The following is a 100,850-nucleotide window of genomic DNA, read 5'->3' on the forward strand; positions in this document are numbered from 1 at the left end:
CTATCTCACCATGGCCGCGATCTTTATCGCCCAGGCGACCAATACGCCACTGACCTTTGTGGATCAGATGATTCTGCTGGGCGTGTTCCTGCTGACTTCAAAAGGCTCGGCTGGGGTGGCGGGTGCGGGGTTTGTGACGCTGGCTGCAACGCTCACAACCATTCACTCCATTCCTCTGGTCGGCCTCGTTTTGCTCCTGGGCATTGATCGGTTCCTCAACGAAGCGCGCGCCGTGACCAACCTGATCGGTAACGGTATCGGCACCATCGCCATTGCCAAGTGGGACAACTCGTTCGATGTCGAGGCCTGCGAGCGTGAGATCGCCGCCATGAAACACCAAAAGGCGACAAGAAAGGCATTGCTGGCGCAAAAATAATCCGTAAGGCGCTCCGGTCATTCCGTTTAAACCACGGCATGACCGGTAGTGGTTTGCGCTTGGACGAAAGCTACACGTTATTCTTCAGGCTTTCAGGGCTACCTGCGCATAGACCATCCATCACCAAGTCCATCAATCTGGCGAGACGTGGGCGCCATTCGCTCAGGGAATCTATTTGCCATATTCCAGCAGTGGCTAGAAAAAAGTCGTCGTGGGTAACCCCGCTACGAATCGTTCCGGCCTTTTCATTAGCCCTCAAAAGCAACTCGGCGGCTGCCTGGACCGGCGCGTATCCCGACTTCCCAGGAAATTCGTAAGTAGAGGCTGCTTGCCGTATCGCGGTCGCGAGTCCCGCCTTGGTCATTGCATATTCAACGAGGCAGTCCATCCACTCTCGGAGGGCCTCCTTAGGGGGTTTTGTGGCGAGCAGCTGTTCGGCCAACGAGGCCACTTGCTGCATTTCGAATTGGTAGACCTCGAATACCAGCGCCTCCCTGTTGGCGAAATGGCGATAGAACGTGCCCTGTCCTACCCCGGCTTTCTTCGCAATCGTGCTCAGCGCAACCGCAGGATCGTTAGTCAGCTCTACCACCGCGACCTCCAGTATCCGTTCCCGGTTTTTCTTGGCGTCAGAACGCATCACCAATTCGTCAGTCATGAGCAAAGTTTTTCCTTTTGCATTGCAAAGCGGACAGCTGTCCGGTACGTTTTGCAAGCGGACAATTGTCCGATTAAGCATTCTCACTGGAGTTTACTATGAACAGCACTGGCAACACGATTCTGGTTACCGGCAGCACTTCTGGCATAGGCCTTGGCCTGGCACTCAGGCTTCACAAGGCGGGCAACCAGGTAATCATCGCGGGACGGCGCAAAGCTCTGCTGGACAAGATCATGTCGGAACACCCAGGCATTGAATCCGTCTTGCTGGACGTCTGCGATCCACAATCCATCCAGCGCACCCGCGAAGCACTTGCGATCAGTCACCCGAATCTGAACGTGCTCATAAACAACGCGGGGATCATGCACTGGGAGGATCTGACTGATTCCCAATACCTGAACACAGCCGAAGATATCGTGACAACGAACTTACTGGGCACAATCCGCATGGTGTATGCATTTACTCCCCAACTGCTCAAGCAGCCCAGTGCCACGATTATCAATGTCAGTTCAGCGTTGGCCTTCGTCCCGCTGCCTGCGACACCGACCTACAGCGCAACCAAAGCGGCAGTTCATTCGTTCACTCAAAGCCTTCGAGTGCAGCTAGAGGACTCGTCAGTCGAAGTTATCGAACTTGCGCCACCGGGTGTGCGTACCACTCTGCTTGGCCAGGAAAATGACGAGCACGCCATGCCCCTGGACGAGTTTTTGAATGAGATATTCGAACTGCTCGAGATCTCTCCAACCCCACAAGAACTGGTCGTCGAGCGCGCCAAGCCATTACGGTTTGCTGAAGCGAGCGGTTCACATGATGAGGTGTTGAAAATGCTTGCGGGATACAAACCACCGGCAGCGTGAAGAGGCTACCGAACGCCTATCGATGTTCAGGTCGCCGGCTGCTTCCAGGCCGGCGACCAAGGCTTCGTTCGGCTTATTTTCCGCCCTCGCAATTGACCATCCAGGCAATCCCGAAACGATCTTCGAACATGGCAAAGCGTTCCGCCCAGAAGGTCTTCGCCAAGGGCATCTGCACGCGGCCACCCGCACTCAAGCCGTTAAACAGCCGCTCGGCCTCTTCCACGCTGTCGACATTGAGGGAAACCGACACGCCTTGCGGCTTGCTAAATGGCTGGCCTGGCGGGCAGTCGGAAGCCATCAGGCTGAAATGGCCCACGGTCAGGCAGGTGTGCATGATCAGGTCCGCGTCCTTGGGCATGCCGACGTCTTCAGGCGCCTCGGCAAAAGACATGGAAAACAGCTCGCCGCCAAGCACGTCCTTGTACAACGCAAAGGCTTCCTTGCAGCGGCCATTGAAGGTCAGGTAAGGGATGATTTTCATGGTCGGATCTCCTGTAGCCGGTTTCACGATTGACTGGACATCTGCGCCCGCAAGCGTTCTTCCTGCTCGCGCAACTCGGGGGTAAAGGTCTCGCCGAAATCCTCGACTTCGAAGATCTGGCGGATCTCGATTTCACTGTCACTGACCATCGGATTCGGGCAGCGTTTGACCCAATCGACGGCCTCCTGCAATGACTGGACCTTGAAAATCCAGAAGCCGGCGATCAGTTCCTTGGTTTGCGCAAAGGGCCCATCAATCACCGTCCGGTTCTTGCCGGAAAACTGCACGCGCACGCCCTCGGCACTGGGATGCAGGCCTTCACCGGCGAGCATCACCCCGGCCTTGACCAATTCTTCGTTGTAGGCGCCCATGGCGGCCAGCAGTTCTTCGCTGGGCATCTGTCCGGCTTCCGATTCCGGACTGGCTTTGACGATCACCATAAATCGCATGCTCATATCTCCTGAAAGTGGATGGATCAAGCCGTCCGTGTGGCGGCTCTACGGACTAATCGAATGGCAATGGCCGAAATCGACAGCCTGATGCGATTATTTTTCGACCGACTGTTGAGGGCCCAGCAATGGATCACCAGGCCAAGCACTTAAGTGCTAGACGGGTTCTTGGCCTGATCGGCTTCAGCCTGGCGAACAGCATGGTGAGCTGGTGCGTGGCGATGTTCATTTTCACCCTCAGTGAAATGATCATTTACCCGGCCGAATTCCTTTTCGTCGACACCCTGGCCCCGGAGGAACTGCGCGGCAGCTACTACGGCGCTCAAAACCTGGCAGCGCTGGGTGGCGCCCTGAGCCCGGTGATCTGCGGATACCTGCTGATGCACACCCCGGCGCCCACGATGTTTTATGCGTTGAGCGCACTGACCGCGATGGGGGTCTCTTGTGCTTCATGAGTGGTCGTCGGATGGCAATGGTGAAAAAGTAATCTGAGCCATGTTCAACTTTCTGGATACCAGCCATTACCATTCGGAAACAGAACGCTTCACCTTCGACACAATGGCGAGCGGATATACCGGGAGCCGGGCACGCCATCGACGCCTGAACGACATCAATCAGCCCTCTCGCGCATCGGCCAGGCGTAAGCGATCTACTTGACCGCCCTGTTCGGCGGGCTGGTCTCCTTGCTGGCCTATGGAATAGTCATCTACGCCATGAACGAAGCGCCCTTGGGGGCGGTATCAGCCTTGCGCGAAACCAGCGTGCTGTTTGCGGCGTTGATTGGCTACGTGTTCCTCGGCGAGACACTGACCGCTCGCCGGCTCCTGGCGTGCGCAGTGATCGCCAGCGGCACCCTCATCATCGGCTGACATGGCCAAATTCTCACCGTAGCAGGGGGTACTCTCGATGAAAAACGTCTCGCAGGCACCGCTGATTCTGATAACCGGCGGCGGCCGCGGAGCGGGTGCCGCCACCGCGCGGCTAGCCGCCTCACAAGGCTATGACGTCGCGATCAGCTACGTTGCCAACGAGCCCGCGGCGCTGGCGGTGGCGGCTCAACACGGGGCCAAATGAGTAGCAGGCTCAGCGCTTGAACAGCTCCGCGTTCATGAAATCAATGAACACCCGAAGCTTCGGTGCCAGGTGCTTGCTGGAGGGCCATAGCATCCGGAAGGTGCTCTGGTGCTGATTGAAATCGTCCAGGACGGTGACCAGTTCACCGTTAGCGAGGGCATCACGCACGGTAAAATCCGGCACACAGGCGATCCCCAATGCATCACGCACGACATGAAGCAAGGCCTCGGTGGTGTTGCAGAGCAGGGTTGCCGGGAGGTTGAGCTCAGTCTCGCCTGCTTGCCTGACTGGCCAGACCTGCAGCCTGCCAGTGCTGGGGAATTTATAGAGCAGGCAGGCATGCTGCAGCAGATCCGTAGGCACCTTCGGCGTACCGTGTTTGGCGAAGTACTGGGGTGAACCGACCACCAGCAGCTTGAACGTGCCCAATGGACGCGACATCAGCCGGGAGTCATTCGGCTCCCCGGTACGAATCACCACATCGAAACCTTCCTCGATGATGTCCACCAACCGATCGGAAAAATCCAGGTCCAGTTCAATGCTCGGGTAGCGACGCATGAAGGCGATCAGCGTGGGCATGATCAAATCCGCAACCAGCGGCACACTCACCCGCAGCTTGCCCCGTGGCGCTTTCCGGGTTTCGGACAACTCCAATTCCGCCGCTTCCACTTCGCAGAGAATGCGCCGACAACGCTCGAGAAAAAGCGCGCCCTCCGCCGTCAGCGTGATGCTCCGCGTGCTGCGGTGAAACAGCCGTACGCCCAGGCGTGTCTCCAGCCGGGCGACACTTTTGCCCACCGCCGAGGACGAAATACCCAGCGCTCGCCCGGCCTCCGAAAAGCTGCGGGTTTCAGCGGCCCGAACAAAAAAATCAATCCCGCTTAACGATGCCATGACAACCCCATTGCGGACATTTTTTCCGATGTGTTACGTACTCTAGCATTCTTGTCTCATCCAAGGCAGGCACCTACCGTAGTGGCCAGTACCGACCCCGTAATTGACGACACCGTCGAGTGCGTCAACAGCGCCGCCAAAAGGTGAACCATGACGATTGCCAATACCCACATCGAGCTCCCTCCAGACGTTGCGCAAGCCCCTGCGCCACTGCCCATCGGATCATTGTTTGCCCTGGCGTTGGCCGCATTCATTACGATCCTGACCGAAGCATTGCCCGCCGGCCTGCTCACTCAGATCAGCGAAGGGCTGGCCATTTCCGAGGCGCTCGCGGGCCAGTGGGTGACGGTCTATGCCATCGGCTCGTTACTCGCGGCTATCCCACTGACGGCAGCCACCCAAGGCATGCGGCGACGGTCGCTGCTGTTGTCCGCGATCGCGGGCTTTGCCGTTGCCAACACGGTTACGGCGCTTTCAACCAGCTACGGCTTGACGATCATTGCCCGTATGCTGGGTGGCGTTTCAGCCGGGCTGCTCTGGGCATTGTTGGCAGGCTATGCCGCCCGCATGGTGCCAGAGAGCCAAAAAGGCCGAGCCATCGCGATCGCCATGGTCGGTGCGCCACTGGCATTATCCCTGGGTGTGCCTGCCGGGACCCTGCTCGGCAACCTGATCGGTTGGCGGATGAGCTTCGCGCTCATGAGCCTGTTTGCAATAGCCTTGATGGTCTGGGTGCGGCTGAAGGTGCCTGACTTCCCTGGCCAAACCGCCAACAAACGCTTTGGCTTGGGCCACGTCATCACGCTGCCGGGCGTTCGACCGGTCCTGTTCGTGGTGCTTTCGTTCGTGCTGGCACACAACATTCTCTTCACCTACATCGCCCCATTCCTAGGTGCGGCCGGACTGGCCGAGCGCACAGAGCAGGTGCTACTGGTTTTCGGCGTCACGTCACTACTGGGCATCTGGGTCGTCGGCGTACTGATTGATCGGCATCTTCGGCCATTGACGCTTGCCGGCACGACACTGTTCGCCATCGCGGCGTTGATGCTGTGGGTGAAGAACGACAACCTGGTTGTGATCTATATCGCGGTTGGGGCCTGGGGGATCGCTTTCGGAGGCGCGGGAACCTTGTTCCAGACTGCAATAGCCAAGACGTCGGGAGATGCGGCGGATGTCGCCCAGTCCATGTTGGTCACAGCCTGGAACCTGGCCATTGCGGGCGGCGGGATCATTGGGGGCGTGCTGCTGGATTACCTGGGCGTCGCTGCGTTTGCGCCGGCCCTGATCGCTCTTCTGATCATCACGTTAACGGTGGTGTGGTCCGCCAGGCACCATGGTTTTCCACGCATCTAGGTTCCATTGGTGGCATGGCTCCAGCACGGGAAACATGAATTGTCCTCCCTGCAAATACGCCTGATGGTCAATGCTCGGGGTCTCCTGCGCCTGATACCGCCGGGCGCTGTTGAAATCGCAGCCACAACGCCGCCGCGCGATGAAGTTTATTGCAGACCGGGATATGCTAAGCGCCATCCGCCCGGCTGGCCTGGCTTGCAAGGAATGCGTCATGGAATTCGTGGTTCATAGCTATTGCCTGAAAGGCGCACGCCAGGAGCCTTTGCTGCCCCCTGTCACCCTGACACCGACCTCGTTGACCTTGACGGTCGCCGAGCTCATTCGCCTGACCGTTGCCGAACAGATCGCCGCACTGTCGGTCCAGCACTGGCTGGCACACGTGTCGGTGCGTGAAGTGCTCGACCGCCAATACCTGAGCGAGCGGGACATTCTTCAGCAAGCCAGTGAAGGCGCGGTTGTCATGCCTCAGCCTAGCGCGTCTCCAGACCTGGATGTCGGCGTTGAGGTCGAGCGCGCCTTGAAGGGTTTTGAAACCCGTGCGTTCCGCGTTCTGCACAACGGCGTCATGCTGCAAAGACTCGATGAGTCAATCGAGTTGAGCCCCCCTTCCTCGCTCGCGTTTATCCGCCTGGTGCCGCTGATTGGCGGTTGATCCTCGTCGCTCACTTCCTCGGATTCCCTCATGCAATCACGCCGTCCTGTGCCCGAACAAGCCACACGCCTCGCTGCGCTGCGAGCATTCTGCGATAGAGCGCTGGATGACTATCCCGAGCTCAGCCGACATGACGAATTCGAGCTCGATTTCTGGGACGGCATCGACTTCCTGCGCATAGCCGATGACTGGGTCAGGCAGCACCCCCAGGATGGCCCCAAAGCCCTGGCCGATGGTTTTGTGTTCCCGACCGTTTGGGACGATCTGGAAGACCGCCGCGATCAACAGCGCTATGGCCTGCAATATCGACTCTGCGATGCGTGGATCACTGCGCATCCGGATGCCTATGCCTTGGAGCAGATCGGCGCGCGACTGCAGCACATGCTGCAATTTGCCTTCGAGGACAGCGACTATCCATTGCCCACTGACGAAGATAGCCCTGCCTATTACCGAAGAAGTCCGGACCAGGCCTGGGCCTTCCCTGACGTTCAGGCTTGCATCAATCGCCTGAGCCATTACCCGTCCACCCCGGCCTGGCAGACCTTCGCCGAATGGTTGCTGGACGGCAGTTGGAACCGCGTGCAGCCCCCTTCCCCGCCTGATGAAGAACAAAGGAAAGTCGCCGACGCGTACATCTACGTGCACAAGGAAATCCAGCGCATCGCTCTGGGCCTGCTGGAAGCGGACCGCCTCGATTACCCGCGGTTCGTCCGGGCGGCCAATACCTGGGGCCGCGCCATGATGTTCTACTCGGACGACACAGGACTGGACAGCGATGATGTGGACCTGAATCAGTACGCCGATGAAGCATTCGACGAGGGCACTTCAGACGACGAGGCTCCGGAAGACGAAGGCATCGATGATGAGTCGCCGCAGAGCGATGACATCCCCTCTGAAGAACCCGTTGCAGTGCATCCTATCCTGGCGAGCTTCACCGTTCGTTACGTCGAGGACGCCCTGGCTGGACTGCCCGATAATGCCGAGAAGCTGGCTGACACCTTCCGTTTGGTAGAGGTGTATCAGTCCCGCTGGCTGCTGCAGGCCCTGGCGGTCATCGAACGACTGGGCATGACGCCGGATGACTTCGATAGCTTCGGCGATACGGCCGCGGTGCTCCAATGCTTCCTACTGCTTCAGGATTTGCCCAGGACCCAATCGGCAGAGCTGCGCGCGGCGTTGTCCGGCTTTTCAAGAAACACCCTGCTCACCGCCCTGCCCTACGCCGGCCAAGCCAGCCGAGTGGTGCTCGACGCGCTCGGTTGGAGTGATCTGCAAGCCTTCCAGCGTGAATACCTGAACATTGCCCTGGCGCCTCGGTCCGGCTGGGGCAGCGACCTGCCCAATACGCCGGATGAAACAGTGGGTGTGGTGGACCGTTACCTGCTGGACAAGGCCCTGGCCGAAGCCGACCCAGACCACCTGCGCGAATACCTCGCGGCGCTCGAACCCTCGCACTGGGCGTTTCCCGAGACGCGTGTACTGCTCGACGCCTACCAGGGCATCGGCCGACCGGCGCTGGAAAAGAAATTGACCCGCCACGCACAGCCGGCAATGCGCATCTATGGCGTACTGCCCGTCACGGGACCGGACGACGTACGCCAGCGCTATCTGACGCTCAAGAAACTGCACAAAGAGGTGCGTAAATACGGCGCTCAACGACAGGCCAACTCCCATGCAGCGGTGCAGGCAGGACTGGAAAACCTGGCGCGTGTCGCCGGTTATCCCTCAGCGATTCGCCTGGAATGGGCCATGGAATCGGAGATCGCCGAATCCGCCCTGACGGCCGCCACCATCGATGGCTATGACATCACGCTCGTCATCGACGGCTTGTCGCCTACGTTGCACATCTGCAAAGCCGGCAAGACGCTCAAAAGCGCACCACCTGCGATTCGCAAGCACGCCGACTTCGTCGCGCTCAAAACGCAGCAGGCCCAGCTCAAGGAACAGATCGCACGCTTCTGCCGTACCCTGGAAGCGATGATGAGCAGCGGCGAAACCCTGGCGCTGGACGACCTGAAGCCACTGTTGAAAATGCCGGCGGTTCGCCTGCTGCTGGAGCAACTGATCGTGCAGGCCGACGACGCTGCGCTGGGCTGGCTCGATGCCGCGACGCTGACGGTGACTGACCTTGAAGGCCGCCAACACGTCGCTGAAAAGAACCTGCGTATTGCGCACCCTTTTCATCTGTTCACGGCAGGGCAACTGTCGGCCTGGCAGAAAGAAGTGGTCAACCATCGCCGCGTGCAGCCGTTCAAACAGGCCTTTCGCGAGCTGTACCTGCTGACACCTGCCGAACGAGACACCGGCCTGTGGTCCAACCGATTTGCCGGCCACCGCCTGAAAGGCAAAGTCGCCGCCCGGTTGCTGCAGGTGCGCAACTGGTCGACCTCAAGCGTCGAGGACATCTATTACGAGAGCAAAGAGCACGGCATTTACGCCCTGTTCAACTTTCTGGATACCGGCCATTACCTCTCGGAAACAGAGCACTTTACCTTCGACACGATTGCGTTCTACCGCGACCAGAAAGCCATGCCCCTTGAGCAAGTACCGCCGCTGCTGTTCTCAGAAATCATGCGCGACGCCGACCTGCTGGTCTCCGTGGCCCACGCCGCAGACAGCTACAGCACCAGCAACGAAACCCTGCAACGACGCACCGAACTGGTTGGCGAGTTGATTCAGGGGCTAGGGTTGCGAAACGTTAAATGTGAAGGGCATTTTCTGCACATTACCGGCCAGCGTGCGAACTACCGCATTCATCTGGGCAGCGCAGCCATCCATATCGAACCGGGCAACTACCTGTGCATCGTACCCGCCGGCAGCAGCCTCACGGAGTTCTACCTGCCGTTCGCCGACACCGACAAGAAAATGGCCGAGGTGCTGAGCAAGATGTTTCTGTTGCTGGACGACATGAACATCACCGACAGCCAGATACTGGAGCAGATACAGCGCAGCGGCTGATGTCGGCCTTTGCTGTGCGAAAACGCTGTGTCAGGGAGACAAAGTGGCATCTCCCCAGAGTCAGGGCCAGATGCTCATCTCGCGGTCCAAGCTGCTCCAGCAACAAACCAATTCAATGCACGCCCGAATTCGAGACTCTCATTCGGCACTCAAACGCACTCGATGACGGTATTGCCTGGCCAGGTTCAGAAACTCATGGCCTGCGGGAGCTTTTCGCCCCCGCCCGTAAAATATCGCTCCAGCGACGCACCAGATAGTTGTGCTCATCCATTACTGCATTCCAAACAGCGATATGCCCCATCCGCTGCTCATAGGAACCACCATCGCGCACATCACCGATGTCAATCAGCGGCAAACCGTCACTGCCCAGTAACTCCTCCCGCGCAGGTTGACCGGCGTACCAGTAATCCCACTCGGCACTGCTCAGATGGTCGCGGCTGCGCGCCGGATTGCCGATGTAGTAACCCTGGCGCGCCATCACCGCGCCGGGCCAGCCGGACAACCACCAATTGAGGTAGGCGTAGGCCGCATCCAGCACCGGGCCCTGGGCGTGACGCGACAATGACAAACCGCCGAACCAGGCGCGGTAGCCCTCGCGAGGCACCGCCAGGCGGTATTTCACCCCAGCGCGATGCAGGCGCATCAAGGTCGGCGACCACAGGCTCTGGATATCGATGCTCGGGCTGAGCATCAATTGTGCGGCCTCCTCATCATCGGACCAGAATGCCGCAAAGTGTCCTTCCCGCTGTTTGCGCACCAGGATGTCGGCCAGCACATCGATCTCTTCGATGCTCATATTGCCGATGTCCTTGAAGCTGGCCAGCCCCGCACCCTGCACCGCCAGCGCGGCATCCAGGGCGCCGATGGCGGCGTCGCTTTGCAGAGCGGTGCGCGCGCTCCACGCGGGGTCCAGCAACCAGCCCCAGCTTTCATTGTCGTGGGAAAAACCGTCGGGCAAGCGTTCGGGGCGGTAAGCGAAACTGTCGGCGTTATGGGTCAGGGGCAGCATGCTGATGCGTTCGGTGACGGTGCTGCCGAGGCTGCCATCGTGCTGCACGAACAGGCGTTCGCTGGGCACGCTGCCGCTGCCCAGCCGGTCATCGGGCGACAGCCGCCCGCGCTTGGGCAGGTCGTTGATCTCATGCCACAACGCAATGCGCCGCGTGTCGATGGGTTGGATCGCCCGGGCCGGCCATACGAAGTCGACGTTGTGGAACCATTGGTCGTACAGGTCGTAGCTGTCGGGCTGCATCACCGCGATGCGCTGGGCCTGTTCAACGTCGTGCACCTGGTACACCAGGCGAATGCCTAGTTCCTGTTCAGCGCGAACGCGCAGGCATTCGAGCAAGGTCACTGAGGTGCCGAGGACGCGGAGTGTGATCATGCGGCGAACCGCCGGGAGAACACGTCAAAGGAGCGCCGCAGCAGCACGGGATCGAGGCCACGCAGGATAAACACCAGACGCGATTGCCGATCAGTGCCCGGCCAGGCAGGCAGGTGCACCGGGGCATGCAAGCAATGCTGCACACCATGAATGACGATGGGGGAGTTACTGGCGTTCACGTTGAGCAGCCCTTTGACACGAAGGATTCGTTCGCCGTGACATCTTAACAGCATCGACAACCACACCCCGAAACCCACCCAGTCCAGCGGTTGGTCGAAGGTCAGGCTGCACACTTGCGCAGCGCCATGGGTGGCCGTGGTGGTTTGATGCAGTTGCCAACGGCTAACCTCCACGGCGGGTTCGGCACTCCGCAAGCCTTCGCCTAGCAGCAGTTGGTCGCCACTGTGGATGTCCTGGGTATCGAGGATCGGCGTGCCGGTATTGAGCGCCTGCAAGTGCGCGCGCAGTGAAGCACAGTCACCCGCCAGGTCGGTCTTGCTCAGCAGCAAACGGTCCGCCGCTGCCACCTGGGCCAGCCATTCAGGGTGCAGGCGCTCTTGCAGCGCGGCGTGGCTGGCGTCTACGAGAGTGACCACCAGGCCGATATGAAAACGCCCGCGCAGCTGCACATCGTTGTTCAAGGTGGCAAGAATTGGCGCGGGGTCGGCCAGGCCGGTGGTTTCCAGGATCACCCGTTTGAACGCCGGGATTTCGCCACGCTCACGGCGTTGCAGCAGGCCAAGCAGTGCGTCTTTCAGCTCGCCCCGGATCGAGCAGCACACGCAGCCGCTGGGCAGCAGCACGGTGTCCGGCGCGACCTCTTCCACCAACAGGTGATCAATGCCGACGTCACCGAATTCGTTGATCAGCAACGCGGTATCGCCAAGACTTTCGCCTTGCAGCAGGCGTTTGAGCAAGGTGGTTTTACCGCTGCCGAGGAAACCGGTGATCACATTTAGGGCGATGCTCATGTGTCTGACTCCAAGTGCTCCAACAGCCGATGATCGAGGGGGTCCAAGGGCCGGCCGAGCATGGTTTCGGCCGCCTGCCAGAGTTGGTCCAGGCCACTCGCCAACGCCTGTTTACCGGTGGCACCCAACAACAGATAAGAGGCGCCCTGGAAATCCTCGACCTTGAGCCGGAACACCGCCAGTACCTGATTGATCGCGGCGATACGGCGCAGGCGTTCGCGGCGCCTGGGCAGCTCATCGCCCAACGGGTCGCTCCAGTGCAGGTTTTCGCCAAGCAATCCGCAGAGTCCGCACACGGCTACACCCCGCTCATGGCATGACATCGCCGGAGTTCGGGCCCAGGGTCTGGCCGACGAACAGATTGCCACCCGGCTCGCTGGCCAATAGCACCGCCGTCGGCGCAACTTCATCGGCCAGGCCGAAACGGCCCAGGGGTAGCTCGGCGGCCTTGGCACGTTTCCAGTCGTCACTGATACCGCCCACCAGGGGCGTTTCAATGGGCCCCGGTGCGATGGCATTGACCAACACATTGTCCTTGGCCACTTCCAAGGCCAGGGACTTGGTAAAGCCGATCACCCCGGCCTTGGCGGCGGCGTAATGAGTCAGTTCGGCGCCGCCCTTGATACCCAGTTGCGAGGCGACATTGATGATCCGCCCCCAGCGCTGCGCCACCATATGCGGCAAGGCGCGCTGACTGGCGACGAACACGCTGGTGAGATCGACGCGCAGCATGTCGTTCCACATCTCGATGGACAGGTCGACGCAGCGCGCCTGAGTGAGCATGCCGGCGTTGTTGACCAGGATGTCGATGCCGCCGAAATGCTCGACGCAACGGTCGACACTGGCCTGGGCGCCTTCGACAGTGCCCACGTCGGCCAGGCATTCGAAAACTTCGGCGCCGAGGCTGCGGCAGGTGATGGCTGTTTGCGCGAGGCTTGCGGCGTTGCGGTCGGCCAACAACAGCCGTGCACCTTCAGTCGCATAGGCGCGGGCGATGGCGGCACCGATGCCGCTGCCGGCACCGGTGATGACGGCGCGGCGGTTGGTTAGTTGAGGCATGTAAATTCTCCTGAAGCAAACACAGGTCCCACATTTGAATTGAGTACAGTCAGTCGGGCCAACGCACGGTCAGGCCACCGTCGATGACGATGCTCTGCCCAGTCAGGTAACTCGACGCTTCACTGGTCAGGAACTGCACCAGCGACGCCACCTCATCCGCCCGCCCTACTCGCCCCAACGGAATCGCCCGCGCGGCCTTGGCCAAACCCTCAGGCCCGAGGGAGTTCTTGGCATCCAGCGACTGCGGCGTCTCGATCAACCCAGGGATCACCGCATTACAGCGAATCCCCTTCGGCGCCAATTCCACTGCCAGCGAACGACACAACCCCGGCACGCCGGCCTTGGCCGCTGCGTAATGGCTGTGCTCTTGCCAGCCATATACGCCGCCGGCAATCGACGAAATCGCCACCAACGCACCGCCTTCCCCCATATGCCGAGTCGCCGCGCGAAAGGTGCGCATCACCCCCGTCAGGTCGACATTCAGCATTTCGTCCCACAGCGCATCGGTCATTTCCAGCAACGGCGCACGGCGCAGCAAGCCGGCGTTGGCCACCGCATAATCCAGCCGCCCAAAATGCTGTATTGCTTGCGCAGCCAGTGCGTCCACCGAGGCGGTATCGCCCACGTCCAACGGCAGCATCAGGCACTCGCCGCCAGCTGCTTCCACCAGGCTGACGGTGGTCTGCGGATCATGGGGGTCGGCCGGGTAATAACCGCCCACCACCGCCACGCCACTGCGCGCATAGGCCACGGCGAGGGCTTGGCCGATGCCGCTAGCGGCACCGGTAATCAAGGCAACTTTACAGCTCATCGACTACTCCTTACTGAACGGTTTCCGGGCGCACATGGCGCGCGGCAAACATCAGGACGCCGGACAAAAAGCACGGCACGGCGCCGAACCACAGCGCGGCGGTCTGCCAGTCGCTGCCGGCGGACAACACTTGGGTGGCACCAAACCCTGCGACCACCGCGCCAATCGGGCCCATGGCATGGATGATCGCGCCACCGGTGGCGCGGATGCTGGTGGGGAAACTTTCACTGATAAAGAACAGTGCCGCCGAATACGGCCCGATCAGGAAGAACAAGCCCAGGCTGTACAGCCCGACCACCATCGGCATATTGCTCGGGCCGAACAGCATCCCGGCAAACGACAGGCCGCCGAGCATCCAACCCAAGCCAATCACGTTGCGACGGCCGATCTTGTCGCCCATCCAGCCGTGGCTGAGGTAGCCGCAGTAACCCACCAGGTTCGACAACACGAGGATGATCAGCGAGTTCTCGAACGAGATGTGGTGCACGCTGACGATCACCGAAGTGCCGAGCACGCTGAACACCTGGATCGCCGCCCAATTGAGCAACAGCGCGGCGCCAATCACCAATGTGGCGCGGCGGGCCGGGCCACGGAACGCGGCTTTGAGGCCAGCCTTGCTGTGTTCGTCATAGTCCACGCCGTAGGTCACGGCGACGTTTTGCGCTTCGATCACGGCGCCGTTTTTACGCAACTGACTGATGCGTTCGTGGATCTGGAACTGCGGGCTCTCCTTGAGCTTGCGCGCCATGATCGCAATCACCACCGCCGGGATTGCGGCGAAGATGAAACACCCCTGCCAGCCGATGATCGGCAGCAACAGCGCTGTCAACCCGGCGGCGATCAACGCACCGACCGGCCAGCCGCCCTGCACCAGGCTGTAGATAAAGCCGCGACGTTTGGTCAGCCGTGGGTCTTCAGAGGCGCCATACAACTCGGTCAAATAGGTGGCATTGACGGTTTCTTCGGCATAGCCCAGGCCACCCAACGAACGGATCAGAATCAACGGCGACTTGCCCCACGCCCCACCGATTGCGGTCAGCGCCGAGCACAGGGCAGAACCGGCCACGGTGAAAATAATCCCTTTGCGCCGCCCCAGCCTGTCGACAATCGGGCCGATGGCCAGGGCGACGACGGCGGTACCCACCGCCACCCAGGTCGCGATTTCAGCCTGCTCCACTTCACCCCAGCCAAAGTGCCGGCCGATCTCCGGCAGCAAGGTGCCGAAGAGGATGAAGTCATACACCGCGAACACCCAGGCGAAAAACGCGATCCAGGTGGCGAAGCGTACTTCCTGGGACGTCAGTTGCCGGGGTTTCCAGCCAGTCAGGTCAAGCTTGTTGTAGATGGACATAAATCGCGCCTCGAGGGTGTGAGCAAAGGGTCAGGTACGGGGTTGGCGGCGGATAAAGTCGTCGGCGATTTCGTCAAAGGTGACGAAGCGCACGCCGGCATGGCTCTGGATGTGTTCGATCAGACGCTCAAGCATCAGCAGCACTTGTGGGCGGCCGGACACGTCGGGGTGGATGGTCATGGTGAACACCGCGTGTTCGTGTTCGCGGTAAACCCAGTCGAACTGGTCGCGCCACATTTCTTCCAGGTGACGCGGGTTGACGAAGCCGTGGCTGTTGGGAGCTTTCTTGATAAACATCATCGGCGGCAGGTCGTCGAGGTACCAGTTGGCCGGGATCTCTACCAAGTCGGTTTCTTCGCCGCGTACCAGGGGTTTCATCCAGGTATCGGGGTGCTGGCTGTAGTCGATCTTGGTCCAGCTATCGCCCTTGCGTACGTAGTAAGGGTGGAAGTCGTTGTGCATCAGGCTGTGGTCGTACTTGATGCCTTTTTTCAGCAGCAATTCGTTGGTGACCTTGCTGAATTCCCACCACGGCGCAACATAGCCGGTGGGGCGTTTGCCAGTGACCTGGGTGATCAGCTCGATGGATTTATCCAGGACGATCTCTTCCTGTTCGGCGGTCATCGCAATCGGATTTTCATGGCTGTAGCCATGCACGCCGATTTCGTGGCCGGCGTCGGCCACGGCCTTCATCTGCTCAGGAAAAGTTTCCATCGAGTGGCCGGGGATAAACCAGGTGGTGCGCAGGCCGTAGCGCTCGAACAGTTTGAGCAGGCGCGGCGCGCCGATTTCACCGGCGAACAGGCCACGGGAAATATCGTCAGGCGAATCCTCGCCACCATATGAGCCGAGCCAGCCTGCCACGGCGTCTACGTCGACGCCGAAGGCGCACAGAATGTCTTTAGCCATCATCTCTCTCCTGCGGATTTATCAGATCAATCGGGGGTGTTTCAGTGGTGGCGCAACGCGGCTTCAACCGCCAGCGCAGCTCGCAACAATCGCGAGTCTTCGCCCGGCGGCGCGCTTATCAACATGCCGGTGGGCAAACCGAGCGCATCGCAGCCGCTGGGCAATGACACACCCGGCATATCCAGCAAACTGCCGGGCATCGTCAGGCGCAACGTAGCGAGGTTGGTCTGCGTGAACAGCTCGTCATCGGCTTCCAGTGGCGCCAACGGCGGCGCCACATGGGCCACGCTTGGGGTAATCAAAAACGCGCCATCAAGCTCATCGGTGATTTGTTGCTGCAGGCGTTTGCGTGCGCCGTAGAGGTTGACCAACTGGCTGGCGGGGAATGCACGTGCCGCTTCCAGACGGCGCCGAACACGGGGGTCGAGTCGTGCGGCGGCATCACTGTCCAGCAGAGACTGATGCAGGGCAAAAGCCTCAGGAGCACCGAGCCAGCCTTGTTGCTCAATGAGCCCAAGTGCCGCCTGAAAGGCTGGCGAGGGTCGCAGGTCAATCAGCGCACCGTGATTTTTCAACACGCTCACGCATCGCAGCAGGTTGTCGCGCACCGCAGGCTCTATGCGCTCATCCTCAATGACCGCCTGATCAAGCCAAAATCGCTGCCCGGACAAATCTCGGGGGACGAGCGATGTCGGTTTGGCGCGCCCAAGCAGGATGTCGTCGATGGATAAGGTGTCGCGCACACTGCGTGTCAGAGGCCCCACGCTGTCGAGGGTATGCGCGAGCGGGAAGACGCCTTCGCGGCTGTAGCGTCTGCAACTGCTGCGAAATCCGACCAATCCGTTGAAGGCCGCTGGAATTCGGATGGAGCCAGCGGTGTCCGTGCCCATGGCGATCGGCACGATTCCCGCCGCGACGGCGACCGCTGAGCCTGAGGACGAGCCGCCCGGAATGCGTGGCTGGTCGAGGCCTACGGGATTACGCGGCGTGCCAAAATGGGGATTGAGTCCGAGGCCTGAGTAAGCAAATTCGCTAAGGTTGGTTTTCCCGACACTGACCATCCCGGCTCGCGCCAGTAGACCTACGACATTGGCGTCGAGCAGCGCTGGCGAAATGTCGCGGCGCACGGCTGCGCCTGCGGTTGTCGGACTGCCTGCGACGTCAAACAGGTCTTTCCATGCGATCGGCACGCCGTCCAGCGCGCTTGCCGGCTGTCCGGCCTTCCAGCGTGCGGCTGATGCGTGTGCTTCACGAAGGGCACGTGCCGAACAGAGGGAGATGAACACATCATCGACATCCGCCGTCTTAGCCAGCACTTTTTCCAACGCCTGAACCGGGTCACTCCTGCCCGACGCAAATGCTTCAGCCATCGCTAACGCATCGGCTACGGGCCTGATTTGAGAATTGGTGTCGGACATCTGACTCACTCAATAAATGTACATATTGTTAAAATGTACATTTTATAAAGGCAGATAACGTGCCAGAGTGAACATTAATCCGGGTCAGAGTAGGTGCCGAGGTGCGCGGCTTCAGTCAGACGACCGGATTAGACACCTTCAGCCACTATTAAAAACTCCCATTCGTAGTGCGCTATCGCCCAAGGTGAGGAAGCATCGCCAATGATGGACATTTTCAAAAAGATCCATTTTAGTGCAAGAAAGTAACAGGGGCCCCATGAACGCGCGCAGCGACGTAGCCCACGGTGACAATCGTACTTGTGCGAGAATTGCCCCCCTGCCCTTCGAGAAGCGTATGAAATCGATGACCGCCGAGGATTACCGCACCGCATCCCGCTACGCCATGATCCGGCAGGTCCTGCGTGACGCCATCGTTAACGCAGAGGTGGCTCAGGGACTCGTGCTGCTCGAAGCCCCCTTGGCTGACCTGTTTGGGACCAGCCGAGTGCCGGTGCGCAAAGCATTGAATCTGTTGCATGACGAAGGCTTGATCAGCCGATTTGATGGCCGCGGTTATTTGGTCAACCCGAAGGGGATTGAAGTGGAACCCCTGCGGCTAGCCCTCACCCACAAACAGCTCGGCCTTAATAGCAGCGAAGAATTGGTCGATACTCGGCCACTGGGCGAGCGGATATTCGATGAAATCGGCTCGGCTTTATCGACTTGCATTGCTTTTGGACACTATCGACTCGACGAGCAAATGGCCGCCGAGCATTACGGCGTCAGCCGAGCGGTAGTCCGCGAGGCGTTGATGCGTCTGCGTGATCGCGGCCTGGTGGAAAAGGAACCCTACTCCCAGTGGCTCGCCGGCCCGCTCACCGCCAGGGAAGTCACGGAAGACTACGAACTGCGCGCCTGTCTGGAGCCTGAGGCGTTACGCCAGAGTGCACCGGGGCTGAGCCGGGAGTCTCTTGAAGCAATGCTGGCTCGAGTTGCGCAAGCACAGAGCAATCCCCATTGCAGCCTGGCAGAGATCGAGCAACTGGAGGAGGACCTGCATTACCACTGCCTCGCCGGAATCACCAATCGCAAGATCGCTACATTGATCCGGCAGGGCCAGAGCCCCAGGATCATCAGTCGGATTTTCTACAGTCAGTTGGGTCTCGGTCCCGACGAAGCCATGCTGGCCGAGCACCGTTTGATTCTTGAGCTGCTGCTACACGGCGCATTCGACGCAGCGGCGCTGAACCTCAAGGAACACCTCCACCGCGCCCGCCAACGCATGTTGCAGCGGTTGAAAGTTCTGTCCGTGCTACCTGAGCAACAAGTGCCGGAGTATCTGACCAAACTGAGCTGAAAACACGTCCGAAGAGATTGAACAGCGGTCGTATGGTTAGACGCAAATGAAGTCGCCACCCTAGCTGCCTCTGCTCCGTTTCCTATTTCGTCACACGTTGTTTGGGAAACGGCCAATCGTCTACCAGTCAGTCCGTACAAGTTTCAGGCTCATCATCAAGGCACTCGATACATGCATCCAGCAATTCATGGAGCGCCGCAACGCGATGCACGCCGAGTCGCTCATTAAGTGCCAATTGCGCCTCTTTCCAGGCGCGCCGCCCTTCGGCTTGCTTTGCCAGTCCTGCTTCGGTCACTTGGACAAGGCGGCTGCGCGCGTCGCCACCTGCCCCGACCGTCAACCAGCCTTGAGCGACCAGTGGCTGCATATTCCGTGTCAACGTCGAAGCCTCCATTTGCATTCGCCTAGCCAGGTCGCTCGGGCGAATGGGACCCAGTCTGACGACGTGTGACAACAATGAGTACTGCGTGTTTTTTAATCCGGACTCGGCGATATAGCGATCGTAGTGACGCGTCACCATGCGATTGAGCTGGCGAATCTTCAGATTGGTGCAACCCTGTGGCTTGGTCATATTTTTCATGTTATAGATTGTATCTACAAGTATTGCATATACAAGTATTTAGAATGAGGAAGGAGTTCGTGATGCAGGCTGACCAGGTCGTTGCTCGGTGGGAGGAAGAGGAAAAAGCGATTCGTGCCCGTTGGAACACCTCCCACACCGCAACGCACAAACAGATCACCAGCCTGACAGGCATGGAGTTGTTCGAGGCAATTTTTGCCGGGCAACTACCGCCCGCCCCAATCGGCGATACGCTCGATTTCCTGCCCATTCACATGGAACCAGGCACAGCGGTCTTCCAAGGTCGACCGCAACGAAGGCACTACAACCCGCTGGGAACCGTGCACGGCGGTTGGTTTTCCACGCTGCTCGATTCGGCGGTGGGTTGCGCCGTGCATTCGACCTTACCCGCAGGCAAGGGCTTCACTACGCTGGAGCTGAAAGTCAACATGGTCCGCGCCTTGACCGACGCGGTGCCGCTAGTACGCGCCGAGGGAAAGTTGATCCATGCAGGAAGTCGGATTGCCACGGCCGAAGGCCGAATCGTTGGCCCCGACGGCAAGCTGTACGCGCACGCCACCACGACCTGCTTGATCTTCGATTTCCCTGCACCTTCCCCGAGGCGTCCATATGAGCAAGCCTGACATTGTTCTCTGCGCTGCGGTCTGAACTGAGCAACCTCGTGGTTCCGCCTCGATCAACGGAGAAAGTCATGAAATACACATCCTTTGGCAAAACCGGCCTGCGGGTTTCGCAGGTGGCGCTCGGCACGGGCAACTTTGGCACGGGTTGGGGCCATGGCGCCGATCCCGATACCAGCAAAGCAATCTTCAACGCCTATGCCGAGGCTGGAGGCAATTTCATCGATACAGCGGATGTCTACCAGTTCGGACAATCGGAGGAACAGATCGGCAGCCTGCTGGAGGGGCGGCGCGAAGATTTCGTCATCGCGACGAAGTACAGCAACGGCGCGCAGCCGAATGCCAATAGGCTGGTCACCGGCAACAGTCGCAGGGCCATGGTCGCCTCCGTGGAAGCGAGCCTGAAGCGACTCAAGACGGATCGGATTGACATTTACTGGGTGCATCATCCCGATGGCCTCACGCCAGCCGAGGAAATCGTCCGTGGCTTCGAGGACTTGGCACGCGCGGGCAAGATCCTCTATGCAGGCCTTTCGAACTTCGCCGCCTGGCGACTCGCCCGTGCAGTGACCCTGGCCGAACTGACTCGTACTGTTCCCATCGCGGCTGCGCAGTTCGAGCACAGCCTGGTTCATCGCGAGCCCGAAGCCGACCTGTTCCCGGCATCGCACGCGCTGGGCCTTGGTATCGTCACGTGGTCGCCGCTGGGCGGCGGCATGCTGACGGGCAAGTACCGCCAAGGGGAGAAAGGTCGTGCCGAAGGTTTGGGCGGCCGGGTGTTCCAGCCGGAGAATTCGGCGCAGCGTACGCACATCCTCGACACCGTCATTGCCATCGCGGGCGAGATCGGCGCCAGTGCGGGTCAGGTCGCCATTGCCTGGGCAGGCACCCACGGGGCAGTGCCGATCATCGGGCCACGCTCAATGACCCAGCTCACCGACAACCTCGGCGCGCTGTCGCTTGAGCTTTCTTCCGAGCACATCAGCCGCCTCGATACAGCAAGCATCCTGACACCCTCGGCGCCAGCGCGGACGGTAATCCCCTGGGCCGAGCGCGCGGATCGGATCGTGGCATAGTGCGGTACTCGGCTAGAAGTGCCTATTGAAAGCGCGGTGTCGGTTGTGCGACGGTGCATCAGCATCCCTTCGGACACCAACTCGGCCAAGGCACTGTCCGCCTACACTTAAAAACAGTGCTCCCCTCCAAGACTCCCTTGCGCAGACATTGCATACCGCCAGCAACCACTTACCTGATTTAATCATTGTGATAGCCCTGCCTAAGACGCCGCCCTTGTCATTAAAAACATAACGTTCAAAGGAGTTGAATTGTCATGAGCACACTGGATAACGCTTTTCACAGCCTGCATCAGAATGGACTACTGGTCTTGGCCAATGTGGCCGATGCGGGCGGTGCGCGCATCGTCGAACGCTTGGGCGGCAAGGCTGTAGCGACCAGCAGCGCGGCCATGGCCTGGTCGCATGGTTATCAGGATGGCAACAAGCTGCCTCTCGACCTGCTGAGTACCACCGTCAAGTCGATGGTACGGGTGCTCAGCGTACCGCTCACGGTGGATATCGAAGGCGGCTATTCGGATGACCTGGAGCGGGTCGGCCAAGTGATTGACGCCGTCATCGCCGCTGGGGCGGTCGGGATCAACATCGAAGACGGCCTGGGCTCTCCAGAGCTGCTTGTCCGCAAGATCGACGTCGCGAGGAAGGTGGCGAACCAGGCGGGCGTCAAACTGTTCATCAACGTACGGACCGACGTCTACCTGAAAAACCTGTTCCCTGCCGAACAACGCCTGAAGGAACTCCTCAAGCGCAGCGCACTGTATGCCAGCAGCGGGGCGGATGGTCTGTTTGCCGCTGGCGTGGTCGATTCGAACGAAATTGCCACCATCTGCCGGGACACCAAACTACCAGTCAACCTGTTGTCCCGGGACGGACTGCCCTCCCCCGACGAATTGAAGCGTCTGGGCGTCAGACGACTCAGTGCGGGCTCCAGCATCGCCGAGTTTCTGCACGGCGCCATGGGAGCATTGGTCCGCAGTTTCTTGGACAACGGCCAACTCGACACCCAAACCTTGAAAGCCCACACATACGGCGAATTGAACGCTTTGATGGCGGCGAAAACCGAGTGATGCTGCCCCGCGGACGAGGCCAAACGCCAGTCTGAATTGCAAGTGTCTAGTTCTGAAATAGGCTTACACCGGTTTCAGGGCTAGGACCACCGAAAGCAACGGCCTCCAAACCTGTACGGACACAGCTAACTTGTGCCCAGAGAATGGGCGAGTCCATCGACCTGTTTTGCCAGGGTTTCAAGGGTGAAATGTTCGATCGCGCGGGCACGCCTTGGCCCGAGAGCGATGTGCCCACGATAAAGCGGATCGTGCGACCAAACGCGCTCAATTCAGCCCATCAACAGACAACGCTCCTCCTCTGATTCTTCCAACCCGATAAACCGTCGCACCCGTTGGGCGCCATGCCCTTCGCGGATCGCCTGTGGCGAGGCATCCAGCTGCACGTTGCCGTTTTCCATGAAAATCACCCGGTCAGAGATCGACAGGGCAAACTCCATTTCGTGAGTGACAATCAGCAGGGTCATGCCTTCGCGAGCCAGGTCGGCGATCACCGTAAGTACCTCGCCGACCAGTTCCGGGTCCAGCGCCGAAGTCGGTTCGTCAAACAGCAGGATGTCCGGGTCCATGGCCATGGCCCGGGCGATCGCCACACGTTGTTGCTGGCCGCCAGACAGTTGATGCGGATATTTGTGAACGTGGGCCAGCAGGCCGACCTTGTCGAGCAGTTGGCAGGCCCGTTGCTCGCTCAGTGCGCGGCTGACGCCATGATAACGAGGGGCGAGGCTGATGTTGTCCAACAGTGTCCGGTGCGGAAACAGGTTGAAGTTCTGGAACACCATGCCGATGCGCTGTACGCCCTGACGAACCCGAGAGCCATCCGGTTTGTCCTCGGCATTAATGAAGCCCTCCCCGAACAACAGAATTTCACCCTGATCGATGCGTTCCAGGCCATTAATGGTGCGGATCAACGAGGTCTTGCCGGAGCCGGACGGGCCGATGATGGAAATCACCTGGCCGCTTTGCACCTTCAGGTCGATGCCCTTGAGCACATGATGATCGCCGTAGCGTTTGTGCACGTCCCGCAGGTGCAGGGCCGGGGCCGCACCTTTGGCTGGGGGGCTGATCTTGCTCGATACCCTAGGTGCCAGACTGTCACGCAGCACTTGTGTCGAGGCGCTCTCCAGGGTTTGCGGTGTACGCAGGTTCAGGTCCAGGTAACGTTCCAGACGCTGCAAGGCGAAGCCAAACACTGTAACGATCAGCACGTAGTACAGGCCCACCGCAGCCAGGGTCTCCATAACCAGAAAGTTCTGGGCATACAGACGCTGGCCGACAGTCAGCAGTTCGGTCAGTGAAATCACCGAGATCAACGAGGTCAGTTTGACCACCGTGATGTATTCGTTAATCAACGTCGGCAGTGAGATACGAAACGCTTGAGGAATGACGATCAGCCGCTGCACGCCAAGCAGCCCGAGCCCCAGGGCACGGCCCGCTTCCTTCTGGCCCTTGGCGATCGAAATCAGCCCACCACGATGAATTTCTGCCATGTAGGCGGCCTCAGTGACCACCAGTGCCAAGAGACCGGAATAAAATGGCACCGACAGCACCGGCCCGGCACCGGGCAGCAACTGCGGCAGGTTGTAGACGAAGACCACCAGCACCAGCAGCGGAATGCTGCGAAAGAACCAGATGTAGAGTGATGCGGGGATGCGCAGCCAGCGCACGCTCGACAGTTTGGCCGATGCCAGGACGAAACCCAGCAGCATGCCCAGAAACCAGGCCAGGGTGCTCAGCTCGATGACGGTCAGGCTCGCCGCCCAGAAGTCAGCCAGGGTGAACAGCGAAAAAAAGTAATCCCAATCGAATTGCATAGACACCTCGCGCAAGCCGCGCCCCCGATCGAGGGCGCGGTTTCAGGCATTACTCAGAGACCGGTTCCAGGTCATACGCCTTGAGAATGGCGGCGTACTCGCCGTTGGCCTTGCTCTCAGCCAACGCCTTGACCAGCGCCTGATAGGTCGCGTCGGCGTCTTTCTTGACGTAGATGCCCAAAGTTTGCGGGTAAACCAACTTCTGCGAGCTGACGATCACACGGCCGTTGGTACGCTGAGCGATCATGTGCGCGGCGCCGGCAATTTCCACTTGAGCCTGGATGTTCTTTGACAGCAGCGCCTGCGTCACCTCGGGTGCCGAGGGAAACTCACTGACGGTGATGGCGCCCTTGTTGTTCGGGACGCAGTAGTCGCTGGACAACTGACGGAACTTGCCGACCCAGGTGGTGCCCTGCTCCAGCCCGACTTTCAGGCCACACAGGTCTTCGGGAACCTGCGGGTTCAACTCACTGCCCTTGGGCACCATGATCGCCGCGCCGGTGTTGGCATAAGCAATGGTCCGGGCCTGGGCCTGGCGCTCCGGGGTGATGTACATGCCGGAGATGATTGCGTCGTAATGCCCGGCGTTGAGGCCGTTGAGCAGATTGGGAAACTTGGTATCGACGAAGTTGGCCTTGACCCCCATTGCCTTGGCCAGGGAATGGGCCAACTCCGGATCGGAGCCGACCACATTCTTGTTGGCGTCATAGGACTCGAACGGTGGGTAGGTGATTTCCATACCGACCTTCAATACACCCGGGGTCGCGGTGCTGGCGAAGACGGCACTGGCACAGAACAGACTAGCGGCGAGCAGACTCAGTCCGGTCAAGGCGTAGGGGGTTTTCATGATGGGAAGCTCCGTTGGTTTTTTTAGGAATGAGTGGCAGTGTTTTTCAGGCGACCGAAGCTCGATGGCTTGCGGGCTCGGGACGGCAGTTCAAGCTCGCCGTTCTCGACGCGTTTGCGCAGGTATTGATAGGTCTGCAGGGCTTGACTCCACATGTGTTCACCAATCGTCAGCGCCTCGTAGACCTGAGCGTCATTGATGAACGCCGGCAACGGCTTGATCAGCGTGTGGTAGTCGCAGGCGTAAAACAGCGGGAAGCTATAGCGCTCCTGAGCCACCTTGCGCACTCGGTGAGCGGTGGCCACAAAGGTCCCAGCGGTCATGACTTCCAGCATGTCGCCGATGTTCACCACAAACGCACCGGGCATTGGCGGTGCATCGATCCACTGATCCTGGTCGTTCAGCACCTCCAACCCCGGCTGATCGGCGTGCAGGATGGTGAAGCACTCGTAGTCGGTATGCGCGCCGATGCCTGGAGCATCCACGGCAGTGGCGTCGAAGGGGTAATGGATCAGCCGCAGCTTGGAAGGCGGACGGGTGACCAGTGCGTCGAAGTAGCCCTCTTCCAGGCCAAGGGCCAGGGCGAAACCATCGAACAATCGGCGGCCCAGGGCAAACACGGCCTGATAGTAATGTTGTACTGCTGCCTGAAAACCCGGCACGTCGGGCCAGTGGTTCGGGCCCAGCAGCGGCGTTCGACTCAGGAATAGCGGATCATCCACCGGCACTTCGAAACCGATGTCGAAGGCCTCTTTGTGGTCCGGCTTGCCCTTGGAGTACACCTCCTCACCTTCGGGCACGAAGCCCTTGTGGCTTTCCGAGGCGCCGATGTAATGGCGCATCTTGGTCTCCAGGGGCTGCGCGAAATAATCCTTGCTCGCCTGGCGCAGGCCCTCGATCAGTGCCGGATCAATGCCGTGCCCGGTGATGTACAGAAACCCCACATCGCTGGCGGCACGACCCAGTTGCTCGGCCACGGCGAGGCGATGCTCCAGTTCGATACTGAAGAGGCCGGCGATGTTCACCACTGGAATGCGATTGAAGTTGGCCTGGGTCAGCGAAGTCTTATTCATCGTGGGCTCCTTCACAGGTAAAACGGTTGAAGTGTTCGCGCTCGGTTCGCGCCATCCACTGGTTCAAGGTCCAGAGATCGGCCACCGGCATGTTGGTGAAGGGCAAGTGATGCAGATACCCGTCGGCACCGAACTCCGGGGTCAGGGTGCTGACTGCATAGCCGCGCTGAAATTGAGAAGCCCAGACCGCCTCCCAGTGGCGCTGGTGAAACACCAGTTCACGGGCATACTCCGGGGCTCCGGGATGGGGCACTTGCGGGCCCTGGTCATAACCGACCCGAGCTTGAATGTGATGAACGCGCTCGACGAAGGACGACAGATCGTCGGCCGGGTCGTCCAGTAATCGCTCACAGCACACCACCCAATGGCTGATGTCACTGGTGAAACGCAGTTCCGGCAGTTGGCGAATCAGTTCCAGAGTCACCCAAGGGCTGAACAGGGAGCGGGCGCGGTGAGTCTCGAAACTGCAGAACACCCCATGCCTGGCGGCCAGCTCCAGGGCCTGACCGAAGAACTCGACCTGCTGCGCCAGGGGCCAGCGATCATTGCCTGCGAGCAGATTGACGAAACGGGGGGTCAGCTCCGTGGCCCAGCCGAGCTTACGATCGATGTCGACCAAGTGCTGGGCAGGCGTGGCGCGCTGATCAGGCAAAACATCGTAAGCACTAAACAGGGTGCAGATGTAGGGGACGTGATTGCTGCGTAGGAAAGCGCCGAACTCGCCACGCTCATTGGCCCGCAGTGGCAGGCGTGTTTCGATCCCATCGAAACCGGCGGCGAGCAATTCATCCAGGGCGGATGCATGGCTGGCGGTATAGCCCCATAAGGTACGGAAAATCTCTAGCTTCATGCATTCCTCTCGACTGCGTCGGGCCACTGGCGGATTGGGCGGGTGGCGTTGCTGGGCAGTCGAAAAGGGGCTGTTGCGGGCTGCTTCTCTGATGGCGGCAGTCCCATGTGGAGGATCCTAAGGCCATCGTGACAAATGATTGAATAGGCTGTAGCAAATAGTTAGTTCAGAAATCCATGAACTAACGCTGGCGAGTTTCGCGGGAACGAGTGAATCCGTAGACGCCAAATCGTCCGACATCAACAGCACCGCATGCGCCAACACGCTACGAACAGCAATGCCCATGCTTTCTTCAAGCTGCTCACCGACCCAGGGCTACTGCGAGGTATGCAATTAACCAATGTCATGCTCAATGCGGGATTGCAGCCCGTGCGCAAGGACGACGAAGTTGCGCGAAAACAATACAGTCGATCGCCACACAACCACTGACATTGGGAAATCCCAGACACAAAAAAAAGCCACTCAAATGAGTGGCTGGGCATGCCTTGGTAATGCGATGGAAATAAGGGCGGCCAGCAATACGAACACGCTCGAGATCCACAAGCACGCCTCCAGACCGTACAGCTGATAAACCCAGCCGGAGAGCACGGTGCCAATCAGTCGTCCCATGGCGTTGGACATGTAGTAGAAACCCACGTCCAGGGATACGCCGTCTTCGTTGGCATAGGACACGATCAGGTAGCTGTGCAGGGACGAATTCACCGCGAACAACGCGCCAAAGACCATGAGGCCGCCTAGCAGTACCGTCTGTGGTGACCACCCGCTGTCGAGCCCAAGCGCAATCAAGGCTGGTAGGCCCGCCAGCGCAAGTGCCCACACAAAAGCTGCTCGACCATCCGGTACACGCCCACTTTTCTTGCCGGTGATGTTGGGTGCGAAGGACTGCACAATACCGTAGCCAATCACCCAGGCCGCCAGGAAGCCGCCAACCTTCCAGAAATCCCAGCCGAACACGCTGCTCAGGTACACCGGCAAGGCCACCACGAACCAGACATCCCGGGCGCCGAACAGGAACATCCGCGCCGCCGAAAGGATGTTGACTGCCCGGCTTTTGGACAAGATATCGCGAAACTTGGGTTTGGCTTTTGCCTTGCCCAGGTCCCTCTTCAACAAAATCACGCTGCTGATCCAGATCAGCGCCAGGACACCCGCCATGGCCAGCAAGGCGCCTTTGAAGCCGATCAGGGCCAGCAAGGCTCCACCAAGAAAGAAGCCGACGCCCTTGAGTGCGTTCTTCGAGCCGGTGAGGACAGCCACCCATTGATAGAGCTTGCCTTGCTGCCCATCGGGGACCAGCAGCTTGATCGAGCTTTTGGCGCTCATCTTGTTCAGGTCTTTGGCAATCCCAGAGAGCGCCTGGGCACCCATTACCCAGGGGATGGTCAGCCAGGCAACCGGAACCGTGAGCATCAGCAGCGCTGCGACCTGGATGCCCAGCCCGATGTTCATGGTCCGGTTAAGACCCAGTCGAGCGCCGAGATAACCCCCCACCAGGTTGGTGATCACGCCAAAGATTTCGTAAAACAGAAACAATGCGGCGATTTGCAGTGGGCTGTAGCCCAACGCGTGAAAGTGCAGCACCACCAACATGCGCAGGGCGCCGTCGGTGAGGGTGAAGGCCCAGTAGTTGCCCGTCACGAGCAGGTACTGCCGAACTTCCGGTGCGAGGGCTGACAAGGCTTTCATGACCGCTCCTCAGACTGCCAGACCGACCAGCCTGGCCAATTCGACGGCGCGGTTGGCATAACCCCATTCGTTGTCGTACCAGGCATAGAGTTTGACCTGGGTGCCATTGATGACCATGGTCGACAGCGCATCGATGATCGATGAACGCGGGTCGGTGCGGTAATCGATGGACACCAACGGACGCTCCTCAAAACCGAGGATATCTTTCAGTTCGTTCTCGGAAGCGTCCTTGAGGAACTGATTCACTTCTTCGACAGTGGTAGCCCGCTCGACTTCGAAGACACAGTCGGTCAGCGAAGCGTTGGCCAGCGGCACCCGCACGGCGTGACCATTCAGGCGTCCACGCAGCTCCGGGAAGATTTCGGCGATGGCGGTGGCCGAGCCCGTGCTGGTCGGAATCAGGCTCATGCCCGAAGCACGTGCACGACGCAGATCCTTGTGCGGCTGATCGAGGATGCTTTGGGTGTTGGTCAGGTCATGGATGGTGGTGATCGAGCCGTGGCGAATGCCCAGCTTTTCGTGGATGACTTTCACGACGGGGGCCAAACAGTTGGTGGTGCACGAAGCCGCGGTGACGATGCGGTGCTGCACAGGATCGAACAGGTGCTGGTTGACGCCCATGACAACGTTCAACGCGCCCGGCTCTTTCACCGGAGCGCAGACCACTACACGCTTGACGCCCTGATCCAGGTAGCCCTGCAACACCGCCACGGTTTTCATCTTGCCGCTGGCCTCGATCACCAGATCGCAGCCCGACCAATCTGTCTCGGCAATCGCCTTGTTGGCCGTTACTTTGATCCGTTTACCGTCGATGACGACGTTGTCGCCGTCGGCGCTGGCTTCGTTGTTCCAACGGCCATGCACCGAGTCGAAGTTGATCAAGTGCGCATGGGTCACCGCGTCGCCCGCTGGATCGTTGATCTGCACGAATTCGAACTCAGGCCAATTCCAGGCTGCCCGCAGAGCAAGGCGACCGATCCGGCCAAAACCATTGATACCAATTTTAATAGTCATGTCGTTGTGCTCTGTCTCTGTTGTCAGTGGGCGTTCGACTGGACGTCGAAACGGCCGATGTATTCAATGTGGGCTGGAGGCTGGATGGCACGCGGACGCAACGCCGCAGAGGTAGAAGTTCTTTGGCCTGCCTTGAAAAATGCGGCACAAGGCTCGTTCCAGCCGAAAACGGTGACGCGCGCCCCCCCTTTCAAATCGACCGCTGGTTAACACGCTTCATCAGTTCCTCTGCCGACTCCTTGCGCTCGGAATAACGATCCACCAGATAGTCCTGACGGTCACGAAGTAGCAGCGTGAATTTCACCAACTCCTCCATCACATCCACGACACGGTCGTAGAACGCAGAAGGCTTCATCCGGCCGTTATCGTCGAACTCCATATAGGCTTTTGGCACGGACGATTGATTGGGGATGGTGAACATACGCATCCAACGCCCCAGCACTCGCAACTGATTGACCACGTTGAACGACTGCGAGCCGCCGCACACTTGCATCACCGCAAGGGTCTTGCCCTGAGTCGGTCGCACCGCGCCCATGGCCAGTGGCACCCAGTCGATCTGCGCCTTGAACACAGCGCTGATGTTTCCGTGACGTTCTGGAGAGCACCAGACCTGCCCCTCGGACCACAACACCCAGTCACGCAGCTCCTTCACGCGTGGATGGTCGTCGGGGGCGTCATCGGGCAGTGGCAAACCTGACGGATTGAAAATCCGCGTCTCGGCGCCGAAGAGCTCCAACAGTCGAGCGGCCTCCTCCACCAGCAGACGACTGAAGGAGCGCTCACGAGTGGACCCGTACAGCAGCAAAATGCGTGGCTTGTGGATGGAGATTTTTTCGATGCCGAGTTTGTCTGTCGAAGGTAGATCGATCAGTTCAGTATTGAGTTGGGGGATGTGGTCATCGTACATAGTCATTGTCCTGCGCAATGGCGCTCTTGGAGTCATCGAACCAGCGGCGTTTCATTGCTCCTGTGGTTACAGCGTGCCAATGAGAGCCAGCTCTGCCTTGAGCTGCTCGGCACTCAGTTGAGAAAGCGGTAGAGCCAGGAAGGCTTGGATGCGGGTTCTGATCTGCTCCAGGGTGACTTCAAACGCCGCCTCTATCTCTTCTTGAGTTCCGTGGTATTGCGAAGGATCAGCCAACCCCCAATGGGCCTTGGTGGCCGGCCCGAAAAATACAGGACATGCCTCCCCGGCAGCCTTGTCGCACACCGTGATGACGAAATCAGGTGCCAAGCTCATATGGGCATCACTGGACTTGCTGAACAGCCCGGACGTCGAGATACCAGCCTTTTCCAACGTTTTGAGACTCAGCGGATGCACTTCGCCTTTGGGTTGACTGCCTGCGCTGTAGGCTTTCATGCCGTCAGCTGCCAAGTGATTGAAGACCGCTTCACAAAGGATGCTGCGGCAGCTGTTGGCAGTGCAGAGAAAAAGGATTTTCATCGAGCGGTCTCGTCGTCGAGGGCGGAATCAAGCGACCTTGTTTTCACAGCACACGGCTGCACGTTCAGGACGGTCACCCATTTCATCAAGGCGTTTGGCATCAGGGCTTAACCAATGCTTGTTGCTTTCGAACGTAGTTGTCAGCACTTGATGAACCCAATCGGGGAGATTTGGGTGCAGCCGGTAATAAACCCATTGGCCTTGGCGGCGATCCGAAAGCAGACCGCACGTGCGCAACTGCGCCAGGTGCCTGGAGATTTTTGGCTGACTCTCGTTCAACGCGCAGGTCAGTTCGCAGACACAAAGCTCCCCTTCCCGAGTGATGAGCAACATGGTGCGGACACGGGTTTCATCAGCCAGGCATTTGAAAACAGTGGTGGGTGTCAGATGGTCAGCCATGTCGATTCTCAGCGTTTGGTTTTCACCAAGACGAACATCTTGATGCGCTCATGAATTTCATGAAGCGTGTGGCGAAATGCGTCGGGCCTGGACTGTGAGCGGGCAGCGTTGACGGTACAAACGAACAGAACTCGGGCTTTGCTGGTCATCGTGAAGATCTCAGCTCACATACGGTTTTCCGAATATATGTTTTTATGCATACACGGTAAAGCCCTACGGCAAAGAAAACGCTGTAAAAATCGACTCCTGCCAATAACGCCACTCTTAAGCCCAGTATTTACGGGGCTAACAGAATATTCATCAGCAGAAAGCCCCATGCGCATCTGGATAGTCGAATATATGAATTTTGTAATAAGTCTGTCATACACTTGAGGGTAGCCTCGGCTCCGATCCAACCAACCTGGAGCTTGAAAATCGATAACCGGCATCAAGCGAACAGCGGGGCCGATGCATTGTCGATGAAGCGCATCAAGCCAGGAATGATGTGAGAAGCATCTGGCCCGACACCCCTAAGGGTGGCCGAGGCGAAGTTACGCTGCTTCGGTAATCCCACAAAATACAAACCCGGCATATGCTCCGCCTGCCCGTTACGTTGCCTCAGGCGTTCATTGCCCGCCACGTGCAGACCTGCCAAAAAACCAAGGTTCGGACGAAACCCGGTCGCGAAAACCAGACTGTCCACTTCAGTGTGCTGCCCATCAGCCCAGATCACACCCGTTGACGTTACCTCCGCGAACATCGGCTAGCGCTCAAAAAGTCCCTGCTTTATGGCTCGACGATAGGTGCCGTCATCCAGCACAGGGGTACTTTGATCATTCAGCCAACGAGTCTGTTGCTGGCGGGCGCGATCCTGCTGGCTGAACGGCTCATCGCTGCCAAAACGCCGCGCTGGAACTGACCGTTTAAAACAAGGCTTCACGTATGCAATCCGTCTGGACCTTCCCTTCCACCCTCATGTTTTTTCATAGGCCGTCGATACCCTGCTAATTCAGACGTTCAAGGAATGACGACATGACCCTTTCAATCAATTCTGTATTTATCCGGCCATCAGCCGCTCAGTTGAGCCAAACCAGCCAGCCATTGACCACCCCCCCCCTCGGTGAAGACTTGCTGAAAACCAAGGTCAACATCAATCCGGCGGCAATTTACCATCCCATCAATGAAGCCCCCGCGCCGAGCCCGGAAACGGAATCGATCGAGAGCATGATCGCGCGCACCCAGTCGCCGGATTACCCGCAAATTGCCGAGGGGCACAAAAGCGCCCATCAATCGCTGAAACTCTCTTTCGAAGAGTTCCAATCAGCGTTGGCTCACACCGATCCGGATCTCGCCGACAAGAAATTTGGCTTCACCATCGAAGCGGATGGCAGCCTCAAGGTTCTCGACAGTTCACGCCAGCTCAGCGCTTCCGACATGGATCGGCTGAACGAGCTGTTGAATGCTTCCAGTGAGTTGAAATCGGCAGCGAGCAGCTACCGCGACGCCTCCATCGCCCTGGTGGCCGCCGACGCTACGTGGGGTGGCAACTTTATGGGTGGGTACATTCTGAACAAGGACAACTTCGCCAACACCATCGATCTGGGTGCCCTATTCCTTAAAAAAGGGACAACCCCAAACGCTGAGACCCTGAACGGCTTCTTCTCCTCCCAGCTGTGGAGCAAGGGCGAGCGGATGACGCATGAAACAGTCACCCAGATGCCCGTAGGCGCCAATAAGGTCGACGTGACGGTTTGACTGGCAAGTTCTTGGAACTCACGCTACTTCACAGCGCGCGATGGATCCGCTTGATGGGAAACCAAAGATTGACACTGACTTCCGCTAGTTAGCGGGTTGTATCAATTTGGATCTTTGTGCCCCTGGCCTTCAGAACTTGCCCAGTGCACATATGGATTCCCCCCAAGACTGAATCGCCACTGGTTTCGTAGACGCCTTCAAGCCTCAAGGGAGGTCTGCCAAGTCCTCGGAACGTCCGCTTTTGGCCGAGGCTGTGTAAAAACGTTTTAGGGCTGGTTCAGCGGTCAAAAACAGAACGAAAATTCTGAGTGGCTTTTTTCTGAATCCTGGAGGGAAACGAGACTCTTATCTGGTGTCCGACCCATTGAAATCTAAGGGGTTTCTTTTCTTGCCGAAGCAGGAAAAGACTTAATCCCGGACTTGTTTTTGAGGTGTATCAAGGGTCAATAAAGGGTGGCTTCGGACTATGCGATTTGAAACACCCCAACAACGGTTTTCCAATCTGGACCTCTCTGGTTTTATCCACGTATACAGACCATCACAACCCATCATGCATTATGATCAGCGCCCCGCCTGACACTCATCCCAAACACCCCGCATCAGCTCCTTCAGCAGCAACGCCTCGCCCCAGCGATCCGTTATATCGCGCCCATCACGCCCCGTGATCGCATAGGGTGGCGGGCCAAGCTCGCAAGTGAAGGACAGGCTCGCGGGTGTGTTCGGTCGCGCCAGCCAGTCCTTGATTCCGTAACGCCACCAGCCCAAAAACCGGTCCAACCAAGGGCGATGCTGGGCGAAGGTCAAGGGCACCTGGACCTGCTCACTATTAGCGACCCGCCCGTGAAACCCCCAACTGTGTCGCAAGATGGTGTGAATCTGTTCGTCGTCTTCGGCAGTGGCCGACTCAGGCAGTTCGCGGCTCACAACGTAATGGGACAAGTCAGCCAACAATTTGAGGTCGGGCATCTGCGCAAGCAAGTCGAGGGTGAACAACAGGTCACTGGTGAGACGATAGCGGTGGGTTTCCAGCAGGATCGGAAAGTCCACCTGCTCGGCCAGACGCTGCCAGCCTTCGATCAGTGTGATCGCCTGTGCCAGCGTGCGCGGCCGGACGTCGGCTTGCAGCGTGAGGTGATGGCAGCCGTAGCGGGAGGCAACCTCAAGCGCTTGCGCCAAGTCACTCACGGTGCGGGGAAACAGTTGACCTTCGATTTGCAGGCCTTGCGCCTTGGCAGCGGCATGCAGACGTTCGGCCTGTGGCGCGATCCAGAAATGGTCGGTGATCCCATCGAAGCCAGCAGCGGCAATCTTCTCCACCTGCGCCTCAAGGGAAAGATCGCATTGACCACGGTGATCTTGCATGGCCCACAGGGACTGGAATACCAGGAATTCACGCATGTCATGGCCTTAGCAGATGTTTGAGCGACACATCGGCGTCGGCCAATGCGTCCACAGAGAGTGGGGTCAAGTTGGCAATCAGCCGTTCACACAACTTGATGTCCTTGGCAACGCTGTTGCCCTGCCCCCAACCGCAGGCGCCTTGCAAACGTCGCTCGGCATCCAGGTAGAACAGCAGCAGACCACCGCCTGCCAAGGTGCGAACGGCCGAAGGTGGCGTCGGTGAGATCACGCCCACCGTCTGCAAGCCCCAGTCGTACTGATCAGACCAGAAGCCGGGAACACCCTCGAACGGCAACTCGCCGCCCAACAGATTCAATGCCGCGTGACGGCCCTGGGTCTCGGCATTGCGCCAGGTTTCCTGGCGCTGGAATAACCCGTCGGCGTGCAGGCGAAACTCACACACATCGCCGGCGGCAAAGATGTCTGGCGCGCTGGTGCGCAACTGGGCATCGACTCGAATTCCCTGGCCCACCTCAAGCCCCCCCGCCGCGGCCAATTCGATGTTGGGTTGCATGCCGATACCGACCACCACCCAGTCACAGGGCAGCACCTGGCCGTCCACCAGTTGCACCGCCTCAGCGCGTTCGATGCCTTGTACAATTTCAAGCGCTACGTTCAGCCGCACGTCCACGCCCTGTTGCCGATGCAACTCCAACAAGGCCTGGGATACGGCTTCAGGCAAGACTCGCCCGGCCAGTCGTGGCCCGGCTTCCAGCAACGTCACCTGACAGCCCAGGGTTCGGGCCGTTGCCGCGACTTCGAGGCCGATAAAGCCACCGCCGACAATCACCAGGCGCGTGCCGGGCCTCAATGCGCTGCGCAGGGCCAGGGCTTCGTCATGGGTGCGCAGGTAAAGCACGTTGGCCAGAGATTCAGGCACCTGGGGCAAGCGACGCGCTCTGCCTCCGGTCGCCAGCAGCAATCGGCTGTAGGACAGCCAACGTCCGTCGGTCAATTGCAGGCGGTGGTGCTGCGGATCCAGACTTTTTACCGGGTTGCCCGCCAAGTGGTCGATGTTCAGTTCCGTGAGCCGGCTCTCCCCCCACAGGCTGCAATCGTCCAGGTCCATCGTGCCCTGCAGCAAGCCCTTGGACAGCGCAGGACGCTCGTACGGCCGATGGAGTTCATCGCCGATCAGGATCAGCCGACCGGTATAACCCTGCTCGCGCAAGGTCAGCGCCGCGCGGCCACCGGCATGGCCGGCGCCGACGATAATCAGTGGAGCATTCATGGCGTGCACTCCTGGCGGTCAAGCCGAAATGGCGAGCAGAACCCGCCCCCCGTCGACCCGTACCGGATAGGTCTTGAGATTGACGCACACTGGCGCCCCCAAGGCTTTGCCGTTGCGATAGTCAAAGCGCCCGTTGTGCTTGGGGCACTCGATGACGTGGTCCATCACCAGGCCGTCAGCCAGGTGGATCGACTCGTGAGTACACAGGCCAGCAGTGGCGAAAAACTCGTTATCGGCAGAGCGGTAGACGGCATAGGTGTGCGAACCGTGGTCGAAGCGAATGACGTCTTCTTCATTAATTTCGCCCACGGCGCATACATCGATCCATTGATCGTTCATGGCGTTTTCTCTTGTTCGGGATGCAGTTGGAGGGTGTCAGACCAGCGTGACTTCAGCCTGTGGATGAGCACCAGCGGCAGGCCTTGAGTTACCGACGGGGCGCCGCACGAAATACGTCGGGTCCTTGCGCTGCTTCAAGAGGGTCGGAATGATTTCCTTGAAGGCCTCGCCGATGTTGGCGTAAGGCGGCGGGCAGTCGTGGCGGATCTCTTCATGGAGTTGCGCCAGGGCGTGGTACGGCACCATCGGGTACATGTGGTGCTCAAGGTGATAATTCATGTTCATGTACAGAAAGCGCAGCACCCGGTTCATATAGATGGTGCGGCAGTTGCTGCGGTGGTCCAGCACGTCTTCCGCCAGGCCCACATGTTGGGTGAGGCCAAACAGGTAAGACAACCAGCCGCCATACAGGATGGGCAGGCCGATATACATCAGCGGCAACCAGCTGTGCAGGTAAAGCGCCGCGCCAAAGACAACGGCGTAAATCGCGAGCCAGATACGGGCCGCCAGGAACACCTTGGACCATTCGGACTCAGGGATAAACGTCTGTTCCTGGGCATCCATTTTGCCAACCGCGTGCCGGCACAGGCCTCCCATCGTCTTCAGCAGCAACGGGATCTGGAACAGGCTCAGCAGCATCATGAACAAGCTCGGTGGACGCGGTTCGACGATTTCCGGATCGCGGCCGACGACGATGGTGTCGGTATGGTGCCGGGCATGGCTCCAGCGCCACACATGGGGCTCGAACATGCACATGAAGCTCGCCACCTGGTAGAGCGCATCATTCATCCAGCGGGTCTTGAAGGCGGTGCCGTGACCGGCTTCATGCCAGCGCGGGTTGGAGGCGGTGGCGTACAAAACTCCATACGCCAGGAAAAACGGCACACAAGCCCAAGTGCCCCAGAACCAGTAGCCGCCGAAGCCGGTGACCACCAGGGTCAGCAGCCAGATGGCGGTGTCGAGCAAGGCCGGGCCGTCGCGGCGCTGCATCAGTTGCTTCATGCGTTGACGGGAAATGGGCGACTGGTACCAACTGGCCGATACAAGACCTTTTTCGGCCGCGCGGGCGGCTTCAGGGCCGGTCAGGCGATAGTCCCGGGGAGAGGCTGTGTTGTCTTGAGGCATTGTTATTGTTCTCCGCAAGCGTGAGAGGTCAGGTGCTTTGCGTAAGAAAATATAGAGAGCGTGGAAGGTGCCCTCAAGGTCTTGAATACATTCCCTATCAAGCTATCATCCAGCTCCTGCGGGGCTTGATAGTTTTCTATCAAGACGCTTTGAAGGCTCATCATGAATAACAATAAACGCCCCACCATCGCCACGGTCGCCGAACACGCAGGCTTAAGTGTCGCCACCGTCGACCGCGTGCTCAACGCTCGCGCCCCGGTTAATCCGGCCACTGCCGAACAGGTGCTTCAGGCCGCCGAAGCCGTGGGTTATTTTGCCGCGCGGCTGATCGGCCAGCGCATTCTCGAGCGCCGCCCCACGTACCGTTTCGGCATCCTGCTGCTGGGCACCGCCCAGGCGTTCTACGCCAACCTGGCCCAAGCCATCACTCAGGCCGCGCAGCGCCAGGCCCGGGCCAACCTGACCTGCCAATTCGAATACGTTTTTGATCGCACCCCCAGCGCCATCATTGCCCAGATCGAACAGTTGGCGGTGCAGTGCGACGGCCTGGCGGTGGTCAGCTTCGCCCACCCGCAGATCAACGCCGCCCTTGCCCAGATTCGCGAGGCCGGCGTGCCCGTGGTGGCACTGCTGTCAGGCATTCATGAGGCAGCGGCCGAGCCCTATGTCGGCCAAGACAATCAGGTAGTCGGGCGCACGATGGGGTGGCTGCTGGCCCGCACCTGTGGCGCGCGCAAAGGCAGCATCGGTGTTCTGCTCGGTGGCCATCGCTTTCTTGGCCACCAGGAGCGGGTCGAAGGTTTGCACAGCTACTTGGCCGAACACGCACCTGGGCTGCGCCCGCTGGAGCCGCTGATCAATCTGGACAACTGCGACATCACCGAAGAAGCAACCCTCGACCTCTTGGTTCGGCATGACGATTTGCGCGGGCTGTGCGTGGTAGGCGGCGGTGGCGACGGGATCATCAACGCCCTGGCGCAACTGCCCAAGCGCCCGGCGCTGTGCTGCATTTTGCAGGAGTCCACCGAGCTGTCACGCCAAGCCCTGGCCCAGGGTTTGGTCGACGTGGTGATCGACTCTCAGCCGCGCCAGACTGCAACGGCACTGGTGGATCTACTGGTGGAATTGCAGACTGCGGAGCAGTTCGATCCTGTGCGTCACCGGGTGCATATTCCGCTGCAGATTGTGACATCGGAGAATTCCCAAAGCTGATGAGCTGGCGGCACAACCTGTTCGGCCCTTGATGGCGCGGTTAACCGCCACTTACTACGGCTTCAGCTGACTTCTGCACATCCAATCCCGCCCCTTCGACGCTCGGCAGCACAGTGGCAGACGGGCAGACCTCCCAGGGTAATTCGCGCGACCTTTCTGCTGATGCCTGTCGGATCTATTTCACAGCCTGGCCAGTGAAACAGGCACAAAAAAAAGCCACTCATCTGAGTGGCTTTTTTCTGAATCTTGGAGCGGGAAACGAGACTCGTATCTAGCGTCCGACCCATTGAAATCTAAGGGGTTTCCGTTATTCCTGAAGCAGGAATGGACTTAATTCTGGACTCGTTTCCAGCAGGCATCAAGAGCAACGTGAACGTCCCCTCATAGGCGCGTTAGCGATCTGCGTGATCAACGCGCCAACGCCATCCAATAAAAAAGCCCGAGCTGATTCGTCCCGTAGCTGCCCCTGATCTATTTTGCTGGTCACGTTGCCGATCACGATCTGCGGATAGACAACCTGCACCGCCTGGATCGCCCAGAGCGTTTCATTGAGCTGTTGATGCGCGCGCACCCCACCCGTGAACGCCGGCGAGGCAGTGAAACTCAATACCGGACAGCCCTGCAGCACCGATTTCCCATGAGGACGGGACAACCAGTCCAACGCATTTTTCAACACGCCGGACATACCGTGGTTGTACTCCGGCGAGCCGATCAATACCCCATCGGCCGCCGCCACGGCGGCGCGCAAGGCAATCACGGCCTGTGGCGCATGAGCGCCATCATCATCCTCGTTATATGGGGGAATACTGTCCAATCCATGGAGCGTCAACCGGACATGCTCAGGCAATCGATCGGCCACAGTACGCAGGATCGCTGTATGTGCCGACTGCCGACGCAGGCTGCCGGACAAGCCCAGGATATTTATCATTACAGTCATTTAAACACTCACAGTTTGTGGCTTGGGCTTGAGGAGAAAATGCGCGAGCGCGGGCACCAGGATCAACGCCCCCACCATGTTCCAGACGAACATGAAGCCCAGCAAAATGCCCATGTCGGCCTGGAACTTGATCGGCGACAGTACCCAGGTGGTCACGGCCACGCCCAAGGTAATCCCGGTCATCACCACCACCTTGCCAGTGGACAACAGTGCCAGGTAATAGGCATCCGACAGGCTGGAACCATTGCGCAGGTTGGCAAGCGTCACGCTGAGGATGTAGAGCGCGTAATCCACACCGATTCCCACCCCCAGCGCAATCACCGGAAGGGTCGCCACCTTCACACCTATATTGAGCCCCACCATCAAGGCCTCGCACAACACAGAGGTCAGCATCAACGGCAACACCGTGCAGACCACCGCACGCCAAGAGCGGAAGGTGATAAAGCACAGGGCGATGACCGCCGCGTACACCATGAACAGCATCTGGATGTTGGAACGCTTCACGACGATATTGGTAGCGGCCTCGATACCCGCGTTGCCCGCCGCGTTCAAGAATTGGATCTGGTCGCTGTCATGGCCTGCCGCGAACTGCTCGACCGTCTGCACCACGCGGGTGAGCGTGTCAGCCTTGTGGTCGGTGAGGTACACGTACACGGTCAACAAGTCGCAGTTCTGGTTGAACAACTCACGGGGGGCGCGGGTGATGATTGCATTCAGGAGCCCCTGGTTACGGGGAATTTCATACCAGGTCATGCTGCCCTCGTTCATGCCGGCGGCGGCCTGCTTGCTCAGCGCCGCCAGCGAGGTGGTGGACACCACGCCCGGCAGCTGCTGCAGTTGCGCCTCCAGGGCGTCCACTGTTACCAACGTCTGATAATTGGCGCAGAAATACTGCGGGGTCTTAACCATCACCACGTACTTGTCGCTGCTAGCGGAGAAGTTGCTGACCATGAAGCGGTTGTCGGTGTTGTAGCGCGACTCGGGACGCAGCTCCGGTGCGCCGGGATTCAAGTCGCCAATCTTGACGTGAAGACTGATGGCAAAGCCCACCGCCCCCAGCACCCCTCCGATGAGGATCGCGCCGGTGGCCCATTTGCGTTCGGTGAAGCGATCCAGGAAGGCCCAGAACGGATGCCGTGCGTGATGGGCGTCCAGCCGGGAAAACCGATCGTTGGCCGCTTCTCGTTGCGCCGCCACTTTGCTCACGCCGGTGTATGACAACAGGATAGGTAGCAGGATCAGGTTGGTAAAAATCAGCGTCAGCACACCAACGGTCGCGGTAACGGCCAGGTCCTGGATCACCGGGATTTTGATGATCATCAACACCGCAAATCCCACGGCGTCCGCCACCAGCGCCATCAGCCCGGTCAAGAACAGCCGGCGAAAGGTGAAGCGCGCCGCCACCAGCTTGTCGGCACCGCGGCCGATGTCTTGCATGATGCCGTTCATTTTCTGGGCGCCATGGCTCAAGCCAATGGCAAACACCAGGAACGGCACCAGGATGGAATACGGATCCAGGTCGAAGCCCAGGGTCGGCAGCAAACCCAGCAGCCAGACCACCGCGATGATCGAGCACAGCAGCACCAGCACTGTGCTGCGCACACAACGGGTGTACCAGAACAACACGAGCCCGCAGATCACCAGGGTCGCGGCGAAGAACAACTGCATTTGCCGCATGCCGTCCATCAGGTCTCCCACCACCTTGGCGAAACCAGTGATGTGAATCTGGATGTCCTGGTTTTCATACTTGGCCCGAATCTGTTCGAGTCGGTTTGACAGTGCGTTGTAGTCCAGCGGAGTACCGTTATCCGAGGTGCTTTCCTGAAGCGGCAGGAGCACGATGCTGGACTTGAAATCGGAGGCCACGAGCTGCCCCACCTCGCCCGAACGCTCGATGTTCTGCTGCACCTGTTCCAGGCTTTTGGCCGAGCCGTCGTAATCGTCCGGGATGACTGGCCCGCCGTCGAAGCCTTCCTCGGTCACGCCAATCCAGCGCGTGGCCGGCGTCCAGAGGGACTTCATGTAGGACCGATCGACACCGGGGAGCAAGAACACTTCGTCATTGATCTTCTTGACCGTTTCCAGGTATGCGGCGCTTAAAATATTGCCCTGCCTGGCCTCGATCGCAATCCGCAAGGTATTGCCGCCCTCTCCCAGCTGGCTGCGGTTTTGCAGATAGTTCTGCACATAGGGGTGATCAGTGGGGATCATTTTTTCAAAGGCGGCATTGAGCTTCAGGCTCAGCGCCTGATAGCCGAGCACCAGGCTGAGCAGCACACAGATGCCCAGCACAATGCTGCGATGATTGAACAGCAATCGCTCGACCAAGGTCCCGGAAGCAGGATCAAACGTCGATGATGCAAGTGCAGGCGAGTGTTCGGCAGAGTGCGTAAAACTGTTCATCGTGACGGCTCCGACGATTCCACTTTCAGGGCGGACGACAGCATGCCCCGCGTGCTGCTGATGATCAGGTCACCGTTCGCCGCTTGCGTCATGCCCGTGAAGTAACGAGGTTGAGATATCTGAAGGGCGGTGGCTTGTGTATCGCCATCGGCAAAACGCAGCACCCGGCCCGATTCGTCTGCCAGCAGGACCGAACCGTCATCAAGACGCAGGCCGCTGGTCAACGTCACCGGCTGCAAGGTGTCGAGGCGCTTCCAGGTCTCGCCGCGATCCCGCGACTCGAAGGCTTTACCACGCAGTCCGAACGCCAGGATCGAATGGTTGTCGGTGACTGCTAGACCGAAGATCGTTCCTTCATAAGGGGGCGGCAGTGCCTCGAAGGACTGGCCCGTGTCGCTGGAACGCAGCAACGTCCCCTGCTCGCCCGTCATGAAGACATCGGTCCCTACCTGCGCGATACCGTAGAGATGCAAACCGTTTGGATTCTCGACGCGGGAGCGAATGGATTGCCAACTGAGCCCGCCGTCATGAGTGACGAAAGCAAGACCATAGGCCCCCACCACCCAACCGTTTCGTGCATCGAGGAAAAGCACGTCGAGCAACGGCTTATCCGGCCCTTCATCCATTAACTGTTGAGCCAGGGACAGACGCTCCGGAGCCTGCCCGTCGGTGTCGCGCCTGGCTTGTTCCAGTTCAATTTCGGCAGCCTGGATGCCGTCGAGCTGTTTCGCCCAGGTCATTCCACCATCCGTGCTGTGCAGGACGATCCCCGCATGCCCGACCGCCCAGCCCTGGTTGTGATCGATGAAACGCACCTTGACCAGCGTCACGCTGACCGGCGAACCGACTTGCCGCCAGGTCGCCCCGTTGTCATCCGAGACGATAATGAAACCTCGCTCGCCCACGGCCACCAACCGCTGCCCTGCCCGGGCCACACTGAGCATGACCGACTGAGTTGCCATCGTGCTGTGGATGGCCGGTTGCTGCGGCAATCCAGTCGTTTGCGCTAAAGCCGCCGAGCCATAAACCATCGTCGCCATCCAAAGACTGGCCAAGAAGGCCTTGATGTGACGCGAATACAAAATAGGCATGTCAGAACCCCGATGATGCCGCTCTCTGGAAGCGATGGGCGTGCACCACCTACAGAGAGCCAACGTTTTAGCCGATTGTCGCGAGGCTTAGCGAACCGACCCGGATGCCACCGACGTTCCGGTGAAGAAGTTTTCGGGTTTGCGCGGTATCACGCTGTAGGTTTCCCCATTCAGGCCCTGGACGACGCTGTAGGTCTTGGCCTGCAGGTTGTAGATCACCACAGGCTTGACCACCACCGCCGGGATGGACGGCACCACGAATGGCAACACCTGGGAAACACGCCACAATTTGCCCTCGGCGTCGTAGCCATCCACCAGCGAGATGGTCCAGCTGTCTTCGTCGATGAAGAATCGGCGCTTGGGCACGGCATGGCGTTTGCCCGGCGCCACCGTGGCTTCCAGCTCCCAGACACGGTGAAGTTCCCAGCGCACTTTGTCGGCATTGAGGTGGTTGGCGGTAAAGGCATCTTCGCGTTTTTCGGCGTGGAACTTGTTGTCGTTATAAGGGATGTACAGTTCTTTCTTGCCCACCAGTTTCCAGTCGTAGCGATCCGGATGACCGATGAAGCCGTGCACCTCATCGAAATAGTTGGCGCCCGAAGCGACGAAGTCCGGGGTGTCATAACCCACGGTAGGCGCCCGCCGCACACGGCGTTGGCCGACCAGATACTGCCAGGCCTCTCGCGGCTGCTGAGCGTTGATGCTGTCATGGGTCACCAGTGATTCCCCAGCCTTGAACGGCGGCTCGCTGGTCAAGAACCGCAGCAGCGCATACTGCCCGGACCATTTATCTGCGGCACCGTCCTTGTAGTAGTACGGGTACTGCCAGTTCTCCACGCCCCGGCTGGCCAGCGTCCGAGTCCCGTCGGCGTTGCCGATGATGTTGGAATAGCCCATCTGTATGGATTCGGCTTCAACCCGCAGCAGGAAATTCCAGATGACCTCATTGCCGTTTTTCGGAATCGGGAACGGGATTCCGCCGTAGCACCCCTCTACTGACAAACCATTGCTGGTGGTCTTGCAATTGGTGGCATTGGCGAAGGTGTTTTGATAGACGCTGTCCGGCGCCGCAGCGCTGCGGTGAGTCGGGTAGACATCAAGGTGGAAGGTGTCGGGGAATTTGGCCAACAGGGCTTTGGTTCCTTCACTCAACTTGTCGGCGTACTGCGCAGCGTTCTTGGCGTTGATCTGCAACAGCGGTTTTTCGCCGGGGAACGGATCGGCGGGTACATCGCCGAACTTGGCCCCGGCGACATCCTTGGTCAAGCCACCGGTCCAGGCCGGAATGGAGCCATCGGCGTTGCCGGCTTTTTCGGCCCCCATGGGTGTCAGCGTGGTCTTGAGCTTCGCCGCCTCGTCAGGGCTGACCGCTGCCAGCGCGGTACCGACAGACAGTGAGATCGACAGAGTGGACAGCAATAGCAGTTTAATTTTTATCATTATCAGGGCCCGCCTGTTCTTTGCTTAAAAGGTTCGCTGGATCGAAAACGCCACGAAATCCCGGTCTTTCATGTTTTGCTGATAGGTGAACGAATTGGCTGAATTAATGACGGGCCCGGCCTCACCAAAGAAGTTGGTGTAGCTCAGCGAGGCGTACCACTGCTTCTTGTAATCGGCCTTGAGACCCAGGGTCAGGTCGCCGCCATGTTCCGGGCCAAATGCCTGGGGCGTGACGGAAGAACGCCCGGACGGGTTATAGCCAAGGGTGATCGGCGCTTGGACGTCGATGCCAGGAAAAACCTGGAAATATTGCGGTTCAAACGTGAAGCGCATGGCGAACGCATCGCGCGTGGTGTTGGGGTCCAGTTGATCGGCGTTCTTGGTCACGCTCAGCCGTCGGTTGAACGCCAGTTCACCCACCAGGGAAGCGCCGTCCCACAACGCGGATCCGCCGTAGACATTGATCATCGATACCTGGGCATGCCACGACCGACCAATGGGATACGCGGGGTTGGAATCGTTGTCGGCGTCCATGCCAGTGATGATGGTGCCGCCGACACCCGCCAGGGGCGTATCGAGCCTGATCGATGTTTCACCGGCAATATTGGCCTCGCCCACCAGCGTACTGAAGCTGGCACCGAAGACCTTCACGTCCTCGGGATAGACGTTGATAAACGAGTCGTCGGCCCCCGGCACCAGCGCGGCCGGGCGGAAGTAGAACACCGGTGTTTTTTCGTGATACTTCGCGGCGTAGAGCCCGAACTCCCAGTCCTCCACCGCGAATTTCAATTGTGCGCCGAACTGCCCGGAGTCCCTCGCCTCCTTGTCTTTGCCATGACGCAACTCACCCGTGGGGAAGAACACCCGCTCCCCGCCTTCACCCACAAAGTCCGCCCCGCTGAAGTAGCTACCTGCGGCGGGCAGACGGGTCTTGTTCCATTCGAATTGGTAGTAAGCCCCCACGCTCACGGTGTCGTTCAGTTGCCAGTTGCCAGACACCTGCTTGGTGGGCATCAGGATTTCTTTGAATTGGGAACCGGGGACTGATTGAAGCTTCACCAGGTCCACGGTGGACTGGGCGTTGGCAATGCCGTTGGCGCCGAAGAACAGGCTTTCACCGTAAATCTGGGTGAACTGCCCGAGCCGCCCGGACAACGAGGTCGTGCCGATTTCCGTCGAGCCATAGACAAACGCGTCGAGGATTTCAGTCCGTTGGCCATGGATACGGCGGGTGTCGCTGGTGAATTCATCGTGGTCGACACTCACCGAGTTGGCGGTGCCCGGTGAATCGTTGTCATTGTCCTGGCTGTAGACGTTGTCGTACCAGGACGCCGCGCTGAGGCGTGCACCGACGTCTTTGTACTTGATGTCGAATTCGGAAAGGATGTCCAGACGATTGGAAATCAGCCCGCGATCGAAATTTCGATCGCCGTCGTCCAGGTTGGGATTGCTGTTGGAGGTCCCAGGGCCTACCGCAACCTTGTGGTCGAGCTTGTTCACGCGCCAGGCGTTGCTGTATTTGATGGTGTTATCCCAGGTCGCCGAAAGGTCCGGATTATCGGTGTCGATCTGGAAGGCTTGCGCCTGGGTTGAAAGACCCAGCAGTACCGTAGCGCTGACTGCGCAGGCAAGGCTGGAGACCGGCAACGGGCAGAACCGCTGGTTGGCTGTTTTCATGGAGATGTTCCTGTTTTCTTGTTTTTGTAAAAGGTCATCCACTCGCAGCCTTGGCCGCGAATACCGCTGGCATCGCTATAATGCGTAAAAATATATTTACTGCACTCAAAACTACTTTATGCACAAAACCTATCCTTGCGCAAATTCAAAGTCAAGCGGATTCAGGCGAGCATCGCGCATTTGGGGGTTGAGAAAAGGAAGGGAAAGTCGACAGAGGGCCGAAAGACCCGGCAGAACCCCATCGACAGCAGGCGCTCAATCAGTCTTTGCACTAAACTTTGTTTTGCGCATAAAATGCGTTTGGTGCAAATTTCAGGACGACTCCGACCATGATTCCCTCTCCCAGCGTTCCGCTGATTGATGTCGCGTTGACGAAGATGAAAAAAGCGATCGTCTGTTGTGAGCTGCCCCCCGGCGAAAAGCTCAAGGTCGCAGAGTTGTCCAAGACCTACGGACTCAGCAGCTCGCCGATTCGTGAAGCGCTCAATCGTCTGACCCAGGATGGCGTGGTCGAAGCCAGCGATAACAAAGGCTTCAGGGTTGCCCCCATTTCCGTCACCGATTTTCGCGACATCACGCGCATGCGTTGTCTGCTGGAATGCGAGGCGTTGGCCGATGCCATTCAGCATGGCGACGACGCCTGGGAAGCCGATGTGCTCGGGGCATTTCATCGCCTGAATCTGGTGGAGAAAAAACTCGGAAGCGGTGTGCTGGTGCTCGATGATGAATGGTCGACCCGACACAAGTCCTTTCACTTCGCCCTGTTCGCGGCGTGCCCATCACCGTTGTTGCTGAAGATGATCGACTCGTTGTTTGATCGAGCTGAACGCTACCGGCGCTTTTCCGCCCGGCAGCGGATCACCCAGCGGCATAAGGGCAACGAGCATCAGAAGTTGATGGAAGCGGCGCTGGCTCGCGATACTGAGAAAGCCGTCACCTTACTGCGCAATCACATCCAGGAAACCCTGGGCCGGATCGTCGAAGCCATAGAACGCCGACAAGCCACACTTCAATAAGCCGTACGTAATAAAGCCCTTCGCCTGGCACTGTTTTCGTGGACAGCACCAGGCGAAGGGCGTGTTGCCCTTCAGGCTTTAAGCCTGTTCGAACCTGATCGTCTTATCGCAAACACCACCTTGAGCCGACGTGGGTTTCTGCGGCGGCTTGCACCACAGCGCAAGCTCCATGCCCTCGAGCAACTCCATCGCCCAGGCCACCGTGACTGCCCCGCCATACACGTAGTGATCAGGCCGCACGATCACCACATTGCACCCTCGCTGTTCCAGCCATTGCGCCAACAGCCCATCGACTTCCTGATACTCATCGGCAGCGCGAGCGCCTGATTGCTCAGGGTTGACCAACCGCACGACGTGAATAGGCAAGCCTTTGAGCGACTGGCTGCTGCGCAGACATCTCAACAACGCAGTGGCATCGAAGCCGGGGGCAACGACCACACGAAACACCTGGCCGGTAAACTCATCGAGCAGGGCCCGCTTGCCGACATGGTCGATCACCATTGGCTGGGGAAACAGCTCACCGGCCGGCGACACTTGCGCGATAAACCCCTGGGACAGACCGGGGATCAACGATTGCCGGATGGTCCCGCCCGGGTTCTCCTTCATATGTTCGATCAACCGTGCATCCCGGTTCGCGGCTCTTTCGCTGTCGCGCTCGCAGATCACTCCGCCGAACTCCTTGGCCGCCAGAGTGGTCTGGCGCACATGAGGGATACGCTCGATCTGATAGGTCTCCAGGAACTCCGGAGCCGCCAACCCTTCTTTCACCAGGGCGATTTTCCAGACCAGGTTCAAGGCATCGCGGATCCCCTGGCACATGCCTTGTGCCAGGAATGGCGGCGTCATGTGGGCCGCGTCCCCGAGAAAGAACACCCGGTCCGCTTTCCACTGCTCCAAGATCAATGCATGGAATCGGTACGCCGAAGCCCGCCATAACTGATAGTCCTGCTCCGGCAACCAGCGGGAAATCAGCTTCTTGATCATTTCAGGTTTTGAGATTTCCGACGGCTGCTCATCCGGATTGATCATGAACTCCCAGCGACGATGTCGCCCGGGGCCGACGACAAAGGTGCACGGCCTGGCCAATTCGCAGAACTGGACGTTGGTCTTCGGTAGGTCCTCCCCCGCCCCTTCGTTGAGGATCACATCGACCACCAGCCACGGCTCGTCGAACGCAAGGTCGTCCATCTTCAACCCCAAGCGGGTGCGGATCGGGCTGGTGCCGCCATCGCAGGCCAGCACATGGGCCGCCGTGACCGTGCGCTCAGTCCCGTCCTTCGCCTGGATACGCACATTCGCCTGGGACTCGGCGGAGTCGACCGACAGCACCTCAGAGCCCAGCTCAACGGTTACCGATTTGAAACTGGCAATTTTTTCGCGAAGTGCACGCTCCACCGGCGGCTGGGAAAACACATAGTTCGGCGCCCAGCCCAGCGGAAAAGGCGGTTGGGCAGCGTCAATGCGCTTGATCAACTGAGAACCGGTCGTACGGTACTCCGAGGGACGGTACGGCATGACATGTTCGGCAATGCTGTCAGCCAGGCCGATATTGCCGAAGACTCGCATCACTTCATGGTCAAAGCCCATGGCCCGAGGGTTGGCATAGACCGTTTCGGACTTCTCCACCACCAGGGCATTGAGCCCCCACAGACCGGCCAGATTGGCGCACAAGGCGCCCACCGGTCCCATTCCAACAATGATGACATCGTAGTCCATCGTCTACTCCGCTTCTTGTAGTTGTCGATTGCGAGTGCTGGTTGATGCCAATCACAACGTCTGTTCATCAACCAGATATCGTCTTTACCGGATGGAACGATCAGACGATTCGGACCCGCTGCTCCTCAATCTTCGTGCGAATGGAGTCCATCCATTGCGCGCGCGTCTGGAACTCTGGACGGCGCCTGCACATTGCCTCGGTCTGGGCCAGAATGACCTCGGTCGGTAGCTCGAGATCCAGAGGTTCCTTGCACGGCTGAGCGGTATAGAACGGTGTATCGACATACATCTCGACGGGGTTGCCTTCAGGGTCCTTGAAATAAATCGACCAGGCATTCCCGTGGTCCACTTGGGCGATGCCCTCAATGCCGCTTTTTTTGGCGAATTGATAGTACGCCTTCAGGTCATCCAACGAATTGAGCAGGAACGACAGTTGATTGATCGGGTTGAACGGCAGATCAACAGGCTTCCCGTCAAACAGCACGACCTGATGATGCAGCTCTGGATTCTGCGTCATGAAGAAAAGACGATGCCCTGTCGAGGCCACGCCTTTGTCGCTGACGATGAAACCCAGGACGCGACAATAGAAGTCGACCATCCGATCCAAGTCTGAGCAGAACACGCCGGAATGGGTGAAATTGATAGTAGGTAAGGCGGGCATGTGGAACCTCCAGTTTCTTATGATTGTGTAGAGGACAACGCTCAGGCTTCGTCAATGACGCCGTTCGATAGGGTCCCGATTTCAGTGATGACCACTTCGAACACATCACCCGGCTTCAAGAAAATCGGCGGTTTGCGCTTGAAACCGATCCCGCTCGGCGTACCGGTTGCCAGAATGTCGCCAGGGTTCCATGGCAGCGCCTTGGACACGTAGGAGATCAAATGTGGAATGTCGAAAGCCAGCTCCGAGAGGCTGCCTTCCTGCAGTTGCTCACCGTTAAGAATGCCCCGTACCACCAGCGTACGGTAATCGGAAATTTCCGACGCGGGAATGATCCAGGGGCCCAGTGCGCCAGTTTTTCTGAATGTCTTGCCCATGCCGTACTGGTGCGTATGGAACTGCCAATCCCGCACGCTGGCATCGTTAAAGCAGGTGTAACCCGCCACATGGTCCATTGCATCGGCCGGATCGATGTGCGCGCCACCTTTACCAATGACAACGGCCAACTCAGCTTCGAAGTCGAACTGCTCTGAAACTTTGGGCCTGACCAGTGGTTCGCCGTGGGGCAATAGCGTTTCGGCAAATCGCTGGAATATCACTGGAAATTCCCCGACCTTCCGGCCGGCCTCTTCGGCATGAGCCACATAGTTGATGCCCACACAGATCACCTTGCCGGGATTAGGTATGACAGCCTCCAGTTGAATGCTGGAAAACGGATAATCGGCCTGGGCGGTCTCGACGATCTTGCGTGCCTCCTGTACCAGCAATCGATTGGCCAGAAACGAGGCAAGATCCGGAACTTGCGCAAAACGACGGGTCAGCTCGACCACCCCATCACCTGACACGGCGCCAAAATGGGCCTTCCCTTCTTTGCGGTACGAAATCAGCTTCATGTTCCTCTCCTATTTTTTATGCACAAAAACTAATTTCTTGCACCATACATCATTAAATGCATAATGCAAAAGGTCGCGAAAAAAAATAATGAGCCCCATGAGGCTCCTGGTTCTGGAGGCAAGCATGTCGCTGGTGATGGTTCGTAAGATCAAACTGGACATCGAAGAAATATTCCACGAGGGAGGCCCCCGTATATCAACACCATTGCGCATCGCGGTCGCTACCGCTGTGGTCGCCAATCCCTACGCCGGCAGATATGAAGAAGACCTGCTGCCCTTCATGCAGGAGCTCAGGGGATTAGGCGCACAACTGTCGGAGCAATTGATCCAGGCGCTGGGCGGTGCCTCGCAAGTGCAAGCTTATGGCAAGGGCGCAATTGTTGGTGAAGACGGCGAACTGGAGCACGGTGCGGTCTGGCACGAAGCCGGGGGTTGGGCGATGCGTGAAGCATTGGGCAACCCCAAGGCAATCGTTCCAGCGGGCAAGACTATCGGTGGCCCTGGTTGCCGGGTGATGATTCCGCTGGGACATATCCAGGCAGCTTATGTCCGCAGTCATTTTGGTGTGGCGGAAATGACCGTGTGGGATGGTCCTCGCCGTGGCGAAATCGCTTTTGGCCTGGCCATGGCCACCGGCGGCAGGATTCATGCGCGGCTGGGCGGCCTGAGTGCTGCCGAAGTGAAGGGCGAAGACGGGTTACGTTGATGCCAGGGTTTTGAAGTGTCGCTCCACGGATTACGTACCACGACAAAAATAATATGAGTATCGGAGAACATCATGACTGCAAAAACGATGCGCGCCGCACGCCTGTATGAAGGCGGCAAACCCATGGTCATCGAGCAGTTGCCCGTACCGGGCATTCGTCCAACTGAAGTGCTCGTCAAGATCAAGGCCTGCGGAATCGTCCCCAACCTCCATAACATCCTGACCAACTGGGTTAAATGGTTCCCCCAAAATCCTCTGCCGAAACTGCCGGCGACCTTCGGCCTTGACCCAACGGGAGTCATCGAGGCAGTAGGCGAACAGGTCTACGACTTCAAGGTTGGTGACCGGGTCTACGTCAATCCGGGCCGCCATTGTGGTTCCTGCCGAGCCTGTCGTGCGGGCAATACCATCGCTTGCACTGCCTATACCTTCAATGGCTATTTCGGTTTCACGCCAAAAAGCCAGCGCATGTTCGAAGACTATCCATACGGTGGTCTTTGCGAGTACATCCCTGCTCCGCAATACAGCCTGGTGAAACTGCCCGATAACCTCAGCTTCGAGACGGCCGCGCGACTGGGCTACCTGGGTACCGCCTACAAGGCAATGCTCAAGGCCAATGTCGGGCCTGGCACCACCCTGTTGATCAATGGCATCAGCGGCACGCTCGGCCTGGGCGCCGTCGCCCTGGCGCTGGCGATGGGCGTTCGCAAGATCCTCGGCACGGCCCGCAACCAGGAGCTCTTCCAACGGGTGAAAGATCTCGCCACGCCAGGCCGGATTGAAATCCACACCCTGGGCACGCTGCCAACCCATGAGTGGGTCAATGAAGTTACGCACGGTGAAGGTGTCGATGTGGTGATCGATGCTCTGGGCCCAGGCGCACCCCACGAGACCCTGACCCAAGCCCTCAAATCCATTCACCGCGGCGGTCATCTGGTCAATATTGGTGCTATCGCAGGTGAGGTCCCCATCGATCTGCACTGGATCATGGACAACGACATCCAGATCAGCGGTTCCGCCTGGTTCACTACTGGGCAAGGACAAGCCATGGCGGACATGGTGGAGTCCGGAACGCTGGATCTTTCATTCTTCGAAAACACGGCCTTCAGCCTTGAAAAGGTGAACGACGCGATTACCGGTATCGAAAATCGCCAGGGAGGCTTCAGTAACTACGTCATTTGCCCCTGACATTAACGACACCTGCTCACCACAACGGCGGGGCTACGTGATGCCCGCCCAACAACACCAGGGGAATGCCATGAAAATCCGAAGAGTCGTCACCGGTCTGGATGCCACAGGCCAATCCGTATTCATCAGCGATGACGCTGCCCCGCGGTCTTGTGTCTTTGAGTCCATTCCCGGCCATGCCATGGCGCACCTTTGGTCCACCGGCTCAACAGTCGGAACGGCCGGCGCTCAGCAGGACCCCACCCTGAGGCACCCTTCCCTGGTGCCCGGTCCGGGCGAAACCAGCCTGGCAATCTATGATTTTCCCCCGGACACCGTGATGCAGAACCCGACGGATGTCGGACAGATGATCGAGGAATTGGGGGGTGCCCTGCCCGGCTTGTTCGAATGCTTTGAACCGGACCACCCGGGCATGCACACGACCCCGACCATTGACTACGGCATCCTGCTCCAGGGTGAACTCTGGCTGGAACTGGACAATGGCGAACAAAAGCTGATCCGGCCCGGAGAGATTGTCATCCAGCGTGGAACCCGACATGCCTGGCGTAACAAGAGCGATCAAATCGCCCGCGCGCTATTCGTGATGATCGGCATGAAGCGTGACTAGTCGACACACACTTTCCCCCGAACCTTAGGTGCTCAACATGACCCTGCAGCACATTGCAGTGATTGGCGCCGGCACGATGGGCAGTGGAATTGCCCAAACCTGCGCGGCAGCCGGCCATACGTTATTGCTCATCGATATCAATGAACAGGCGCTCGGCCGGGGCCTGCAAATCGTGCGAAAAAACCTGGACCGGCAAGTTGAAAAAGGGACACTCCTCCCCGCGCAAGCCATCGAGACCCTGCAACGTATCCATACCTCGACCCATTACACCGACTTGGATGAAATGGACGTAGTGATCGAAGCGGCCACGGAGGACTTGATACTCAAGCGCAAGATCTTGCAGCAAGTTGACACCCATGCTCGCCTGGATTGCCTGATCGCCAGCAACACTTCATCGCTATCGATTACGGAATTGGCGGCGAGCATCGAGCACCCGGAACGCTTCATGGGGATTCACTTCTTCAACCCTGTGCCGATCATGGGCCTGGTGGAGCTGATCCGTGGCTTACAAACCAGCGACGCGACCTGCTCCACCGCCGGGGCACTGGTCGAACAGTTGGGCAAGACCGCAATCCACACCCAGAATCGCCCGGGCTTCATCGTCAACCGAATCCTCATTCCGATGATCAATGAAGCGATCTTCGTCCTTCAGGAAAACGGCGATGCCCAGGCAATCGACGCCAGCATGCGCCTGGGCTGCAACCAACCGATCGGACCGCTCGCATTGGCTGACCTAATTGGCCTGGATACCGTGCTGGGAATTCTGGACAACCTGCAAATAGGTTTTGGCGATCCGAAATACAGGCCCGCCCCGCTGCTCAAAGAGATGGTCGCTGCAGGATTGCTAGGCAAAAAATCAGGACGTGGCTTTCATGTCTATAGCTGAAACTCGCGGTGGGTATGACACGATCCGGGAACGGGCCCTGGAGCTTTTCGTCAGCAAGGGATTCGGACAGGTCAGCATGCGCGAACTGGCTCGCCACGTGGGTATCGCCCCTGGCTCGCTGTACAACCATTTCCCCAGCAAACAAGCCCTGTTGTTCGATCTGATCGAAGAGTTCTACGAAGAACTCCTCATGCTGGTTCAGCCCGTGCGGCAACGAACGGCTGGCGCCCACCCACTGTTGGACCTGATTGCCGCCCACTTACAGCTGCACCGTGAGCGGCCCCTGCATTTTCGACTGGCATTACAGGGTTTTGCCTACCTCGACACCGCTCAGAAGCAACGCATCACCCTCAAACGCGTCAGCTATGAACACGCGTTTCTGCGCGCGGTATTCAGCGATACCTTAAGTGCACAAGAAACAGCTGCAGCGGTCGGGCATGTCATCACGCGTTTTCTCAACTGCCTGCCGGGTTGGCTCGAGGGACACCCGCTGGCTGATGAGGTTAATACCCACCTGATCGAGCGGCTGATCAAAGGGGCTGTGCAAGAATGCTCGGCACAGCCTCAGATCAGCGCCCCGCCTGACACTCATCCCAAACACCACGCATCAGTTCCTTCAGCATCAGCGCCTCGCCCCAGCGATCCGTTATATCGCGCCCATCATGCCTCGTGATCGCATAGGGTGGCGGGCCAAGCTCGCAGGTGAAGGAGAGGATCGCGGGTGTGTTCGGTCGCGCCTGCCAATCCTTGATTCCGTAACGCCACCAGCCTAGAAACCGGTCCAGCCAGGGGCGATGCTGGGCGAAGGTCAACGGCACTTGGAGCTGCTCACTATTAGCGACCCGCCCGTGAAAACCCCAACTGTGTCGCAAGGTGGTGTGAATCTGTTCGTCGTCTTCGGCAGTGGCCGACTCAGGCAGTTCGTGGCCCACGACGTAATGGGAACCAGTGCCCAATATCGTCTCGGATTGATTTACGCGATGCTATCTTCGAGCGAAGTGATAAAAGAGAAAGCTTGCCCTTTGTTCGAACGAAGCCTCGCCCAAGGCTTCGCTCCGCCAGCACTTGAAATTGCCTCTTGGTGCTTGGCGTTACCGATACACCCGAGTACCAAAAAGCCTTGCAGGCCATAGAAACCACCATGCCGCTCTACGAAAAATATTGTCCACAGCCTGTTGTTCGGCTTGAGTGCAAGCCTGAGGAACCCGTGGGCTTCGCCATGCAGTGGGGCAACGGTCGTGATTATCAAGCTTAAATCTAACGACTACAGGGTGATAGCAATCGTGCGCGGCGCTTAGAGTATTACCAGAAGGTCATCGATACCAATGACTGTTACAAGGCCAAACGACGCATGGAATATCTTAAATAGCCCCCGCCTAGTACTGGCTCCAATGCATGACGGTTGCTTCAGAGACAAAGACGTTATCGGGCTTCGGCTGCAGGAAACCGGCTCGGCTCCAGGCATCATTCTTCATCATTAATGCGATTGCTCCCAGCCTTCATATCGATTCGGGGTGGCCATCATCTGTTTTCTGAGTGCTAAGCTGGAAATTTTCAGAGGAAGGCGAAAACAAATGCGTGAAGCGTATTCGCTGACGAATGTACTAGAAAGAATCTACCGGAACCAGGTCAAGCTAGAAGCAGCGATAATGGAGCTTACGCTCCATATCGAAAAGCGAGACGAAGAAGAGGTCGGACGCAATGTCCGTAGAGCTTTGCAAACGATCAAGGAAAAAGCCGGCTTCATCAAACAGGGTTTAGCTCGATTCAAGAAACGGGAAGCCGATTAAGTGATGCTCCTACCGTTTCGAGCGCATCAGCAACTGGGCAAGCGGAAACAACACAGACGATCGTCACACAATCACTGACACTGGGAAATTCCAGACACAAAAAGAGCCACTGATCTGAGCGGCTCTTTTTGAATCTTTGAACGAGAAACGAGACTCGTATCTGGTGTCCGACTCGTTGAAGTCCAAGGATTTTATTTTCTTGCCGGAGCAGGAAAACACTTAATTTTGGACCTGCCTCCAGAGTACATCAAGCGGTCATGGTGCCTGTGTGAGGCATTGCTTTCTTACCGCTGACCTGCCGCCGATGACCCGATTGCCCGCATTATCGGCGATTGGCTTTATTGTCCGTTTTTTATCCGGCTCCAGACACGCGTGCGCAGTCGGTCGGTCTCTAGCGGCATCGCTTCCAGCACAAAGAGTTTCTTCATCACGCTTTCAGGCGGGTACACCATCGGGTCGTTGAGAATGGCCTTGTCGACCATGCCCTCAGCGGCAGCGTTGCCGTTGGCATAGTGCACGTAGTTGCTGATGTCAGCCATGACGCTGGGGTCCAGCAGGTAGTTCAGAAACGCGTAACCGGCCGCTTCATTCGGAGCATCGGCAGGCATGGCGACCATGTCGAACCACATCGGTGAGCCTTCCTTGGGAATGGCGTAGGCAATCTGCTGGCCATTGCCGGCCTCATTGGCTCTTGCTGCCGCCTGCATCACGTCGCCGGAAAACCCTACGACCAGGCAAACGTCACCCGTTGCAAGATCACTGGTGTATTTGGAGTTGTGGAAATAACTCACATAGGGCCGCACGTTGAGCAGAAGGGCCTGGGCCTTCTCGTAGTCGGCCTTGTCCTTGCTGTGATGCTCAAGCCCCAGGTAGTTCAAGGCGATGGGAAGGATCTCGGGGCCGTTGTCGAGCATGGCTACGCCGCATCGGGCGAGTTTTTTCATGTTCTCCGGCTTGAACACGATGTCCCATGAGTCTATCGGTACATCGCCCAGGACTGCCTTGACCTTGGCTACGTTGTAGCCAATGCCGGTGCTGCCCCACAAGTAGGGAAAACCGTATCGGTTGCCCGGATCGTTGGCCTCCAGAACTTTCATCAGCGTCGGATTGAGGTTCTGCCAGTTCGGCAGCTTGCTACGGTCCAGCGGTTTCAGCGCACCGGCCTTGATCTGCCGGGCCATGAAGTGGTTGGAGGGAAACACCACGTCATACCCGGAACGGCCGGCCATCAGTTTGGCGTCGAGGACCTCGTTGCTGTCGTACACGTCATACTGAGTCGGGTGCCCGGTATGGCTGGTAAAGTTTTGCAGGGTATCTGGGGCAATGTAACTGCTCCAGTTGTAGATCCTGACGGTGTCTGCCGCCTGAGCGGTGGACGCGATCAACAGTAGCGGAACGATCGACTTCAACATACGAGACCTCAACCTTTGTTCTTTACGTTATGGGTGAAGGCAGTTCAGAAAATCAGCACGTAGCTTTTGCGAACGGTTTCTTGTATATCCCAGACTCCCGTGGTGTTCGCAGGCAACATCAATGCGTCGCCGGCCTGGATATGAAGGACCTCACCGCCATCCGGGGTGAAGGTGCAGCGCCCCTGGATGAAATGGCAGAACTCCTGTTGCACGATCTGTCGCCGCCAGCGGCCGGGGGTGCATTCCCACACGCCGGCTTCGACGCCGTCATCGCGTTCAACGCTTGTCGTGGCAACCTGTGAAACCGGCTCACCCAGCGGTACGCCGACAGCGCCCGATTCCCCGAGAGACAAGTGCGGGGTGTCGCGAAAATGATCGATCTTCATGGGAACGGCTCCTTGGACTTCATCAATCGTTCCATGCAACCCGCCAGACCCTCGGCCATCCGGCGACGCCAGCGCGGTACATGGAGGTTGGCCAATATCCGATCCTCGTGAACAAAGCTCTGGATAATGGCGTTGTAACCCAGCCAGCGCAGGGGCTCTGGCTCCCAGCGTGGCAACGAGGCCAGCGGACGGTCGGCCCACACCCAAGGCTGGCGGGTCAGTTCGTTGTCCTGACCAAGAATCAGCGCGGCCACGGTGCGACCACCCAGGTTGCTGGCGCCTACGCCTTCGCCGCCATAGCCACCGGCGAGTGCAATTTTCTGGCGGCGGTCGGCCAGCATGTGCGGGTGAAAGCGCCGCGCGACGCCCAAGTTGCCGCCCCAGGCATGAGTCAGACGAACATTGCGCAAAATCGGGAATAGTTCGCTAAACAAGTACTGACGCAACTCACGTTCGGCCTGACTGAGGTTGAAGTCACTGCGCAGGCGACCTCCAAAGCGATAGCCACCGCGGGCACCAAATACCAAGCGGTCATCGCGGCTGCGCTGACCGTAGGTGACCTGTCGGCTGTTTTCGCTGAAAGCCTGGCCACGGCTAAGTCCAATTTCGGCCCACACATCGGCCGGGAGCGGCTCAGTTGCAACGATCAGGCTCTGGGCGGCCAGTTGATATTTGTTTAACGGGGGCAAGGCACTGGCATATCCCTCGACTGCCGGCACCACCCAATCGGCGCTCACCCGACCGTGCTCGGTTCGAACTTGGCCTGCCGTCCAGTCGAGCACAGCGCTTTGCTCGAAAATCCGCACACCCATGCGTTCCACGACATCGGCTAGCCCCCGTACCAACCGGGCAGGTTGAAGGGTCGCGCAGTGAGGTGAATACAGGGCGCCGTACGCCTGGGCCACATCCAATTGTTCGCGCAAAGCCTGAGGGTTCAGCCAGCGATAATCGTCTTCACCCAGGCCTTGCGCACGGGCGGCAGCGAGTTGTTCGCGCAGGCGCCGTTCTTGCTCGGGATACCGCGCCGCGCAGTACAGCACGCCACCTTTACGCAGTTCGCAATCGATGCTTTCGACATGGCACACCCGCGCCACTTCATCGGGAATTCCGTGCAGCAGTTGATATCCTGCATGACGTTGGGCGGCGGGCAAGGGCCCCAGGAGTCGGTCTTCGCCGAGCAGATTCCCCATCAACCAGCCGCCATTGCGGCCGGAGGCGCCGAAACCGGCAATCTGTGCTTCAACTATGACGATGTCCAGGTGCGGTGCTTGCTGCTTGAGGTAATAGGCCGTCCAAAGGCCGCTGTAGCCGGCACCGATGATCACCACATCGGCTCGCAGATCCTGATGCAACGCCGGACGCGGCGTCAGCACCTCATCGACTTGCTCCATCCACAAACTCACACCACCCCAACCAGCCATTACCTGCTCCATCGTTTGATTGCCGACAGAGCTTAATGCGCAGCGAAGGGGCCTGTGTTATCTGCGGGTACGCGCGCAATTGGCCTTCAACCAGGCTTTTGGTGTGCAGCCGGTATGGCTGCGGAAAGCCTTGTAGAACGCCGAGGTGGAATTGAATCCGGCAGCCACTGCGAGGGCATCGATGGGTGCGTTTTCGTCGTAACTGGCGAGGCGTTCAAGGAGGTAGGCCAAGCGAGCCTGAGTCACGTAGCGATAGAAGCTTTGCCCGAGCACTTGATTCAATAGGTAAGACAACTGATTACGGCTGTACCCGGTGGCGCTGGCGATCCGAGCAAGATCCAGGTCAGGATCCAGGAATGGCTGTTGGCGGGTAAAGTAATCGGCCAAGTCTCGCGCCATGAAACTCAACTGGCGCGCCGAGAGCCCTAGCTTACTGATGGCGGGGGCGCGACGCCCGGCGTGGGGCTCGCCGTCGCGCACGAGTGACGCGTATTCGTTGACACGCAGGATCTGACCCTCACATACGGTGATTGCTTCGCTGGTGCGAAAAACCACCCGCTCGCCACTGCCCTTCAGAGCGGTCTGGTACTGGATGAATGCCGTGCAGCCGTCAGCGCGGATGCGGTCATTGTGCTCAAGATATTCATCGGGATGGCGCGGCAACGTGCCGGTGATGTAGGCGCGCAGCTCGGTCAGGCCCATGCTGCGGTTCTGGAAAAAATCGTTGTATTGCACTTGCGGGTGATAGAGCGCGAGTATCGCCTCCAGGTCGCGGTGCTTCCAGGCCATGTGATAGCGCAGCACCACCTCAAGGGTGAGTTTTGTCTGTTCGGCGGTATCTGACGGGACGAGAAGCATGGGTTGACGGGCCTTATGACTGGGCGGCACCAGTCTAGTCCTTGAGTGGTTGAGCGAACAAATTCAGGCACGCGCAGGCGCACATGATTGAGCGAGCGGAGCCTCTAGCTGCCTGTAGCTCTGCCATGCTTGCCACCCAGCACCAACGCAACGCCGCCCAGTACAGCAATGGATGCCAACACCATCCTTACGCTCAGGCTTTCCCCCAGAAAAACGATGCCCGCCAGCGAAGCCAGGATGGGCACGCTCAACTGCACCGTCGCGGCTTGAAACGCTGCCAGATGACGCACCGCGACGTACCAGACCGCGTAGCCGACGCCTGACGCTAGCGCGCCGGAAAGAACCCCATAAAGTATCCCCTGCGGATCCCAACGCAACGCTGAGAGAAACGGCACGCTTGCCATCAAGATCAGGGGAATCGAGCGCAGGAAATTGCCGGTTGTGGTTGCCAAGGGATCGGCGACAGTTTTGCCAAGCAGTGAGTAGATCCCCCATGCCACCCCCGATAACAGCATCGTGAGTGCGCTAACGGGGTCAGGTGCTGCGGCACCTGGAACCAGCAGGCTAACCAAGCCAACAATCGCCAGCACAAACCCAACGACTGCCAACGTGTGCATCCGCTCGCCTTTGAACATGCCGTACAGAACCATGCTCAGCTGAACCGCGCCAAACAGCAGCAATGCCCCCGTCCCGGTCTCCAAATGACGGTACGCGAAGGAAAAAGCGAAGACGTAAACGAACAAGGCAGCGGCCCCCTGCCAACTGCCTTTGCCTATGGTTGAGGTCCGCCTCAAGGCACACAACAGCCATAACACCAAGGCCCCGCTGGCCAGCCGGACAACGCTGAAACTCGCAGCATCAATGTCGGTGTGCTTAAGCGCCAGGCGGCACAGCAAGGAGTTCGCGGCAAAGGCGAGCATGGCGAAACAGATCATCGCGATCAATCTTGCCGAGGCTGACGAGCTGGACGCCTTCGTTACGGGGTTGCTTATTGTCATGGTCGATCCCAATGCCTAGGCAGGCTCTCAGAACTCTTGACGCCACCGCGCCCTTAAAAACACGTTAAACGTCTCTGTACCGATCGGTCAATACAACTATCTTCCTGCAACCATGGGATGAGCTTCGCCCGTCTGTATCCTTCACCGCGCACGCATGGGTATGATTGGCGCTCAACCGGTTGGAATTGACCCATGGGAAAAAAGAACGCCGTCGTCGCCGCCGAACCTGCTGAAACAAGCACTAAGGAGCGGATACTGAAGATCGCTGCGCAGCTGTTCTCGACGCGCGGGTTTCACGCAACCGGCATGGCTGAGTTGGAAAAAGCCACTGGCCTGGCTCGAGGCGCGCTGTATTACCACATCGGCAGCAAGGAAGAATTGCTGTTTGAAATCACCAGCCGGTATTTGCGGGTGCTCATCGCAGAAGGTACGCCCCTGTGCGAGAGCGACCAGCCTGCAGAAGATAAATTTCGCCAATTCTCGGCCATCGTGATGCGCACGATTGTCACCCACCTGGCCGAAATGACGGTGTGTTTTCGAGAAGTGTATTCGGTCATTGGCGAGCGCCAGACTGAATTGCTCGACCTGCACCGGCAGTATGAAAAGCTCTGGTCGAATATCCTCAAGGCTGGCGTGAGCGAGGGGACCTTCCGCACATCTGACTCGTTAGCCGTGAAGGCTATTCTTGGTATCCACCACTACAGCTACTTGTGGATCAAGCCCGGTGGCCCGCGCTCTCCGGAATCCATCGCGACTTTCTTTTGCGACACCCTCCTGCCCGGACTGAAGGTTGAGCCGCGCCCGGCTTGACTGTCATCAGCGGCGCTTCAAGTGCGCCGCTTTCCTCGCTCCCCTCATTCACGTGCCATCACCGATGGTCGTCCTTGCGACTGGACCACGCGCGTTTTTCGTTCTAGGCTTACCTACAGACCGACCGATCGGTCTATAGACTCGCCATTGGGTCCAGCCCGACAAAGGAATCAGAGGGAACAACAATGACAAAAAAATCCATGGTCCCCGCCAAGCAAGACATGCCTCAAACATCTTTGGCTCGCAGGGATTTCTTGATTAAAAGCGGGGCCGTTATCGGTACTGCTGCCTTTGCTCTGGGCGATAGCGACTTGGTCAGCGCAGAGACGACCAACGTCGCCCCTCTTGATCCGAACCTGCCCCTTGAAGTCCCGCAATGGACCCGTAGCCTTGGCGCTCCCACTGCAAGCCCTTATGGCAAACCTTCAACGTTCGAAACCAAAGCCGTCAGGAATCTATATCCCGGCCTGAAGGACACGATGTCCGCCTACAGCACCTCCCCACTTCAAGAGCTGGACGGCATCATTACACCGAACGGCCTGTTCTATGAGCGCCACCACGCAGGTGTCCCGCAAATCGATCCGGCGCAACACCGGCTGGTGATCCATGGCCTCACCGAAAACGCCTTGATCTTTACCGTGGACGAGATACGCCAGTTCCCCGCCGTGTCACGCGTGCACTTCATGGAGTGTTCGGGCAACCCATCGTTTCTTCCTCCCTGGGGTAAAACCGCAGCCGAAGTGAGCGGCCTGGTGAGTTGTGCTGAGTGGACTGGCGTTACCCTGAAGACCCTGCTGGATGAAGCCGGGCTCAAGCTCCAAGCCAAGTGGATCATTGCCGAAGGGGCGGACGGCGCCGCAATGACGCGCAGCATTCCCATCGAGAAATGCCTGGACGATGTGATGGTCGTCTACAGCCAGAACGGCGAGCGTCTCAGGCCGGAACAGGGCTATCCGCTGCGCCTGTTTGTCCCCGGCTACGAGGGCAATACCCACATCAAATGGCTACGCCGACTTCATGTCACCGATTCGCCCGCCTACAGCCGGGAAGAAACCGCCAAATACACCGACTTGATGGCGGACGGCAAGGCTCGGAAGTTTTCCTTCGTCATGGAGTGCAAATCGCTGGTGACCTACCCTTCCGGCACCCAGAAACTGACGCGCAAAGGCCTGCATGAGATGCGTGGCATTGCCTGGAGCGGCCACGGAAAAATCACCCGTGTCGATGTCTCCGTCGACGGCGGCAATAACTGGACGCAAGCCAAATTACAAGAACCCATTCTGACCAAGGCGCTGACTGCCTTCAGGGCGCCTTTCGAATGGAACGGCCAGGAATTGATGATCATGAGCCGCGCCATCGACGAGACCGGCTATGTTCAGCCGATGCTGGAACAGTTGATTGATGAACGTGGCAAGGTCTCTTTCTACCACAACAATTCGGTGCAACCGTGGCGTGTTTCCAGCAATGGGGAGGTGACCAATGGACGGGCTTAAAGGTGGATCGTTTCTCATCGGTTTGCTGTGCGCCTGTGCGCTGACCCATGCCTCGGCACAATCCCAGTACGGTTTGGGCACCAAGGCTACCGAAGCGCAGATCGCCAGTTGGAACATCGACGTGGCACCCGACGGCAAGGCGTTGCCTCCAGGGCGCGCAACGGTGGCTGATGGGGAAAAGGTCTACATGAGCAGCTGCGTCAGCTGTCATGGCGTGAAGCTCGAAGGCGGCATCGGCCCCGCGTTGGCGGGGGGCGCAGGAACGCTGACGACTGACAAACCGCTCAAGACAGTCGGCAGCTATTGGCCCTATGCAACGACGCTTTTCGACTACATCCGCAGAGCCATGCCCTTCCAGGCGCCACAGTCATTGTCCAACGAACAAGTCTATGCGGTGACCGGCTACATCCTGCACATGAACAAGCTGCTAGACGCCAACGCGACCGTGGATGCATCGACCTTGGCGGATGTAAAGATGCCGAATCGAGACGGTTTTTATACCGACGACAGACCGGACAGCAAGGCGGTTGCCTGTATGTCGAACTGTTTAAAAGCTCACTGACGGATCAAAAAATGTAAAATCCGCTCGCCGATAAACCGTTCCTTCTCAACGAGCTTTGCTGATGAAGCTGGCCAGCCGCGAAAAATCGATGATTGCCTGGGTGCTGTACTTCAGCATCTTGTTCGGTTCGTTGCTGTGCGCGATGGGCCATGGAGAAATGGCCGGCTTGCGATTGAGCGGTTTGGACGGCGGACTGTTTTGCTCTACTGACGGCGGGGCAGCATTCAAGGGCCTGCAGGATGTGCCCGCCCCTTCGCTGCCCGTCGTCGGTGATTGCGTCATTGCGAGCCTGTTCGGTGCGATCCTGCTGGCGGCGTTTTTCGGGCTACTCGCCCTGCTTGCCGGTGAGCCAGCCAAACCCTTGCCCGCACAACCGACCCGTTGCCTACCCAGGCAGCAATGGCCCTTGATCAATCCTCGCGCCTCCCCCGCCCTGCTTCCCGCGCTCTGACATCTTCACCACCCGCCGCTGCATCAAGCGCGGCCGGGTGTGTGCTCATCGAATTAAGCCAGGAAGCTCTTCATGTTTCGCTTGACTACTTTAGCGCTGCTCGCGGGCAGCACCTGCGCGTGGGCGCAAGACACTACCCTGAACTTGCCCACCAGCTACATCAACGCCTCGGCCGACCAACCGAAACCGGCCACCCGCCTGGACCTGGATACCCCCATCGAAAGCGGCTCGCGCCTGAATCTCAGTGCCCGGGAAAATCCCGCCTCTGTAAGCGCGGCCGATCGCAAGACGATGGAACGTATCGGCGCACGCAACTTTCAAGACGCGGCGAACGCTCTGCCTGGGGTTAACGCTTCTGCGCCACCCGGCTGGGGCGGCTATGTGTCGTACCGTGGCTTCAACGGTGCCCAGATCAGCCAGCTGTTCAACGGCATCAATCTGCAATACGGTGGCGCGGCCCGTCCGGTCGGCGCCTGGATTTATGACCGGGTGGAGTTGCTCGGCGGCCCTTCCTCGTTCCTCAACGGCAGCGGTGCCGTGGGGGGCAGCCTGAACGTGATCACCAAGCTTGCCAACCGTGAGGAAGATACCTTCGAGGGCCGAATGAGCTACGGTCGCTACGACACCTGGGAAACCGCGGTCGGCTTCAATAAAGCGCTCAACAGCGGCGATGGCCCGCGCCACTATGCGCGCCTCGACTACAGCCGCACCAGCAGCAACGGCTACATAGATCGCCAGGAGAACGGTGCGGGCAACCTGGCCTTCTCGCTGCTCAGCGACATCAACGACCGACTCTCCCATACGCTGGCGATCGAATACCTGGAAGAGAAGGAAGACAGTCCTTACTGGGGCACGCCGGTACTGCAACCGCTGACCGGCAAGCTGCAGATCGACAAGCACAACCGCTTCAACAACTACAACGTTGAGGACGGTCGCTACGAGCAGCGCACCCGCTGGATACGCTCGATCACGGACTACCAGCTGGACGACAATACCCAGTTGCGCAATACCTTCTACCACTACGATGGCCAGCGCGATTACCGCAACCTTGAGGTCTACCGCTACAACAGCGACAACAGCGCCATCGCCCGCTCCGGCGGTTACCGCCAGCGGCACGACCAGGAGGTCAACGGTGACCGAATCGAGTTGACTCACCAGGCTCAACTGTTCGGCCTGGCCAGCGATTGGGCGCTGGGCGTGGATTACAACACCAACCAGCAAACCAATTACCCGTTGTCCAAAGGCGCCTTCGACACCATCGATCCAGATGGCTTCGAGCCGGGCCACTTCCTGGACATTCCGGGGATGGATGCACCGCGCACTAAAGGTCGCAGCACGTGGACCGATACCTCGTCGGCGTTCGTCGAGAACCGCACGCGCCTGACCGAGCAACTGGCGCTGATCACTGCGCTGCGTTATGACCATATCGATTTCGAGGTGGTCGATCATGCGGCGCAGGCCAGACTCGACAAGCGTTGGGATGCAATCACGGGACGCCTGGGCCTGGTGTACGACCTGACGTCGAATGTCAGCCTTTATACCCAATACAGTACCTCGGCCGAGCCGCCGGGAGGGACGCTTACCAGCGCCTCCATTGCCCAGGTGAGCGACTTCGACTTGAGCACCGGTCGCCAATTCGAGGTGGGCAGCAAGTTCGATTTTCTTGACGGTCGCGGCTCGGCCACCGCCGCGGCCTACCGCATCGTGCGCAAGAACATCTCCGTCCCCTCCTCGACGGTGCCCAACACCACCGAACAAGCGGGTCAACAAACCTCCACCGGCATAGAGCTGGCCGCTTCATTCAAGATCACGCCCAAGCTATTGGCGGCCGGTAACTTCAGTTGGGTAAGGGCTGAGTACGACGAGTTCAATGAAACCATCGCCGGTGTTGTGTTCTCGCGCAAAGGCAAGAATCCGGTGAACATTCCCGACCGCGTAGCCAATCTCTGGCTGACCTATGACGTGGCTCCTGACTGGCAGCTCGGGGCCGACGTGCGCTATGTGTCGTCGGTCTACGCTAACACCGCCAATACGACCTGGGTGCCCTCGTACACTGTCTATGGTTTGTCCATGACCCACGATCTGGACAAACACGTACAGGTCAGCGCGCGCCTGCGCAACCTGACCGACGAGGTCTATGCCCGTTTCATCCACCAGAGCAACACCCAGTATTACGTGGGCGAGCCGCGCAGTCTGGAAGTCGCTGTGCAGTGGAAGTACTGACGACCCCGAACGGAATGCAGCACACGGTCTGGCGACCTGACAGGTCTAATCATGATTCGGAGCGCAGGCCTTCCCGCGTTGATCAGCCTGTTTGAATGGCCCGCTGGACGGGACCGCCAGGGACGGCGGCTTTCACTGTTTTTTCTCTGGGCTCAACGCTCATGGGGCTTACCCTCTAATCGGCAATTGAGCGTCCATTGTTCGTACGGACTAAAACTTGAAGCGCCCGACCAATCCTTGAAGCTGGCCAGAAATGGCCGTCATTCGCCCCGATCCGGCATGGGCTGAATGCGCGAACTCCTCTACCATCTGCGCATCGGCGTGGATCTGTGCGATGTGCCGATTGATCTCCTCCGCCACTTGATGCTGCTCCTCTGCCGCCGTGGCGATCTGGGTGTTCTGGTCGCGAATCGAGTCCACTGAAGCGCGGATCTTGTCGAAGCTGTCGCGGGCCCGCTGGATCCGCTGCACGCTAGCCTGGGACGCTTGCAGGCTGCCTTGCATCTGCTGGGTGACTTCCTGGGTGCGGCGAGCGAGGTTACCCAGTAGGCTGTCTATTTCGCCGGTAGAGTCGGAGGTGCGACGAGCCAAGGCGCGAACTTCATCCGCGACCACTGCAAAGCCACGCCCTTGATCACCCGCACGGGCGGCTTCGATGGCGGCGTTGAGCGCCAGCAAGTTGGTCTGCTCGGCAATCGAGCGAATGGTGTCGAGAATCGCATTGATGTTATTGCTGTCTTGCTCGAGCAGATGCATGGTCTGGGTCGATACCTGCAGCTCCTCACTGAGCTTGAGCACGCTGCCGGTGGCTTCGCTGATTTGCTTCTGGCCATCGTGCACGTCGCGGTAGCCTTCATCAGCACTCGACGCCGCGGCACTGCAGGAACGTGCGACCTCATTGGCAGTGGCGAGCATTTCATTGAAAGCGGTGCTTACCAATTCCACCGCCTCACGTTGGCGGCCGGCAGCCAGGTTCATGTTATTGGCGACTTCGTTGGTGTCAGCGGCAGCGACTTGCAGATCGGACGACGCATTGCCAATACGCTTCACCAACTGAGCGATCATGCTTAGAAACTGATTGAACCAACCGGCCAGGTTGGCAGTTTCGTCCTTGCCCCGTACTTGGAGTTGACGTGTAAGGTCACCTTCACCTTCGGCAATCTCTTGCAACCCATCAGCCACGCCACGAATCGGGCGCACGATCACGCTGGCAAAACCAGCACCAACGATGGCGAACACCACGGCCAATGCAACAGCGATGGCTGCAATCAACCAGGTCAGGCTCATGGCGTCGGCCATCACTTCATCACGCTTGATCAGGCCAATAAAACGCCAACCCAGGCCATCGGAACTCAGGACGTTGACCATGTATGGCACACCATCGATCTCGACTTGAGTCACCCCATCAGCGCTTTTGGCCAATTCGGCATAGCCGGGTCCTAGCTCACCTAACGGCTTGAAATTGTTTTTGGCATTTGCGGGATCGACCAAGACATTGCCATTGGCCTCGACCAACATCAGGTAACCACTCTTGCCCAACTTGATGGCTTTGACCAATTCAGTCAGTTGCTTGAGCGATACGTCCACGCCAACGACGCCCACCGGGGCACCGCTCGCGTCATTGATCGTGCGGACCGTACTGACCAGCACCATGTCATCGGGTGCCCAGTAATACGCGCCCGTCCTTACGGTTGAGCCTCGTGCGGCTTCCATGGCAGCCTTGTACCAAGGTCGCACCCGTGGGTCGTAGCTGGCCATTGTCTGGTCATCGGGCCAACCTGCAAAACCTCCGTCATTGAGTCCAAGGGAAATGGAAGCCGTGGTTGGGTGGGTTTCTGCGAAACTGTCGAATACCACCTGGATCTGTCGATCGACCTTCGTCAGAGGCGTTTTCGGGGCGTCAGCGGCCGTATAGTTCTTCAATCCCTGAACGTTGGCGATCCGAGGGTCTTTGGCAAGGTATTCGACGTTTTGGCGGATGCTGTCGAAAAACTGCCGCATCCCGCGGTCAATCTGCCTGATTTCGCGGCCACTGCTATCCAGGAAACTGGCTTGCGCTGCGCTACGCAAGTTCAGTACGACAACCATTGCGACCAATATGACTGGCGCGCAGGCGATAGCGGCAAACGCCCACGTGAGTTTCTGTTTGATGTTCATGAGTATTCCTGGGCAGGCAGATGGAACGTGGGCGCCCATGGGTAAAAGCGCCCGCGGCGAGTGCTGTAAACGTTGCTCACACGACGTGGAAACGAGACAATTCGGTCGTCATTTTTCTTTCAGATAATGCCTGCCCTCCTCTCAAGAGGAGGGACGAGAAGGCCGACGCATCGTCAATTCAGAAACGCCCAGGAGCGAAGGGTGCCGGCTCGACCACTGGTGTTTCTCCCATCATTAATTCCGCAAGCAGCCGGCCACTGACCGGACCTAGCGTAAAACCTTGATGAGCATGGCCGAAGTTGAACCAGAGCCCCTTATGCGACGGCGCGGCACCAATGACCGGTTTCATATCAACGGTACAAGGTCGCGCACCGCTCCATGGCGTCCGCTCAACCTGAGATCCCAATGCCAAGAGTTGTCGGGCCGCGCTTTCGGCCTTCCCTAGCTGCACTGGGGTCAGAGGCGCATCGAGACGGGCGAATTCGGCCCCCGTAGATAGACGCACACCACGCTTCATCGGCGCCAACATGTAGCCTTGCTCGGTATCAAGCACCGGGCGACTCAAGTTTGCCCCGTCGGCGAAATGGGCGTGATAACCACGCTTGATAAACAACGGGATGCGGTAACCCATGGGCCTCAGCAACTCTTGGGCCCAAGGACCAAGCGCCACGACGACCTGTGATGCTTCGACCGGCCCGGACTCGGTGGAGACTCGCCAGCCAGCTCCCGCTTGGCGCAATGAACGGGCATCGCCGCGTTCAAACTGTCCGCCCTCACGCAAGAAGAGCTCGGCATAGCGTTGCACCAGCTCTCCCGGATCAACACAGGTCCAAGGTTGAAGCCAGTGAATCCCCCCAACTAGAGCTTCACCCAAAGCGGGTTCTGCGAGCCTGAGCCCGGCGCCGTCCAACGCTTGCGACAATACACCGTGCGCACTCACACGCTGGGCGCTCTCCATCGCCTTTTCATATTTTTCCGGGGTTCGAAAAGCTTGAATCCAACCTTTGTGCACGATCAGGTGTTGGGCCTCGCTTTGCTCGATCAACTCGGAGTGCTCGCTGATTGAATGCTCGACCAAGGTCCGAAAGGCGTCCGCAATAGCTCGGTAATGCCTTGGCGCTGAGTTGGCCCAATACCTGGTCAGCGTAGGCATGTACTCCGGCATCGCACGCAGATGATAGTTGACGCCGATATCGCGCTTGGTCACCACTCTCATCAGGCTCGCCAGGTCCCTTGGGAACCCGTACGGTTCAACGGCCTCGCGCTGGATGATCCCGGCATTACCGTATGACGTCTCGCGCCCGGGCGGCCCCTTGTCTACCAAGGTCACCGCACAGCCCCGGCGTTGCAGATGCAGGGCCGTGCTTATACCGACGATGCCGGCGCCCAGTACTACTACTTGTTTGTCGTTCACGCTGCCTCCAACTCAAGCACGCTGCTGCGCGATGACACTGATTTCAACCAACGCATCCACCACGAGGCCGGCACAGACGGTAGCGCGAACAGGCAAATTGGCCGTGAAAAACGAAGCATAAATCCGGTTGAACTCGGCGAAGTTACTCCGCTCGGTCAAGTACACCGTGACGCTCACCACGTCATCCAACGACAGTGACTCAGCTTCCAGTGTTTGAGCAATGCGCATCAAGGTCAGGCGCGTTTGTGCCTCGATACCCTCCGGGAAGCTGCCATCCTCATTGAACGGCAGTTCACCGGATAAAAACACTAGGCCTTGGCTGTGGCGGACTTTTGAAAAGGGCAAATTGCTAACCGTCATGGGGGACTCTCTCTAAGCGGATTATGAAAGCGCCTATAGCAGACGCCACTTTTAGCCATCGACTCGACCGAGCGTGTCACAGCAGATCGGAAATCGATCTACAAGCCTGATCGACGGCTCTGTATATACAGGATTAAGCACTTACCGTGCCTGTTAGACAAGGATCCGTTCAGACCCCTGATCCGAAGTGGATCGAGCACTGCTTCTGTCCAAAATACTGTCCGCAGAAAGCCTTACCATGCGCTTCCTTTCGACTCATCAATGAGACCCCGGAAACACTCCGATGCAACCTTCAGTTACACCTGAACAAATATTCATGTGAGCACCCCCTGGCCTGGAAGGTGTTTACGAGCAGCGATCAACAGAAAAGATAAGGCTTGGCCTGAACATTGCGTTACCTATATATACAGGATCATACAGCAACACTTCCTTGTGGTCCTGCACCTAAGAGGTAATCAATGAAAAAACTGCACCCGATGACTGCCGCGACTACCGAAGGGATGAGCCCCGCAGGCCGGATCGCCGAATTGGCGACACTCTTCCACTACAGCCTCCCGCACGAAATCCGTCAAAGCGCTGAACAGCCGAGCCCGCAGCGTCCCCTGCGGAACCATCCAGATCGCAATACCTTCCAGCAAAATTCCCGAGAGGTTAGCCTTGTATGAACGCCAACGACCTGACCCTGCTTGCTCGCGCTGAAGTACGCGAATTGGCCAGTTACAACGCCGGCCTCGCCTCTGATGCAGTGCGCAAACGCTTCGGTCTGACACGCGTCGCTAAATTGGGCAGCAATGAAAACCCAATGGGCACCGCCCCCGCTGTCAACGCCGCGACCACCCAAGCCTGTCATGAGATTGCGCTGTACCCCGACTCAGGCTGCCAGGCACTACGCTCCGCACTCTCGGAAAAACTTGATGTTCCGGAAGATCGCTTCGTGTTCGGCAACGGTTCTGAGGATTTGCTGAGTGTCATCAGTCGAGTGTTTCTGGACCATGATGATGAAGTGGTTACCGTGGTGCCCTCCTTCGGCTTGCATTTCATTTTTCCAGTGGCAGCCGGCGCTCGGGTAATCGGTGTCCCCATGACCGACCAAGGCACTTTTGACGTGGCGGCGATGATTTCCGCCCTTACACCGCATACCCATGTGCTGATGTTTTCCTGCCCCTCCAATCCGGTTGGCTGCACCTTGAGCGCAATCGAATTGAAGCAATTGCTCGATGCATTACCTCCCAAGTGCTTGCTGGTGTTTGACGAAGCCTATTACGAATACGCCCAATGGGAGCCTGAGTACCCAGACTGCCTCGGCTTGATCCAGGCCAGCGGCAAGCCGTTCATTTTGCTTCGAACCTTCTCCAAGGCCTATTCATTGGCAGGTTTACGCATCGGCTATGGCATTGTCAGCGACCCGCTACTGGCCGATTTAATCAATCGCCTGCGCACCCCCTTCAACGTCAACCGAGTGGCCCAAGCCGCTGCAGTTGCGGCTCTGGCCGATGAGAATCATTTGAATGCCGGCCTCTCCCACGTCGCCAGCGAACGCCGACGACTGGAGATCGCACTGCGAGAGCAAGGCATCACAACCGCCCCCTCCATGGCCAACTTCCTCTTTTTCAGCACCCCTTATCCTGCCGAAATCATCAACCAGGCATTACTGCGCAAAGGGGTCATCATCAAGCCTTGGCGCGAAGCGGGATATACTCAGTACTTGCGGGTATCCATAGGAAGCTGTGAGGATAACGATCTTTTCCTTCATTCCTTGGCAAGAGTCCTTGCCGCACAAGAGACACGGACCGACTGATGATCAAAAATGCACCACAAGCGCTCTACCGACGCGCGAAGGATTTTGTGCTGGACCAACTTCGAGCGGGCGTTTGGAAACCTGGCGACCTGATCTACTCAGAGAACCAGTTGGTGCAAGAGCTGGGCATCTCGCGCATGACCGTCAATCGAGCCCTGCGCGAGCTGACCGAAGAAGGTCTATTGGTGCGGATTTCAGGTGTTGGAACATTCGTAGCCGAAAGCAAGCCGCAATCGAACCTGTTGCGCATCACCAACATCGCTGACGAGATTCTCGCTCGGGGTCATAGTTACGGCTGTCGCGTCCTGCACCTGGGACGCGAATCCGCATCGATGTCAGTCGCTTCCGCCCTGGGCCTACCCACGGGCTCTTCGGTTTTTCATCTGGTTTGTGCGCACAGCGAAGAAGACGTGCCAGTGCAGCTTGAGGATCGTTACGTCAATCCCGAGCTGGTGCCAGAGTTCCTGAAACAAAAATTCGGCGAACACCTGCAACCGGCCAAATACCTTCTGCAAGTGATCAAGCCCGACGAAATGGAACATATCGTAGAGGCCTGCCACCCCAGCGCCGAGGAGAGTAAGCATCTGCAAATTGATGCAACCGAACCTTGCCTGGCCCTCATACGCCGGACTTGGAGCCAAAACAAAATTGTCACCTTTGTGCGGCTCGTCCACCCCTCCTCCCGCTATCGCTTGGGTAGCCGCCTACCCATGAACGCAGCGCACAGAGACGTCTGACTCTTCGACACATCTGCCGTAAAGCTTGACCAGCGCCGCTTCCAAAGGGCGTCGGTCGCTTTCTGATTCATACATCACAATAGACCCAGGCCCTACGCCCGTAGTGACCGGAAAAAACGAAACTGATCACCCCCTCCCCTCAGCGTTTCCAGCCCTTCTTCCACCCATGCACATCCGAGCAGATAAATGGTTGCTTGATTGGCTATGCCTGTATGTACAAGTATGTATTTACGCGGTAAAGTCGATCCGTCACCTCGACACGCTTAAACCAAAAAATGGGCTCTGTGTACCACTCCCATAGCGACACACACGAGCTCCGTACCGCATCCGTGCGCTCAAGCGCTCTTTGGTCCTTAGGAATAAAAACAATGAAAAAATCTATTTTGACCCTCTCTGTACTGGCGTTGTGTGTGGCTGGCAGCTTTGCCTCGGCCAAGGAGTACAAGGAGTTGCGGTTCGGCGTTGACCCCTCTTACGCCCCTTTCGAGTCCAAAGCTGCCGACGGTAGCCTGGTGGGCTTCGATATCGACTTAGGCAATGCGATTTGTGCGGAATTGAAAGTGAAGTGCAAATGGGTCGAGAGTGATTTTGACGGCATGATTCCCGGCCTGAAAGCCAACAAATTCGACGGCGTGATCTCCGCCATGACCGTGACATCCTCGCGAGAAAAAGTCATCGATTTCTCCGATGAACTGTTCTCCGTTCCTACCTCCTTCGTTTTCAAGAAAGGCTCCGGCCTGACCGAAGATATCAGGACGCTCGTCGGCAAGACGGTTGGTTATGAGCAAGGCACCACCGAGGAAGCTTATGCAAAAGCCGTACTGAACAAGGCCGGGGTCAAAACCCAAGCCTATGCCAACCAGGATCAGGTCTATTCGGACTTGGTGACCGGCCGTCTCGATGCCTCGATCCAGAATATGTTGCAAGCCGAAATGGGCTTCTTGAAGTCGCCGCAAGGGGCGAATTTTGAGGTAAGTAAAGCAGTCGAGCATGAACTGTTGCCCGCGAAAACCGCGGTAGGTCTCGCCCAAGGCAACGCCGATCTCAAGGCCCTGATAAACAAAGGCATCAAGGCACTGCATGAGGATGGCAGCTATGTAGCCATCCAGAAAAAACACTTTGGTGATCAGAATATCTACAGCGGTAAATAACACGCTGCGCCCATTTTCGGATGGGCGTTTTTCTTGATTGACGAAGGGCTGTCCAATGCTAGAAAACCTATTGCAGACTCTAGGCTTCAGCCTAAAGGGTTTCGGCCCGCTGTTGCTGCAAGGCTCCTGGATGACTGTCAAATTATCCGCACTGTGCTTGTTGCTGAGCGTGGGCCTGGGATTGATCGGTGCCAGCGCGAAACTCTCGAAGTCAGCCTTGCTACGCATCCCTGCGCAAGCCTACACCACGCTTATCCGCGGCGTGCCCGACCTGGTCTTGATGCTGCTGATCTTTTATAGCCTTCAGACGTGGCTGACGAATCTGACCGATGCCTTTGGCTGGGAATATATCGAAATCAATCCGTTCAGCGCAGGGGTCATCACCCTGGGCTTCATCTACGGTGCGTATTTCACCGAAACCTTCCGCGGAGCGATTCTCGCCGTTCCAAAGGGGCAATTAGAAGCAGCCACGGCCTATGGCCTGACCCGCGCCCAACGATTCCGCCTGGTGCTTTTCCCGCAAATGATGCGCTTTGCATTACCGGGCATTGGCAACAACTGGATGGTGATCCTGAAAGCGACCGCACTGGTCTCGATCATTGGTCTGGCTGACTTGGTCAAGGTTGCCCAGGATGCAGGAAAGAGTTCCTATCAACTGTTCTTCTTCTTGGTCCTTGCAGCGTTGATCTATTTGGTTATCACCACCGCATCAAACTATGTCTTGCGCAGGCTGGAAAGTTTTTACGCCGCAGGAACTCGGGAGGCCGTGCGATGATCGAGCTATTGCAAGAATATTGGAAACCCTTCCTGTACCACGATGGTTATCACATCACGGGCTTGGCGATGACACTATGGCTGCTCAGTGCCTCGCTCTTCTTCGGCTTCTTGATGGCGGTCCCGCTGTCGATTGCCAGGGTATCAAGCAACCTTTTCGTGCGCTGGCCCGTGCAGTTCTATACCTATTTGTTCCGTGGCACGCCTCTGTATATACAGCTACTGATCTGCTACACCGGCATCTACAGCCTCGCTGCGGTGCGCTCCCAACCGCTGCTTGATGCATTCTTTCGCGATGCATTGAACTGCACCATCCTGGCCTTTGCCTTGAACACTTGCGCCTACACCACAGAGATCTTCTCCGGGGCGATTCGCAACATGAATCATGGTGAAGTCGAAGCAGCGAAGGCCTTTGGGCTTCGAGGATGGAAGCTTTACACCTACATCATCATGCCGTCTGCATTGCGCCGCTCACTGCCGAACTACAGCAACGAAGTGATACTGATGCTGCATTCCACCACGGTCGCTTTCACCGCCACGGTACCGGACATCCTCAAGGTTGCCAGAGATGCCAATTCCGCAACATTTCTGACCTTCCAATCGTTCGGCATCGCCGCAGCGATTTACCTCGCTATCACTTTCTCTCTGGTCGGTCTGTTCCGTCTGGCTGAGCGCCGTTGGCTGTCGTTCCTCGGCCCAGCTCATTAATTCAGGGTGCTTGAATATGTACAAACTGACCGTAGAAAACCTGCATAAAAGCTATGGCGACCACGAAGTCCTCAAGGGTGTTTCGCTGAACGCAAAGGCCGGCGACGTCATTAGCCTGATCGGTGCCAGCGGGTCGGGCAAAAGCACCTTTTTGCGCTGTATCAACTTTCTGGAAATCCCTAGCAACGGCGCCATGAGCCTCGACAATCAGCCGATACGCATGATCCATGACCACCACGGCATGCGCGTTGCAAACGCAGACGAACTGCAGCGGCTGCGCACGCGACTGGCGATGGTATTCCAGCATTTCAATCTGTGGAGCCACATGACCGTGCTCGACAACATCACAATGGCCCCTCGCCGAGTGTTGGGGGTCAGGAAGAAGGATGCAGAGGAGCTGGCTCGGCGTTACCTGGACAAGGTTGGTTTACCATCGCGAGTTGCCGATCAATACCCGGCCTTTCTCTCGGGCGGCCAGCAGCAGCGCGTCGCGATAGCCCGGGCGCTGGCCATGGAACCGGAAATCATGCTGTTCGACGAACCGACGTCTGCCCTGGACCCTGAACTAGTAGGAGAAGTGCTGAAGGTCATTCAGGGCCTCGCCGAAGAAGGCCGAACCATGATCATGGTGACGCACGAAATGAGCTTCGCTCGTAAGGTATCGAACCAGGTGTTGTTCTTGCACCAAGGGCTCGTAGAAGAGCAAGGGCCGCCTGAGGAAGTGCTGGGGAACCCCAAGAGCGAGCGTTTGCAGCAATTTCTCAGCGGCAATCTGAAATAACCGAAGTGCCTTAAGCCGGCTGGTCGCTTACCGCGCCTGAAAAATGTTCTCAGGCGCGGTTGAGGCCGAAATGGTTCGCCGTTCTGTTGACTAGAAAAGCCCTGTACGAGAGCAATCCAGCGTCTTTCCTATGGCTCAGCTCATGATCCCTGGCTGAAACTGTCACAGCGCGCCCAGTGCGCAAAGCTTGATGGCAAAACCTGCATCAATGCCATTCGAACGAAAAAACTAATCACGTGAAGATATTCATGCCGACAACATTAGCGGTCAAAAATCTGCTTGATTAAGCTTGTATATACATGATTATATTTACTCGCCCGATGTAGCGAAAACCAACAATAAGCTGCAAGTCATCTCGAGAGGATTACCGGTGAGCAAACCACTCCATTTCCGCAATGTCGAAATCCGCGCCCCTCGCGGTAACACGCTGACCGCCAAGAGCTGGCTGACCGAAGCGCCGCTGCGCATGCTGATGAACAACCTCGACCCGGAAGTGGCCGAGAACCCCAAGGAGTTGGTGGTCTACGGTGGCATCGGCCGCGCGGCGCGCAACTGGGAGTGCTACGACAAGATCGTCGAAAGCCTCACCAACCTGAACGACGACGAAACCCTGCTGGTGCAATCCGGCAAGCCGGTGGGCGTGTTCAAGACCCACAGCAACGCCCCGCGCGTCCTGATCGCCAACTCCAACCTGGTGCCGCACTGGGCCAGTTGGGAACACTTTAACGAACTCGACGCCAAGGGCCTGGCCATGTACGGCCAGATGACCGCCGGCAGCTGGATCTACATCGGCAGCCAGGGGATCGTGCAAGGCACCTATGAAACCTTCGTCGAGGCCGGTCGCCAGCATTACGATTCCAACCTCAAGGGCCGTTGGGTGCTGACCGCCGGCCTGGGCGGCATGGGCGGTGCGCAACCGTTGGCCGCGACGTTGGCCGGTGCATGCTCGCTGAACATCGAGTGCCAGCAGGTGAGCATCGATTTCCGCCTGAAAACCCGCTACGTCGACGAGCAGGCCAAAGACCTCGACGACGCCCTGGCGCGCATCGAGAAATACACCGCCGAAGGCAAGGCGATTTCCATTGCACTGTGTGGGAACGCGGCGGAAATCCTGCCGGAGATGGTCCGTCGTGGTGTGCGTCCGGACATGGTCACCGACCAGACCAGCGCCCACGATCCCCTCAACGGCTACCTGCCGGCCGGCTGGACCTGGGACGAATACCGTGCCCGCGCCAAGACCGAGCCCGCCGCCGTGGTGAAGGCCGCCAAGCAATCGATGGCCGTCCACGTCAAAGCCATGTTGGCCTTCCAGAAAATGGGTGTGCCGACCTTCGACTACGGCAACAACATCCGCCAGATGGCCCAGGAAGAGGGCGTCGAAAATGCCTTCGACTTCCCGGGTTTCGTCCCGGCCTACATCCGTCCGCTGTTCTGCCGTGGCATCGGTCCGTTCCGCTGGGCGGCGCTGTCGGGTGACCCGCAGGACATCTACAAGACCGACACCAAGGTCAAGGAACTGATCCCCGACGACGCCCACCTGCACAACTGGCTGGACATGGCCCGCGAGCGCATCAGTTTCCAGGGCTTGCCGGCACGGATCTGCTGGGTTGGCCTGGGCCAGCGCGCCAAGTTGGGCCTGGCGTTCAACGAGATGGTGCGCAGCGGTGAGCTGTCGGCGCCGATCGTCATCGGCCGTGACCACCTCGACTCCGGTTCCGTGGCCAGCCCGAACCGTGAAACAGAATCCATGCAGGACGGCTCCGACGCCGTTTCCGACTGGCCGCTGCTCAATGCCCTGCTCAACACCGCCAGTGGCGCGACCTGGGTGTCGCTGCACCACGGTGGCGGCGTCGGCATGGGCTTTTCCCAGCACTCGGGCATGGTGATCGTCTGCGACGGTACTGACGAAGCGGCCGAACGGATTGCCCGTGTATTGCACAACGACCCGGCGACCGGCGTGATGCGCCATGCCGATGCCGGTTACCAGATCGCCATTGATTGCGCGAATGAGCAAGGCTTGAACCTGCCAATGATCACTCTTGTTAAAGGAGCCAAAGCATGAAAACACTTAACGTTATCCCAGGCCAATTGAGCCTTGCCCAACTGCGTGCCGTTTACCAGCACCCAGTAAAAATCACCCTCGACCACAGTGCCTCTGCGCAAATTGAAGCCAGTGTCGCTTGCGTGGAGCAGATCCTCGCCGAGAATCGCACCGCCTACGGTATCAATACCGGTTTCGGCCTGCTGGCCTCGACCCGTATCGCCAGTGAAGATCTGGAAAATCTGCAACGTTCGCTAGTACTGTCCCACGCCGCTGGTGTGGGTGAGCCGATCAGCGATGCGCTGGTGCGGTTGATCATGGTGCTCAAGGTCAATAGCCTCAGCCGTGGTTTCTCCGGCATACGCCGCGTGGTGATCGATGCTCTGATAGCATTGATCAACGCCGAGGTGTATCCGCATATTCCGTTAAAAGGTTCGGTCGGCGCATCTGGTGACTTGGCACCTTTGGCGCACATGTCCCTCGTGCTGCTGGGAGAAGGCAAAGCCCGTTATAAGGGCGAATGGCTGGAAGCCACCGAAGCCCTGAAGGTGGCCGGTTTGGCGCCGTTGACGCTGGCTGCCAAAGAGGGCTTGGCGTTGCTCAACGGTACCCAGGTCTCCACTGCTTATGCTCTGCGCGGTTTGTTCGAGGGCGAAGACCTGTTTGCGGGCGCCTTGGCCATTGGTGCTTTGACGGTCGAAGCTGTCTTGGGCTCCCGCTCGCCGTTTGACGCACGCATCCATGCCGCACGCGGCCAGAGGGCTCAGATTGATACTGCTACTGCCTATCGCGACCTGCTGGGCCAAAGCAGTGAGGTCGCCGATTCGCACAAGGACTGCGGCAAGGTCCAAGACCCCTACTCTCTACGCTGCCAACCTCAAGTCATGGGCGCATGCCTGACCCAGCTCCGTCAGGCCGCGGAAGTATTAGTCGTCGAAGCCAATGCCGTATCCGATAACCCGCTGGTGTTTGCCGTTGAAGGTGACGTGATCTCTGGCGGCAACTTCCATGCCGAGCCAGTGGCCATGGCCGCAGACAATATGGCATTGGCCATTGCTGAAATCGGCTCCCTGAGCGAGCGCCGCATTTCGTTGATGATGGATAAACACATGTCACAACTGCCGCCGTTCTTGGTAGCCAATGGCGGCGTGAACTCGGGTTTCATGATTTCTCAAGTAACAGCAGCAGCGCTGGCCAGTGAAAACAAGGCGCTGGCTCACCCCCATTCCGTAGACAGCCTGCCCACGTCCGCGAACCAGGAAGATCACGTATCGATGGCACCTGCGGCTGGCAAGCGATTGTGGGAAATGGCTGAAAACACCCGTGGAATCCTGGCTGTGGAGTGGCTAGCGGCCTGTCAGGGCCTGGACTTGCGTGACGGCTTGAAGACGTCGCCCAAGCTGGAACTGGCCCGGAACAGTCTGCGAAGCAAAGTGGCCTATTACGAGAAGGATCGCTTCTTCGCGCCGGATATCAATGCGGCCAGTGAGTTATTGGCTTCCGGCTGCCTGAACGACTTGGTATTGAATAAGTTGTTGCCCAGCATCTGATAGATGATATCCACCATGAACACGTGAGTTATTCTGGCTGATATCCCGTATACGTTAAATGTCCAGGCAGTTTTTTGCTCCACAGCTATGACGATAGATTCTCGTTTTGGCTGTGGAGCTTTTTATTGCTTCCCAGTAATAGCCTTATGTAAGTGCGCGGGAAAATTAGCTTGACAACAGCATTACATCCCTAAGGCTCCTTATGCGCTCAAAATTCTGATACCAGCAGCATTCCCTGATCACGCGAACTCCGCTCAAGTATCTCCTGATTCTGAGCCGGGAGAGCTCATCACTACAAGTAAGGCATTAACGCCAATGCCCTCTCACCACACCAGCTCACCCCTTCTACGTCGACCGCACGATCAAGCCATTTGTAGGATACACTTGCATACCTACCAACTGGATGGTATGTTTCGATCAGTTTCACACCTCCCCTACACCTACAGGGCACCGCGCCCAAAGTGGAATATCCCATGCAAGATTGGAAGCAAACTCGAAAAGACGTCAGCGCCCGCCTAGTGCAACTGAATGGCCTATCCCCAGAGACCATGAAAGGTATGGCTTCTTTAGGGAGCGCCGGCGAAAGAACAAACCACCTCGACGCTAAGACTCGTGAACTGATCTCACTCGCAGTTGCCGTCACCACCCGTTGCGACGGCTGCATCGCTTTCCACGCAGCTGAGGCCAAAAAGCTCGGCGTAACGACTGAAGAGGTCTCAGAAGCTTTGGGCGTTGCGATTAATATGAACGCTGGCGCTGCATTGGTTTACAGCACTCACGTTTTGGATGCATTCGATAAATCTTGATACCCAGCAGTGCGGAAGGATCAATAATAGTAGAGGCTTAGCTACCCCCGTCGCCAATTAAATCTGAGAAGTCGCTAAAGCCCTATAAGCTGTTCTGCATGCCATTAGCCAACCACGTCGTTGTGCTGATGGCCTGCCGATGAAATCAAAGTCTTTACATTATCCGAACTTCGTTATCGCTGATACTCCGGCTGAAGCGTAACTGTGTTCAAGCAAAGGCTACGCTGGGCTAAACATGGCCTGGCCGGTCGTAAAGCGGAGCTTAGCTTGCCTATACGCCAGTCGGACACTTAGCCCAGCAACATCCTGACGCGCTTCCTACACTCATTCGGACAGTCAATTTGAGAGCGCATTGCATTTTTAGACCGACCTACAGAACATCCTTTAAGTCAGCTAAGATTGCTTTCTTCAACGCGGCAGCCGATCGAGAGCCGGCCAAAACCAAACGTAATCGCCCTTCGTGGAAAATCGCCAAGGATGGAACCGACCGGATACCATACATCTGGGAGATCGTGGGCGAAACAGCCACATCAATCTTCCCGAATGCGGCGCACGACTGCAGCTTTTCTGCCAGTTCATTAAAAACCGGCTTCATTTCTTGACAGGGCTTGCACCAGGACGCCGAAAACAGCACAGCGCAGCTACCTTTTGCAACGAATCGGGCGAACTCTCCGGCTTTCACGTCTACAATACGGCTCATCTGCACTTCACCCACAACATCATTCCAAATCCAGGAATTGCGGCACCAACAGTGCCGAAGCATCTCTGGTACTAATTACATCCATCAAGCCCGCAAACTTGACTGCTGGACGACTCATGTCCGTCATTTGGTTCGAAATACATTTGATTGAGTGCTTGGGAAAATATCTCTTGAGGCTGAGCCCCCGAAATAGAAAATGAACTATTGAAAACAAAAAACGGGACGCCCGAGTGAAATTGGCCCATAGCACGCTCGTCTTCCTGCATCCGGTGAAACAATTCATTAGATGACCACGCGAGTCGAATCGACTCATCAGAAACACCTACAGATTTTGCAATCGATTCTAAACTACCTCGGTCAAATAGTGACTTACCCTGGGTAGTACTTTGCTCATAGAGCGCCTCCATCAAGTGCGTCTTCAATACTTCATCGTCAATCGCTTTGACGAGGACATGCGCATCCGCGGTGTCACCAAACATCATGGTTTCGAAACGGTAATCAAGCCCTGAAGATTGGCCATATTGCATTACCGTACTCATCATATTCAAAGCAGCGATTGAACTACCTAATTTGACTTTAAGGGCTCTCACCATAGGCTCAGCAGCATGGTTAGGGGCAAGACGATACGCTCTCACGTTTACCTGAACATCGTCTTTGTACGGAAAGTCCTCAAGCGCATTCTCAAAACGACGCTTGGCGACCCAACACCAAGGACAGACGAAATCAGACCAAACATCTACTACAAACTTTTTCGAAATAGTGCTCATACACCCCTCTATATTGAAATAAATAAAAACGCTGCTACCCCATTGAGCAAAGTTAAAAACCGTTTAACAGCAAAAAGCAACGCGCTCAATTACAATAGCAAATGTAGCAACGCCAGTAGGCCTTGCCTACTGGCGCTCTCAAGGTTGTAAAGATGAAAGATCTGATGATTATCAGTCCTCACGAACCTCGAGGGTTGGCACCATGCGGATGGCTTTGGAGAAATTCGCGTAATTAACTGATGTTTTAATTACATTTTTGTGCAGTTCTTCTACACGCTCAAGAGGTGCATCGGTGTGAAGACGGATTACGACCCGCACTTGGTCGTACCCTGGGTTTACGCTCTCGTCGATGCCCAGAAAACCACGCAAATCGAGAGTGCCGTCGGTCTCAATTTCCAGACTGTGGATTTTAATGCCCATCATGGCTGCGTTAGCTGCGTAACCTACCGCCATACAGGCGTTCAGCGCGGCCATCAGCAGCTCTTGAGGATTTGGCGCCGAGTCCTGACCTAACAGTTCAATTGGCTCATCGGCGACGATTTCGAAATCACGCGAATAGGTTTCACCGGCTAAGCTGTAACGGCTGACTTTCGCCACAGAGCGCGTCTGGCCTTTCCACTGGGTATTGACGTTGAAGCTCGCGTGACGCTTATTCGCATCCTCCGCAACACCTTGAGCAAACTGCTGCAGAGCCACGACATCAATTCCATTCAGATTAGTAGTCATTAAAAAATCCTCTATTAACCGCATTTTTTGGCCGAATAAATGTTAAGCACAGCAATCCTACCTATTAGTAGGTTTGCTAGCAATAAAATTCTTTGACTTGGTACCCCACCTCCCACGTGCTAACGGTGCGATCAGCTCCTATCCCTGATTAAACGTAGCTCATGGCGAAGTACCGCCTGTCCGATCTGACAGGCGGAGAAACGCTTGGAAGGTGTGCGCGAACCGAAATCCTATTTGTGGGATTAGATCAGCTGTAGCGGTGGACTGAAAAAAAAAGGGGGGGGGGGAGAAATATGAAGCCCACCTAATAAGATGGGCAAACACAACGTGAAAGGCTTCCTACTGATTTTGGCAACCTGATTCTCAGTTTATATTACGAAACGACAATATTATTCAATATCAAATCAAACCCAGACTGATCAACAACTGTATCATTGAGCGCCCAAGATACAAAACTGCTACCCTCAAGCAAGCTCAATATCGCCCGTGAAACTGTTCTGGGATTGAGATCCGCCTTTATAACCTTTTCAGATTGACCCAATGCGAGATTATTTTCCAACCAAGCAATATGGATTTCAAAAAACCTCCTAGTCAAATCCTTAAGACTGTCCGGCAGAGCAGAAAGTTCGGCAGCGAGCGCACCACATAAGGGTAGCATTCCATTTTTTGAGCTATCAATAAACAGCTTAGAAAACTCCCTCAACCGAACAATCGTGTCGGAACTCTCTTCATTTATCAATTCTAGACTCTTCACAAACCTAAAAAGATAGCTATCAATAACGGCAATTCCAAGCCCTTCCTTTGTAGGAAAGTGATGATGAATACTCGCCTTTTTTATACCAATTTCGTCAGCCAAATCGGCATAGCTAAATGCAGCGTACCCTTTGGTACGCAGCAACAGCTCGGCAGTGGTTAAAAGGTCAGAACGAGTACTCATAAATCTTACCTTGCATTATTGACATACGCATATTAACTGCTTTACAGCAACGATTCAACTTAAAGCGATGAAAGCACGTCATAAACCGCGCTCTCATCGGCATTAAGCTATACTCCTACATGGCTCGAACTGCCCTCTATTTTTTCCGAGCGTACAGCTTTGGAACGGACGGCCTTTGCCCAACCCAGCATTAGAGCTCCAGCGACTAACGGTATAGATAAAACAGTATATGTTCCATTAGGATAATCGAAACCCAATAGCACCAGCACTACGAGCAAGAAACCCAGGGTCAGCCAAGAGGTAAACGGAGCACCAGGCATTCTAAACGAGACCATCTCGGCTTCACCTCTCTTCACCGCACGACGGTACATTATTTGAGAAAGTACAATGAATGCCCAAGTGGAAAGGATCCCCAGAGAAACTAGATTAAGCAGCAGCTCAAATAGCTGGGACGGAATTAGAAAATTCAATAGCACGCCAAATACATTGATCCCCATTGTCACTAAGATCCCCATATAAGGAACCCCTTGGGTGCTCATACGTTTAAACATCTTTGGGGCAGATCCTCCCATGGCTAGCGATCTCAGTACCCGCCCCGTTGCGTACAAGCCTGAGTTCAGACTAGAGAGTGCGGCAGTCATTACAACGATATTCATAACGGAGCCAATTCCAGGAATGCCGAGCGCTTCAAAGAACGTCACGAAAGGGCTGACATTAGCGCTGTAGGCCGTCCACGGCAATACAGTGACTAACAAGAATACCGAGCCTACGTAAAAAAGGCCTATTCTCCAAACCACGCCATTGATTGCTTTAGGGATGACCCTTTTAGCATCTGCCGTCTCACCAGCAGCGGTTCCCACCAATTCTATACTCGCATAAGCAAAAATTACGCCTTGCACGATAATAATCGCCGGCAGAAAGCCATGGGGAAAAACACCTCCATTATCCGAGATCAAATGCAGACCCGGGATGTGCCCCGCCACCTCGTGGCCAGTTGCAAAAAAGAACGAGCCGACAATCAAAAAAATGCTGATAGCTGCCACCTTAATAACAGCAAACCAAAACTCCATTTCACCAAACCATTTGACACCAACCATGTTCATCAATGTCACAACGCCCAAGGCGCTAAGCGCGAATATCCACTGTGGGACGTCCGAAAAAACGCTCCAGTATTTCATGTATATCGCAATCGCTGTTATGTCAACTACACCCGTTAGTGCCCAAACCAAGAAGTACATCCAGCCCGCTACAAACGAGGCGCGCTCCCCCATAAACTCTCTAGTATAAGATACAAAACTCCCGCTGCTAGGGCGGTGCATAACCAGTTCACCCAATGCTCTTAGTATGAAAAAGGCGAAAACCCCACACACTAAATACACCACCGCAAGTGCAGGCCCGGCAATTTGAAGCCTGGCCCCTGCTCCCAAGAACAACCCAGTGCCGATAGCTCCGCCGAGTGCCATCATCTGCACATGGCGTTTTTTTAGGTGTTTTGAGTAGCCACTTTCATGAGAGTCAAGCCAGGTTGATCTGTCTCTCAATTCGTTTTCACACTGAACGGCTGGAACGGGCTGTACGTTTTTCTTTTTCATGTGTCACCCAAACAATTAATTTGCAGTTATTTTTCTTATCCCTTGCAAACTTAAGTCTTTCCTCCCCAGCTTCAAAGAGAAGAAAGAGAGCGCACCGCGCCTTCACCATTACGGTTATTAGGCCTCGCTCTAGAAATGTCCTAGCGCGCCATAAGCATCACATTTCGGTCGAAAAAGGCCGAAACCATCAGGCACTAAAAACCTACCATCTACTCGGTAGCCATGCAACAGATTTTATAATCTAAGGATAACCATCTGTTTATAAAGGAGTTTTTACTAAACGCAAACCAAATGGTAGACATTTAATAAATTTAGTACTTTAATCTCAGCGACACGCGCAACGACACGCCCCCCACTACTCAAGAAATGGCAGCCTGTATGAAAAAATATAAAACCGTGCAAACCCTGCTCGCCCATGCTTCTATCAACCCCAATCAGCATCATGGTTTCGTGAATACACCGGTTTACCGGGGCTCCACCGTAGCTTTTCCTACATCGGAATCGATGCGCGAGGGTCGCCAAAAATATTCGTATGGCCGGTGGAATAACCCTTCGACAGAGGCATTGACTCAGGCTCTCCAGCAGTTGGAGGGAGCGGAAGGCACGGTTCTTTGTCCTTCAGGGCTCTCGGCATGCACGACTGCCATACTGTCTGTCGTGGGAACTGGGGATCATCTGCTAGTTGCCGACAATGTGTATTCGCCGATAAGGGCTTTTTGTGAGCAGGTGGGTCAACGGCTGGGGATTGAGGTCTCGTTTTACGATCCGACAATAGGAGCCGGAATCGTTGACTTGCTCAAGCCGAACACTAAGGCGATCTATACCGAATCTCCTGGCTCCTTGACTTTGGAAATACAAGACCTCCCTGCTATAGTCAAGGTTGCACATGATCATGACATCCTAGTTATTGCAGACAACACTTGGGGCACACCGCTTTACTTTCCTTCATTGGAACTTGGTGTTGATCTGTCCATCATGGCAGCTACGAAATATATCGTCGGTCACTCCGATGCGGTTCTTGGCACCGTATCCGCCTCCAAGCGCGCGTGGGACAGCCTCAAACGATTCCATTTCAGCATGGGCTTATTTGCGAGTCCAGATGACGTGACGCTGGCGCTCCGGGGCATGAGAACACTTGATGTTCGACTGGAGCGTCATTACAGAAATGCTACGATTGTCGCCAAGTGGTTGGAGACACGCGAGGAGGTGAAAGCGGTTTATTATCCTGCATTAGAATCTCACCCTCAGCACCAGTTATGGAAGAGGGATTTTAAAGGAGCGTCCGGTTTACTCTCCTTCGTGACCAAACCTTCAACACAAGTCGCGGCAGATGCACTTTTGGATAGCCTATCGTTGTTTTCAATTGGTTACTCTTGGGGTGGTTTTGAAAGCTTGGCGATGATTGCCGACCCCAAACCCGTCAGAAGTGCGACCTCTTGGGAAGTCGACGGGCACCTGGTGCGGCTTCATATCGGTCTTGAAGATCCATCTGATCTTATCTCCGATCTCGAAGAAGGCTTTGCGAGGTTCAATATGTTACGTAGCCAGCAGATTATCGAATACTCATGAAACTGTGTTAGGCACAGCGCATTATGGGCTGTGCCTAACGCGTGAAGGCGATCAACCCGAAGGGTTTGGCCGCCCGGCACCAACTCATGTTCTCGCTTCATAACTCGACCCGGTGTCGCGGCAGCAAAAGTCGTTTTCCAAACAGGAATACGGTGTTCGAGGGAGGGCAGATGCAAAGTTTCCTGAAGTGGTCAGCTCATTTCTCGTTTGTCAATGAGTAACACCTGACACACTCGAACGAACCAGAGGCGCTTTCTTGTCGGTCTTACTTTACTCAATGTTTGTAAATACTTGACACTCAAACCCACTGGGCCATCACGAGGATAACCGCTGGAAGTGCTAATCCTGCCAGCATGGTCTGGCAAGCGATGATCCCAGCCATAAGGGGGGCGTCTCCCCCTAATTGCCTTGCCATGATGTAGGAGGATGAGGCTGTGGGCAGTGCCTGGAATAGAAGTGCTGCAACCGCGGCCTTTCCTTCAAGTTCGAATAGGTGGCACGCCAAAAGCGTAACCAGTGGCATGATTAAAAACTTGGTCAGCGACGAGTAACCCACCGGGCGAAACCATTGCTTTATGCTTCCGAACTCAAGCGCAGCACCAACACAGAGCAATCCGAGCGGCAGTGACGCTTGTCCCAAGGCCTTGAGCATCGGCTCAATACCGACAGGCAGTCCCCAGCCCGAGACCTGGACCAATCCGCCGGCGAAGCACGCGAGTATCAGTGGGTTCAATGCCAACTGCTTTAGGACTTTGCTAAATGGCATCCTGCCGGCTGACCCGTACTTCGCGAATACCATTACGCACAGAATGTTCACGCTGGGCACTATGGCCGCGTTCGCGACCGCTGCCAGGGCTATACCCTGCACACCGAACAAGCCCGCGGCTGCCGACACGCCTACGTAATTATTGAAACGTATCCCCCCCTGAAAAACCGAAGTGAACGCAGCATCGTCGATGGTGATCAGCGACTTCGCGCCCAACAGCATCAACGATACCACCGCAGTCGAGAATACGAGCACCGAAACCATGCTTTGAAAGGGCACGCCATCAAGGTTGGCGGTCGCCAATCCGTGAAAGAAAAGAGAAGGCAGCAACACGTAATACGCCAAGCGCTCTGCCTGCGCCCAAAAAGTATCCGTCAGAAATTGCCGACGCTTGAGCCACGCACCCAGCACGATCAGTAGCGCGATGGGCAGCAAGGCAGTCAACAAGGAAAGGGTCATACGCGTGCCTTGGTTTTTTGTACCGACGGTTCACATCTCACAATCGGCCGGCTCATCAGCGGCATGTCTACGGCAGGTCCAGTGATCATGGGGCCCTCAAGAACTCACTTGAATGAGGGCCACAATAAGAGGTCGGACTCCAAAATAAAAACGTTTTAAACTTCAGCAATCAACAAGTATTTCTCATGGTTTATCGTGCAAGACATGCGCTTTCAACGCGTTCGCCAGGGCTGCCGCCAGTCGCCCAAGCGGACGATCTTCGCGCTCCAGCAATACCACGCGCCTGGTTTTTTGAGGCATGCCGAACGGCTCGACGGCCAGTGTCGTCATGCTTACGACTTGATGTTCGGAAAGCGGAATGATGGATACGCCCAGTCCGCTTGAGACCATCTGGATAATCGCATCCTGGCTATCCAGTTCCATGCTGGTCTGCACACGCAGCCGCATAGCGCGAAGCTCTCGCTCAATGGTACGACCTGCCCAGGCGCGACGATCAAATCGAATGAACGGCTGGCTTTTGAGTAGAAGCTTCAAGTCCTCATGCGCATGAGACACCGGCGCGATGATCCAGAACCCTTCCTCGTAAAGTACCGTGCTTGCCAGGCCATAAGGGTGTGGCTTCACCGGCTCCGTGGTGATCGCAACGTCAAGCTCGCCCGCCTCCACGCGCGTGGCCAACTCAGCGGACATTCCCGACGCAACAGTGATGCGCAGGTGAGGATGCTCAGCACGCATTGCCGACAACGCGAGGGGCAAGACGCTCGCCAGCGCTGTATGAATGGCACCGATTCTGAGCCTGCCGCGCAACTCAGTGTCGCCTCCAATCTCGGAGGAGATCCCGTCGTATAAGGCTAGAATTTCTCGCGCGCGCTCAACGGCAATATGGCCTGCATCCGTCAGCACCGGCAACCGTCGTGAGCGGTCAAACAGGCGTGTATTGAAATCCTCCTCCAAAGACCGAACATGAAGGCTGACAGCTGATTGGGTGAGATGCACCGCGTCCGCTGCTCTGACGAAAGAACCGTGTTGGGCAATGGCAAGCAGTGTTCGAAGTGCGCGTAGAGACATAGCCATCATCCAACAAGTTGATGAGCGAGTTTACCAGTTGGTGCAGGCGTCTTGTTTGGACGCAGACATCTCCCCTGCAATCCAATATGACCTGTGGCGAAATAGCGCACCCAGGAAAAATTTACTTCACTCTATAAAGCGGGCTAAATAGCCGCCCCTTCGCGGCGATTTCAGTTATGAGTTCGTTGAAACACATCCGTCCCTGGATTGCATGCCTGGCCGTCTTGCTGAACATGTTCGCCATGCCGCTGAGCCGTGCGATGCAGACGCCAGACGTGAACCTGATGCTTTGGGGCGGGTTCTGTTCGGGCGGGAACTCGAGTGCCGTTCCTAAAGATCTTGGCAAGGTGATTGATGCCTTGCAGTCACCCCAATCGAAACCTGTCATGCAACACGGCGACTGCTGCTGTGGGCATGCAGGATTGGCAGCATTACCCTCTGACTACTATCGCCATTTCCTACCGCAATACACACCCGATACCGCCCTCGAAAATTCTGAACTACCGACGCTGCATCCAAGGATTCGTTGGCCCAGTCTAAGTCCACGCGCCTCTCCTTTCGCCTGATCACAACACCGCTTAAAACCTGCGGTGCTGCCCTCTTTAAATTCTTTTAGCGACCTGCGACGGACGCTGAACGCCCTAAAAGTTTCTTGATCATCAGGAAGTGCGTGCTATGCCTGCTTCAACTACTTTGCGCCCAGCAAAGGCCTTGTCTGTGTCTCGTCCCCTATGGCCCCTGTTTTCAATAGGCATGCTGGCGTTGAGCCCGCTGTCAGTGGCATTAGCTGAAGCCAGCAAGATCGAAAATTCAACCCTGACCCTGGGTGCGGTCAGCATTCAGGGCTCGGCAAGCGACCCTTTAAGCACAAGTGGTGTACTTAGCTCAGTTGATATTCTGGGTGCTGACATCCTTGAAAAGATGCCGGTCAACTACAGTTGGGAGCTGTTCAGCCGCGCACCAGGAGTGATGCTGACTGAGTTCAACCAAGGCACAACCTCGGGCAAAATCTCGTTCCGCGGCTTCAACGGCGAAGGCGAAGTGAATGCGGTCAAATTGCTGATCGACGGCATCCCGAGCAACAGCAATGACGGCAACATGCCGTACATGGACATGATTTTTCCCATGGAATTGGACGCCATCGAGGTGGTGCGTGGCACCAGCGATGCGCGTTATGGCCTGAACAACATTGCTGGCAACGTCAATATGATCACCCGCACCGGGGGTGATTACACCAAAGCGCGACTGCGGTATGGCAGCTTCAATACTCAGGAAACACAACTCGCCAAAGGCATCGAAGGTAGCAACTGGACGCAGAACTATTTCTTCGCTTATCAGAAAGCCGATGGCTACCGCAAACACGCCGAGGCCGACAAATTTTCGATGTCGGGCAAATGGTTCTACACGCCGGATGATGACAGCTACCGTATCGGCCTTATTGCTCGTCACTACGAAACAGAGGCTCAGGAGCCAGGTTATCTAGCTGAAGAAGATGCACGTCATCATCCGGAAATGACCAACAGCTTCAACGCTACTGACAAGGGTACGCGTCGTATGAACCAGGTCAGTCTGCATTTCGATACAGACTTGGCTGATACCCTCGCCTGGTCAGCGAAGGCCTACGTCAACACCTTCGATGACAGGCGCTGGACGCAATACTGGAGTACAAGCGCTCAGCAGGAACGCGACGCCTACGAGACGCAATATGGCGCACTCACCTCCCTGACCTGGCGACCTGAAGTCAGCTGGCTCTACGATTTCGCCCTCGAAGGTGGTGCAGACGTACAGCAGCAGCAAAACAAAAGTGAGCGATATCGCACCAGAGACCGCTCACGTCTAGCTACCACCCGCGACCAGCAGTTCGACTTCGACACCTACGGCGCTTACATCCAGGCCGAAATCAAACCTTTCGAATCACTTAAGATCGTACCGGCGTATCGGGTCGACAAGATCCAGGGCGACTTCACTAACGAAATGACCGGCACAGACTACGACATCAACGACTACGGGCTGATCAAGCAGCCAAAGTTCAGCGTTGTCTATTCTCCGTGGGACGTTGCCAGCTTCTATGCGAACTGGGGGCGTACCTTTCAAGTGGGCACCGGGGCGGCGGCTTACAAGATTCCACCCAGAGATACTGACCTAGCCCCTTCGATCAACGAGGGCTGGGAAACAGGCATAAAGTTCACCCCGGCTGACTGGGTGGATGGACGCGTCGCCTATTGGCAGCAAGAGGCCTCGGGGGAAGTCAGTCGCCGGCTGAACGACCCCAGTGGCGAGTCAGACAACGTCGGTGAAACTCGGCGGTGGGGTTATGACTTGCAGATGAACCTGCACCCGAACGATCGTACCGAAATATGGATGGCGTACTCCTGGCAGTATTCGAAAATCCTCCAGCCGAGCGCCACTCTGCCTAATAGCAAAGGTCAGGAAATCGACCATATCCCACATCACCTGTACAACGCCGGCATCAGCTATGACGCGACACCTGCATTACAGCTGACTGCCTGGATGAACGGTCAGACTAACTACTACCTTGAACGGGAAAACACGAAGGGAACTTATGGCGGCTACGTGCTGATGAACCTTGGCGCAACCTACAAGGTAACGCGGTCAGTGAGCGTCGATCTGCAACTGAAGAACCTCACAAACCGATATTACGAATACGTCTGGTACGACCCGGACGGTGCTCAGGCATCCCTGCACTCGCCAGGTGATGGTCGCGCGTTTTATACCGGAGTGACCGTGGATTTCTAGGGGCGATAATGACTGAAGCTTTTCGGTTTCAGTCATTAGCTAGACAGTTCGGCAGTGTGCTCACTGTCGCTCGTCTTTCGGACCGGGCTCATTTCACGAAAAAACATTCGCCTGTACTCAGAAGGCGAGGTGCCGAGCTGAGCGCCAAATTGTTGCCTCAAGGATAAGGGGGTGCCAAAACCTGCTTCACCCGCTACACACTCAATGGGTAGGTCAGTCGTTTCCAACAGCTCCTGCGCTCTGACAACGCGCTGGGCATTCAACCATTTAGAGACGGTGCTGCCAGTAGCCTCCCTGAAGCGTCGTGTGAAAGTGCGCCGACTCATCTTCGCCATGTCTGCCAACACGTCGAGCGTCAGATCATTGGAGAGATTCATCCGAGCCCACTCCAGTACATCAGACAAATGCGTCTCTCTAGATAGATGCGGCACAGGATATTCTATGTATTGAGCTTGCCCCCCCTGCCTATGTGGCGGAGTGACCAGCATTTTCGCGGTGCGATTCGCGGCCTCGGCTCCAAGTCGTTCGCGTACCAAATGAAGGCAACAATCGATTGCCGCCACGGTTCCTGCTGACGTCACGATATTCTCAGCGCTGACATAGAGCACCTCTGGCCTGAAACGAACATTTGGGAAACGTCGCGCAAACTCGTCTCGGGCGGTCCAATGAGTGGTTGCTTCCTTGCCATCAAGTAGCCCGGCATCTCCGAGCACAAATGCGCCTAGACACAACCCAACGATGAGCTTTCCTTCGGAATTGGCGAGTTGAAGCGCTGCCACCAGTTCGGTAGATGCAAAAACCGATTGATCCCCCCACGCCGGGATGATGATCAGGTCAGATGCCGCCATCAATTCCAGGCCCTGAGTGACCTCTAAACCGAGGCCTTGATCGCTTGCCACCATTCCCGGCGTCTCTGCGCAGTATTTGATCTCGTAATGAGGTTCGCCAGGCGCGGACTGAGTTGCCCCCAACACCATCCCGGGTACAGAAAGATGGAACAGGCTTACGCCATCAAAAGCCAAGACAGCAACACGTATGGAATGCATCAGGTAGCCTCGGTTTGGCCCAATGGGCTTGTCGTTACGCTCGCAGGTATCTGGGCGCGCGCCCTCGGTTAAATGCTTGGCAGAGGCTGAATTGAGCTGTCGCCTCCCCCTCTTTCCGTTCTGGAAACGAAAAACTGATTGGCCCGATTATATCGAAATATGTCATTCAGGCCACTGTCAGTCTTGAAAGCATTCAGCAAGAATGAAGCCTTGAGGTACCAACTGGAGACTGAATTCATGAGTTTTAAAACGCTTCGCTTTGCACTAAGCATGGCTTGCGCAGCCGCGACCACGTCGGCATTCGCGGGCACAAATGCCCCAACGGCACCTGACGCGTCCCCTAAAATGGATCTACAGCAAGTTCGTAACGCGACGTCCAAAATCACCTACGGTGAAACGACATTCCTGATCGATCCGATGCTCGCCAAAAAGGGCGCTTACCCAGGATTTGAAAATACCTACCGCAGTAACCTTCGAAATCCATTGGTTGATCTGACCGAGTCACCTTCTGAGGTTATCGCCGGCGTCGACGCAGTGATCGTCACTCACACGCACCTTGATCACTGGGACGACGCCGCGCAAAAAGCCCTACCTAAAGACATCCCTTTATTCACTCAACATGAGGACGATGCGAAGCTGATTCGTTCACAAGGCTTCAAGAATGTGCGCGTCCTGGAAGGCGACGCTGAATTCGGCGGCGTCAGAATTACGAAAACCGGTGGTCAACATGGCACAGATGAAATGTATGCCGTGCCAGCCCTGGCAAAGCCGTTAGGTGAAGCCATGGGGGTGGTCTTTCAAGCGCCAGGCTACAAGACCCTTTACCTTGCCGGTGACACGGTCTGGCGTAAAGAGGTAGACCAGACCATTGAGAAGTATCACCCCGAAGTGATCGTACTGAATGCAGGCAAGGCAATGATGACCGGATATGAGGGGTCGATCATCATGGGTGAGGAAGATGTTCTACGCGCCGCTCAGGCTGCGAAATACGCGAAGATCGTCGCCGTACACATGGATGCAATCAATCACATGTCCCTGACTCGTGAAGAACTGCGCACCTATGTCAAAAAGCACGGTATTGAGAACCGTGTAGCGATTCCGGAAGACGGCGCTTCACTGGAGTTCTGATTTATTGGGCCGCCATTGACGCTGATTGACTCACGCAAACAGCTCGGCCCAAGAAACATCATCACGTTGTTCATTTGACTGGAGATCGTTCATGAACCGAGGTCTTGTAGTAGTTGATCTACAAAACGAATACCTGCCCACTGGCAAATTGCCTCTAACCGACATCGAACACGCTGCCGCAAATGCGCTGCGGGTTATCACCCACGCGCGGGATGCAGGTATTCCAATTTTCTCCAAGGACATGCCTAAGTATTGTGGGTCCTGCTGCAATTGAGTAGGTATCCACATGGCCGGTGTAGCCCCCTACCAGGTTCAGCATACGCTTGAGCAAAGACGGGGCATGATGAAGCCGGCCACAACTTGTCCACCCATAGGAACCGGCAAAAATTGCTTCGTTACCATAGTTTGAGGACACCCGATTAATTTCATCGGCCACTAAATTGGTGACTTCTTCCCAAGTCACCGGTATGAACTGGTCTTCACCCCGCCTGGATCGATCACTTTTTTCCCGGCTCTGAAGCCAACCAGAACGGACCATAGGTTGCGTGATACGTCGATCTGAACGTGCCCATTCGCGAACGGAGTCGATAATCGGCGAAGGCGCAGGATCATGTTCAAATGGCTCGATCCCAACAATTTCGTTATTTTGGACGAGAATTGAGTAGGCTCCCCAATGGCTGCAATGGGCGTAACGTTCAACCTTCATACTTGAGCCTCCAGTTTTTTGTTCTAATGACCTGTAGATACCCGTGCTTTCGCCGAGTACCAGCTCAAGCCGCTACTGATTGCCGAGCAACGCGCAGGACTCAATGCAATGTGCAAGCTCTTAATTGGGGGCTACTAGTCATAAGAATGACCGTCATAGCCGCCCGGGCAGGAAATAGCTCAGTTCTGACTGTAGCCATCAACGCGACTTCTCTGATGCCGTTCTTTTTCGATCTGCTTGTTAGGCCTGGATTTGGCAGAGATCTCCTACCTCGCAACCCGAGCCTCCTAGCAAGCAAAGTAATCAGTGACGAAGCCCGCGGCTTGTCAGTGGATGACAGAGTCGTTGACATCTGATGCCAATCGACTTTCATCCAAAATATGAAAGCAGGAGTATTGGGAAAGCCTGGGCCATTCGCCCACGATACACTGCTCGAACAGCTTGTTTGAGCGGTTCCCAGTCCGGCAGTACGCCAAGATAGGTTTGTTCAGCAGGCTAACCATCTCATGAAAAGCAGGGGCGACAGAGCCAATACAATCGGCTGCCAGGGAGATATTCAACCTTCATACACAATCGTGCGGCACTGTCCCTGACGTCCGAGTGCATTGGCGAATCGACAGCAACGTCGTACAGCGATTGCCACTTGGGTTCTGTTTTTTGACCGCGCAGTTGTTGCTGATGTTTTGTGTCGAGTTCCCCGGCCGCGCCCTTTAATCTCGTAAAGCTCGGCGATCCCTCGCAAGGCCTCAGCGGCCACCCGGCTCTGATTGGTCATATGCAGATCGAAGAACTTGCGCCGTGCGTGGGCCATGTCTCGGAACCGTCCGCCCAACACTCTATCCTGACAGCCCTCTAAATTAGCCAAGATAGGGGACACCATTTTTTAGTGGATACTATCTTGAATACAGTTGCCCCAGCTCGTCGAACCGGTCGCCGCCCCAACTTCCCGCTCGACTTTAAACGCCGAGTCGTCGAAGCCACCTTCCAGCCCGGCGCCTCCGTGTTGTTGCTCGCTGTGAGTGCTGGAGCATCGAAACAAGATGTAGCTGAGGTAATTATGGTAGCAACAGCCCTTCGCGCTGGCGGCGGCGGTACGCATGGTTGGCAAGCGATGAGGCACATCGCTGAAACGAAGGAAGTAGAGGCCAAAGAGCTTTGATCAGACCATGAAACCTAACGGTTGAGGTCAAGCTGCTTCGGTATCAGAGAGGTCGGGTACGAGCTTATAGGTGAGCCCACACCTGCGACTCAGCCGCTGCTCGTTACAATGATCTCTCTTTCCCTAAGTAATGACGCCCTGCCAAGCCGCACCGACTAGCAATGCGGTGTAATCCCCAGGACCTTATGCGTTGCGAACTCTCCAAGCCGTAGCACGATGTCGAAGCTTTTCTGCAGCCGTTGCCGAGCTAAATGTCACACCTATCGCCGCCGGGCAGCAACTTCTCAATCTGCATTCAAGGTAGGTCAACTCCTTGTTTTAGCGCTCAGGCAGATCCGTCCATCAAAAGCTCATGACGATTTTTCGAAAAGATGTATAGATATCTATTGCGAGGGGACGGTCTAGTACTCAAAATTACTCAGTAAGTCGTCAGTAAACGTGTCCAGACGTTGCCTCTTGGAGTAGCTGTTTATGCGCCCTAAATCCATACAGTTCATCACCTACCCGAACATAAGTTTGCTTGACTTGGCGGGGCCTCTCGACGTGTTCACGGCAGCCAACCGCTTCTCCCGCCCCGATCACCAACCGTATACGATTTCTATTTTAGCGTTAAATCCAACCACTGAGATATGCTCAAATTTCTCAATAAACACTGAAATTCTGCAAGCAGAAACCTCTTCGCCACATACCTTAATTATACCCGGTGGACCAGGCATACATGATTTTTGTAAAGACCCGAAATTTGTCACGCACTTTATAAACCATGCAGACAAAGCCGAGCGCCTGATTTCTGTTTGCACTGGCATATTCGCACTAGCCTGTGCCGGAAAACTTGACGGACGAAGAGCAACCACTCACTGGTCGGCGTACGACGAACTGGAGAGAAACTTTCCATCAATAATAATTAAACGAGGCCCAATATTTATTAATGATGAGCACATATGGACATCAGCAGGTGTTACATCAGGAATTGATCTAGCATTATCGATCGTCGAGAAAGATTTGGGACACTCCGTTGCGCTGGAGGTTGCTCGACACCTGGTAATGTTTCTCAAACGCCCTGGAGATCAGAATCAATTCAGCTCTTCCCTAACCTTGCAATCGAAGAGCAGTCAGTTCTCAGATTTGCATGCATGGATTAATGAAAACCTAAGCACCGACTTAACAGTACCAGTGCTCGCAAACTTCATGAACATGAGCGAAAGAACCTTCGTACGTAAATACTCGGAATCAATGGAAAAATCACCAAGCAAAATGGTGGAACTGCTCCGACTAGACGCGGCCCGCGATATGCTTACAAATTCAAATAACCCACTCAAAACCATCGCCCAGCGCTGCGGGCTGGGCAGTGAATCAACCCTCATCAGAAGGTTTGTGAAGAATTTTGGCATCACCCCCAAGGAGCATCGCGCACGCTTCAAATCGACCAAATAACATTGCCAACGCCCACAACGCAGCGATGTTTTTTGGCAAAAACGCCTTCCCCAATCCTGAGCGTCATCTCACCTATGAACAGCAAAAAGCTAAATGGCTTGATCGCCTTGAAGCGATATTCACCAAAATCTGGCGGACATGATCAATATTTTGTCATTTTCTCATGATAAATCTTCTTTAAATTAATCCCACCTCAAAATAGCCTTTCAGAGTGACAGGGACTAAGACTTGGAGATAAAACTCAGCATCTACCCCGTATAGTTAACACGCTTGAATACCCCCCTTCATGTTCAGCGTCAGAGACTTCGCCCATGTCCAAACTGGCAATCAATACAATCGAGCTGCAAGCAAAAATGGATAACAACCTGCACATGGAGATCTTATCCTTACTAAAAAATATTAAAAGGGTTTCGCCACAATGCGTTGAGTACGCTCTCACACAAAGTACAAACCTCAACGTCTGGATCATAAAATTCACCTGGATTGACGCAGCCTCAATGCATAATCACTTTTCCTCTGAATCATTGCAGTCCCTTCTAACATTATTAGCCTCCAGATGTTCGAAACTTTACTTTGAAAAAACCTTTAGCACTGAAGGGTAAGACTGCTCCGGGGCTCTGAGAAGGCAATGTCACAAAACAAAATCCAAAGCCTTCCGAATTGCGCCTGTACTCACGGGTCGTACGTGGCCCCAGATTTGATATGCACTCACGCATGAATCCAAGACGATCCTTAAACATTCGCAGAAACCAAGCCATCGGCACCTTCCGGCAAAGTCATGATGACGACTTGATAGCACTGAAATTGGCTATTAGGTTCGCCATCTTGCGGCCCTTCTTCGATAATAGGGTCGCGTCTGGAGATTGCTTGCTGTCTGATCTGCGTTTAATGTCATGTCGCGAACGCGTGATCACCAGTAATGGCGGAACGTCTTCACATATATTCTGCGCGCAGCGTTTGGGGGGCAACCCCCCTCAGCAAATTTGGACTTACCAGGTCACAGAGCTCGAAGATCGGCATAATGGACTTCGACAAAATCTTCGTGCCGCAAAATCCGGAATAATTTAAAGGGATCAAAACCAATCATGAAAGACGCCACCATCGCGCTGCACCATGGCTTCAAGTCGGACCCGACCACCAAGGCTGTCGCAGTGCCTATTTATCAGAATGTTGCCTTCGAATTCGATAACGCCCAACACGGCGCCGACCTATTCAACCTGGACGTGCCGGGCAATATCTACACCAGAATCATGAACCCCACCAATGATGTGCTGGAACAAAGGATGGCCGCCCTCGAAGGCGGCGTGGCAGGGCTGGCCGTATCGGCCGGCAGCGCGGCAATCCATTATGCGATCCAAACGTTAACCCGCGCAGGTGACAATATCGTCACTACCCCACAACTCTATGGCGGCACCTACACTCTATTCGCCCACCTGCTGCCAAGCTTTGGCGTGGATGTGCGTTTTGCCCGAGATGACTCTGCCGAGGCTATCGCCGAACTGATCGACGACAACACCAAGCTGGTGTACTGCGAAAGCATCGGCAACCCGGCGGGTAACATCATTGACCTCGAAGCCCTGGCTGAAGCTGCTCACACCCGCGGCGTACCGCTGATGGTCGACAACACGGTGGCTACGCCAATCCTCTGCAAGCCGATTCAGTTTGGGGCCGATATCGTTGTGCATTCCGTGACCAAGTATGTCGGCGGACACGGCAACTCCCTAGGCGGTGTGATCATCGACAGCGGCAACTTCCCCTGGACCCAATACCCGGAAAAATTCCCCAGCCTTAACCAGCCCGAGCCGGCGTACCATGACGTGATTTATACCGAGAAGTTCGGGCCCGCCGCCTTCATCGCGCGCGCCCGCACAGTGCCATTGCGCAACACCGGCGCGGCACTGGCACCCATGAACGCGTTCCTGCTGCTGCAAGGCCTGGAAACGCTCGCGCTGCGCATGGAGCGTCACACCGACAACGCCCTGAAAGTTGCGCAATTCCTGCAGAGCCATGCTGAAGTGGAATGGGTCAGCTACGCCGGTCTCCCGGACCATCCTCATCACGCACTGGCACAAAAATACATGCAGGGGAAACCGTCGGCGATCCTATCGTTTGGTTTGAAGGGCGGCTATGACGCAGGCGTGCGCTTCTATGATGCTCTGCAAATCTTCAAGCGACTGGTCAACATCGGTGACGCCAAGTCTCTTGCCTGCCATCCGGCTTCCACTACCCATCGGCAAATGAACCAGCAGGAACAAGCAAAGGCTGGCGTGAAGCCCGAAATGATTCGTCTGTCGGTAGGAATTGAGGCGATTGAGGACTTGATCGCTGATTTGCACCAAGCCCTGGGGCCAACTCAACGTCGAGGCTAGTCGTCGCCGCGACGATACGCGTTCCTGAGTATCACGAAGGCATCCGAAAATCCGGTTCGAGCGTCCTGACGCTTACGGCCGGATCTGGGTTTCAACTGCGACCTCGGGTGACAAAGCAATCGAGTGCGGAAATTCGGGAGCATAGCCAGGAAAGTCGTACTAACCAGCCTGGAAGATCAGGCGACGGGAACAGTCATGTACTCGATTATTGATGAAAAGACCGCCCTGGCCGCTACCGCTCTATCATTGGTGCGTGATGGACGGGTCGGATTGGACGCCACGATTCTTGATCAATCTTCACGTTGCGCCAAGCACTTCGACATGAGGCAGGGCTCGTAGATCATGGTGAACATGCGGATTATCACGCTGCCGTTGCTAACGATGAGTCACCATGGATAGTAGGCGAAATGATTCAACGCCTTGATGGTGCTCGGCTTCAATATAGCCCAGGAACCGGATGGCGTTAGCACTCACTAACGGTTCCATATTCGATACTGCTCCCGATCTACTCTAGCACCGCATCTACAACACGAAGATAAGAGTCTATTCCTTCAATTACCGTCTGCAGCTTCTGCCTAAGCGCTGGTAGCTCCGAAGCTGTTAGCGCATGAGGCCTCCCAGCCATCCTAAGAAAAGCTGCCAACGCCAGGTCAGAATGCTTCACCAAGGCCACTAAGTGCATCCCACTGGGGCCGTTGCTCCCAGCCATCCAGTTCTTCACCGTTTTCTCATTTGCATTGGTCCACCTCATCAGTGTTTTCGTCGCCTGATGCGTTCCTCCGAGCTCCATATGCAGGGCCCTGGCAATGCCTGCTGCGTACTGCCGTTGAGCCAGAAAAGAATTGCCCGTTTTCGAGAACATTTTTCCCTCCCCGGTCTTCTACCTTAATTAGAGCCACTTTTTACAAAACGAAGTCACTGTTCACGCCTACCTGCTTGCTTCAGCGGCGACTAAACAGATCGAGGACTTGCCGATGCAAAATCTCATTGGCGCGTATAACACTAGCAGTGCTTCAAGCACCGCCCTAGCGGCGGCGTATGTGCGCATGTCTACGGAGCATCAGCAATATTCGACCGAGAATCAGCTCGATACGATCCGCGTTTACGCAGCGACTCACGCTCTGGAAATAAACAAGATATACACCGATGCGGGTAAAAGCGGCTTGCGCTTAGAAGGCCGAGACGCGCTCAGTATGCGTCCGGCCAACACACCTTCCTGACCCCGACGCCAAAGGCGATGGTGTCCACCTGATTTAAGTGGACACCAT

General features: G+C 57.0%; 91 protein-coding genes and 11 pseudogenes (1 of these 102 cut by a window edge). 46 read left to right on the top strand and 56 right to left on the bottom strand.

Annotated elements, in window-relative coordinates; translation table 11 throughout:
* On the top strand, positions 1 to 376 hold the 3' portion of the coding sequence (dctA, locus tag ACWNZ1_RS07190; protein WP_076384140.1) for a C4-dicarboxylate transporter DctA. It extends 932 nt beyond the left edge of the window; only the last 376 of its 1,308 coding nucleotides appear in the window; its start codon lies off the left edge, out of view; it ends in the stop codon at positions 374 to 376.
* A 70-nt stretch (positions 377 to 446) separates the two neighbouring features.
* On the opposite strand, the gene ACWNZ1_RS07195 is transcribed toward dctA, so the two are convergent.
* Positions 447 to 1,034, bottom strand: coding sequence for a TetR/AcrR family transcriptional regulator (locus tag ACWNZ1_RS07195; RefSeq protein ID WP_256452603.1), 588 nt, complete (start codon positions 1,032 to 1,034; stop codon positions 447 to 449).
* Positions 1,035 to 1,132: 98 nt separating this feature from the next.
* Between ACWNZ1_RS07195 and ACWNZ1_RS07200 the strand changes: the two genes are divergently transcribed.
* Positions 1,133 to 1,891, top strand: a complete 759-nt coding sequence (locus ACWNZ1_RS07200; protein WP_135844825.1) for an SDR family oxidoreductase — start codon at positions 1,133 to 1,135, stop codon at positions 1,889 to 1,891.
* 73 nt (positions 1,892 to 1,964) lie between these two features.
* Here ACWNZ1_RS07200 and ACWNZ1_RS07205 read toward each other — a convergent pair whose 3' ends face one another.
* Both ACWNZ1_RS07205 and ACWNZ1_RS07210 read right to left on the bottom strand, forming a co-directional pair.
* Complete coding sequence (locus ACWNZ1_RS07205; RefSeq protein ID WP_256452601.1) at positions 1,965 to 2,372, bottom strand: VOC family protein; 408 nt, start codon at positions 2,370 to 2,372, stop codon at positions 1,965 to 1,967.
* A gap of 23 nt (positions 2,373 to 2,395) precedes the next feature.
* Entirely contained in the window at positions 2,396 to 2,821 is a 426-nt protein-coding gene (locus ACWNZ1_RS07210) for a YciI family protein (protein WP_135844823.1), read from the bottom strand.
* A 164-nt stretch (positions 2,822 to 2,985) separates the two neighbouring features.
* Here ACWNZ1_RS07210 and ACWNZ1_RS07215 point away from each other — a divergent pair.
* The 3 pseudogenes from ACWNZ1_RS07215 to ACWNZ1_RS07225 form a co-directional block, all read left to right on the top strand.
* Positions 2,986 to 3,308 (top strand): annotated as a pseudogene (locus ACWNZ1_RS07215) (MFS transporter); the annotation flags it as partial.
* 166 nt (positions 3,309 to 3,474) lie between these two features.
* A pseudogene (locus ACWNZ1_RS07220) lies at positions 3,475 to 3,690 on the top strand (EamA family transporter); the annotation flags it as partial.
* Positions 3,691 to 3,727: 37 nt separating this feature from the next.
* A pseudogene (locus ACWNZ1_RS07225) lies at positions 3,728 to 3,877 on the top strand (NAD(P)-dependent oxidoreductase); the annotation flags it as partial.
* Positions 3,878 to 3,904: 27 nt separating this feature from the next.
* On the opposite strand, the gene ACWNZ1_RS07230 reads toward ACWNZ1_RS07225, so the two are convergent.
* Complete coding sequence (locus ACWNZ1_RS07230) at positions 3,905 to 4,789, bottom strand: LysR family transcriptional regulator (RefSeq protein ID WP_256452589.1); 885 nt, start codon at positions 4,787 to 4,789, stop codon at positions 3,905 to 3,907.
* Positions 4,790 to 4,939: 150 nt separating this feature from the next.
* On the opposite strand from ACWNZ1_RS07230, the gene ACWNZ1_RS07235 reads away from it, so the two are divergent.
* From ACWNZ1_RS07235 to ACWNZ1_RS07245, 3 genes are all read left to right on the top strand, one after another.
* A complete protein-coding gene (locus ACWNZ1_RS07235) occupies positions 4,940 to 6,142 on the top strand; it encodes an MFS transporter (protein ID WP_135844803.1) in 1,203 nt (400 codons plus the stop codon).
* 211 nt (positions 6,143 to 6,353) lie between these two features.
* Positions 6,354 to 6,794, top strand: a complete 441-nt coding sequence (locus ACWNZ1_RS07240; RefSeq protein WP_135844802.1) for a hypothetical protein — start codon at positions 6,354 to 6,356, stop codon at positions 6,792 to 6,794.
* 30 nt (positions 6,795 to 6,824) lie between these two features.
* The gene (locus ACWNZ1_RS07245) at positions 6,825 to 9,752 is read left to right on the top strand and encodes a DUF4132 domain-containing protein (protein WP_256452588.1); all 2,928 of its coding nucleotides are present in this window, start codon (positions 6,825 to 6,827) and stop codon (positions 9,750 to 9,752) included.
* A gap of 193 nt (positions 9,753 to 9,945) precedes the next feature.
* Here the strand turns inward: ACWNZ1_RS07245 and ACWNZ1_RS07250 are convergent, their stop codons facing one another.
* From ACWNZ1_RS07250 to ACWNZ1_RS07285, 8 genes are read right to left on the bottom strand one after another with little or no spacing between them, the layout of a single operon-like run.
* Complete coding sequence (locus ACWNZ1_RS07250) at positions 9,946 to 11,136, bottom strand: ABC transporter substrate-binding protein (protein WP_135844800.1); 1,191 nt, start codon at positions 11,134 to 11,136, stop codon at positions 9,946 to 9,948.
* The gene (locus ACWNZ1_RS07255) at positions 11,133 to 12,107 is read right to left on the bottom strand and encodes a CobW family GTP-binding protein (protein WP_456027525.1); all 975 of its coding nucleotides are present in this window, start codon (positions 12,105 to 12,107) and stop codon (positions 11,133 to 11,135) included. The genes ACWNZ1_RS07250 and ACWNZ1_RS07255 overlap by 4 nt, the downstream gene beginning before the upstream one ends.
* On the bottom strand, positions 12,104 to 12,403 hold the full coding sequence (locus tag ACWNZ1_RS07260) for a hypothetical protein (RefSeq protein ID WP_456027526.1): 300 nt from the start codon (positions 12,401 to 12,403) through the stop codon (positions 12,104 to 12,106). Before ACWNZ1_RS07260 ends, ACWNZ1_RS07255 begins: the two co-directional genes overlap by 4 nt.
* A 13-nt stretch (positions 12,404 to 12,416) precedes the next feature.
* Positions 12,417 to 13,166 (bottom strand): SDR family NAD(P)-dependent oxidoreductase, encoded by a 750-nt coding sequence (locus ACWNZ1_RS07265; RefSeq protein ID WP_256452586.1) that lies wholly within the window; start codon positions 13,164 to 13,166, stop codon positions 12,417 to 12,419.
* Positions 13,167 to 13,215: 49 nt separating this feature from the next.
* Positions 13,216 to 13,977 (bottom strand): SDR family NAD(P)-dependent oxidoreductase, encoded by a 762-nt coding sequence (locus ACWNZ1_RS07270; RefSeq protein WP_135844796.1) that lies wholly within the window; start codon positions 13,975 to 13,977, stop codon positions 13,216 to 13,218.
* A gap of 10 nt (positions 13,978 to 13,987) precedes the next feature.
* The gene (locus ACWNZ1_RS07275; protein WP_135844795.1) at positions 13,988 to 15,328 is read right to left on the bottom strand and encodes an MFS transporter; all 1,341 of its coding nucleotides are present in this window, start codon (positions 15,326 to 15,328) and stop codon (positions 13,988 to 13,990) included.
* 30 nt (positions 15,329 to 15,358) lie between these two features.
* Positions 15,359 to 16,237: a polysaccharide deacetylase family protein gene (locus ACWNZ1_RS07280; protein WP_003234086.1), complete on the bottom strand. Its 879-nt coding sequence runs from the start codon at positions 16,235 to 16,237 to the stop codon at positions 15,359 to 15,361.
* Between the two features lie 41 nt (positions 16,238 to 16,278).
* A complete protein-coding gene (locus tag ACWNZ1_RS07285) occupies positions 16,279 to 17,655 on the bottom strand; it encodes an amidase (RefSeq protein WP_456027527.1) in 1,377 nt (458 codons plus the stop codon).
* A gap of 343 nt (positions 17,656 to 17,998) precedes the next feature.
* On the opposite strand from ACWNZ1_RS07285, the gene ACWNZ1_RS07290 reads away from it, so the two are divergent.
* Positions 17,999 to 18,991 (top strand): GntR family transcriptional regulator, encoded by a 993-nt coding sequence (locus ACWNZ1_RS07290; RefSeq protein WP_406550163.1) that lies wholly within the window; start codon positions 17,999 to 18,001, stop codon positions 18,989 to 18,991.
* A gap of 127 nt (positions 18,992 to 19,118) precedes the next feature.
* Here the strand turns inward: ACWNZ1_RS07290 and ACWNZ1_RS07295 are convergent, their stop codons facing one another.
* Positions 19,119 to 19,571, bottom strand: a complete 453-nt coding sequence (locus ACWNZ1_RS07295; RefSeq protein ID WP_135844793.1) for a MarR family winged helix-turn-helix transcriptional regulator — start codon at positions 19,569 to 19,571, stop codon at positions 19,119 to 19,121.
* Between the two features lie 62 nt (positions 19,572 to 19,633).
* Between ACWNZ1_RS07295 and ACWNZ1_RS07300 the strand changes: the two genes are divergently transcribed.
* The 3 genes from ACWNZ1_RS07300 (at position 19,634) to ACWNZ1_RS07310 (ending at position 22,331) form a co-directional block, all read left to right on the top strand.
* The gene (locus ACWNZ1_RS07300) at positions 19,634 to 20,194 is read left to right on the top strand and encodes a PaaI family thioesterase (protein ID WP_256452583.1); all 561 of its coding nucleotides are present in this window, start codon (positions 19,634 to 19,636) and stop codon (positions 20,192 to 20,194) included.
* A 68-nt stretch (positions 20,195 to 20,262) separates the two neighbouring features.
* Positions 20,263 to 21,267 carry an aldo/keto reductase gene (locus ACWNZ1_RS07305; RefSeq protein WP_256452582.1) on the top strand — a complete coding sequence of 335 codons (1,005 nt, stop codon included), beginning with the start codon at positions 20,263 to 20,265 and terminating at the stop codon, positions 21,265 to 21,267.
* Positions 21,268 to 21,521: 254 nt separating this feature from the next.
* Positions 21,522 to 22,331, top strand: a complete 810-nt coding sequence (locus ACWNZ1_RS07310) for an isocitrate lyase/PEP mutase family protein (protein WP_256452581.1) — start codon at positions 21,522 to 21,524, stop codon at positions 22,329 to 22,331.
* A 269-nt stretch (positions 22,332 to 22,600) separates the two neighbouring features.
* Here the strand turns inward: ACWNZ1_RS07310 and ACWNZ1_RS07315 are convergent, their stop codons facing one another.
* The 11 genes and pseudogenes from ACWNZ1_RS07315 to ACWNZ1_RS07365 form a co-directional block, all read right to left on the bottom strand.
* A complete protein-coding gene (locus tag ACWNZ1_RS07315; protein WP_456027528.1) occupies positions 22,601 to 24,142 on the bottom strand; it encodes an amino acid ABC transporter permease/ATP-binding protein in 1,542 nt (513 codons plus the stop codon).
* A gap of 49 nt (positions 24,143 to 24,191) precedes the next feature.
* Positions 24,192 to 24,989 (bottom strand): transporter substrate-binding domain-containing protein, encoded by a 798-nt coding sequence (locus ACWNZ1_RS07320; protein WP_135844788.1) that lies wholly within the window; start codon positions 24,987 to 24,989, stop codon positions 24,192 to 24,194.
* Between the two features lie 23 nt (positions 24,990 to 25,012).
* Positions 25,013 to 26,062, bottom strand: a complete 1,050-nt coding sequence (locus tag ACWNZ1_RS07325) for an isopenicillin N synthase family dioxygenase (RefSeq protein ID WP_265072946.1) — start codon at positions 26,060 to 26,062, stop codon at positions 25,013 to 25,015.
* A complete protein-coding gene (locus ACWNZ1_RS07330) occupies positions 26,055 to 26,912 on the bottom strand; it encodes a sugar phosphate isomerase/epimerase family protein (RefSeq protein WP_256452579.1) in 858 nt (285 codons plus the stop codon). The genes ACWNZ1_RS07325 and ACWNZ1_RS07330 overlap by 8 nt, the downstream gene beginning before the upstream one ends.
* A 462-nt stretch (positions 26,913 to 27,374) precedes the next feature.
* Positions 27,375 to 28,598, bottom strand: a complete 1,224-nt coding sequence (gene arsJ / locus ACWNZ1_RS07335; RefSeq protein WP_256452578.1) for an organoarsenical effux MFS transporter ArsJ — start codon at positions 28,596 to 28,598, stop codon at positions 27,375 to 27,377.
* Positions 28,599 to 28,607: 9 nt separating this feature from the next.
* Positions 28,608 to 29,612, bottom strand: coding sequence for an ArsJ-associated glyceraldehyde-3-phosphate dehydrogenase (locus tag ACWNZ1_RS07340; RefSeq protein ID WP_135844784.1), 1,005 nt, complete (start codon positions 29,610 to 29,612; stop codon positions 28,608 to 28,610).
* 190 nt (positions 29,613 to 29,802) lie between these two features.
* Positions 29,803 to 30,519 (bottom strand): arsenical resistance protein ArsH, encoded by a 717-nt coding sequence (gene arsH, locus ACWNZ1_RS07345; RefSeq protein ID WP_135844783.1) that lies wholly within the window; start codon positions 30,517 to 30,519, stop codon positions 29,803 to 29,805.
* A gap of 66 nt (positions 30,520 to 30,585) precedes the next feature.
* Positions 30,586 to 31,056, bottom strand: a complete 471-nt coding sequence (locus tag ACWNZ1_RS07350; protein ID WP_135844782.1) for an arsenate reductase ArsC — start codon at positions 31,054 to 31,056, stop codon at positions 30,586 to 30,588.
* A 27-nt stretch (positions 31,057 to 31,083) separates the two neighbouring features.
* Positions 31,084 to 31,455, bottom strand: a complete 372-nt coding sequence (locus ACWNZ1_RS07355) for a metalloregulator ArsR/SmtB family transcription factor (protein WP_456027529.1) — start codon at positions 31,453 to 31,455, stop codon at positions 31,084 to 31,086.
* A gap of 8 nt (positions 31,456 to 31,463) precedes the next feature.
* A pseudogene (locus ACWNZ1_RS07360) lies at positions 31,464 to 31,553 on the bottom strand (arsenate reductase ArsC); the annotation flags it as partial.
* A gap of 329 nt (positions 31,554 to 31,882) precedes the next feature.
* Entirely contained in the window at positions 31,883 to 32,194 is a 312-nt protein-coding gene (locus ACWNZ1_RS07365; protein WP_406822753.1) for a hypothetical protein, read from the bottom strand.
* 272 nt (positions 32,195 to 32,466) lie between these two features.
* Here ACWNZ1_RS07365 and ACWNZ1_RS07370 point away from each other — a divergent pair, with 272 nt between their 5' ends.
* Positions 32,467 to 33,189 carry a hypothetical protein gene (locus ACWNZ1_RS07370; RefSeq protein WP_456027530.1) on the top strand — a complete coding sequence of 241 codons (723 nt, stop codon included), beginning with the start codon at positions 32,467 to 32,469 and terminating at the stop codon, positions 33,187 to 33,189.
* A 561-nt stretch (positions 33,190 to 33,750) separates the two neighbouring features.
* On the opposite strand, the gene ACWNZ1_RS07375 is transcribed toward ACWNZ1_RS07370, so the two are convergent.
* The 4 genes from ACWNZ1_RS07375 to ACWNZ1_RS07390 are packed head-to-tail and all read right to left on the bottom strand — an operon-like array spanning position 33,751 to position 37,285.
* Complete coding sequence (locus ACWNZ1_RS07375; RefSeq protein WP_256452576.1) at positions 33,751 to 34,587, bottom strand: sugar phosphate isomerase/epimerase family protein; 837 nt, start codon at positions 34,585 to 34,587, stop codon at positions 33,751 to 33,753.
* Between the two features lies 1 nt (position 34,588).
* Positions 34,589 to 35,830, bottom strand: coding sequence for an NAD(P)/FAD-dependent oxidoreductase (locus ACWNZ1_RS07380; protein ID WP_256452575.1), 1,242 nt, complete (start codon positions 35,828 to 35,830; stop codon positions 34,589 to 34,591).
* 9 nt (positions 35,831 to 35,839) lie between these two features.
* On the bottom strand, positions 35,840 to 36,160 hold the full coding sequence (locus tag ACWNZ1_RS07385) for a MocE family 2Fe-2S type ferredoxin (protein WP_135844774.1): 321 nt from the start codon (positions 36,158 to 36,160) through the stop codon (positions 35,840 to 35,842).
* Between the two features lie 36 nt (positions 36,161 to 36,196).
* On the bottom strand, positions 36,197 to 37,285 hold the full coding sequence (locus ACWNZ1_RS07390) for a fatty acid desaturase family protein (RefSeq protein WP_256452574.1): 1,089 nt from the start codon (positions 37,283 to 37,285) through the stop codon (positions 36,197 to 36,199).
* A gap of 162 nt (positions 37,286 to 37,447) precedes the next feature.
* Here ACWNZ1_RS07390 and ACWNZ1_RS07395 point away from each other — a divergent pair, with 162 nt between their 5' ends.
* Positions 37,448 to 38,497, top strand: a complete 1,050-nt coding sequence (locus ACWNZ1_RS07395) for a LacI family DNA-binding transcriptional regulator (RefSeq protein WP_280944837.1) — start codon at positions 37,448 to 37,450, stop codon at positions 38,495 to 38,497.
* Positions 38,498 to 38,855: 358 nt separating this feature from the next.
* Here ACWNZ1_RS07395 and ACWNZ1_RS07400 read toward each other — a convergent pair whose 3' ends face one another.
* The 5 genes from ACWNZ1_RS07400 to ACWNZ1_RS07420 form a co-directional block, all read right to left on the bottom strand.
* On the bottom strand, positions 38,856 to 39,425 hold the full coding sequence (locus ACWNZ1_RS07400; protein ID WP_239548659.1) for an NADPH-dependent FMN reductase: 570 nt from the start codon (positions 39,423 to 39,425) through the stop codon (positions 38,856 to 38,858).
* A 9-nt stretch (positions 39,426 to 39,434) separates the two neighbouring features.
* Entirely contained in the window at positions 39,435 to 41,837 is a 2,403-nt protein-coding gene (locus tag ACWNZ1_RS07405) for an efflux RND transporter permease subunit (protein WP_456027531.1), read from the bottom strand.
* On the bottom strand, positions 41,834 to 42,928 hold the full coding sequence (locus tag ACWNZ1_RS07410; protein WP_041020401.1) for a WD40/YVTN/BNR-like repeat-containing protein: 1,095 nt from the start codon (positions 42,926 to 42,928) through the stop codon (positions 41,834 to 41,836). The genes ACWNZ1_RS07405 and ACWNZ1_RS07410 overlap by 4 nt, the downstream gene beginning before the upstream one ends.
* Before the next feature lie 87 nt (positions 42,929 to 43,015).
* Positions 43,016 to 44,368 carry a DUF1329 domain-containing protein gene (locus ACWNZ1_RS07415; RefSeq protein ID WP_456027532.1) on the bottom strand — a complete coding sequence of 451 codons (1,353 nt, stop codon included), beginning with the start codon at positions 44,366 to 44,368 and terminating at the stop codon, positions 43,016 to 43,018.
* 24 nt (positions 44,369 to 44,392) lie between these two features.
* A complete protein-coding gene (locus ACWNZ1_RS07420; RefSeq protein WP_456027533.1) occupies positions 44,393 to 46,045 on the bottom strand; it encodes a DUF1302 domain-containing protein in 1,653 nt (550 codons plus the stop codon).
* A 329-nt stretch (positions 46,046 to 46,374) separates the two neighbouring features.
* Here ACWNZ1_RS07420 and ACWNZ1_RS07425 point away from each other — a divergent pair, with 329 nt between their 5' ends.
* Positions 46,375 to 47,061 carry a GntR family transcriptional regulator gene (locus tag ACWNZ1_RS07425; protein ID WP_046061932.1) on the top strand — a complete coding sequence of 229 codons (687 nt, stop codon included), beginning with the start codon at positions 46,375 to 46,377 and terminating at the stop codon, positions 47,059 to 47,061.
* Between the two features lie 78 nt (positions 47,062 to 47,139).
* Here ACWNZ1_RS07425 and ACWNZ1_RS07430 read toward each other — a convergent pair whose 3' ends face one another.
* The 3 genes from ACWNZ1_RS07430 to ACWNZ1_RS07440 form a co-directional block, all read right to left on the bottom strand.
* The gene (locus ACWNZ1_RS07430) at positions 47,140 to 48,777 is read right to left on the bottom strand and encodes a bifunctional 3-(3-hydroxy-phenyl)propionate/3-hydroxycinnamic acid hydroxylase (RefSeq protein ID WP_310360427.1); all 1,638 of its coding nucleotides are present in this window, start codon (positions 48,775 to 48,777) and stop codon (positions 47,140 to 47,142) included.
* A 100-nt stretch (positions 48,778 to 48,877) separates the two neighbouring features.
* Positions 48,878 to 49,438, bottom strand: coding sequence for a VOC family protein (locus ACWNZ1_RS07435; RefSeq protein ID WP_046061934.1), 561 nt, complete (start codon positions 49,436 to 49,438; stop codon positions 48,878 to 48,880).
* Positions 49,439 to 49,479: 41 nt separating this feature from the next.
* Positions 49,480 to 50,331, bottom strand: a complete 852-nt coding sequence (locus ACWNZ1_RS07440) for a fumarylacetoacetate hydrolase family protein (protein ID WP_046061935.1) — start codon at positions 50,329 to 50,331, stop codon at positions 49,480 to 49,482.
* Positions 50,332 to 50,455: 124 nt separating this feature from the next.
* Here ACWNZ1_RS07440 and ACWNZ1_RS07445 point away from each other — a divergent pair, with 124 nt between their 5' ends.
* The 5 genes from ACWNZ1_RS07445 to ACWNZ1_RS07465 all read left to right on the top strand — a co-directional run bounded on the left by ACWNZ1_RS07445 (position 50,456) and on the right by ACWNZ1_RS07465 (position 54,391).
* Positions 50,456 to 51,037 carry an amino acid synthesis family protein gene (locus ACWNZ1_RS07445; protein WP_046061936.1) on the top strand — a complete coding sequence of 194 codons (582 nt, stop codon included), beginning with the start codon at positions 50,456 to 50,458 and terminating at the stop codon, positions 51,035 to 51,037.
* Between the two features lie 72 nt (positions 51,038 to 51,109).
* On the top strand, positions 51,110 to 52,225 hold the full coding sequence (locus ACWNZ1_RS07450; protein WP_456027534.1) for an alcohol dehydrogenase catalytic domain-containing protein: 1,116 nt from the start codon (positions 51,110 to 51,112) through the stop codon (positions 52,223 to 52,225).
* Positions 52,226 to 52,295: 70 nt separating this feature from the next.
* Positions 52,296 to 52,832 carry a cupin domain-containing protein gene (locus ACWNZ1_RS07455; protein ID WP_052435068.1) on the top strand — a complete coding sequence of 179 codons (537 nt, stop codon included), beginning with the start codon at positions 52,296 to 52,298 and terminating at the stop codon, positions 52,830 to 52,832.
* Positions 52,833 to 52,869: 37 nt separating this feature from the next.
* The gene (locus ACWNZ1_RS07460; RefSeq protein WP_095962593.1) at positions 52,870 to 53,718 is read left to right on the top strand and encodes a 3-hydroxyacyl-CoA dehydrogenase NAD-binding domain-containing protein; all 849 of its coding nucleotides are present in this window, start codon (positions 52,870 to 52,872) and stop codon (positions 53,716 to 53,718) included.
* A complete protein-coding gene (locus ACWNZ1_RS07465; protein WP_082343550.1) occupies positions 53,705 to 54,391 on the top strand; it encodes a TetR/AcrR family transcriptional regulator in 687 nt (228 codons plus the stop codon). Before ACWNZ1_RS07460 ends, ACWNZ1_RS07465 begins: the two co-directional genes overlap by 14 nt.
* On the opposite strand, the pseudogene ACWNZ1_RS07470 reads toward ACWNZ1_RS07465, so the two are convergent.
* Positions 54,288 to 54,677, bottom strand: a pseudogene (locus ACWNZ1_RS07470) (sugar phosphate isomerase/epimerase); the annotation flags it as partial. The gene ACWNZ1_RS07465 and the pseudogene ACWNZ1_RS07470 sit on opposite strands and share 104 nt — an antisense overlap.
* 615 nt (positions 54,678 to 55,292) lie before the next feature.
* On the opposite strand from ACWNZ1_RS07470, the gene ACWNZ1_RS07475 reads away from it, so the two are divergent.
* Positions 55,293 to 55,508 (top strand): hypothetical protein, encoded by a 216-nt coding sequence (locus ACWNZ1_RS07475; protein ID WP_041020391.1) that lies wholly within the window; start codon positions 55,293 to 55,295, stop codon positions 55,506 to 55,508.
* Positions 55,509 to 55,846: 338 nt separating this feature from the next.
* On the opposite strand, the gene ACWNZ1_RS07480 is transcribed toward ACWNZ1_RS07475, so the two are convergent.
* From ACWNZ1_RS07480 to ACWNZ1_RS07500, 5 genes are all read right to left on the bottom strand, one after another.
* On the bottom strand, positions 55,847 to 56,920 hold the full coding sequence (locus ACWNZ1_RS07480; protein WP_063680200.1) for a polyamine ABC transporter substrate-binding protein: 1,074 nt from the start codon (positions 56,918 to 56,920) through the stop codon (positions 55,847 to 55,849).
* Positions 56,921 to 56,964: 44 nt separating this feature from the next.
* The gene (locus ACWNZ1_RS07485; RefSeq protein ID WP_095962590.1) at positions 56,965 to 57,306 is read right to left on the bottom strand and encodes a cupin domain-containing protein; all 342 of its coding nucleotides are present in this window, start codon (positions 57,304 to 57,306) and stop codon (positions 56,965 to 56,967) included.
* Positions 57,303 to 58,727 carry an NAD(P)/FAD-dependent oxidoreductase gene (locus ACWNZ1_RS07490; RefSeq protein ID WP_456027535.1) on the bottom strand — a complete coding sequence of 475 codons (1,425 nt, stop codon included), beginning with the start codon at positions 58,725 to 58,727 and terminating at the stop codon, positions 57,303 to 57,305. Before ACWNZ1_RS07490 ends, ACWNZ1_RS07485 begins: the two co-directional genes overlap by 4 nt.
* Positions 58,728 to 58,784: 57 nt before the next feature.
* Positions 58,785 to 59,585, bottom strand: coding sequence for a helix-turn-helix domain-containing protein (locus ACWNZ1_RS07495; RefSeq protein ID WP_030141819.1), 801 nt, complete (start codon positions 59,583 to 59,585; stop codon positions 58,785 to 58,787).
* A 104-nt stretch (positions 59,586 to 59,689) separates the two neighbouring features.
* Positions 59,690 to 60,583 (bottom strand): DMT family transporter, encoded by an 894-nt coding sequence (locus ACWNZ1_RS07500; protein WP_456027536.1) that lies wholly within the window; start codon positions 60,581 to 60,583, stop codon positions 59,690 to 59,692.
* Positions 60,584 to 60,775: 192 nt separating this feature from the next.
* On the opposite strand from ACWNZ1_RS07500, the gene ACWNZ1_RS07505 reads away from it, so the two are divergent.
* From ACWNZ1_RS07505 to ACWNZ1_RS07525, 5 genes are all read left to right on the top strand, one after another.
* Entirely contained in the window at positions 60,776 to 61,393 is a 618-nt protein-coding gene (locus tag ACWNZ1_RS07505) for a TetR/AcrR family transcriptional regulator (RefSeq protein WP_025214418.1), read from the top strand.
* 185 nt (positions 61,394 to 61,578) lie between these two features.
* The gene (gene soxC / locus ACWNZ1_RS07510) at positions 61,579 to 62,886 is read left to right on the top strand and encodes a sulfite dehydrogenase (RefSeq protein WP_235868343.1); all 1,308 of its coding nucleotides are present in this window, start codon (positions 61,579 to 61,581) and stop codon (positions 62,884 to 62,886) included.
* Entirely contained in the window at positions 62,873 to 63,448 is a 576-nt protein-coding gene (locus tag ACWNZ1_RS07515; protein WP_052239506.1) for a c-type cytochrome, read from the top strand. Before soxC ends, ACWNZ1_RS07515 begins: the two co-directional genes overlap by 14 nt.
* A 61-nt stretch (positions 63,449 to 63,509) precedes the next feature.
* Entirely contained in the window at positions 63,510 to 63,899 is a 390-nt protein-coding gene (locus ACWNZ1_RS07520; RefSeq protein ID WP_095962586.1) for a DUF2946 family protein, read from the top strand.
* 72 nt (positions 63,900 to 63,971) lie between these two features.
* Positions 63,972 to 66,122 carry a TonB-dependent receptor gene (locus ACWNZ1_RS07525; protein ID WP_456027537.1) on the top strand — a complete coding sequence of 717 codons (2,151 nt, stop codon included), beginning with the start codon at positions 63,972 to 63,974 and terminating at the stop codon, positions 66,120 to 66,122.
* A gap of 210 nt (positions 66,123 to 66,332) precedes the next feature.
* Here ACWNZ1_RS07525 and ACWNZ1_RS07530 read toward each other — a convergent pair whose 3' ends face one another.
* The 4 genes and pseudogenes from ACWNZ1_RS07530 to ACWNZ1_RS07545 form a co-directional block, all read right to left on the bottom strand.
* Positions 66,333 to 67,187, bottom strand: a complete 855-nt coding sequence (locus tag ACWNZ1_RS07530; protein WP_394351186.1) for a methyl-accepting chemotaxis protein — start codon at positions 67,185 to 67,187, stop codon at positions 66,333 to 66,335.
* A gap of 9 nt (positions 67,188 to 67,196) precedes the next feature.
* Positions 67,197 to 68,318, bottom strand: a pseudogene (locus ACWNZ1_RS07535) (HAMP domain-containing protein); the annotation flags it as partial.
* 139 nt (positions 68,319 to 68,457) lie between these two features.
* Complete coding sequence (locus tag ACWNZ1_RS07540; RefSeq protein WP_258632710.1) at positions 68,458 to 69,693, bottom strand: NAD(P)/FAD-dependent oxidoreductase; 1,236 nt, start codon at positions 69,691 to 69,693, stop codon at positions 68,458 to 68,460.
* Positions 69,694 to 69,705: 12 nt separating this feature from the next.
* The gene (locus tag ACWNZ1_RS07545) at positions 69,706 to 70,053 is read right to left on the bottom strand and encodes a RidA family protein (protein WP_025214425.1); all 348 of its coding nucleotides are present in this window, start codon (positions 70,051 to 70,053) and stop codon (positions 69,706 to 69,708) included.
* A 458-nt stretch (positions 70,054 to 70,511) separates the two neighbouring features.
* On the opposite strand from ACWNZ1_RS07545, the gene ACWNZ1_RS07550 reads away from it, so the two are divergent.
* The 10 genes from ACWNZ1_RS07550 to ACWNZ1_RS07595 all read left to right on the top strand — a co-directional run bounded on the left by ACWNZ1_RS07550 (position 70,512) and on the right by ACWNZ1_RS07595 (position 80,399).
* On the top strand, positions 70,512 to 70,718 hold the full coding sequence (locus ACWNZ1_RS07550; RefSeq protein WP_095962583.1) for a hypothetical protein: 207 nt from the start codon (positions 70,512 to 70,514) through the stop codon (positions 70,716 to 70,718).
* Positions 70,715 to 71,851 (top strand): aminotransferase class I/II-fold pyridoxal phosphate-dependent enzyme, encoded by a 1,137-nt coding sequence (locus ACWNZ1_RS07555; RefSeq protein ID WP_456027538.1) that lies wholly within the window; start codon positions 70,715 to 70,717, stop codon positions 71,849 to 71,851. The genes ACWNZ1_RS07550 and ACWNZ1_RS07555 overlap by 4 nt, the downstream gene beginning before the upstream one ends.
* Complete coding sequence (gene hutC / locus ACWNZ1_RS07560; protein WP_039011359.1) at positions 71,851 to 72,588, top strand: histidine utilization repressor; 738 nt, start codon at positions 71,851 to 71,853, stop codon at positions 72,586 to 72,588. The genes ACWNZ1_RS07555 and hutC overlap by 1 nt, the downstream gene beginning before the upstream one ends.
* Positions 72,589 to 72,956: 368 nt before the next feature.
* Positions 72,957 to 73,739, top strand: a complete 783-nt coding sequence (locus ACWNZ1_RS07565) for a transporter substrate-binding domain-containing protein (protein ID WP_039011357.1) — start codon at positions 72,957 to 72,959, stop codon at positions 73,737 to 73,739.
* A gap of 55 nt (positions 73,740 to 73,794) precedes the next feature.
* The gene (locus tag ACWNZ1_RS07570; protein WP_025214430.1) at positions 73,795 to 74,514 is read left to right on the top strand and encodes an ABC transporter permease; all 720 of its coding nucleotides are present in this window, start codon (positions 73,795 to 73,797) and stop codon (positions 74,512 to 74,514) included.
* The gene (locus tag ACWNZ1_RS07575; RefSeq protein WP_030141828.1) at positions 74,511 to 75,221 is read left to right on the top strand and encodes an ABC transporter permease; all 711 of its coding nucleotides are present in this window, start codon (positions 74,511 to 74,513) and stop codon (positions 75,219 to 75,221) included. Before ACWNZ1_RS07570 ends, ACWNZ1_RS07575 begins: the two co-directional genes overlap by 4 nt.
* Positions 75,222 to 75,237: 16 nt before the next feature.
* Positions 75,238 to 76,002, top strand: coding sequence for an ABC transporter ATP-binding protein (locus ACWNZ1_RS07580; RefSeq protein WP_288916346.1), 765 nt, complete (start codon positions 75,238 to 75,240; stop codon positions 76,000 to 76,002).
* Positions 76,003 to 76,372: 370 nt separating this feature from the next.
* A complete protein-coding gene (gene hutU, locus ACWNZ1_RS07585) occupies positions 76,373 to 78,064 on the top strand; it encodes a urocanate hydratase (protein ID WP_456027539.1) in 1,692 nt (563 codons plus the stop codon).
* The gene (gene hutH, locus ACWNZ1_RS07590; protein WP_041024387.1) at positions 78,061 to 79,593 is read left to right on the top strand and encodes a histidine ammonia-lyase; all 1,533 of its coding nucleotides are present in this window, start codon (positions 78,061 to 78,063) and stop codon (positions 79,591 to 79,593) included. The genes hutU and hutH overlap by 4 nt, the downstream gene beginning before the upstream one ends.
* A 473-nt stretch (positions 79,594 to 80,066) precedes the next feature.
* Positions 80,067 to 80,399, top strand: a complete 333-nt coding sequence (locus tag ACWNZ1_RS07595) for a carboxymuconolactone decarboxylase family protein (protein ID WP_039011348.1) — start codon at positions 80,067 to 80,069, stop codon at positions 80,397 to 80,399.
* A 370-nt stretch (positions 80,400 to 80,769) separates the two neighbouring features.
* Here the strand turns inward: ACWNZ1_RS07595 and ACWNZ1_RS07600 are convergent, their stop codons facing one another.
* From ACWNZ1_RS07600 to ACWNZ1_RS07620, 5 genes are all read right to left on the bottom strand, one after another.
* On the bottom strand, positions 80,770 to 81,099 hold the full coding sequence (locus ACWNZ1_RS07600; RefSeq protein WP_039012784.1) for a thioredoxin family protein: 330 nt from the start codon (positions 81,097 to 81,099) through the stop codon (positions 80,770 to 80,772).
* A 71-nt stretch (positions 81,100 to 81,170) separates the two neighbouring features.
* Complete coding sequence (locus ACWNZ1_RS07605) at positions 81,171 to 81,866, bottom strand: DsbA family oxidoreductase (protein WP_039011346.1); 696 nt, start codon at positions 81,864 to 81,866, stop codon at positions 81,171 to 81,173.
* A 171-nt stretch (positions 81,867 to 82,037) separates the two neighbouring features.
* Complete coding sequence (locus ACWNZ1_RS07610; protein ID WP_039011344.1) at positions 82,038 to 82,592, bottom strand: OsmC family protein; 555 nt, start codon at positions 82,590 to 82,592, stop codon at positions 82,038 to 82,040.
* Positions 82,593 to 82,965: 373 nt separating this feature from the next.
* Positions 82,966 to 83,529 (bottom strand): TetR/AcrR family transcriptional regulator, encoded by a 564-nt coding sequence (locus ACWNZ1_RS07615; protein ID WP_039011342.1) that lies wholly within the window; start codon positions 83,527 to 83,529, stop codon positions 82,966 to 82,968.
* 107 nt (positions 83,530 to 83,636) lie between these two features.
* Entirely contained in the window at positions 83,637 to 85,121 is a 1,485-nt protein-coding gene (locus ACWNZ1_RS07620; RefSeq protein WP_039011340.1) for an amino acid permease, read from the bottom strand.
* 378 nt (positions 85,122 to 85,499) lie between these two features.
* Between ACWNZ1_RS07620 and metC the strand changes: the two genes are divergently transcribed.
* Positions 85,500 to 86,690, top strand: a complete 1,191-nt coding sequence (gene metC, locus ACWNZ1_RS07625; RefSeq protein WP_039011338.1) for a cystathionine beta-lyase — start codon at positions 85,500 to 85,502, stop codon at positions 86,688 to 86,690.
* Positions 86,691 to 86,988: 298 nt separating this feature from the next.
* Here metC and ACWNZ1_RS07630 read toward each other — a convergent pair whose 3' ends face one another.
* Both ACWNZ1_RS07630 and ACWNZ1_RS07635 read right to left on the bottom strand, forming a co-directional pair.
* A complete protein-coding gene (locus ACWNZ1_RS07630) occupies positions 86,989 to 87,915 on the bottom strand; it encodes an AEC family transporter (protein WP_039011336.1) in 927 nt (308 codons plus the stop codon).
* A gap of 183 nt (positions 87,916 to 88,098) precedes the next feature.
* Positions 88,099 to 88,983 (bottom strand): LysR family transcriptional regulator, encoded by an 885-nt coding sequence (locus ACWNZ1_RS07635; RefSeq protein WP_041020834.1) that lies wholly within the window; start codon positions 88,981 to 88,983, stop codon positions 88,099 to 88,101.
* A 176-nt stretch (positions 88,984 to 89,159) separates the two neighbouring features.
* Here ACWNZ1_RS07635 and ACWNZ1_RS07640 point away from each other — a divergent pair, with 176 nt between their 5' ends.
* Positions 89,160 to 89,549: a DUF2946 domain-containing protein gene (locus tag ACWNZ1_RS07640; protein ID WP_080766460.1), complete on the top strand. Its 390-nt coding sequence runs from the start codon at positions 89,160 to 89,162 to the stop codon at positions 89,547 to 89,549.
* 187 nt (positions 89,550 to 89,736) lie between these two features.
* Entirely contained in the window at positions 89,737 to 91,740 is a 2,004-nt protein-coding gene (locus ACWNZ1_RS07645; RefSeq protein ID WP_039011331.1) for a TonB-dependent receptor, read from the top strand.
* 35 nt (positions 91,741 to 91,775) lie between these two features.
* On the opposite strand, the gene ACWNZ1_RS07650 is transcribed toward ACWNZ1_RS07645, so the two are convergent.
* Positions 91,776 to 92,786: a GlxA family transcriptional regulator gene (locus tag ACWNZ1_RS07650; protein WP_041020831.1), complete on the bottom strand. Its 1,011-nt coding sequence runs from the start codon at positions 92,784 to 92,786 to the stop codon at positions 91,776 to 91,778.
* 237 nt (positions 92,787 to 93,023) lie between these two features.
* Between ACWNZ1_RS07650 and ACWNZ1_RS07655 the strand changes: the two genes are divergently transcribed.
* Both ACWNZ1_RS07655 and ACWNZ1_RS07660 read left to right on the top strand, forming a co-directional pair.
* A complete protein-coding gene (locus tag ACWNZ1_RS07655; RefSeq protein ID WP_039012782.1) occupies positions 93,024 to 93,914 on the top strand; it encodes an MBL fold metallo-hydrolase in 891 nt (296 codons plus the stop codon).
* 91 nt (positions 93,915 to 94,005) lie between these two features.
* Positions 94,006 to 94,146 (top strand): annotated as a pseudogene (locus tag ACWNZ1_RS07660) (isochorismatase family protein); the annotation flags it as partial.
* A gap of 42 nt (positions 94,147 to 94,188) precedes the next feature.
* Here ACWNZ1_RS07660 and ACWNZ1_RS07665 read toward each other — a convergent pair.
* Positions 94,189 to 94,620, bottom strand: a pseudogene (locus tag ACWNZ1_RS07665) (molybdopterin-dependent oxidoreductase); the annotation flags it as partial.
* A 556-nt stretch (positions 94,621 to 95,176) separates the two neighbouring features.
* Positions 95,177 to 95,428, bottom strand: a pseudogene (locus ACWNZ1_RS07670) (IS66 family transposase); the annotation flags it as partial.
* Positions 95,429 to 95,969: 541 nt separating this feature from the next.
* On the opposite strand from ACWNZ1_RS07670, the gene ACWNZ1_RS07675 reads away from it, so the two are divergent.
* The 5 genes and pseudogenes from ACWNZ1_RS07675 to ACWNZ1_RS07695 form a co-directional block, all read left to right on the top strand.
* Complete coding sequence (locus ACWNZ1_RS07675) at positions 95,970 to 96,083, top strand: helix-turn-helix domain-containing protein (protein WP_145902449.1); 114 nt, start codon at positions 95,970 to 95,972, stop codon at positions 96,081 to 96,083.
* Positions 96,084 to 96,250: 167 nt separating this feature from the next.
* Positions 96,251 to 97,213, top strand: coding sequence for a GlxA family transcriptional regulator (locus ACWNZ1_RS07680; protein WP_039011312.1), 963 nt, complete (start codon positions 96,251 to 96,253; stop codon positions 97,211 to 97,213).
* Between the two features lie 1,085 nt (positions 97,214 to 98,298).
* The gene (locus ACWNZ1_RS07685) at positions 98,299 to 99,582 is read left to right on the top strand and encodes an O-acetylhomoserine aminocarboxypropyltransferase/cysteine synthase family protein (RefSeq protein ID WP_053121566.1); all 1,284 of its coding nucleotides are present in this window, start codon (positions 98,299 to 98,301) and stop codon (positions 99,580 to 99,582) included.
* Between the two features lie 195 nt (positions 99,583 to 99,777).
* Positions 99,778 to 100,046: pseudogene (locus ACWNZ1_RS07690) on the top strand (serine hydrolase); the annotation flags it as partial.
* Positions 100,047 to 100,556: 510 nt separating this feature from the next.
* Positions 100,557 to 100,772, top strand: a pseudogene (locus ACWNZ1_RS07695) (recombinase family protein); the annotation flags it as partial.
* Between the last annotated feature and the right edge of the window lie 78 nt (positions 100,773 to 100,850).

This window comes from Pseudomonas sp. CFBP 5748 (assembly GCF_053850495.1).

Coding starts and splice junctions, on each gene's coding strand:
- ACWNZ1_RS07195 (WP_256452603.1), bottom strand. CDS start 1,034: ATGACTGACGAATTGGTGATGCGTTCTGACGCCAAGAAAAACCGGGAA.
- ACWNZ1_RS07200 (WP_135844825.1), top strand. CDS start 1,133: ATGAACAGCACTGGCAACACGATTCTGGTTACCGGCAGCACTTCTGGC.
- ACWNZ1_RS07205 (WP_256452601.1), bottom strand. CDS start 2,372: ATGAAAATCATCCCTTACCTGACCTTCAATGGCCGCTGCAAGGAAGCC.
- ACWNZ1_RS07210 (WP_135844823.1), bottom strand. CDS start 2,821: ATGCGATTTATGGTGATCGTCAAAGCCAGTCCGGAATCGGAAGCCGGA.
- ACWNZ1_RS07230 (WP_256452589.1), bottom strand. CDS start 4,789: ATGGCATCGTTAAGCGGGATTGATTTTTTTGTTCGGGCCGCTGAAACC.
- ACWNZ1_RS07235 (WP_135844803.1), top strand. CDS start 4,940: ATGACGATTGCCAATACCCACATCGAGCTCCCTCCAGACGTTGCGCAA.
- ACWNZ1_RS07240 (WP_135844802.1), top strand. CDS start 6,354: ATGGAATTCGTGGTTCATAGCTATTGCCTGAAAGGCGCACGCCAGGAG.
- ACWNZ1_RS07245 (WP_256452588.1), top strand. CDS start 6,825: ATGCAATCACGCCGTCCTGTGCCCGAACAAGCCACACGCCTCGCTGCG.
- ACWNZ1_RS07250 (WP_135844800.1), bottom strand. CDS start 11,136: ATGATCACACTCCGCGTCCTCGGCACCTCAGTGACCTTGCTCGAATGC.
- ACWNZ1_RS07255 (WP_456027525.1), bottom strand. CDS start 12,107: ATGAGCATCGCCCTAAATGTGATCACCGGTTTCCTCGGCAGCGGTAAA.
- ACWNZ1_RS07265 (WP_256452586.1), bottom strand. CDS start 13,166: ATGCCTCAACTAACCAACCGCCGCGCCGTCATCACCGGTGCCGGCAGC.
- ACWNZ1_RS07270 (WP_135844796.1), bottom strand. CDS start 13,977: ATGAGCTGTAAAGTTGCCTTGATTACCGGTGCCGCTAGCGGCATCGGC.
- ACWNZ1_RS07275 (WP_135844795.1), bottom strand. CDS start 15,328: ATGTCCATCTACAACAAGCTTGACCTGACTGGCTGGAAACCCCGGCAA.
- ACWNZ1_RS07280 (WP_003234086.1), bottom strand. CDS start 16,237: ATGGCTAAAGACATTCTGTGCGCCTTCGGCGTCGACGTAGACGCCGTG.
- ACWNZ1_RS07285 (WP_456027527.1), bottom strand. CDS start 17,655: ATGTCCGACACCAATTCTCAAATCAGGCCCGTAGCCGATGCGTTAGCG.
- ACWNZ1_RS07290 (WP_406550163.1), top strand. CDS start 17,999: ATGACCGCCGAGGATTACCGCACCGCATCCCGCTACGCCATGATCCGG.
- ACWNZ1_RS07295 (WP_135844793.1), bottom strand. CDS start 19,571: ATGAAAAATATGACCAAGCCACAGGGTTGCACCAATCTGAAGATTCGC.
- ACWNZ1_RS07300 (WP_256452583.1), top strand. CDS start 19,634: ATGCAGGCTGACCAGGTCGTTGCTCGGTGGGAGGAAGAGGAAAAAGCG.
- ACWNZ1_RS07305 (WP_256452582.1), top strand. CDS start 20,263: ATGAAATACACATCCTTTGGCAAAACCGGCCTGCGGGTTTCGCAGGTG.
- ACWNZ1_RS07310 (WP_256452581.1), top strand. CDS start 21,522: ATGAGCACACTGGATAACGCTTTTCACAGCCTGCATCAGAATGGACTA.
- ACWNZ1_RS07315 (WP_456027528.1), bottom strand. CDS start 24,142: ATGCAATTCGATTGGGATTACTTTTTTTCGCTGTTCACCCTGGCTGAC.
- ACWNZ1_RS07320 (WP_135844788.1), bottom strand. CDS start 24,989: ATGAAAACCCCCTACGCCTTGACCGGACTGAGTCTGCTCGCCGCTAGT.
- ACWNZ1_RS07325 (WP_265072946.1), bottom strand. CDS start 26,062: ATGAATAAGACTTCGCTGACCCAGGCCAACTTCAATCGCATTCCAGTG.
- ACWNZ1_RS07330 (WP_256452579.1), bottom strand. CDS start 26,912: ATGAAGCTAGAGATTTTCCGTACCTTATGGGGCTATACCGCCAGCCAT.
- arsJ (WP_256452578.1), bottom strand. CDS start 28,598: ATGAAAGCCTTGTCAGCCCTCGCACCGGAAGTTCGGCAGTACCTGCTC.
- ACWNZ1_RS07340 (WP_135844784.1), bottom strand. CDS start 29,612: ATGACTATTAAAATTGGTATCAATGGTTTTGGCCGGATCGGTCGCCTT.
- arsH (WP_135844783.1), bottom strand. CDS start 30,519: ATGTACGATGACCACATCCCCCAACTCAATACTGAACTGATCGATCTA.
- ACWNZ1_RS07350 (WP_135844782.1), bottom strand. CDS start 31,056: ATGAAAATCCTTTTTCTCTGCACTGCCAACAGCTGCCGCAGCATCCTT.
- ACWNZ1_RS07355 (WP_456027529.1), bottom strand. CDS start 31,455: ATGGCTGACCATCTGACACCCACCACTGTTTTCAAATGCCTGGCTGAT.
- ACWNZ1_RS07365 (WP_406822753.1), bottom strand. CDS start 32,194: ATGTTCGCGGAGGTAACGTCAACGGGTGTGATCTGGGCTGATGGGCAG.
- ACWNZ1_RS07370 (WP_456027530.1), top strand. CDS start 32,467: ATGACCCTTTCAATCAATTCTGTATTTATCCGGCCATCAGCCGCTCAG.
- ACWNZ1_RS07375 (WP_256452576.1), bottom strand. CDS start 34,587: ATGCGTGAATTCCTGGTATTCCAGTCCCTGTGGGCCATGCAAGATCAC.
- ACWNZ1_RS07385 (WP_135844774.1), bottom strand. CDS start 36,160: ATGAACGATCAATGGATCGATGTATGCGCCGTGGGCGAAATTAATGAA.
- ACWNZ1_RS07390 (WP_256452574.1), bottom strand. CDS start 37,285: ATGCCTCAAGACAACACAGCCTCTCCCCGGGACTATCGCCTGACCGGC.
- ACWNZ1_RS07395 (WP_280944837.1), top strand. CDS start 37,448: ATGAATAACAATAAACGCCCCACCATCGCCACGGTCGCCGAACACGCA.
- ACWNZ1_RS07400 (WP_239548659.1), bottom strand. CDS start 39,425: ATGATAAATATCCTGGGCTTGTCCGGCAGCCTGCGTCGGCAGTCGGCA.
- ACWNZ1_RS07405 (WP_456027531.1), bottom strand. CDS start 41,837: ATGAACAGTTTTACGCACTCTGCCGAACACTCGCCTGCACTTGCATCA.
- ACWNZ1_RS07410 (WP_041020401.1), bottom strand. CDS start 42,928: ATGCCTATTTTGTATTCGCGTCACATCAAGGCCTTCTTGGCCAGTCTT.
- ACWNZ1_RS07415 (WP_456027532.1), bottom strand. CDS start 44,368: ATGATAAAAATTAAACTGCTATTGCTGTCCACTCTGTCGATCTCACTG.
- ACWNZ1_RS07420 (WP_456027533.1), bottom strand. CDS start 46,045: ATGAAAACAGCCAACCAGCGGTTCTGCCCGTTGCCGGTCTCCAGCCTT.
- ACWNZ1_RS07425 (WP_046061932.1), top strand. CDS start 46,375: ATGATTCCCTCTCCCAGCGTTCCGCTGATTGATGTCGCGTTGACGAAG.
- ACWNZ1_RS07430 (WP_310360427.1), bottom strand. CDS start 48,777: ATGGACTACGATGTCATCATTGTTGGAATGGGACCGGTGGGCGCCTTG.
- ACWNZ1_RS07435 (WP_046061934.1), bottom strand. CDS start 49,438: ATGCCCGCCTTACCTACTATCAATTTCACCCATTCCGGCGTGTTCTGC.
- ACWNZ1_RS07440 (WP_046061935.1), bottom strand. CDS start 50,331: ATGAAGCTGATTTCGTACCGCAAAGAAGGGAAGGCCCATTTTGGCGCC.
- ACWNZ1_RS07445 (WP_046061936.1), top strand. CDS start 50,456: ATGTCGCTGGTGATGGTTCGTAAGATCAAACTGGACATCGAAGAAATA.
- ACWNZ1_RS07450 (WP_456027534.1), top strand. CDS start 51,110: ATGACTGCAAAAACGATGCGCGCCGCACGCCTGTATGAAGGCGGCAAA.
- ACWNZ1_RS07455 (WP_052435068.1), top strand. CDS start 52,296: ATGAAAATCCGAAGAGTCGTCACCGGTCTGGATGCCACAGGCCAATCC.
- ACWNZ1_RS07460 (WP_095962593.1), top strand. CDS start 52,870: ATGACCCTGCAGCACATTGCAGTGATTGGCGCCGGCACGATGGGCAGT.
- ACWNZ1_RS07465 (WP_082343550.1), top strand. CDS start 53,705: ATGTCTATAGCTGAAACTCGCGGTGGGTATGACACGATCCGGGAACGG.
- ACWNZ1_RS07475 (WP_041020391.1), top strand. CDS start 55,293: ATGCGTGAAGCGTATTCGCTGACGAATGTACTAGAAAGAATCTACCGG.
- ACWNZ1_RS07480 (WP_063680200.1), bottom strand. CDS start 56,920: ATGTTGAAGTCGATCGTTCCGCTACTGTTGATCGCGTCCACCGCTCAG.
- ACWNZ1_RS07485 (WP_095962590.1), bottom strand. CDS start 57,306: ATGAAGATCGATCATTTTCGCGACACCCCGCACTTGTCTCTCGGGGAA.
- ACWNZ1_RS07490 (WP_456027535.1), bottom strand. CDS start 58,727: ATGGCTGGTTGGGGTGGTGTGAGTTTGTGGATGGAGCAAGTCGATGAG.
- ACWNZ1_RS07495 (WP_030141819.1), bottom strand. CDS start 59,585: ATGCTTCTCGTCCCGTCAGATACCGCCGAACAGACAAAACTCACCCTT.
- ACWNZ1_RS07500 (WP_456027536.1), bottom strand. CDS start 60,583: ATGACAATAAGCAACCCCGTAACGAAGGCGTCCAGCTCGTCAGCCTCG.
- ACWNZ1_RS07505 (WP_025214418.1), top strand. CDS start 60,776: ATGGGAAAAAAGAACGCCGTCGTCGCCGCCGAACCTGCTGAAACAAGC.
- soxC (WP_235868343.1), top strand. CDS start 61,579: ATGACAAAAAAATCCATGGTCCCCGCCAAGCAAGACATGCCTCAAACA.
- ACWNZ1_RS07515 (WP_052239506.1), top strand. CDS start 62,873: ATGGACGGGCTTAAAGGTGGATCGTTTCTCATCGGTTTGCTGTGCGCC.
- ACWNZ1_RS07520 (WP_095962586.1), top strand. CDS start 63,510: ATGAAGCTGGCCAGCCGCGAAAAATCGATGATTGCCTGGGTGCTGTAC.
- ACWNZ1_RS07525 (WP_456027537.1), top strand. CDS start 63,972: ATGTTTCGCTTGACTACTTTAGCGCTGCTCGCGGGCAGCACCTGCGCG.
- ACWNZ1_RS07530 (WP_394351186.1), bottom strand. CDS start 67,187: ATGATCGCTCAGTTGGTGAAGCGTATTGGCAATGCGTCGTCCGATCTG.
- ACWNZ1_RS07545 (WP_025214425.1), bottom strand. CDS start 70,053: ATGACGGTTAGCAATTTGCCCTTTTCAAAAGTCCGCCACAGCCAAGGC.
- ACWNZ1_RS07550 (WP_095962583.1), top strand. CDS start 70,512: ATGAAAAAACTGCACCCGATGACTGCCGCGACTACCGAAGGGATGAGC.
- ACWNZ1_RS07555 (WP_456027538.1), top strand. CDS start 70,715: ATGAACGCCAACGACCTGACCCTGCTTGCTCGCGCTGAAGTACGCGAA.
- hutC (WP_039011359.1), top strand. CDS start 71,851: ATGATCAAAAATGCACCACAAGCGCTCTACCGACGCGCGAAGGATTTT.
- ACWNZ1_RS07565 (WP_039011357.1), top strand. CDS start 72,957: ATGAAAAAATCTATTTTGACCCTCTCTGTACTGGCGTTGTGTGTGGCT.
- ACWNZ1_RS07570 (WP_025214430.1), top strand. CDS start 73,795: ATGCTAGAAAACCTATTGCAGACTCTAGGCTTCAGCCTAAAGGGTTTC.
- ACWNZ1_RS07575 (WP_030141828.1), top strand. CDS start 74,511: ATGATCGAGCTATTGCAAGAATATTGGAAACCCTTCCTGTACCACGAT.
- ACWNZ1_RS07580 (WP_288916346.1), top strand. CDS start 75,238: ATGTACAAACTGACCGTAGAAAACCTGCATAAAAGCTATGGCGACCAC.
- hutH (WP_041024387.1), top strand. CDS start 78,061: ATGAAAACACTTAACGTTATCCCAGGCCAATTGAGCCTTGCCCAACTG.
- ACWNZ1_RS07595 (WP_039011348.1), top strand. CDS start 80,067: ATGCAAGATTGGAAGCAAACTCGAAAAGACGTCAGCGCCCGCCTAGTG.
- ACWNZ1_RS07600 (WP_039012784.1), bottom strand. CDS start 81,099: ATGAGCCGTATTGTAGACGTGAAAGCCGGAGAGTTCGCCCGATTCGTT.
- ACWNZ1_RS07605 (WP_039011346.1), bottom strand. CDS start 81,866: ATGAGCACTATTTCGAAAAAGTTTGTAGTAGATGTTTGGTCTGATTTC.
- ACWNZ1_RS07610 (WP_039011344.1), bottom strand. CDS start 82,592: ATGACTACTAATCTGAATGGAATTGATGTCGTGGCTCTGCAGCAGTTT.
- ACWNZ1_RS07615 (WP_039011342.1), bottom strand. CDS start 83,529: ATGAGTACTCGTTCTGACCTTTTAACCACTGCCGAGCTGTTGCTGCGT.
- ACWNZ1_RS07620 (WP_039011340.1), bottom strand. CDS start 85,121: ATGAAAAAGAAAAACGTACAGCCCGTTCCAGCCGTTCAGTGTGAAAAC.
- metC (WP_039011338.1), top strand. CDS start 85,500: ATGAAAAAATATAAAACCGTGCAAACCCTGCTCGCCCATGCTTCTATC.
- ACWNZ1_RS07630 (WP_039011336.1), bottom strand. CDS start 87,915: ATGACCCTTTCCTTGTTGACTGCCTTGCTGCCCATCGCGCTACTGATC.
- ACWNZ1_RS07635 (WP_041020834.1), bottom strand. CDS start 88,983: ATGTCTCTACGCGCACTTCGAACACTGCTTGCCATTGCCCAACACGGT.
- ACWNZ1_RS07640 (WP_080766460.1), top strand. CDS start 89,160: ATGAGTTCGTTGAAACACATCCGTCCCTGGATTGCATGCCTGGCCGTC.
- ACWNZ1_RS07645 (WP_039011331.1), top strand. CDS start 89,737: ATGCTGGCGTTGAGCCCGCTGTCAGTGGCATTAGCTGAAGCCAGCAAG.
- ACWNZ1_RS07650 (WP_041020831.1), bottom strand. CDS start 92,786: ATGCATTCCATACGTGTTGCTGTCTTGGCTTTTGATGGCGTAAGCCTG.
- ACWNZ1_RS07655 (WP_039012782.1), top strand. CDS start 93,024: ATGAGTTTTAAAACGCTTCGCTTTGCACTAAGCATGGCTTGCGCAGCC.
- ACWNZ1_RS07680 (WP_039011312.1), top strand. CDS start 96,251: ATGCGCCCTAAATCCATACAGTTCATCACCTACCCGAACATAAGTTTG.
- ACWNZ1_RS07685 (WP_053121566.1), top strand. CDS start 98,299: ATGAAAGACGCCACCATCGCGCTGCACCATGGCTTCAAGTCGGACCCG.